101 protein-coding genes and 9 pseudogenes (1 of these 110 cut by a window edge) are annotated in these 114,913 nt (G+C 60.3%); 58 read left to right on the top strand and 52 right to left on the bottom strand.

What is annotated here, in order from left to right:
• The 7 genes in view from tssM (NKJ01_RS08775) to NKJ01_RS08745 are tightly spaced (at most 3 nt apart) and all read left to right on the top strand, a layout consistent with a single transcriptional unit that may run on beyond the window.
• Positions 1 to 2,451, top strand: the 3' portion of a protein-coding gene (gene tssM, locus NKJ01_RS08775; protein WP_352727480.1) for a type VI secretion system membrane subunit TssM. It extends 1,086 nt beyond the left edge of the window; 2,451 of the gene's 3,537 nt are visible here — the last part of the coding sequence; its start codon lies off the left edge, out of view; its stop codon occupies positions 2,449 to 2,451.
• Complete coding sequence (gene tagF, locus NKJ01_RS08770; protein ID WP_352600952.1) at positions 2,433 to 2,981, top strand: type VI secretion system-associated protein TagF; 549 nt, start codon at positions 2,433 to 2,435, stop codon at positions 2,979 to 2,981. Before tssM (NKJ01_RS08775) ends, tagF begins: the two co-directional genes overlap by 19 nt.
• Entirely contained in the window at positions 2,978 to 3,799 is an 822-nt protein-coding gene (locus NKJ01_RS08765; protein WP_352727479.1) for a DUF4150 domain-containing protein, read from the top strand. Before tagF ends, NKJ01_RS08765 begins: the two co-directional genes overlap by 4 nt.
• A gap of 2 nt (positions 3,800 to 3,801) precedes the next feature.
• Positions 3,802 to 4,275 (top strand): hypothetical protein, encoded by a 474-nt coding sequence (locus tag NKJ01_RS08760; RefSeq protein ID WP_352727478.1) that lies wholly within the window; start codon positions 3,802 to 3,804, stop codon positions 4,273 to 4,275.
• On the top strand, positions 4,268 to 4,765 hold the full coding sequence (locus tag NKJ01_RS08755) for a hypothetical protein (protein WP_352600946.1): 498 nt from the start codon (positions 4,268 to 4,270) through the stop codon (positions 4,763 to 4,765). The genes NKJ01_RS08760 and NKJ01_RS08755 overlap by 8 nt, the downstream gene beginning before the upstream one ends.
• 3 nt (positions 4,766 to 4,768) lie before the next feature.
• Positions 4,769 to 5,857 (top strand): DUF2169 family type VI secretion system accessory protein, encoded by a 1,089-nt coding sequence (locus NKJ01_RS08750; protein ID WP_352727477.1) that lies wholly within the window; start codon positions 4,769 to 4,771, stop codon positions 5,855 to 5,857.
• Positions 5,854 to 6,897: a hypothetical protein gene (locus tag NKJ01_RS08745; protein ID WP_352600942.1), complete on the top strand. Its 1,044-nt coding sequence runs from the start codon at positions 5,854 to 5,856 to the stop codon at positions 6,895 to 6,897. Before NKJ01_RS08750 ends, NKJ01_RS08745 begins: the two co-directional genes overlap by 4 nt.
• 3 nt (positions 6,898 to 6,900) lie before the next feature.
• On the opposite strand, the gene NKJ01_RS08740 is transcribed toward NKJ01_RS08745, so the two are convergent.
• The 3 genes from NKJ01_RS08740 to NKJ01_RS08730 are packed head-to-tail and all read right to left on the bottom strand — an operon-like array spanning position 6,901 to position 10,835.
• Positions 6,901 to 8,064: a hypothetical protein gene (locus NKJ01_RS08740; protein ID WP_352727476.1), complete on the bottom strand. Its 1,164-nt coding sequence runs from the start codon at positions 8,062 to 8,064 to the stop codon at positions 6,901 to 6,903.
• Between the two features lie 10 nt (positions 8,065 to 8,074).
• Positions 8,075 to 8,500 carry a DUF6484 domain-containing protein gene (locus tag NKJ01_RS08735; protein WP_352601147.1) on the bottom strand — a complete coding sequence of 142 codons (426 nt, stop codon included), beginning with the start codon at positions 8,498 to 8,500 and terminating at the stop codon, positions 8,075 to 8,077.
• 7 nt (positions 8,501 to 8,507) lie between these two features.
• Positions 8,508 to 10,835, bottom strand: coding sequence for a type VI secretion system Vgr family protein (locus NKJ01_RS08730; protein WP_352727475.1), 2,328 nt, complete (start codon positions 10,833 to 10,835; stop codon positions 8,508 to 8,510).
• 251 nt (positions 10,836 to 11,086) lie between these two features.
• Between NKJ01_RS08730 and tagH the strand changes: the two genes are divergently transcribed.
• From tagH to NKJ01_RS08695, 7 genes are all read left to right on the top strand, one after another.
• Positions 11,087 to 12,130 (top strand): type VI secretion system-associated FHA domain protein TagH, encoded by a 1,044-nt coding sequence (gene tagH / locus NKJ01_RS08725; protein WP_352727474.1) that lies wholly within the window; start codon positions 11,087 to 11,089, stop codon positions 12,128 to 12,130.
• A gap of 303 nt (positions 12,131 to 12,433) precedes the next feature.
• On the top strand, positions 12,434 to 13,939 hold the full coding sequence (tssL, locus tag NKJ01_RS08720) for a type VI secretion system protein TssL, long form (RefSeq protein WP_352727473.1): 1,506 nt from the start codon (positions 12,434 to 12,436) through the stop codon (positions 13,937 to 13,939).
• 19 nt (positions 13,940 to 13,958) lie between these two features.
• Positions 13,959 to 17,525, top strand: a complete 3,567-nt coding sequence (tssM, locus tag NKJ01_RS08715; RefSeq protein ID WP_352727472.1) for a type VI secretion system membrane subunit TssM — start codon at positions 13,959 to 13,961, stop codon at positions 17,523 to 17,525.
• 168 nt (positions 17,526 to 17,693) lie between these two features.
• On the top strand, positions 17,694 to 18,467 hold the full coding sequence (locus NKJ01_RS08710) for a PP2C family protein-serine/threonine phosphatase (RefSeq protein ID WP_352600931.1): 774 nt from the start codon (positions 17,694 to 17,696) through the stop codon (positions 18,465 to 18,467).
• A 5-nt stretch (positions 18,468 to 18,472) separates the two neighbouring features.
• Complete coding sequence (locus tag NKJ01_RS08705) at positions 18,473 to 20,917, top strand: serine/threonine-protein kinase (protein ID WP_352727471.1); 2,445 nt, start codon at positions 18,473 to 18,475, stop codon at positions 20,915 to 20,917.
• 108 nt (positions 20,918 to 21,025) lie between these two features.
• Complete coding sequence (locus NKJ01_RS08700; RefSeq protein WP_352600927.1) at positions 21,026 to 21,436, top strand: DUF1036 domain-containing protein; 411 nt, start codon at positions 21,026 to 21,028, stop codon at positions 21,434 to 21,436.
• Complete coding sequence (locus tag NKJ01_RS08695) at positions 21,433 to 23,757, top strand: M23 family metallopeptidase (protein WP_352727470.1); 2,325 nt, start codon at positions 21,433 to 21,435, stop codon at positions 23,755 to 23,757. Before NKJ01_RS08700 ends, NKJ01_RS08695 begins: the two co-directional genes overlap by 4 nt.
• Before the next feature lie 159 nt (positions 23,758 to 23,916).
• On the opposite strand, the gene NKJ01_RS08690 is transcribed toward NKJ01_RS08695, so the two are convergent.
• Complete coding sequence (locus NKJ01_RS08690) at positions 23,917 to 24,453, bottom strand: OmpA family protein (protein WP_352727468.1); 537 nt, start codon at positions 24,451 to 24,453, stop codon at positions 23,917 to 23,919.
• A 192-nt stretch (positions 24,454 to 24,645) separates the two neighbouring features.
• Here NKJ01_RS08690 and NKJ01_RS08685 point away from each other — a divergent pair, with 192 nt between their 5' ends.
• Positions 24,646 to 25,224, top strand: coding sequence for a DUF6931 family protein (locus tag NKJ01_RS08685; RefSeq protein ID WP_352601145.1), 579 nt, complete (start codon positions 24,646 to 24,648; stop codon positions 25,222 to 25,224).
• A gap of 45 nt (positions 25,225 to 25,269) precedes the next feature.
• Here NKJ01_RS08685 and NKJ01_RS08680 read toward each other — a convergent pair whose 3' ends face one another.
• The 4 genes from NKJ01_RS08680 to NKJ01_RS08665 form a co-directional block, all read right to left on the bottom strand.
• Entirely contained in the window at positions 25,270 to 26,514 is a 1,245-nt protein-coding gene (locus tag NKJ01_RS08680; RefSeq protein WP_352727466.1) for a caspase family protein, read from the bottom strand.
• A gap of 19 nt (positions 26,515 to 26,533) precedes the next feature.
• Complete coding sequence (locus tag NKJ01_RS08675) at positions 26,534 to 27,643, bottom strand: OmpA family protein (protein WP_023758876.1); 1,110 nt, start codon at positions 27,641 to 27,643, stop codon at positions 26,534 to 26,536.
• Positions 27,644 to 27,850: 207 nt separating this feature from the next.
• Positions 27,851 to 31,138: an autotransporter gene (locus NKJ01_RS08670; protein ID WP_352727464.1), complete on the bottom strand. Its 3,288-nt coding sequence runs from the start codon at positions 31,136 to 31,138 to the stop codon at positions 27,851 to 27,853.
• Positions 31,139 to 31,372: 234 nt separating this feature from the next.
• The gene (locus tag NKJ01_RS08665) at positions 31,373 to 32,125 is read right to left on the bottom strand and encodes a hypothetical protein (RefSeq protein ID WP_352727462.1); all 753 of its coding nucleotides are present in this window, start codon (positions 32,123 to 32,125) and stop codon (positions 31,373 to 31,375) included.
• A 161-nt stretch (positions 32,126 to 32,286) separates the two neighbouring features.
• On the opposite strand from NKJ01_RS08665, the gene NKJ01_RS08660 reads away from it, so the two are divergent.
• Positions 32,287 to 33,747 carry a caspase family protein gene (locus NKJ01_RS08660; protein ID WP_352727460.1) on the top strand — a complete coding sequence of 487 codons (1,461 nt, stop codon included), beginning with the start codon at positions 32,287 to 32,289 and terminating at the stop codon, positions 33,745 to 33,747.
• Positions 33,748 to 33,918: 171 nt separating this feature from the next.
• Here the strand turns inward: NKJ01_RS08660 and NKJ01_RS08655 are convergent, their stop codons facing one another.
• Positions 33,919 to 34,428: a hypothetical protein gene (locus tag NKJ01_RS08655; protein ID WP_084025363.1), complete on the bottom strand. Its 510-nt coding sequence runs from the start codon at positions 34,426 to 34,428 to the stop codon at positions 33,919 to 33,921.
• Positions 34,429 to 34,655: 227 nt separating this feature from the next.
• Positions 34,656 to 34,787: pseudogene (gene glnQ / locus NKJ01_RS08650) on the bottom strand (glutamine ABC transporter ATP-binding protein GlnQ); the annotation flags it as partial.
• A gap of 303 nt (positions 34,788 to 35,090) precedes the next feature.
• Between glnQ and NKJ01_RS08645 the strand changes: the two are divergent.
• The 10 genes from NKJ01_RS08645 to NKJ01_RS08600 all read left to right on the top strand — a co-directional run bounded on the left by NKJ01_RS08645 (position 35,091) and on the right by NKJ01_RS08600 (position 47,018).
• A complete protein-coding gene (locus tag NKJ01_RS08645) occupies positions 35,091 to 35,948 on the top strand; it encodes an NmrA family NAD(P)-binding protein (protein WP_352600909.1) in 858 nt (285 codons plus the stop codon).
• 193 nt (positions 35,949 to 36,141) lie between these two features.
• Positions 36,142 to 37,188: an NAD(P)-dependent alcohol dehydrogenase gene (locus NKJ01_RS08640; RefSeq protein WP_352727513.1), complete on the top strand. Its 1,047-nt coding sequence runs from the start codon at positions 36,142 to 36,144 to the stop codon at positions 37,186 to 37,188.
• 232 nt (positions 37,189 to 37,420) lie between these two features.
• Positions 37,421 to 38,332 carry a carbohydrate ABC transporter permease gene (locus tag NKJ01_RS08635; RefSeq protein WP_245266570.1) on the top strand — a complete coding sequence of 304 codons (912 nt, stop codon included), beginning with the start codon at positions 37,421 to 37,423 and terminating at the stop codon, positions 38,330 to 38,332.
• Between the two features lie 20 nt (positions 38,333 to 38,352).
• Positions 38,353 to 39,231: a carbohydrate ABC transporter permease gene (locus NKJ01_RS08630; protein ID WP_032907345.1), complete on the top strand. Its 879-nt coding sequence runs from the start codon at positions 38,353 to 38,355 to the stop codon at positions 39,229 to 39,231.
• 44 nt (positions 39,232 to 39,275) lie between these two features.
• Positions 39,276 to 40,805, top strand: coding sequence for an ABC transporter substrate-binding protein (locus NKJ01_RS08625; protein WP_023758887.1), 1,530 nt, complete (start codon positions 39,276 to 39,278; stop codon positions 40,803 to 40,805).
• 24 nt (positions 40,806 to 40,829) lie between these two features.
• Positions 40,830 to 42,401 carry an FGGY-family carbohydrate kinase gene (locus tag NKJ01_RS08620; RefSeq protein ID WP_352727457.1) on the top strand — a complete coding sequence of 524 codons (1,572 nt, stop codon included), beginning with the start codon at positions 40,830 to 40,832 and terminating at the stop codon, positions 42,399 to 42,401.
• On the top strand, positions 42,394 to 43,719 hold the full coding sequence (locus NKJ01_RS08615) for an iron-containing alcohol dehydrogenase (protein ID WP_245266572.1): 1,326 nt from the start codon (positions 42,394 to 42,396) through the stop codon (positions 43,717 to 43,719). The genes NKJ01_RS08620 and NKJ01_RS08615 overlap by 8 nt, the downstream gene beginning before the upstream one ends.
• 76 nt (positions 43,720 to 43,795) lie before the next feature.
• Positions 43,796 to 44,878: an ABC transporter ATP-binding protein gene (locus NKJ01_RS08610; protein ID WP_023758890.1), complete on the top strand. Its 1,083-nt coding sequence runs from the start codon at positions 43,796 to 43,798 to the stop codon at positions 44,876 to 44,878.
• The gene (locus NKJ01_RS08605) at positions 44,879 to 45,934 is read left to right on the top strand and encodes a hypothetical protein (RefSeq protein ID WP_352727455.1); all 1,056 of its coding nucleotides are present in this window, start codon (positions 44,879 to 44,881) and stop codon (positions 45,932 to 45,934) included.
• 85 nt (positions 45,935 to 46,019) lie between these two features.
• Positions 46,020 to 47,018, top strand: coding sequence for a sugar-binding transcriptional regulator (locus NKJ01_RS08600; RefSeq protein WP_352727512.1), 999 nt, complete (start codon positions 46,020 to 46,022; stop codon positions 47,016 to 47,018).
• 348 nt (positions 47,019 to 47,366) lie between these two features.
• On the opposite strand, the gene NKJ01_RS08595 is transcribed toward NKJ01_RS08600, so the two are convergent.
• The 5 genes and pseudogenes from NKJ01_RS08595 to NKJ01_RS08575 form a co-directional block, all read right to left on the bottom strand.
• Complete coding sequence (locus tag NKJ01_RS08595; RefSeq protein WP_352727453.1) at positions 47,367 to 47,891, bottom strand: EF-hand domain-containing protein; 525 nt, start codon at positions 47,889 to 47,891, stop codon at positions 47,367 to 47,369.
• Positions 47,892 to 48,104: 213 nt separating this feature from the next.
• A pseudogene (locus NKJ01_RS08590) lies at positions 48,105 to 48,598 on the bottom strand (hydantoinase/oxoprolinase family protein); the annotation flags it as partial.
• A gap of 195 nt (positions 48,599 to 48,793) precedes the next feature.
• A pseudogene (locus tag NKJ01_RS08585) lies at positions 48,794 to 48,946 on the bottom strand (RES domain-containing protein); the annotation flags it as partial.
• Positions 48,947 to 48,951: 5 nt separating this feature from the next.
• Positions 48,952 to 49,362, bottom strand: a pseudogene (locus NKJ01_RS08580) (transposase); the annotation flags it as partial.
• Between the two features lie 214 nt (positions 49,363 to 49,576).
• Positions 49,577 to 50,650 carry a LacI family DNA-binding transcriptional regulator gene (locus tag NKJ01_RS08575; protein WP_023758547.1) on the bottom strand — a complete coding sequence of 358 codons (1,074 nt, stop codon included), beginning with the start codon at positions 50,648 to 50,650 and terminating at the stop codon, positions 49,577 to 49,579.
• A gap of 246 nt (positions 50,651 to 50,896) precedes the next feature.
• Here NKJ01_RS08575 and NKJ01_RS08570 point away from each other — a divergent pair, with 246 nt between their 5' ends.
• The 3 genes from NKJ01_RS08570 (at position 50,897) to NKJ01_RS08560 (ending at position 54,581) form a co-directional block, all read left to right on the top strand.
• The gene (locus NKJ01_RS08570) at positions 50,897 to 51,730 is read left to right on the top strand and encodes an ABC transporter substrate-binding protein (protein WP_502905866.1); all 834 of its coding nucleotides are present in this window, start codon (positions 50,897 to 50,899) and stop codon (positions 51,728 to 51,730) included.
• 91 nt (positions 51,731 to 51,821) lie between these two features.
• Positions 51,822 to 53,363, top strand: a complete 1,542-nt coding sequence (locus NKJ01_RS08565) for an amino acid ABC transporter permease/ATP-binding protein (RefSeq protein WP_352600891.1) — start codon at positions 51,822 to 51,824, stop codon at positions 53,361 to 53,363.
• Positions 53,364 to 53,456: 93 nt separating this feature from the next.
• Positions 53,457 to 54,581 carry an NAD(P)/FAD-dependent oxidoreductase gene (locus NKJ01_RS08560; RefSeq protein WP_352727449.1) on the top strand — a complete coding sequence of 375 codons (1,125 nt, stop codon included), beginning with the start codon at positions 53,457 to 53,459 and terminating at the stop codon, positions 54,579 to 54,581.
• 4 nt (positions 54,582 to 54,585) lie between these two features.
• Here NKJ01_RS08560 and NKJ01_RS08555 read toward each other — a convergent pair whose 3' ends face one another.
• Together NKJ01_RS08555 and NKJ01_RS08550 are read right to left on the bottom strand one after the other, a co-directional pair.
• Positions 54,586 to 54,732, bottom strand: coding sequence for a hypothetical protein (locus NKJ01_RS08555; RefSeq protein ID WP_352727519.1), 147 nt, complete (start codon positions 54,730 to 54,732; stop codon positions 54,586 to 54,588).
• 480 nt (positions 54,733 to 55,212) lie between these two features.
• Positions 55,213 to 56,109, bottom strand: coding sequence for an alpha/beta fold hydrolase (locus tag NKJ01_RS08550; protein ID WP_352727447.1), 897 nt, complete (start codon positions 56,107 to 56,109; stop codon positions 55,213 to 55,215).
• 468 nt (positions 56,110 to 56,577) lie between these two features.
• Here NKJ01_RS08550 and NKJ01_RS08545 point away from each other — a divergent pair, with 468 nt between their 5' ends.
• Positions 56,578 to 56,712 carry a hypothetical protein gene (locus NKJ01_RS08545; RefSeq protein WP_352727445.1) on the top strand — a complete coding sequence of 45 codons (135 nt, stop codon included), beginning with the start codon at positions 56,578 to 56,580 and terminating at the stop codon, positions 56,710 to 56,712.
• A 154-nt stretch (positions 56,713 to 56,866) separates the two neighbouring features.
• On the opposite strand, the gene gloA2 is transcribed toward NKJ01_RS08545, so the two are convergent.
• Complete coding sequence (gloA2, locus tag NKJ01_RS08540) at positions 56,867 to 57,250, bottom strand: SMU1112c/YaeR family gloxylase I-like metalloprotein (protein WP_352727443.1); 384 nt, start codon at positions 57,248 to 57,250, stop codon at positions 56,867 to 56,869.
• 213 nt (positions 57,251 to 57,463) lie between these two features.
• Here gloA2 and NKJ01_RS08535 point away from each other — a divergent pair.
• Positions 57,464 to 57,610: pseudogene (locus NKJ01_RS08535) on the top strand (nitrilotriacetate monooxygenase); the annotation flags it as partial.
• A gap of 24 nt (positions 57,611 to 57,634) precedes the next feature.
• Positions 57,635 to 58,027: a hypothetical protein gene (locus NKJ01_RS08530; protein WP_502905864.1), complete on the top strand. Its 393-nt coding sequence runs from the start codon at positions 57,635 to 57,637 to the stop codon at positions 58,025 to 58,027.
• Here the strand turns inward: NKJ01_RS08530 and NKJ01_RS08525 are convergent.
• A pseudogene (locus NKJ01_RS08525) lies at positions 58,009 to 58,212 on the bottom strand (alpha/beta hydrolase); the annotation flags it as partial. The gene NKJ01_RS08530 and the pseudogene NKJ01_RS08525 overlap by 19 nt on opposite strands.
• Positions 58,213 to 58,285: 73 nt before the next feature.
• Positions 58,286 to 58,444: pseudogene (csgH, locus tag NKJ01_RS08520) on the bottom strand (curli-like amyloid fiber formation chaperone CsgH); the annotation flags it as partial.
• A 549-nt stretch (positions 58,445 to 58,993) separates the two neighbouring features.
• Between csgH (NKJ01_RS08520) and NKJ01_RS08515 the strand changes: the two are divergent.
• Both NKJ01_RS08515 and NKJ01_RS08510 read left to right on the top strand, forming a co-directional pair.
• Positions 58,994 to 59,878 carry an alpha/beta fold hydrolase gene (locus tag NKJ01_RS08515; RefSeq protein WP_502904097.1) on the top strand — a complete coding sequence of 295 codons (885 nt, stop codon included), beginning with the start codon at positions 58,994 to 58,996 and terminating at the stop codon, positions 59,876 to 59,878.
• 37 nt (positions 59,879 to 59,915) lie between these two features.
• The gene (locus NKJ01_RS08510; protein WP_352727441.1) at positions 59,916 to 60,242 is read left to right on the top strand and encodes a hypothetical protein; all 327 of its coding nucleotides are present in this window, start codon (positions 59,916 to 59,918) and stop codon (positions 60,240 to 60,242) included.
• Between the two features lie 531 nt (positions 60,243 to 60,773).
• Here NKJ01_RS08510 and NKJ01_RS08505 read toward each other — a convergent pair.
• Complete coding sequence (locus NKJ01_RS08505; RefSeq protein ID WP_352727439.1) at positions 60,774 to 61,730, bottom strand: SMP-30/gluconolactonase/LRE family protein; 957 nt, start codon at positions 61,728 to 61,730, stop codon at positions 60,774 to 60,776.
• Positions 61,731 to 62,682: 952 nt separating this feature from the next.
• On the opposite strand from NKJ01_RS08505, the gene NKJ01_RS08500 reads away from it, so the two are divergent.
• Positions 62,683 to 63,141 (top strand): Ros/MucR family transcriptional regulator, encoded by a 459-nt coding sequence (locus tag NKJ01_RS08500; RefSeq protein WP_352727437.1) that lies wholly within the window; start codon positions 62,683 to 62,685, stop codon positions 63,139 to 63,141.
• Positions 63,142 to 64,195: 1,054 nt separating this feature from the next.
• Here the strand turns inward: NKJ01_RS08500 and NKJ01_RS08495 are convergent.
• Positions 64,196 to 64,705 carry an RES family NAD+ phosphorylase gene (locus NKJ01_RS08495; protein ID WP_352727435.1) on the bottom strand — a complete coding sequence of 170 codons (510 nt, stop codon included), beginning with the start codon at positions 64,703 to 64,705 and terminating at the stop codon, positions 64,196 to 64,198.
• Positions 64,702 to 65,187 (bottom strand): type II RES/Xre toxin-antitoxin system antitoxin, encoded by a 486-nt coding sequence (gene parS, locus NKJ01_RS08490; protein ID WP_352727433.1) that lies wholly within the window; start codon positions 65,185 to 65,187, stop codon positions 64,702 to 64,704. The genes NKJ01_RS08495 and parS overlap by 4 nt, the downstream gene beginning before the upstream one ends.
• Positions 65,188 to 65,469: 282 nt before the next feature.
• Between parS and NKJ01_RS08485 the strand changes: the two genes are divergently transcribed.
• The 4 genes from NKJ01_RS08485 (at position 65,470) to NKJ01_RS08470 (ending at position 66,923) form a co-directional block, all read left to right on the top strand.
• Entirely contained in the window at positions 65,470 to 65,748 is a 279-nt protein-coding gene (locus NKJ01_RS08485; protein WP_352727431.1) for a hypothetical protein, read from the top strand.
• A gap of 118 nt (positions 65,749 to 65,866) precedes the next feature.
• Positions 65,867 to 66,118 (top strand): hypothetical protein, encoded by a 252-nt coding sequence (locus NKJ01_RS08480; protein ID WP_352727429.1) that lies wholly within the window; start codon positions 65,867 to 65,869, stop codon positions 66,116 to 66,118.
• A gap of 226 nt (positions 66,119 to 66,344) precedes the next feature.
• On the top strand, positions 66,345 to 66,635 hold the full coding sequence (locus NKJ01_RS08475) for a hypothetical protein (protein WP_352727427.1): 291 nt from the start codon (positions 66,345 to 66,347) through the stop codon (positions 66,633 to 66,635).
• A gap of 75 nt (positions 66,636 to 66,710) precedes the next feature.
• The gene (locus tag NKJ01_RS08470) at positions 66,711 to 66,923 is read left to right on the top strand and encodes a KTSC domain-containing protein (RefSeq protein ID WP_352727425.1); all 213 of its coding nucleotides are present in this window, start codon (positions 66,711 to 66,713) and stop codon (positions 66,921 to 66,923) included.
• A gap of 213 nt (positions 66,924 to 67,136) precedes the next feature.
• Here NKJ01_RS08470 and NKJ01_RS08465 read toward each other — a convergent pair whose 3' ends face one another.
• Both NKJ01_RS08465 and NKJ01_RS08460 read right to left on the bottom strand, forming a co-directional pair.
• Positions 67,137 to 67,292: a hypothetical protein gene (locus NKJ01_RS08465; protein ID WP_352727423.1), complete on the bottom strand. Its 156-nt coding sequence runs from the start codon at positions 67,290 to 67,292 to the stop codon at positions 67,137 to 67,139.
• A gap of 382 nt (positions 67,293 to 67,674) precedes the next feature.
• On the bottom strand, positions 67,675 to 68,205 hold the full coding sequence (locus NKJ01_RS08460; RefSeq protein WP_352727421.1) for a DUF1003 domain-containing protein: 531 nt from the start codon (positions 68,203 to 68,205) through the stop codon (positions 67,675 to 67,677).
• 912 nt (positions 68,206 to 69,117) lie between these two features.
• On the opposite strand from NKJ01_RS08460, the pseudogene NKJ01_RS08455 reads away from it, so the two are divergent.
• The 4 genes and pseudogenes from NKJ01_RS08455 to NKJ01_RS36435 form a co-directional block, all read left to right on the top strand.
• Positions 69,118 to 69,242: pseudogene (locus NKJ01_RS08455) on the top strand (CsbD family protein); the annotation flags it as partial.
• 242 nt (positions 69,243 to 69,484) lie between these two features.
• A complete protein-coding gene (locus tag NKJ01_RS08450; protein ID WP_352486049.1) occupies positions 69,485 to 70,126 on the top strand; it encodes a TetR/AcrR family transcriptional regulator in 642 nt (213 codons plus the stop codon).
• The gene (locus tag NKJ01_RS08445) at positions 70,116 to 70,568 is read left to right on the top strand and encodes a cupin domain-containing protein (RefSeq protein WP_352727420.1); all 453 of its coding nucleotides are present in this window, start codon (positions 70,116 to 70,118) and stop codon (positions 70,566 to 70,568) included. Before NKJ01_RS08450 ends, NKJ01_RS08445 begins: the two co-directional genes overlap by 11 nt.
• 238 nt (positions 70,569 to 70,806) lie before the next feature.
• Positions 70,807 to 70,977, top strand: a complete 171-nt coding sequence (locus NKJ01_RS36435) for a hypothetical protein (protein ID WP_502905863.1) — start codon at positions 70,807 to 70,809, stop codon at positions 70,975 to 70,977.
• 11 nt (positions 70,978 to 70,988) lie between these two features.
• On the opposite strand, the gene NKJ01_RS36430 is transcribed toward NKJ01_RS36435, so the two are convergent.
• From NKJ01_RS36430 to NKJ01_RS08395, 10 genes are all read right to left on the bottom strand, one after another.
• A complete protein-coding gene (locus tag NKJ01_RS36430; RefSeq protein ID WP_502905868.1) occupies positions 70,989 to 71,165 on the bottom strand; it encodes a hypothetical protein in 177 nt (58 codons plus the stop codon).
• Positions 71,166 to 71,184: 19 nt separating this feature from the next.
• Complete coding sequence (locus NKJ01_RS08435; protein ID WP_023758519.1) at positions 71,185 to 71,616, bottom strand: PIN domain-containing protein; 432 nt, start codon at positions 71,614 to 71,616, stop codon at positions 71,185 to 71,187.
• Positions 71,613 to 71,915, bottom strand: a complete 303-nt coding sequence (locus tag NKJ01_RS08430; RefSeq protein ID WP_352727418.1) for a hypothetical protein — start codon at positions 71,913 to 71,915, stop codon at positions 71,613 to 71,615. The genes NKJ01_RS08435 and NKJ01_RS08430 overlap by 4 nt, the downstream gene beginning before the upstream one ends.
• A 382-nt stretch (positions 71,916 to 72,297) precedes the next feature.
• Positions 72,298 to 72,711: a curlin gene (locus tag NKJ01_RS08425; RefSeq protein ID WP_352727416.1), complete on the bottom strand. Its 414-nt coding sequence runs from the start codon at positions 72,709 to 72,711 to the stop codon at positions 72,298 to 72,300.
• Between the two features lie 166 nt (positions 72,712 to 72,877).
• A complete protein-coding gene (csgH, locus tag NKJ01_RS08420; RefSeq protein ID WP_352727414.1) occupies positions 72,878 to 73,279 on the bottom strand; it encodes a curli-like amyloid fiber formation chaperone CsgH in 402 nt (133 codons plus the stop codon).
• Positions 73,280 to 73,346: 67 nt separating this feature from the next.
• A complete protein-coding gene (locus tag NKJ01_RS08415; RefSeq protein ID WP_352727412.1) occupies positions 73,347 to 73,784 on the bottom strand; it encodes a curlin in 438 nt (145 codons plus the stop codon).
• Positions 73,785 to 74,248: 464 nt separating this feature from the next.
• On the bottom strand, positions 74,249 to 75,976 hold the full coding sequence (locus NKJ01_RS08410) for an SEL1-like repeat protein (protein ID WP_352727410.1): 1,728 nt from the start codon (positions 75,974 to 75,976) through the stop codon (positions 74,249 to 74,251).
• 51 nt (positions 75,977 to 76,027) lie between these two features.
• Positions 76,028 to 77,434, bottom strand: a complete 1,407-nt coding sequence (locus NKJ01_RS08405; RefSeq protein WP_352727408.1) for an HlyD family type I secretion periplasmic adaptor subunit — start codon at positions 77,432 to 77,434, stop codon at positions 76,028 to 76,030.
• A gap of 165 nt (positions 77,435 to 77,599) precedes the next feature.
• Complete coding sequence (locus NKJ01_RS08400; RefSeq protein ID WP_352727406.1) at positions 77,600 to 79,906, bottom strand: peptidase domain-containing ABC transporter; 2,307 nt, start codon at positions 79,904 to 79,906, stop codon at positions 77,600 to 77,602.
• A gap of 224 nt (positions 79,907 to 80,130) precedes the next feature.
• Positions 80,131 to 80,307 carry a hypothetical protein gene (locus NKJ01_RS08395; RefSeq protein ID WP_352727518.1) on the bottom strand — a complete coding sequence of 59 codons (177 nt, stop codon included), beginning with the start codon at positions 80,305 to 80,307 and terminating at the stop codon, positions 80,131 to 80,133.
• A 214-nt stretch (positions 80,308 to 80,521) separates the two neighbouring features.
• On the opposite strand from NKJ01_RS08395, the gene NKJ01_RS08390 reads away from it, so the two are divergent.
• On the top strand, positions 80,522 to 82,672 hold the full coding sequence (locus NKJ01_RS08390; protein WP_352727404.1) for a DUF4573 domain-containing protein: 2,151 nt from the start codon (positions 80,522 to 80,524) through the stop codon (positions 82,670 to 82,672).
• A 401-nt stretch (positions 82,673 to 83,073) separates the two neighbouring features.
• Here NKJ01_RS08390 and NKJ01_RS08385 read toward each other — a convergent pair.
• Positions 83,074 to 83,523: pseudogene (locus tag NKJ01_RS08385) on the bottom strand (DUF4347 domain-containing protein); the annotation flags it as partial.
• 89 nt (positions 83,524 to 83,612) lie between these two features.
• Positions 83,613 to 83,927, bottom strand: coding sequence for a hypothetical protein (locus NKJ01_RS08380; protein WP_352727402.1), 315 nt, complete (start codon positions 83,925 to 83,927; stop codon positions 83,613 to 83,615).
• Positions 83,928 to 85,035: 1,108 nt separating this feature from the next.
• On the opposite strand from NKJ01_RS08380, the gene NKJ01_RS08375 reads away from it, so the two are divergent.
• Both NKJ01_RS08375 and NKJ01_RS08370 read left to right on the top strand, forming a co-directional pair.
• Positions 85,036 to 88,809, top strand: a complete 3,774-nt coding sequence (locus NKJ01_RS08375; protein ID WP_352727400.1) for a glycosyltransferase — start codon at positions 85,036 to 85,038, stop codon at positions 88,807 to 88,809.
• A gap of 90 nt (positions 88,810 to 88,899) precedes the next feature.
• On the top strand, positions 88,900 to 89,976 hold the full coding sequence (locus tag NKJ01_RS08370) for a tetratricopeptide repeat-containing glycosyltransferase (RefSeq protein WP_352727398.1): 1,077 nt from the start codon (positions 88,900 to 88,902) through the stop codon (positions 89,974 to 89,976).
• 104 nt (positions 89,977 to 90,080) lie between these two features.
• On the opposite strand, the gene NKJ01_RS08365 is transcribed toward NKJ01_RS08370, so the two are convergent.
• The gene (locus tag NKJ01_RS08365) at positions 90,081 to 90,812 is read right to left on the bottom strand and encodes a glycosyltransferase family 25 protein (protein WP_352727396.1); all 732 of its coding nucleotides are present in this window, start codon (positions 90,810 to 90,812) and stop codon (positions 90,081 to 90,083) included.
• Between the two features lie 263 nt (positions 90,813 to 91,075).
• Here NKJ01_RS08365 and NKJ01_RS08360 point away from each other — a divergent pair, with 263 nt between their 5' ends.
• Positions 91,076 to 91,885, top strand: coding sequence for a hypothetical protein (locus NKJ01_RS08360; RefSeq protein WP_352727394.1), 810 nt, complete (start codon positions 91,076 to 91,078; stop codon positions 91,883 to 91,885).
• A 305-nt stretch (positions 91,886 to 92,190) separates the two neighbouring features.
• Here NKJ01_RS08360 and NKJ01_RS08355 read toward each other — a convergent pair whose 3' ends face one another.
• Positions 92,191 to 92,355 carry a DUF3309 family protein gene (locus tag NKJ01_RS08355; protein ID WP_352727392.1) on the bottom strand — a complete coding sequence of 55 codons (165 nt, stop codon included), beginning with the start codon at positions 92,353 to 92,355 and terminating at the stop codon, positions 92,191 to 92,193.
• 340 nt (positions 92,356 to 92,695) lie between these two features.
• Here NKJ01_RS08355 and NKJ01_RS08350 point away from each other — a divergent pair, with 340 nt between their 5' ends.
• Entirely contained in the window at positions 92,696 to 92,908 is a 213-nt protein-coding gene (locus NKJ01_RS08350) for a hypothetical protein (RefSeq protein WP_352727390.1), read from the top strand.
• A gap of 72 nt (positions 92,909 to 92,980) precedes the next feature.
• Here NKJ01_RS08350 and NKJ01_RS08345 read toward each other — a convergent pair whose 3' ends face one another.
• From NKJ01_RS08345 to NKJ01_RS08335, 3 genes are all read right to left on the bottom strand, one after another.
• The gene (locus tag NKJ01_RS08345) at positions 92,981 to 93,109 is read right to left on the bottom strand and encodes a hypothetical protein (protein WP_352727388.1); all 129 of its coding nucleotides are present in this window, start codon (positions 93,107 to 93,109) and stop codon (positions 92,981 to 92,983) included.
• 174 nt (positions 93,110 to 93,283) lie between these two features.
• Positions 93,284 to 93,685 (bottom strand): curli-like amyloid fiber formation chaperone CsgH, encoded by a 402-nt coding sequence (csgH, locus tag NKJ01_RS08340; RefSeq protein WP_352727386.1) that lies wholly within the window; start codon positions 93,683 to 93,685, stop codon positions 93,284 to 93,286.
• Positions 93,686 to 93,752: 67 nt separating this feature from the next.
• A complete protein-coding gene (locus NKJ01_RS08335; protein WP_352727384.1) occupies positions 93,753 to 94,190 on the bottom strand; it encodes a curlin in 438 nt (145 codons plus the stop codon).
• A 221-nt stretch (positions 94,191 to 94,411) separates the two neighbouring features.
• On the opposite strand from NKJ01_RS08335, the gene NKJ01_RS08330 reads away from it, so the two are divergent.
• From NKJ01_RS08330 to NKJ01_RS08305, 6 genes are all read left to right on the top strand, one after another.
• Positions 94,412 to 94,765: a hypothetical protein gene (locus NKJ01_RS08330; RefSeq protein WP_352727383.1), complete on the top strand. Its 354-nt coding sequence runs from the start codon at positions 94,412 to 94,414 to the stop codon at positions 94,763 to 94,765.
• A 12-nt stretch (positions 94,766 to 94,777) separates the two neighbouring features.
• Positions 94,778 to 95,203: a phage holin family protein gene (locus tag NKJ01_RS08325; protein ID WP_352727381.1), complete on the top strand. Its 426-nt coding sequence runs from the start codon at positions 94,778 to 94,780 to the stop codon at positions 95,201 to 95,203.
• Positions 95,154 to 96,107, top strand: coding sequence for a DUF3618 domain-containing protein (locus tag NKJ01_RS08320; RefSeq protein ID WP_352727379.1), 954 nt, complete (start codon positions 95,154 to 95,156; stop codon positions 96,105 to 96,107). Before NKJ01_RS08325 ends, NKJ01_RS08320 begins: the two co-directional genes overlap by 50 nt.
• On the top strand, positions 96,107 to 97,222 hold the full coding sequence (locus NKJ01_RS08315) for a YihY/virulence factor BrkB family protein (protein WP_352727377.1): 1,116 nt from the start codon (positions 96,107 to 96,109) through the stop codon (positions 97,220 to 97,222). Before NKJ01_RS08320 ends, NKJ01_RS08315 begins: the two co-directional genes overlap by 1 nt.
• An 83-nt stretch (positions 97,223 to 97,305) precedes the next feature.
• Positions 97,306 to 97,506, top strand: coding sequence for a hypothetical protein (locus tag NKJ01_RS08310; RefSeq protein WP_031259929.1), 201 nt, complete (start codon positions 97,306 to 97,308; stop codon positions 97,504 to 97,506).
• A gap of 31 nt (positions 97,507 to 97,537) precedes the next feature.
• Positions 97,538 to 97,696: a hypothetical protein gene (locus NKJ01_RS08305; RefSeq protein WP_198032214.1), complete on the top strand. Its 159-nt coding sequence runs from the start codon at positions 97,538 to 97,540 to the stop codon at positions 97,694 to 97,696.
• Between the two features lie 735 nt (positions 97,697 to 98,431).
• Here NKJ01_RS08305 and NKJ01_RS08300 read toward each other — a convergent pair.
• The 4 genes from NKJ01_RS08300 to NKJ01_RS08285 form a co-directional block, all read right to left on the bottom strand.
• A complete protein-coding gene (locus tag NKJ01_RS08300) occupies positions 98,432 to 99,124 on the bottom strand; it encodes a LysE family translocator (protein WP_352727375.1) in 693 nt (230 codons plus the stop codon).
• 464 nt (positions 99,125 to 99,588) lie between these two features.
• The gene (locus tag NKJ01_RS08295; RefSeq protein WP_352727374.1) at positions 99,589 to 101,121 is read right to left on the bottom strand and encodes an FAD-dependent oxidoreductase; all 1,533 of its coding nucleotides are present in this window, start codon (positions 101,119 to 101,121) and stop codon (positions 99,589 to 99,591) included.
• Positions 101,122 to 101,204: 83 nt separating this feature from the next.
• Positions 101,205 to 102,077 (bottom strand): ferritin-like domain-containing protein, encoded by an 873-nt coding sequence (locus NKJ01_RS08290; RefSeq protein WP_352727372.1) that lies wholly within the window; start codon positions 102,075 to 102,077, stop codon positions 101,205 to 101,207.
• Positions 102,078 to 102,486: 409 nt separating this feature from the next.
• On the bottom strand, positions 102,487 to 102,771 hold the full coding sequence (locus NKJ01_RS08285; RefSeq protein ID WP_023758508.1) for a hypothetical protein: 285 nt from the start codon (positions 102,769 to 102,771) through the stop codon (positions 102,487 to 102,489).
• Positions 102,772 to 103,346: 575 nt separating this feature from the next.
• Here NKJ01_RS08285 and NKJ01_RS08280 point away from each other — a divergent pair.
• Together NKJ01_RS08280 and NKJ01_RS08275 are read left to right on the top strand one after the other, a co-directional pair.
• A complete protein-coding gene (locus tag NKJ01_RS08280) occupies positions 103,347 to 103,640 on the top strand; it encodes a hypothetical protein (RefSeq protein WP_352727370.1) in 294 nt (97 codons plus the stop codon).
• Positions 103,641 to 104,214: 574 nt separating this feature from the next.
• On the top strand, positions 104,215 to 105,132 hold the full coding sequence (locus NKJ01_RS08275) for a membrane protein (RefSeq protein ID WP_023758506.1): 918 nt from the start codon (positions 104,215 to 104,217) through the stop codon (positions 105,130 to 105,132).
• Between the two features lie 428 nt (positions 105,133 to 105,560).
• Here the strand turns inward: NKJ01_RS08275 and NKJ01_RS08270 are convergent, their stop codons facing one another.
• The 6 genes from NKJ01_RS08270 to NKJ01_RS08245 all read right to left on the bottom strand — a co-directional run bounded on the left by NKJ01_RS08270 (position 105,561) and on the right by NKJ01_RS08245 (position 112,377).
• On the bottom strand, positions 105,561 to 107,192 hold the full coding sequence (locus NKJ01_RS08270; protein ID WP_352727368.1) for an ABC transporter ATP-binding protein: 1,632 nt from the start codon (positions 107,190 to 107,192) through the stop codon (positions 105,561 to 105,563).
• Positions 107,182 to 108,066, bottom strand: a complete 885-nt coding sequence (locus NKJ01_RS08265; protein ID WP_352727367.1) for an ABC transporter permease — start codon at positions 108,064 to 108,066, stop codon at positions 107,182 to 107,184. Before NKJ01_RS08265 ends, NKJ01_RS08270 begins: the two co-directional genes overlap by 11 nt.
• Positions 108,063 to 109,109 carry an ABC transporter permease gene (locus tag NKJ01_RS08260; protein WP_352727365.1) on the bottom strand — a complete coding sequence of 349 codons (1,047 nt, stop codon included), beginning with the start codon at positions 109,107 to 109,109 and terminating at the stop codon, positions 108,063 to 108,065. Before NKJ01_RS08260 ends, NKJ01_RS08265 begins: the two co-directional genes overlap by 4 nt.
• Before the next feature lie 91 nt (positions 109,110 to 109,200).
• A complete protein-coding gene (locus NKJ01_RS08255; protein ID WP_352727363.1) occupies positions 109,201 to 110,808 on the bottom strand; it encodes an ABC transporter substrate-binding protein in 1,608 nt (535 codons plus the stop codon).
• Between the two features lie 121 nt (positions 110,809 to 110,929).
• The gene (locus NKJ01_RS08250) at positions 110,930 to 111,283 is read right to left on the bottom strand and encodes a Rieske (2Fe-2S) protein (protein ID WP_352727361.1); all 354 of its coding nucleotides are present in this window, start codon (positions 111,281 to 111,283) and stop codon (positions 110,930 to 110,932) included.
• 11 nt (positions 111,284 to 111,294) lie between these two features.
• The gene (locus tag NKJ01_RS08245; RefSeq protein ID WP_352727359.1) at positions 111,295 to 112,377 is read right to left on the bottom strand and encodes an amidohydrolase family protein; all 1,083 of its coding nucleotides are present in this window, start codon (positions 112,375 to 112,377) and stop codon (positions 111,295 to 111,297) included.
• Between the two features lie 130 nt (positions 112,378 to 112,507).
• Between NKJ01_RS08245 and NKJ01_RS08240 the strand changes: the two genes are divergently transcribed.
• Both NKJ01_RS08240 and NKJ01_RS08235 read left to right on the top strand, forming a co-directional pair.
• Positions 112,508 to 113,365, top strand: a complete 858-nt coding sequence (locus tag NKJ01_RS08240) for a LysR family transcriptional regulator (RefSeq protein ID WP_023758498.1) — start codon at positions 112,508 to 112,510, stop codon at positions 113,363 to 113,365.
• Positions 113,366 to 113,456: 91 nt separating this feature from the next.
• Entirely contained in the window at positions 113,457 to 114,533 is a 1,077-nt protein-coding gene (locus NKJ01_RS08235) for an FAD-binding oxidoreductase (protein WP_352727357.1), read from the top strand.
• The last annotated feature ends 380 nt before the right edge of the window (positions 114,534 to 114,913 follow it).

Raw genomic sequence — 114,913 nt, 5'->3', positions numbered from 1 at the left:
GCTGCCTGGCTGCGCGGGCTCTATCTGACGTCGGCAACGCAGGAAGGGGCGCCGATCGACCGGCTGACCGCGGCGCTGTCTTCTTCCTTCGGCCTTCCGCCACGGCGGGCCCTGCCCGCGTCAAGGGTCGAGAAACGCAGCTTCTTTCTGAAGAACCTGCTCACCGAGGTCATTTTCAAGGAAGCGGGCCTCGGTACATTCGATCCATTGGCGCAACGGCGCCGCGCCTGGATCTGGCGGGGTGCGGCGGCTGGATGTGCGGCAGCGGGGCTCTTGGCCAGTGCGGTGTTCACCTGGTCCTATTACGACAACCGCAATGCGATCTCTGCCCAGGCAGGCCAGTTCGAAGCGCTGCAGATGCCGCTGACCTCGGCTGCCGCAACGCAGGCATCGGTGGAGCAGCCGGCCATGGACACTGCGCTCAATGCGATGGACGCAGTCGCGAATGCCCGAACAGCCCCGCCCGGCGCCGCCCAGGACCTTCTGGGGCCATCGGCCTCGGCAGAAATGGTGCGGGCACAGACCGACACGTATGACCATGCCCTGCGCAATGTTCTCGAGCCACGCATGGTCGCCCTGCTCGAGGCCACCATGTGGCGGCAGATCCGCGATCCGGATTTCATGCTCGGCGCTCTCAAGACCTATCGCATGATGACGGGTCTGTCGCAGATGGATCCTGATTTCGCCCAGAACTGGTGGGTGAACAGCTTGCCCGAATTCGCGGCCGCGGCACCATTTCCGACCGCCGATGCCGAAGCGCATCAGCTTGCCGCCATCCGCCGGATGACGGTCGACGAGAGCTATGTCGCGCCCGACCAGGCCCTGGTTGCCGAAGCGCTGAAAACGGTGTGCACGATTTCATTGCCGGCGCGTGCCTACAAGCAGTTGCTGGCGGATCCGGCAGTGGCGGAGCTCAAGGAATGGATACCGGCGAATTTTGCCGGCCCCAATGGCGGCAAAGTGTTTGCGCGGCGTTCCGCCAAGACACTTCGCGTCGGCATTTCCGGAGCCTTCACTTATGCCGGCTTCCACGACGTCATTCTCGACCGCATCGACGATGTCGCCGCTCAGGCGGCGCTCGATCGCGCGGTTTTCGCCGGCGGCTGCTCGGAAAATTCTGAAACCTCGGTTTCGGCGCTGTCGGAGGATATCCTGAAGCTCTATTACGACGACTATATCGCGCAATGGGACAGCTACCTGCGCGACATGAGGCTGGCGCCGTTGGCCGATCTCAATGTCGCCAGTGAAAATCTGAAGGATCTCTCAAGTGCCGATTCAGCCCTTAAGCGGCTGCTGACCGCGGTCGTTCAGGAGACCGAGTTGACACGCTCCGATGAGGCGCCGGCCGACGACAAGACGGCAGCCAAGGGTGCTTCCAAACTGCTCGGCAAGCTTGGCAAGCTCGGAAAACTGGCGACAAACGGTGCGAAACTGCTTCCCCGCGCCGGGTCGGCAAGCGAGGTCGACCTGACCGGCAATCTGGTGGCCGAACATTTCAAGCCGCTCAAGAGCACTATCGCCGAAGTCGACGGCCAGCCGCCGGCACTCGATGCCGCCGTTGTCGCGCTGACCGCGCTGTCGAATGTTCTGCAGACGGTCACTGCGAACCCCAATCCGCAGGACGCCATCAAGAAGCAGGGCGGCCTTGCAGAATTGACGGGTGCGGTCGCCAGGCAAGCGCAGATCCTGCCCGACCCTATCAACAGCTGGCTCGGCGGAATTGCCGGTGACACCAGCAACTTGACCCAGAAGGCGGTCACTTCGGAGCTAAACGCCATCTGGCGGGCGGACATACTGCCTTTCTGCCAGGCTGCGCTGAACGACCGCTATCCCTTCAGCGCCGACAGCGCAGTGGACGTCAATGTGCGGGATTTCGCCAGGCTGTTCGGACCGGCCGGGCTGATCGACGGTTTCATCAACGACCACCTGATCAATTATGTCGACATGACCAGCCAACCATGGAAATGGCGCGCCGATTTCGGCCTCGATGCTTCGGCGCTGGCGGCGTTCGAGCAGGCCAGGCACATCCGCGACGATCTGTTTCCCGGTGGGACCGGACCGGTGATGAGCTTCACGCTCGAACCGAAGGACCTTTCTCCCAACGTCACGCGCGTCACGCTCAATCTCGATGGCCAGAGCCTGGTCTACTACAACAACGCAACACGGCCGCAACCAATGACATGGCCCGGCAAAGACGGAACCGGGGTCATCTCACTCGCCTTCCAGCCGATCGACGGATCGCCCGAAATCCTCCTCAACGAGACCGGCAGCTGGGCCTGGCTGAGAATGCTGCGTAGCGGCCGTTTCGCAGGCACTTCGCTGACTGATGTCTACAGCCTACGCCTGGGCACGAAGGGAATGTGGGCCGATTTCGAGCTCAAGGCGGCAAGCGTCGAAAACCCCTACAACCTGCAAATGTTCAAGAAATTCTCATGTCCACCGCAGATATGATCCTGCCTGGCTTTTACGGCAAAATCCCGGCGACCGGAGATTTCGTCGTCGCGAACCTACCGCGGACATTCATTGAGCGCTGGGACCGCTGGATGTCGATGGAATTGCTGGCGCGGCCCGATGGGGGTGAACTCGATCCGCGAGCCTGGCGCTTCATCGTCCAGGCCGGAATTTTCGGCGACCAGGCCTGTGCCGGCGCCTGGCGCATGAGCGAGGATCGCGTCGGCCGCCGCTATCCGTTCGCGGTCGTGCGGCTGGGTCCGCCGCCCGACCCCGGCGATCCGTGGTTCGATGCGATCGTGGGTTTCATCAAGGGCGCTGTCGAGGATTCCTGGACGATTGCAAGAATGAGCGAAAAGCTTGCCGCGCTTGCGCCGCCAGCATCACAAGGCGATGCGCAGGTGCTCGCCTTCTGGTGCGACGACTGGGAGATCTACGAATTCAGCTTTGTCGACATCCATGATCTTGCCGCGAATGGCTTGCCAGCGATGAGAGCCGCAAGAGCCGTGACAGAGGTGTCGGAGCAATGAGCTGCACGGTCTTTGCAGAAGGCAACGGTTTCTTCCACAAAGGTAGCGGGGGCACCGGGACCGCCCCGATTGACGTTTGTCTGTCTCCGCCGCCACCGCCAACGGGGCCGGTGCCCGTACCCTATGTGAACAACATGTCGGCTAGCGATCTGACCAAGGGAAGCAAGAGCGTCAAGGTTGACGGCAATCCGACCGCGCTGGAAAACATTTCCGAGGTATCGACCAGCTCGGGCAACGAGGCCGGCACGCAAGGCGGAGGCGTCGTGACACACAAGACGAAGGGTAAGGCATCGTGCACGCTTTGGTCTTTCACGGTGAAGGTCGAGGGGAAGGGTGTGGGGCGCCACAGCGACCTTGCCATCCAGAACTGCATGTCGACTCCGCCCAACATTATCTGCACTTATGTCAAAGTCATCGAGAACCTGCAGCGGCCGGAATTTGCCACGATGCTAGCCGACGCGGGCAAGGGATGCCCGCCGGGCAAAGAAGATCCTCCCGAAACGAAGACCACGAAGAAGCAGCGGGCGCATGTACGCGGACGCGCGGCCTGTTGGTCGTGCCAGAAATCGATCAATACCGGCTTCTTCAAGAGCAGCGGTCGCCGCTATAACCGTGGCAAACGTTGGGTAGCTGACCATCAGCCCCCGCAGTCCGTCGTTTGGAAGGAACTGGGCGGCTGCCGCAACCCGGCGATTTTTGAGAAATGGAAAAAAGACAACAAGTCCGTTCAGCCGCAATGCGCTGCGTGCTCAAACACTCAAGGCGGCAGCGTCAGCACGGCGGATACGACGGCACTGCTCACGAAGCTTGGAATATAGCGATGACATCAGGTGGCGACTTCGATCGGATTTTCGAGGAGTATGTCGCGGACGTGGAAGCCGCACTACCCGCTGTAGTTCAGTGGTTCGAGCGGTTGAAAGCAAGCCGGAAATACACTGCAAAGGGCTTCAGCGTTGATGATATCTGGCCGAGCCAGACAGGGTCGCATCCAGTGATGATCCAGATCTTCCGGAAGCATTTCCTCAAGCTTGCCATCCTCATTGAACGCCTGGATCGCGAGGAGGAACTGGAAGATGAGCAGGAACCCTCCGAGGAAGATTGGGGAAAGGACGACGACGATGAGGATGACGATGACGACGAGTACGACGAGCGGCCATCGGAGCCATACCAAGTCCTGATCGAACGGCTGCGGGAGGAGCGTCCAGACCTCTATGCACATTTCCGTCAGTTCATGTTCATTCCCGTGGGGCTGGAGGATTATCTCCTGGTCGAGAGAGAGGTCGGAAATGGCTGACACCGATTTCATCTTGCACGATGTCGAGCGCGGCTGGCGACGGCTGCACCATGCGCCGAAGGATGTACGCGGCACCATGCCGGACTATGTCGATACGCCCGTGCACCTTGCTTGCCAGCCTGCTCTTATTCCATTGCACAAGCTCTACCTCGACGAACTAGCGGGCATGACTGAGCAGGCCATCGAATGGTGGCGCGACATCGTCGACAATCACGCGGAGGACGGCGAGAATCTGCGGGAGGCGGCACGCAAAGCCTATGCCGGATGGCCGGCCGGTCCCGCAGCGCACGAGACCGTCGTATCGGTCGTGCGCACCTATTGGCTGGCTTGCGCTCAAGAAGCCGCCAAGCTGCCGCCGGAAGCGGCGATGCTTCCCGAAGATTTCCTGCTGGCGACGCTCGACAGGGCCAGACACAAGCGCGCCATTCTCGTGCTGACCGCCATGCCCTATTGGCCAATTGGCCTGGATGAGAAAGGTAGTTGGTGCTGAACGATGCCGCCCGCCGTCTGGCTCGAAAACCGCACGCCTTTTGCTGCAGCGCTCCACGTGCAACCCGATGCCGAGGGTCAGGAGGTGCTGGTGGCAATGTTTTCGGCGAGCTTCGAGACGCCGAAGCAAGATAGGGAGCTTCGCCCCGCGGACGAACAGATGCCCGTTGCGTTCGGCGACGTGCCGTTTGGCGACCCGGTCCGTTCGTCGAATCGATACGAGGCCGACATCTCTCCGATCAAGCCAGCCGCGGAAGTGATCGTCAACGGTACAGCCTATGCTCCGAACGGCAAACCGGTGCGCGAGATGCAAGTTGGCCTAAATATCGGCAGTATTCGCAAAGTGCTGAACGTTGCCGGCGATCGCATCTACGATTCCGGCAGCTACAGCTCGCCACATCCTTTCAGGACCATGCCAGTCATCTATGAGCGCGCGTATGGCGGCACCGTGCCTGATGGTAGGGTCGAACAACGCAATCCGGTCGGCGTGGGGTTCCATCACGCGGTTTCCGCCGATCCCGCCGTCAAGACACAGGCTCCCAACATTACCTATCCGGGCGAACCATATCTCAGACCCGGCGATCGGCCGACGCCGGCGGGGTTTGGAGCGATCGGGCGTGGCTGGCAGCCAAGGATAGCCTATGCAGGCACTTACGACCAAGCATGGATCGAAACACAATGGCCTTTGCCACCAAGGGATTTCGATCCACGACATCATCTCTGCACGCCCGCCGACCAGCACCTGCCACGGCTTGTCGGCGGTGATGAGGTGTCGTTGGTCGGCCTTACGCCAACGGCGCGTTGGAGCTTTCGCTTGCCACGGATAATCGCGCCCGTGAGATTGATCTATGACGACAGGGTAGAAGAGCGCGCCTTCGCACCAGACACTCTGATCATCGAACCGGACCTTTGGCGTTTAACGCTGAAAGCGCGACTGTCCTTTGTGACGCGCCGGAATGCCCCGGCTTTGCGTGAAATAGTATTCGGTCATGTCACGCCAGCACTTCTGCTGGCCAGACGAAAGGATAAGCAATATTATTCTCCGCTCGGAGGCGACGGCACATTGCGCGACCGCCCCGTGTGGCTCCCTTGAAGCGGCCGCTCTATATCGCGGGGTTCGGAGCGGTGACGCCCGCCGGACTTAATGCGCCACAAACGGTCGCAGCCATCAGGGCAGGTCTCTCCGCCTTCGAGGAAATGATACTGAACGACCCTTTGGGCGCAACACAGATCGTTGCACGAGTCCGTGCTCACTCGCGATTGCGCCGCAGTGATGGCCAATGGCTGGTCAATATGGCCGCGCGTGCTATTGGCGAGGCGCTGCGTAGCGGGACGTCCCTGTCCGACACAACCGCAATCCTGCTAACCCCGCCCGAAAGCTTTCGCAATCATCCGGCCTATGGAGACATTGCGCCCCCAGATTTCTTGACGGCGGTGATGTCGGCGACCGGGCAGAGATTCCATGTTGCGTCACGCGCGATTGACGGCGGCGCGGCAGCAAGCATCGGCCTACTTGAACGCGCCGTGGAAATGATGGAGCAGCAAGGTATCGGGCAGGTTCTGCTCGGTGGGGTCGACAGTCTCGTCAATGACACGGATTTCGCTCGACTGCGGGGCGCGGGGCGCCTCAAAGGAGCAGACAACGCACAAGGCTTAGTTCCGGGCGAGGCAGCAGCCTTTGTTCGGGTAACCCAAAATCCGGAAGGAAAGGCACGCGTCCATGCGGCAATCCATGGCGTGGGGTTCGCCCAGGAGCAAGACAGTGTTCTCTCCGAACGTTACAGCCAGGGTCGCGCCCTGCTCGGGGCCCTGCGCGATGCGGTGAACGGATCGGGCCCCTCCGAACCCGATATCGACTTCGTCATCAGCAACGGCAACGGCGAGCGCTACAGCGGCTGGGAGCAGTTGATCACCCGGCCACGCTTTTACCGCACGCGCCGCGAGGCGCTGCCCACCGCTTTTCCGGCCATGACCATCGGCGATGTTGGCGCTGCTGGCGGCGCCCTGGCGCTGATGCTGGCGGCAGACAGTCTTATCAAGGGCTATGCACCCGGTCCAACCGCCGTCTGCGAACTTGCCTCGGAGAACGGCCTGCGTGCTGCGGCGGTGATGGCGCGTATGACGCGGCGCTGAAAATCACATCCAGGCCGGGAAGCGGCGGGTGACGCGCCAATCGGCAAGTCGCGCATCTGATGTGGCCAGTGCTGCGCGCAACGCATTGAGCCGCAACAGGCGCATCGACCGGAAAGGCCGATGATTGCGCGCGCCCCGCCCCTCGTCCCACCATGCTTCAACCCTGTCCGCCACCGGCAGCGAGGTGTCGTCCAGATGGGCGAAATCCTTGCCGAGTAAGGCCGGGTCTACGACAAAAAGGTCGGTGTCGCCGAAATCGACCTCGAACAGGTCGCGAAGTGCTGCGCCGGCAGCAACGACAAGGTTCGGCTCACGCATTTTCTCGATCAGCCAGGGCATCACAGCAGGATCGCCGAGCAGGCCAACCGACGCTGTCGCCACCCCGCGAAGCGCGGGCTGCTCCAAATGCTTTTGCAGCCAGTCCTTACCCGCCTTCGTCGCAGTCGTCAGCAAGCGTATCTCGATCGCAGCCTCGGCAAGCCCTGGTTCCGTCAGTACGATCTTGTCTACCACAAGATGCGCAGACCGCGTCTCGCCAAGCAGGCAACATGCTAGGGCTGCCGTCAAACGCTCCTTGGATGTTTCGCCATCCAAGCCGGCCAGTGCTGCAGGAACAAGGTCGCATCGCTTGAGCGCGCCGGCGAGCCTAATGGCGCGGCTGCGCACTCTTGCATCGGAATCGACCGCCAAATCATGAAGACGCGGCCCCGGATCCACACGATGGTGCCAAAGCGCCGACAGCCCGAGGCAGCGCTGCAGCGCATCCCGGGCGTCCAGCCATTGCGCCACGAGCGGCCGCAGTTTTTCTCGCGGCGTGCGCGCGACTGCGGCGGACAGGCTCGACAGGCCTGCCTTACCGAGGCTCTCTGCGGCGGCGACCGCGACCTCTATCAGATCGGCATCGCCCCAACGCAATGCCAGAGTGCCAAGCGCGAAAAGCTCGCCCGGCTCGGCATAGTCAGTGAAACGGGCCTGGGCCGCCTCCCAGCCGGCCTTGCCAGCAGCCATGAGTCCTTCGATGTTCGCATCGAGACGCTGGTCGATGCGGCCGATGTCCGTCTCATCGAGGATGGGACCATCAATCTCCCGGCGACGGCGAAGCCAGAGGAAAGCAGCATCTTCGGCATGCTGATCCACAATGGCGGCGATGGTCGCGACGCGGTCCATTGGCAACACTTCAATTGAGATGCACGGCTCCGCCGCGAATACGGTTGGTGCCGCTGGCCTGGCTCGTCAGTTGGCTGCCGCGAATGGTCACGCGGCCATTCTTCTCCAGAATGATCGACGCTAGACCGCAGCGCAGTTCTACGCGCTCGTTTCCAGTGATTATGACACGGTCGCCCTCTCGAGCGACTTGCAACTCCTTGTTCTTGTGCGCCGGATCGACGATGCGTCCGACGACCAGCGGTCGCGTGGGATCACCCTCCTCGAACAGCAGAGCCAGTTCCGAACCAATTGCCGAAAGGTCCAGTTCGGTCAGGCTACGCGCGGCGATCGCCGTCTCGCGCGGATTGCCAACGAAAACCACAAGCGGCGCTCCGTTTTCGAACCCGATGAGCAGGCCGATCACGACGCCGTCGATGCGATCCAGCACTTCCATGATGACGTCCTCAATTGTGGTTGATGGTGCTTCCCTTGACGATCACGTCGCCGTCGGCCTTGACGGTGATCTTGCCGCTGCCCTTGAGTGTGATGTCCTTGCCGTCGGCGACAATGGTGCCGTCCTTTTTCATCATGATCGACGCGTCGCCGCATTTGAGCGTGATCGAGTCGCCTGCCTCGATCACCAGATTCTTGCCGACCTTGATTGAACTGTCCGCGGCAATCTCGATGCCGCTGCCTTTGCCGACCTTAAGCGCATGCGCTCCACCGACGTCGGTGGCGTCATCGGCGCCGATGTTGGCTGTTCGTGCCTTGCCTATCTGGGACGACTGTGCCCCGCCGACGGCGAAACTCTGGTCTGCGCCGACATTGACACTTTGCGCCGCCGCGATGTTCCAGCTGTCCGCGGCCCCGATGTCGTGGCTTTGAGCCGCGCCCACCGTGACCGACCGGGTCGCGCCGATCGTATTAGCCTGCGGGCCACCCACCGTGCGTGTCTCTGACGCGCCCACCGAATCGACCCGAGCCGCGCCGACGCTTACTGTCTGGACAATCCCCACCGTCTGAGAATGATTGGCGTCGATGTTCTCCGTCGAGTTCGCCACGACATGGATGGTCTCGTTGGCCATGACCGTCAGCGAGCGGTTGGCGCCCACTGTCTCGGTGTCGTTCGAGCCGATGTTGGTGGTCTGGTCGACGCCCACCTTGACCGTCTTGTTGTTGCCGACGTCTTCGTCGAGGTTGTGGCCGACGGAGTGCTTGGCGTCGTGGTCGATACGGTCGGACTGGTTGTGCTGGACCAGCTTGGTGCGGTCGTGCTTGATCAGAAGGTGGTGATCCTTCTGCGCCTGGAAGTTGACCAGTTCGGAGCCGGCCTTGTCCTCGAACATCAACTCGTTGTAGCCGCCGCCACCTTTGGAGGAGTCGGACTTCCATCCCGATTGCGTGGCGCTGCCCGGCAGGCCGTAGGGCGGCATCTGCGAGGCGTTGTAGACCCTGCCGGTGATGATCGGGAGGTCCGGGTCGCCTTCGATGAAGTCGACGATCACCTCCTGGCCGATGCGCGGAATCTGGATGAAACCCCAGCCGCTACCGGCCCAAGTCTGCGACACCCGCACGAAGCAGGAACTGTTCTGGTCCTTCTTGCCCAGACGGTCCCAATGAAACTGGACCTTCACCCGCGCGTATTTGTCGGTGAATATTTCCTCGCCGGACGGGCCGACCACCGTCGCCGTCTGGGGGCCGCGCATGATCGGCCGTGGCGTGATCCGCGGCGGACGATAGGGCAAGGCGGTCGGCGCCAGGCCGAGGATCACCTTGAAGTTCTCGCTGTCGACGTCGGCATGGGCTCTGTAGCCCGGGTCGAACAGCCTGTATTCGGCGCTGACCACCAGATATTCCTGGTTCTGGTCTTCGCGTGGAAAGCTGTCCAGCCTGAACGTGCAGCCCGAATACAGGCCTCGTACGGTGCCGACAGCGGCGATGCGCTGGTGGACTGCCTGAATTTCCTCGCGCCGGATCGCGGCCAGGCTGTCGCCCCGGCCCACTTCGAGATGCGCGCCGGGCTGGCGGTAATTCTCTCCGGCGGCCAGTTTGTGACTGAACGGCTGGGCCGACTTGGCCATCAGGTCGGCGCCCGGTTTCTTGAAGTCATAATCGGTGTGGACATAGGCGCCTGGGCGCACCGAACTGCCCGGTATCCATTCGGTGATGTATTCGACATCGCGCCGCGAACCCTGACCTTCAAAGTTATAGAGCACTTTCTCGTAGCCCGGCGCAGGCTTCAGCTTGCTCATTGCATCGGCCAGGACAAGCGTGTGCTTGCCCTCGTCATGCTCGAAGAAATACAGGATGCCTTCATGCTCCAGCAGCCGCTGGACGAAATCCAGATCGGTCTCGTCGTACTGCACGCAATATTCGCGCTGGGGATAGGACCCCTGCAGGCGCAGATCGAATTCCGCCGTGCTGTATCTCTTGAAGACGTCCTTGATTATGTCGACGACGCTCTTGCTCTGGAAAATACGGCAATCGGTGGTGTTGCCGAGAAACCAGAGCCACGGCCTGACGACCGCTTCATAATATGCCAGATGGTCCTCGAGCCGGGTGAGCCGGAACTCGGACACGATGCCGCTGAACCAACGTTTCGGATCGGATTCACCTTCAATCGATACCGGGCCACCTAGCATCTTCAGCGGATCGATATCGGTGTCCGTGCTGACGAACCCGACCGTATAGGCAAAACAACGGCTGATCTCATCGCGCCCGACAAGATGCGTGAACGTCAACAGCTCGGAGCCAACCGGTGTCTGCACCACCGTGGCACGTTCATTCGGCATGGGTCGTGCCCCTCCTGGACGCGGCCGCCTACGTGATGGATTTGAAGTTCCCGCTATATTAACAGCATCACGTTCAGGAACTTTTTAAATCCGCCAAGCCAGGCCATGGTGAGCCTACCACATGTTTCTCTGCCGGCCAAAGAGAGGCGGCGACAAGATCTTACCCATCGATTCATGGGCTTGAAACGCCGCTGTCCTGTTTTACCTGCAAGCTGCTAGAATGGTGGAGTATCGATCGAGGGCGATCCTGGATGTACGTCAGTCTGCAAATCAACAACGTCGATGCCTTGCCCGCTGGCACCTCGACCAGCTACGCGGCGCGCGATCGCGGCTTCGAAATCGGACGCGATGGTTGTGACTGGACCTTGCCGGACCCCGACAAGTTCATCTCGGGTCGGCACTGCGAGGTTCGCTACGAGGCCGGCGCGTTCTGGCTGCACGATATCTCGCGCAACGGCACCTTCATCAATGGATCGAGCCAGCGCATGACCAACCCGCATCGGCTGGGCGATGGCGACCGGATGCTGATCGGCCGCTATATCGTCTTTGTGTCGATCGACGAGGAGCGCGCCACCGCAGGGAAACCCAGCCACGGTCCGACGCAGCGAGACGTGCCGCTCGCGACAGGCCGGCCGCTGGAATTCGGCGAGGGGCCCTTCTTCGATTCCGCGCAGCAACGGTCCGGGCGGCGCGTTCCAGCCGTGCACTCCCCACCCCTGCCCTCAACCAGAGACGAGGTGTTGAGGGAGATTGCGATCGGAGCCGGCATTTCGCCGGAATTGCTTCAATTGCGCGACCGGCATGAAGTTGCAGCCGAAATCGGCGCGGTCCTGCGGGCCGTGGTCGAGGAACTTAGTTTGCTGCTGAAGGCGCGGGCGGCCGCGAAAATGCTGGCCAAGAGTACACAACGAACGATGATCAGCGCCGCGGACAATAATCCGCTGAAGTTCGTTCCAGGGACCGACGATATCCTCGAAATCATGTTTGCCCGACGCAGGACCGGCTATCTTGATGCCAGGCGCAGTATCGAAGATGCATTCCGCGATCTCAAGACGCACGAATTCGCTACCTATGCCGCCATGCAAGCTGCGCTCTCCCGGCTGCTTGACGACCTGTCCCCCGAGGCAATCGGCAGGAAACTCCCGCCTACGTCCTTTACATCGAAGAAGGGCCAGGCTTGGGACGCCTATGTGTCGACATGGCGGACCATGGAAGAGGCACATGAAAACGGCATGCTGGACATCTTCCTGGCGTATTTCAGCGAGGCCTACGCCAAAGCCGACAAGCAAAAATAGGCGATCCCAGGAAACGCACGGCACGGCAGTCGGCGAAGAAAAGTCTCTCCGACGCCCGGGACCCGGTTCCAATCGACAATTTCTGAGATTACGATCGGATACGACAGTTCGCCTAGCGGGTAAGACTCATTGACCTGGGGGTCTGCGGCAAATGTCATGCTACGGCGGAATAGCGTTTTCTAGCCAATCCTCCTCCGGACACTGCCACGGCCGGCCGGGGCTGCCTTTCCTTTACCTGACCAGAAACCGTCTTGCGCCTGTCTCGCCCAATCGTGGGTACCCCGCCAGCACGGACGATCGGCGATGAGCTCGAAGGACGACCCCTTCGGCCTGGCGGGCAAGACCGTCATTCGCGCAAATCCGCGGCGCACGCAGAAATCGCCGCCAGCTCCTGAGCAACCCGTCGCGGGCGCAGACCAACCCTCTGGGGCCAAAGATTCAACCGTGTTCGATCCTGGTGTCGTGCGGCCGCCGGGCTGGGCATCCGGAACCATAATCTATCAGGCTCCAGCCTTGGGTGCTGCGGCAAGCACCAGCTCTTCCGCCGCCCCGCCAAAGCCAGCCATCGAGCAGGCGCTGCTGCTCGGCGCCGCCGACGTCGTCAAATACTCCGCGGCAAACCCTATTCTCGCCGCGGCGGCACCTTTGCTGATGCTGCTCGGGCAGCTCAGGCTCATGTCCGTCGAAATACGAGCGGAGCCACTGGCGGAACATGTCACCGAGACGATTGAAAAATTCGACCGGACAGTGGAGAAGTCAGGCGTTGCCGAAGAGGATGCGCGGATTGCGAAATTCGCCCTCTGCGAAACCGTCGACGATCTCATCGGCAACCTGCCCTGGCCCAGGAGTGACGACTGGGCGCAACACAGCATGCTGGGGCAGTTCTTTCACACCGAGCGCACCGGCACAGGTTTCTACGAAGCACTGAACAAGATACTGGCCAATCCCGAGACGCACTACGATCTGCTCGAACTGATGCATGCCTGCCTGTCGCTGGGTTTCGAGGGCCAGTATCGAGGCGTGAAGCGCGAAGACAACAATCTCGAGCGCGTTCGACGCGATGTCTACGAGACGCTTCGCTACTTCAGGGCGCATGCGGGTGAAGACATCTCGCCGCACTGGCAGGGCTTGGCAGCGACGATGGTACAGTCATCGGCCCGCCTGCCGCTCTGGGTCGTCGCGGCAGCGGGATCGGCGCTGCTGACTGCTGCATTCTTCGCACTACGGGTCTTCATCAGCAATGAAGGCGACGCCGCCGCCGGTGAATTGCTGGCACTCAATCCATCGACGCCGATTGCCATCGAGCGCGCCAGCGTGGCGCCATTGGCCGAGCCGGCGAAACTCACCCCACCCACGGCCACCGGGCAGATCGACCGTATTCGTGCGGCGCTGGCCAAGGACGTCGAAGGCGGCGGGCTGACCATCGGGACGAAAGGCGACTTCATCGTGGTGGAAATCAACAATCTGCTGCTGTTCCAGTCCGGCAGGGCAGAGACGAAGCCGGAATTCCAGCCCATTGCCACCGACATCGCAGCGGCTCTGGAGCACGAGCCTGGACCAATCCGGATCGTCGGCCACACGGATAATGTCAAACCGCGAAAGTCGAGCGCGTTTAAATCCAACTTCGACCTTTCCGTCGCCCGGGCGAAGGCCGTGGAAGCGTTGCTGGCGGCGAAATTCAGCGATCCCTCGCGACTGACGGTCGATGGCAAGGGCGAGGACGAACCGGTCGCCGACAATGCGACGCCGGAAGGCCGCGCCAAGAACCGCCGTGTCGATGTGATGATCCCCAGGGAGGAAACATTGTGACGGCCCGTTGGAAGCACCCATGACGCGTTGGCTGCTGCGGATATTCAGCGTGACCGCGCTGGGCGGCTTCGCGGCGGCGGTGTGGTTTGCCGGCCCCTTGATCCGGTTCGCCGATAGCCGGCCGCTCGGACCTGCCTGGCTACGCGCGACGATCATTGGTGTAATCATGGCGACGCTGGCGCTTTTTTACGGGCTGCGTTTTTGGCAGGCGAGGAAAGCGCAAAAAGCACTTGAAACCGTCATTGCGCACAATGACGATCGTGATGATGATGATGCGCGGGTGCTCGAAGCCCGCATGAATGAGGCCGTGGCGGCGCTCAAACGGTCGAGCGGCAAGCGCAACTTCCTCTACGAGATCCCCTGGTACGTCGTCATAGGCCCGCCGGGTGCCGGCAAGACAACGGCACTGGTCAATTCGGGTCTGAATTTTCCGCTTGCCGGTTCGGGAGACGCCCAACCGGTGGCTGGCATTGGCGGAACACGTGCCTGCGACTGGTGGTTCACCGACCAGGCCGTGCTGATCGACACCGCAGGACGCTACACGACGCAGGATTCCAATGCCGAGAGCGACAAGAAGAGCTGGCTCGCCTTCCTGTCGCTGCTCAAGAAATACCGCGCCAGGCAACCGATAAACGGCGTCATCCTGGCCATCAGCCTTGCCGATCTGATGAGCTTCGACGATCAGCAGCTTGATGCCCACCTCACCGAGATACGCAGCCGGCTGAGGGAAATCCACGAGACGCTGAAAATCCAGTTTCCAGTTTATCTGCTTTTCACCAAGGCCGATCTTGTCTCCGGATTCATGGATTACTTCGGCGGTTTCGACGAGCCACGCAGGCGCAAGGTATGGGGCGCCACATTCCAGACCGCGGAGCGCGACAGGAACATGGCCGCCGGGGCCCCTGCCGAATTCGATGCGCTGGCAAAACGATTGGTGGAGGAGATGGCCGATCGCCTCCAGGAAGAGGCTGATCCGGTCACGCGCATCTCCATCTTCGGTTTTCCGGCACAGTTCGGCGCACTGAGGAGTCGAATTGCCAGTTTTGTCGCTAGCCTGTTCGATCCGACCCGAAGCCAGGTGAATGTCAGCCTGCGCGGACTGTATTTTTCGTCAGGCACGCAAGAGGGAACCCCTATCGATCAGGTGCTGGGCGCGATCGGCCGCAATTTCGGCGGCAATTCCCGCCCGCACTTTTCCGGAACTGGCAAAAGCTTCTTTTTGCATGATCTGCTGACGGACGTCATTTTTGCCGAATCCGGATGGGTTTCGTATGACAAATCGGCCGCAAGGCGTGCGGCGATCGCCAGACTTTGCGGCCTCGGCGCAATAACACTGATCGCTGCCGCCGCGCTGGGTACGCTCGCCCTGAGCTTTGCGGCCAACCGATCGCTGATAGCCTCCACAACTCTTGCCATGGGCCAGTATCGCGAGACGGCGGCCCCATTGCTCAAGACGGCCACGGTTACCGATGTCGACCTTGAAAACGTCATCGGCCCGCTCGACCAGTTGCGCGATCTGCCGGCCGGGTTCGAAAACGGTGACCTGCCGACACCGATCGAAGAGACGTTCGGCCTCAGTCAGCGTGAGAGACTTCTTTCGGCGTCCAAAACGGCCTATCGGCAGGGGCTGGAACGAATGTTCCGATCGCGCCTGCTGATTCAGGCCGAGCGGACGATCCAGGCCAAGATGGCCGATCCCGTCGCGCTCTACGAACCGTTGAAAATCTATCTGATGCTTGGCGGCAAGGCACCGAAGGTCGATGACGCCTTGATCGTTTCCTGGATGAAGCAGGATTGGGAGCAGAACCGCTATCCAGGCGAAAACAATCGCGAAGGACGCGATCAGCTCGAAAAGCACCTGCGCGCCATGCTGGCATTGGACGACGCTTACGATCCCGTCTTCGAACTCAACCGGCCGCTTGTTGAAGCCGCTCAACGTTCTCTCGGGCGTATGAGCCTTGCCGATCGAGCTTCGGCTTTGATCAAGTCGGCGACATACGCTGCGGTGCTGGACGATTTTTCCGTATCCCAGAAAGGTGGGCCGGAAGCGCAGCTGCTGTTCGAGCGCATCGATGGCAGCGATCTGTCAGGGCTTCGTGTTCCCGGAATCTACACCCATTCCGGCTTCAACACCTTCTATCTCCGGCAACTTTCGCGCATTGCGCAGATGCTTGTCGACGAGCAGTGGGTTCTCGGCGGCGGCGGCGAACAAGGCGACATCAACCAGCAACTGCTCAAGCTCGGCCCCGAACTTCTCGATCGCTACGGGAAGGAGTTCGCGGCCGCGTGGAACGGCGTTCTCGACCAGTTGAAATTCAAGGCGATGCTGACGGACAAGCCGCACTACATCGCGCTTTCAGCCGCTGCTTCCCCAAGCTCACCGATGAACCAGCTCTTTTCGGCGATCGCCAACGAAACAGCTCTGACGCGGGACCCAGGTGACGGCAACGGTCCCGGCACCGAGATCGAAGCAGGCACGGCTCAGAACCAGCCGCGCAACGCCGCGGATCTGGCCAAGGGCCTGGCCCGCATCGGCATACAAATCGCCAACGGCAAATCGCAAAGCCGCGCCGGCACGGGGGCCGCCGACGCACGGAACGTCAATCCAGGTGCAAACATCGAAGCGCAATTTAGACCATTCCAGGCCCTGGTGAACGGCCCTGCCGGACACCGCCCAATTGATGCCCTGACCCACAACTTCAGCGATATCTATCACAGCCTGCAACTGGCGGCCGAAGTTCCTTCGCAGACGGAGCGCGTCAGTTCGAACCTGCAGCTACAGATAGCCACGCTTCGCGCCAATGTCTCACGCCTGCCCAAGCAACTCGGCCGGATGGTCAACGCGACGGCGGATGAGTTCGAAGAAAATGTCGCCGAAACCTCGGTAACCAACTTGAACCAGATACTCGACCAGACGGTGACGGCTCCCTGTGAAGCCGCGATCAACGGCCGTTATCCCTTCGCCGGCGACGCCGCCGAGGATGTTGCGATGGCGGATTTCGCGAAATTGTTCGCCCCGGGCGGCTTGCTGGACCGGTTCTTCGCACAAAATCTCGCATCGCTGATCGACATGACTGGCCGGGACTGGAGCTGGAAACAGGATGCGCGCTTTGGACGCGACCTGTCGAAATCGACCCTGAAAGACTTCCAACTGGCCGCGGAAATCCGCAGCGCCTTCTTCCCATCGGGCGGTTCGGTGCCTTCGGTCAGCATCACTTTCACACCATTCTCACTGAACGGCGATGCCGATACGGCGATACTCGATGCCGACGGCCAGATCGTCCAGAGCAACCAGACCGGCAACGCGCCAAGCGCAGTCACCTGGCCGGGCGGTACGGCTTCCGCGTACGCCAGCCTAAGCCTGACACCGGAAATGCCAGGCCGCGAATCCGCCATCAAGTTCGAAGGGCCGTGGGCCCTGAAACGGCTTCTGGACAAGGCTGCCGTCACCGGCGACGACAGCAGCATGCAAGCGCGCTTCGTGATCGGCGGACGCGACGTTTCTTATACGCTCCAGACAGGCTCAGGCTCCAACCCCTTGTTCCTCCCCGCGCTTTCCGGGTTCAGCTGTCCCAAGGCGTTTTGAGATGGGGATGATCTGCTGAGCATGGTGCCGATCCGCAGACCACATACGGTCAAACCTTGGTTTTCCTTAGTTTTCGATACTTTAATGTTCGAGCCTGTGGCAAAGTGGCGCGAGCGAGCGTCCAAAGGTGCGCCGCAGAAGGACGCTTGAAAAGCGCTTGGTGGCAAATTGAATACTGTCGCCCTTCCCATTGAAAGCTTCGGCGTGAGCCACAAAGGCCTTGTCCGTGAGCTCAATGAAGACAGCTATCTGGTCGAGCCACACACTGGCCTCTGGGTGGTAGCCGACGGAATGGGTGGACATGAGGCCGGAGAGGTCGCTTCAGCCAGTATCGTCGATCATCTGGCAACGATCGGCATCGCGAGCTCGGCACCCGATCTCCGGGCGCGCTTTGAGGACAGGCTGAGCAGGGCCAATGCCGAGATCCGCGGCATAGCCGAATCTCGCGGCATAACCATCGGTTCTACCGTTGCCGCGCTGCTGGCAATGGACGGGCGGTTTGCCTGCCTGTGGGCGGGTGACAGCCGCGTCTATCTAATCCGCAACGCCTCGATCTCGCAGATATCGAGAGACCACACCGAAGTTCAGGAGCTCATCGACCGGGGTACCATCAGCGCAGCCGAAGCGCGCACCTGGCCGCGCCGCAATGTCATCACGCAAGCGATCGGCGTCAGCGACGAGATTGTCATCGATTTCCAGCAGGGCGAAATCATGCCTGGGGACATTTTTGTGTTGAGCACGGATGGGCTGACGGCGCATGTCACCGACGCCGAGATCGAGGCGGCGACGGTTTCGGCGACACCTCAAGCAGCCTGCGAGAACCTGCTCGACATGGTGCTGGCGCGCGGCGGAACGGACAACGTGACGATCGTGCTTGTGAAGATCGGAGACCGGCGCGATGGCCAATCGCCTCGTCCAGATCCGCATAGAGCGGAGGCTTGAGGCTCATGAGCGCCGACGATAAGACGCGAATATCGGGGAGCATGGCCAACACCGCCGTAGGCACACAACTCAGCGGCATCTACGAACTCGATGAGCGGATCGCATTCGGTGGCATGGGCGAGGTCTACCGTGGCCATAATATTCAGACCGGTGACCATGTCGCGATCAAGATCGTCTTGCCCGAGTTCGCCCGTGACCAGACGATCTTGTCGCTGTTCCGCAAGGAGGCATTGATCCTCAATCACCTGTCGCATGACGCGGTCGTGCGGTACCACGTCTTCACGATCGATCCCGGGATCGGCCGTCCCTACCTTGCCATGGAATTCGTCGACGGCGAGTCGCTGTTCGACATCATGCGACGTGGCGCGATGCCGACGGCAGATGTGCGCAAGCTCTGCCACCGCCTCGCTTCCGGCTTGAGCGCCGTCCATCAAGCTGGAGCAATACACCGCGACCTCTCCCCCGATAACATCATCCTGCCCGGCGGCCGGGTCGACCGCGCGAAGATCATCGATTTCGGTATCGCCCGGTCGGCGAGCGTGGGCGGTGAGACCCTGATCGGCGGAAAGTTCGCGGGAAAGTACAATTATGTTTCACCCGAACAGCTCGGGCTCTACAGCGGCGACGTCAGTGAGCAATCCGACATCTACAGCCTGGGGCTGGTGCTGGTTGCCGCTTTGCGCGGCAAGCCGATCGACATGAGCGGATCGCAGTTCGAGGTCATCGAAAAGCGCCGGACCGTGCCTGATCTCTCCGACATCGACGACGATTTTCGTGACATTGTTGAAGCCATGCTGCAACCGGATCCGCGAGACCGGCCGGCCAGCATGGCGGACATCGCCAGAATGACGCGTGGCGAAGACGAAGGAACGATGCCGCCGACGTCTATCCCACCACGCAAGCGACCGGTCTTGCCGCTAGCCGAGCAAACCCTTGCTCCTGATCCTAAGGGCCAGCCTCAGCCACCCAATGTCGCGGGACACGACGCGCCGCTGGCGACGGGCACGGGCGAGCGCTTTGTCCCGCATGTCCGGCCCGCGCATTTGACCGCACCGCAGCCATCCCCGGCCGTCGGTCCTCCGCGCGCGGTCAAGGCGGATGTGCCCGCAAAACCCGCAAAGACCCGGACCGTCGCCATCGCCGCCTTGGCGACGCTTGCTGTGGCCTCCGGCGCAGGGCTCTATCTGAGCGGCTTCATGACGCCTGCGACGCCGACCGTCGATAAGATATCGCTTTCCGCACCAGAGCCATCAAAGCCCACGCCAGAGCTGTCAAAGCCGCCCCCGGCGGACACTGCCGCGAACGCCCCCGAGCCGGCGAAGGTAGTTCCGCTCGCGCAGCCGGAGGCCGGCGCACCGCCGGCTGAAAATCAGCAAGATGCAGCGGCAGCTCAAAAGCCCCAGCCGGCCAAGCCCGCCGAAGTCCCCTCGCAGACCGAGGCACCCCCGAAGCCAACTACGGACGTGCAGCCGCCGCCCGAAAAGGCATCACCGGCAATCCAGCCCGATGCGGTGGCCAGCGACAGCCAGACGTCGGCGGCGCCACCTGTCACGACCGCTCCAGCGCCGTCAGCAGCCGAGAGCGTGTCGACGCCGCCGCCGGCCAAGCCAGAGGTTGTCAAGAGCCAAAAGGCCGAGCTACAGACCAACCAGCCGGCACCACCCAAGGCGACCACGCCGGCGCCTGAACCCGCCGCAAGCCAGACAGATACCGCGAAGGCCGAGAGTCAAAAAGCCGCACTACCGGAAGCCAAACAGCCCGACCAGCCTGTCGTCGCGTTGAACGTGCCCAAACCAGGGGTTCCCGCGGCCGTCGACGACATCGCGCAACGGATCTCCTGGGTTCGCGACTTCGGCGGCGGCGATTGTTTTTATGCGACCATGACGTCGGCAACCGACAAGGCCACCGCGATCGAAGGATTTGGAACTGCGGTCCAGCCATTCGAGCGCATGCTGGGCGATTTCCAGGCAAAATTCCACATCGAGCCGGACATCAGCGTCCGCCTCATCGAGCCAAGCCAATGCGAAGTCACCAATTTTCTGCGCTTTCTGGGGCAGACCGCCGCCGACAAGCCGCAGCTTGTTCTCGATCGGACGTCGGTGCCGAACGGCACGCCGGTCAGCGGCACGCTGGTGACACGCGGCGGGCTCGTCTCCAGCGTGCTGCTGATCGATCACAAAGGCATGGTATTCAATCTCGACGACCGCATCGTCGTAGAACCGGGCAAGGCTACTTTCAGCATCCCGATTGGCCTCGGCGCGGCCGACAAAGCCGCCGGAAAGGCCGTGCCGCAGATCATAATGGTGATCACGGGCCTCCATGATATTCAGGCGGCCGCGTTCTCCACGCCGACACCCGCCGCGGTGCTGCTCCCCAAAATTCTTGAAGAAATTGAGACCGATGGGACTCGGTTCTCGGCCACCGCCCAGTATTTCCGGCTCGGCGGATAGCATGGACGCCCGATGGAACTCCGCCGCTCGCGTTCGCCCCGTTCGTCTGCCGACCTGCCCATAGAGCAGCATGATCCGCTTCGAGCCCTGGGTGCCCTGACAGGCCACATGAGGCTTGCAGTCATGGCGGGCGCCGCGCTGCTGGCGGTGCTGTCATCCAGCGAAGCGCGCGCCGAATTCACGGTTTGCAATCAGACACTCGACGTCGTCAATCTCGCCGTCGGCCAGAAGGTCGACAATGCGGACCAGACCGATGGCTGGTGGACCATCGGCGCCAATCAATGCGTGAACGTCATCCGCGAGGAACTGACGAACCGCTACATCTACATCTATGCCACGGACGTGTTCGGTCATGCGATCCTCACCGGATCGACAGAAATGTGCATCGAGCGGCGCCGTTTCTCGATACGCGGCATCGATGAATGCTGGCAGCGCGGCCATATCGCGGCGCAATTTCTCGAAGTCGATACGCTCGAACAGGTCCGCTGGACCTTCTTCCTGACCGGAAGCAATCCGTGACGCACAATATCGACACGAGCTTCAGGCACAAAAAGCAGGCGCGCGCCGCCCTTCGCAGGCGCGCGCTTTGGCGCAGGCTTATTGCCGGTCTCGCGGTGGTTCTCCTGCTTTCGATCGCCGCCGGTTTCTACCTCACCGCGGACTATTGGTCGTTCGGCGACGAAGATGAGGAGTTGCACGCGGTCGAGGGAGTGGATGATGTGCCGGCCGATGCATCCGTCTATGTGCCGGCCATCATCGACCTTGCCGGGGATCCAATGTGGATCACCCTGGCGCCCGATGCCGGCGCCGCAACGAAAGGCCGAACGATGCCGCGCCCGGCGGAACTCGATCAGGCCGGCGTTTCTCCCCAGCTCGAAATTCTGTCCGACGTCATGCTTAGCGCCAGCGAAAAATTCATGACGACGATACCGTCGACGCAGGAGGATTTCGCATTCTTCCAGGCGCAAAGAAAGACCGCTACCGCACCATCCGGCGATCTCCAGAACGATCTTGAGCCATCACCCACCGCAGAGGAATCCGCGGCGGTTCCGGACCAGAAGGCGGACGCCGACGATCCCGAAGCCGGCTGGGGTGAGACAATCGACGCGGGCGATGCTGCCCTTCCCGCATTCCAGAAGACCCAGATCGAAAACAACACCAGCGTCGCGGTCGTCACGAATGACTATCAGCGGTTCGAGGCGACCGAGGACATGTTCGTGAAAACCCTCAACGACCGCAGCCTGGACAGCGTTGTGCTCGATGCGCATTTCTCCGCCGACGATGCCAAGCTGGCAGGCGAGGCCCTGAAGGCGCTTTTCAATCGGGACAGTCTGGAACCGGGTTATGTGGTTGCCATGCGCGGTTTCAGGCCGAGCCGCGGGACGACCACGATGTCTCTCATGCAGGTTTCGATCTACGCCAGGAACGTGTTCGTCGGCACGCTGACGCGCAATGCCGCCGGCGCGTTCGTGTCGGGCGTCGATCCCTGGGTCCGCGAAGACCTGTTCAATTATTCGGGCGCACAGGCGGAAGGCACGCACAAAAGGCAATACCGTCTGCTCGACGCGATCTACTCGACGGCGGCCCGCAACAATGTCCCGACCGGCGTGATCGGCGAAGCGATCATGTATCTCTCGAGAGGACAGGACTTGGACGCCTTTGCAAGCGAGGACCAGCGCCTCGTGCTGATCTATTCGCAGATGCCGCGCGGCAAGGACGAAGGTGCCGGGCGGGTGCTGTATGTGGGTGTCCAGGGCAGCGAAAAGAGCCTCGACTGTTTCGTCTTCCAGCAGAGCGACGGCCAGTTTGCGTGCGTCACCGGTGACGATCAGGTTCGCTCGCTGACGGTAACCAACGGCATGGTCACACCGGTCAACGGGGTTATGACCTCCACCTTCGGGCCACGCAAGCATCCAATCCTCGGGACCGTTCGCATCCACAAGGGCGTCGATTGGGCGGCTCCCGTTGGCACGCCGATCGCAGCGGCCTTCGATGGCGAGATCACCTTCCAAGGCGATGGCGGCAACTATGGCAATCTGGTGAAGATTTCGCACGGAAACGGGCGCGAGACGCGCTATGCGCATATGCAGAAATTTGCAATCCCGGCCGGCGTCGGCACCAAGGTGAAAGCCGGCGACATCATTGGATACATCGGCACCACCGGCCTTTCGACCGGGCCTCACCTGCATTTCGAACTTTATCAGAATGGCGAGGCGATCGACCCGCTGGGCAGGGTTACCGCGATCGCTTCAGACGATTCCGCTGTCGAAACGCTCACCGACCGCATTGTTCATGTCGAAAGTGGCGGCAGCGCTCGCGCCAAGAACCCAAATTCTTCAGCGACCGGCGCCGGCCAGTTCATAACCAAGACCTGGATCAGGATGATGAGCACCTATCGCCCGGAGCTTGCGCGCACGCTGTCGACTGCCGACCTGCTCGCTCTGCGCTACGACGCCACGATCTCGCGCGAGATGGTGCGCAATCTGGCGCGCGAAGGCGAGGCCTATCTTCGGGCGCGCGGTCACCAGATCACAGCTGGACGGCTCTATCTCTGTCATTTCCTGGGGATGGAAGGCGCGCATCAGGTGCTGGCGGCGACAGGTTCGGCGCAACTGAGCGCCGTGCTGGGTTCGGCCGTCATCCAGGCCAATCCGTTTCTCACCGGCAAGACAGCCAGCTACGTGGTGGACTGGGCCGAAAGGAAAATGGGCCAAAAACTAAGCCGTGTGGCTACAGACACGAGCCCGCAGACCACGCAGATCCGCCAGACATCGCCGGAGTTCGAAAAATACAAACAGGCCGTCACCGCCCTCATAGGCTCGATTCAGAATACGCTTTGACCTGGCCGCGCGGCATGAGAGTCTCGGACTGTTGATGATCCCCATCCCGATTCCATCGGGATGGAACAGGCTTCAGAGCGTTTCATGGAAACGCCGAACCGCGCACTCTGTTTGTTTAACGCAATCCGGACGGAAAACCGTTTCACACTTTTGCCGGCTTTATTCCGTCTTTATCCGCATTTCCACACGGCGGTTCACGGGATCGTACGGGTTTGGGCTGCGGGGATTTTTTTCGCCCATGCCGATCGCATTGATGCGCGCGGTCTCAATCCCGCTGGCTGTCAGGAAGGTCGCCACCGATTGCGCTCGTCGCTGCGACAGGCCTTCGTTGTAATGCACGGTGCCGGTGGCGTCGGTGTAGCCTTCGACGACGAAGTTGAACGTGCGCAGCCGATTGTCCTTCAGGGCCTTGGCGAATTCGGTGAGTTCAGCGCGCGCAGTCGTGTCGAGCTCGGCCGAATCCAGCCCGAAATTGATCAGCATGTCGAGGCTGGATTTTCCTGCTGGCGCGTCATTTGCCTTGGTCTGGCTTTTGCACTCCTCCTCGGAGCCGACACAAATTCCTCGCGACTTGCCGAGATCGGCCGCACCGGCAAAAAACTTCACAATGTCTTCTGATTTCTGAACGGGATCGGCGGAAGCGTGGGTCGAGAAAAACACGACCGCCAACACAAAAGCTGAACTGCTCCACTGCATAGCGGCTCCTCCTGTTTGAGCAATCCGATTTCGATGATCGCGATCATACCAAATTCCAAGGCAACTGTCTGTCGACAAAACATTGAGGGCACGACAATGCCGCGAGTTGTCGGCGCGTCACAGGATGAGACTTGACCCGCGCCGCGCGTGAGGCTTGAGTGGCCAGAGCTCCTCGATGAAAGCGTGGCGGTCATGGCCAATGGGCTCCGGTTCAAAACGGCACGGGATCTTTTCATGGCCTGTCCTGCTGTTGCCCGGGACATGAGAGCCCTTCCAACCGACCAGCGCTCGATCGAGTTCTGCCGCGACCTCCTCGCCGGGCGCGTTCCCGAGGAAGCGATTACATTTTGTGCCTATCTGCTTCCAGAGCGGGCCGCGGTCTGGTGGGCCCATGAATGCCTGAGCCACCTGACCGACCTGTTTGATGAGACCGATCACGGTTTGCTCGCGCTTGTCCGCGACTGGGTGGGTGAACCGGACAGCCCGCATCATCGGGCAGCAGTCAGTGCGGCCGCGGCGACACAGCCAACGACGCCGGTCGGCTGGATTGTCCTGGCCGCGGGATGGCGTGACAATGGTTCGGCCAGGGCCGCGACGATGGTATCGGCCCTGCAACCATTTCCTGCCGCCCATGCGGTCAATGCCGGGATTCTGACCGGACTGGCACGTGTCGCGCTAGCCGACCGGTTTGCCGTTCTTTCGGCCTTTGTCGAAATGGGCATCCAGATGGCCGAGATCGAGGCGCTGCGCCAATCAGCGGATGCGTATTAAAGCATTCACCCCGGCACAAACTGGATGGATGCCATCAACGCCCTGTTACTTGCAGCCGCCTTGAGCCCATTTGGCAAGCGCCACCTTGAAGCGTGTTCCGAGCGGATGCTGCAGGCGCAAAACAGAGACATCGTTGGAGGCGAAATTTTTCGCCTGTTCGCACAGCCGGGCCTCGTTCCACTGATGGCAGCCGTCGCAATGCTTGCCTTCCCATACCGACTTGTCGAGCCCCTCCACCGGACTGAAGCGTGGCTTGCCCTTGATGAGCTCGGCAATGCTCTTGCCGTCGATTTCCGGATCGCCAAAATCGATCGGGTGGTCGAAAAAGATGGGGTCGTCCGAGGCAAGCTTCGGTATCTTCTGACGAAGCACATTGAGTGCGAGTTGGGCGTCGTCACCGGGGCCGGCCGGATTTGCCGTGGCGTTGCGCCCATCCGAGCCGCCTTCCGGTTGCTGAGCGCTCGCCTCGCCGACGATCAGCGGCGCGTTGAGATCGATCTTATGCAGGACGACCTCGGTGGTCAGTGAGACATTGGTCCAGGGGCGCTGTTTGCCGGCGGTTGCCTTGAAGACATCGGCGGTAACGCGGTTCATCGCTTCGGTGATGGAAACATTCGTTTCGCCGATATGCGCGAGCAGCGCCGAAGCAAACGGCGAATGTTCGCCCGACCCGTCATAGGCGACCCGATCAGGACTGGTGGCGAACGCGACAAGCGTGCCCGCGCCACCATTCTCGATCGGAATTTCGGCAAGGCCGCTCCTTGCTCCCTTGACGCCGGCGGTCTTTGCCAACACATCGGCAAGCGGATTGTCACGGCAGGCGTCGAGGAAAATCAGCCTTATGCTGGTCTCGCGTGACATTTGCCGCAAGATGAAATCCACAGGCACCGCCTCGAAGTCGAGCGAGGTCTCGTCCTCAAGTGCTGCATCGATCGGAAGAAGGTAGTTGCTGCCTGAAACCTGCAGCCCATGGCCGGCGTAGAAGAACAGGGCGATGTCGGCGCCGCGAACCTGCTTGGCGAACTGCGCAATCGTCGTCTGGGTCTGCAGTTTGGTCAGGTCGAAGCCGGAAACGACTTCAAAGTCCAGGTTCTTCAGGCGTTCGGCCATGGCCTGGGCATCGCGTACCGGATTGGTCAGCGCCGGGGCATGCTGATACTGGGAGTTGCCAAGGACCAACGCGACACGGCGTTCGGCATTGGCGGCCGACAAAGTCAAAAGTAATGCCAGTGCTGCAAGCCCGATGCCGCGCATAAGGCCACCACAACGGGCGATCAGATCGAAACTCACCGGGACAACGGATCCTTCCTCAGTTGACGAGCTTGGTGGCGGAAAACTCGATCCGCCGATTGAGCGCCTTGTTCTTCGGCGTGTCGTTGGCGGCAACCGGCCGCTCCTCGCCGTAGCCGGTCGCCGCGATCTGCGTGCGAGGAATGCCCGCGGCGACAATGGCATCGGCAACCGCCTCGGCCCTCCGCTCCGACAAGCGCTTGTTCTCGACAGGCGACCCATCGGAATCGGTATGTCCGGAAACCTCGACCTTCAGGCCCGGGCACTTGCCAACGACACCGACGACCTCCGCAAGCAGCGGACGGCTTTGGGTATCGAGCCGCGCGCTCGCCGTTCGAAAGTAGATAGCCCCGGTGCGCGACAGCACCGCAAACCGGTTGAGGCACTCCTCGTCGCTGAAGTTCGTCTTCGCGGCATCGGTGGCGACGGGTCCGACATCGGCGGTCTTCGCCGCAACAGGCTGGACAGCAGCCGGCGTGCTGCCGTCAGCGGTGAACACGAAATCGAACGACACCGATGCGGTCGGAACAATGTTGGTCACATTGGCCGCCTGCTGGAGTTTGTCGACATTCGGCAATAGCCCGAAGTCCTCCACATGCACGGCGACCGGAGCCTCCGAAGCGACCGATACCATGTCGTCGCTGATCATGGTCACCACGACGTTGGCCTCAAGGTTCTTGTCGACCCCGTGCAAGTTGAGACGGAACGGAAGCACCGCCTTCACACGTCGCTTGGTCGGCAGGTCGGCAAACGCCGCGGGATCGACCTTCGCGGTCAGTTCGGCGGACGGAAACTTGAATGTCTCGAAGAAAAGGAACCGCATGCGGACATTGCGAAGATCGACCCCCGTATCGACCGAATTGAGGTCGAAGGTGACTTTGGCGTCACCTCCCGAAGTAAGGCTGCCGGAAATATTCCTGATCTTGTTGGTTTCGACGATCGTGTTCTTCTTGACCGACTGATAGGTGAGCACCGACGCGGCGGGATCGAGCGTCCAGTTCGCCTGTGCGTTCGCGGTTCCCAGTCCGGGCAAAAGCAGCACGGACAGCGCAACGATCAAGCCAAGTGCGTTTATGGCGAGCCGACTTCTCGACCGTATTTTCCAGCAGAATCCGACGACTTCGAACATGGAACCCCCCTGCCTAGAGCAGTTCACGCTTTCACGGAAACGGCAAACCGCTCCATCTGTTTGTTTTGACGCAATTCCGGACGGAAAACCGTCTCTTTTCCTGGAATTGCTCGGTGCCGATGGAGAGCATAGAACACTTGCTCTCGCTTGGCGAGCGTCTCGGCTGGAGGTGCTTGGCCAGTCCATAATCCGGCCACGCCACACTGGCTAGAAGGCGATCTTCAATCCGAACTTGGCGCCGATGGTGGAACTGTCTGAAGACGCCTTGCCACGGACTTCGCCGTTGACGGTGGTCGAGTCCGACACTTTCAGATTGAAGCCGGTCGACAGCGCGGTGGAAAAATCCGCATCGTCGAAGTTGATTTCCCTGGTGTCGATTTCGGTGGTGTTCTTGTAGCCGAAACGCTGCTGCAATTCGCCCCGCGCATAGGGGCTGAACACCATGCCGTTGCTCAGCGTGTAATCGCCATAGATGCCGGGCTCGAGCTTGATCGCGCCAAAAGAAAGCTGGCTCTTGCCGAACTCGTTGCCGCCGCTGTCTGTATAGGGATCGCCGCGGAATGAAACGCCAAGCAGGCCGCCGCGCAGGTCGAAACGGGTGCGCTCGCCCAGCTTGAAGATGTGGCCGACCGATGCCGTAACCGCATAGCCCTTGGTATCATAGCTGCCGGTGGTGCCGAGCACGCCGTTCGTCACGTCGCTTCCGCCGATGAAGCCGGAGGCGGAGACCAACGCGTAGTCGACGCTTTTGCGAAACAACACGTAGCCGCCGAACAGGCCGGCCTTGTTGGTACCTTCGCCTATGGCATCAAATCCCCGGAACGCGCCGAGGCTGACGTCGGTCGAGGCGTAGCCGGCGAAAACGCCGATGTTCAGGCCATACTCATTGTCGAACTGGAAGTGTTTGGCGGCATTGAAATCAAGACTGATGGCGGCCGAAAAATCATCGGCATCGAAGCTCGGGCCGGGTCCATTCAAGCCGCCGCCGCTGATGTTGTAGCCGTCATGCTCGGTATGGGCGAACTGGCCGGAGGCAAAGACTCCGAAGCTCTCCGAAACCGGCACCATTCCAGATCCGGATGCGGGCGAAAGGTGGAGGTCAGCATCGAGCGCGTCGCGGTTTATGCCGTAGAGAGCGTCGATTGCCACCGTGACCGCGCCGGCGTTGGTGGCGCTGGTGGGCGCCGCCGCAATGCCGAAATTGGCCGGCGTGGCACGCAGGAACAAGCCGCCATTCGGGCCGGCTACGACCTGATAGGTGAAAAGCGAGCCCGGCGTGCCGGGAACACCTGCGACGCTGAACGTCCCGGTGACCGGACCGTTCGTCGAAACAATGAGCGGGATATCGGTCGCCTGGGTGAATTGCGGCGTGCCGAGCAGGTTGACGATGATTGTATTGACGCCGGTGGCCGAGAACGCGCCGGCGACCAGTTGATCCGACTGCACCGTCTGCTGGTTGATGTCGAGCCCGATGCGGGCGCCGTTGAGGGTAAGGCCGCCGAGCGTCAACACGTCGTTGGCGACACCATTGCGCATGTCGATCAGCGAACTCGTGGTCGCGATGATTGAACCCGGCATGGTGACGTTGCCGTTGATGAACAGCGTCGAGCCGTTGCCGAGGTTGAGCTGGTTGATGCCTTGCGTGCCGCCGCTGAAACGCAGTGTGGAAGCGTCGGCCGAGAAATTGTCGAAGCCCGTAAAGTTCTGGCTCTTGCCGCCGGCCGCGAGGTCGGTGCCGGTGACGGTGCCATTGGCATTTGTTCCACTAAACAGCACGCCATTGATCAGATTGAGCGGATCGACCGTGCCGATACCGTCGATGACGAGCGTGTCGGGCCCGAGGCCAGTGATGTTACCGCCGATCGTGCCGCCTGACAGATGAACATGCTCGGCTTCGATGCCGCCAGTAATGGTGCCGCCGGTGACCGAGACGTTGTCGAAGCCGGCGCCGCCGCTGACGCCGCCTTCCCCGAAAACAGATCCGTTGACCGTGCCGCCGCTCATGTCGAATGTATTGACCCCGGTACCGAGATCGACCTGGGTCGGCACGGCGGCTGTGCCAATGGTGCCGCCCGAGATGCTGATATGGTCATCACCGTCATTGCCGGAAACCGGCCCGGCGATCGTTCCGCCGCTGATGGCAATCGTATCGTTGCCTAGGTCACCGATGATTTCATCGGTGAGAATGCCGCCGGATACGAAAATCCGGTCGTTGCCGTCATTGCCTTCGATGAAACCATTTATCGTGCCGCTGCGGAAGTCGATCGTGTCATTGCCGGCGCCGCCGCTCACGGCGCCGCCGAGTGTGCCGCCGGTCATCGAGAAGCTGTCGTCGCCATCCTCCAGGCCGACAGAATCGGTGTCGTTCCCACTCTCGCCAAGGTCGATGCCGATACTGGCGCTGCCTGAGACCGTGACGTTGTCGTTCTGGCTGCCGGCGAAAATCGAACCGTCGATCCTACCGCCGCTCACGTCATAGGTGTTGCCGCCACCTTCGCCGAATACCGAACCGGTTATGTGACCTGCGGTCATGTTGAAAATATCGGCGCCGTCGGCGAGATCGACGCGGCCCGGCGTCGTGGTTGTCCCGATGGTTCCGCCGTTGATGTTGACGGTGTCGTTGCCATCGTTGCCGAATATATTGCCGCCGATGGTGGCGTTGCCGCCGACCGTTATGGTGTCGTTTCCGAAAGCACCATCGACATCGAGTTCGACCGCGGCATCGTCGCCTATGCTGACCTTGTCATCGCCGGCCTCGGCATCGACTGCAGCAACGTTGCCTCCCGCAATGGTGATGGTATCGCTGCCGTCGCCCCCGTAGATGACGCCGACGGTTGGCGCGCTGTAAAAAACGCCCTCCTCGGTCTCGAGGATACCGACCGTTATCTCGTCGTCCCCAACGCCGCCGGTCACATCACCGACCTGCGTGGCGCCGCCGGATATCGCGGCCCTGTCGGTGCCGTCTCCAAGGTTGATGTCCTGAATGCTGCCGGCCTGGATGACGACGGTGTCATCGCCCGCCCCGGTATCGAGATTGGCCCTGACGTTGGGGGCGAACGGCTCGCCCAAGTAATCCCCATAGAACATCTCGAATTGGTCTTTGCCGCCAAGGAGCTCGATCGTCCCATCCGCCGGCTGCAAGGAGGTCGACCCATCCGTGGGCAGCCCGCCTACACTGGGCGTTGTCGACGCGTCGTCGGTCAGCTCGCCGCCAAAAATCCTTAGGATGTCGTCGCCGTTGCCATCGTAATCATTGATCTTGATCTCCGACGAGTTCTGGAACCCATTAAACCGGGTGGTGAATACGCCATCGATGTCCTGAAAATCCCCGACCGTCCTGCACTCCACCGTAACCGATGTCGTCTGGAACGGATCGCCGTCGCCGTTTGCAGTGGCGGAGCACGCCGCTGCGCCAGATATTTGGAAGGTGGACGCTGCCGCCAACGCAAGCAACGAAACACCCGCCAATTGATAGGCCTCGCGCGGCACGCTCATTCGACCCCACTTTACGAGAAATCGATACCGTCACAAAAAACTAAAATAGGCCCCACCCATGGGATTGGGGCTCGTTGACCTGCCTCGCCGAGAGTGTACGCGGCGTGTTGCTCTACGGCAATGGTTCGGCGTTCGCCGTTGGGCGACTATCAGGCCAGCTGTGGCGACAAGGTCACTATCGAAAAGCTCGAAGCGAACTATTGACCCCAGTGTATCACCGTTCAAAGGGCACATTTAGAGATCAGAATAGGCTGCCGAAACGGTCAGGTCTCCGGCATGAGCAATCTTGCGGTCGTAGCTTGCCCAGATTTCGCCGCCACACTGTTCCGCCCAGCGGTGACAGAAAGAAAAATCGTCAGGCAAATCCAGTTCCGGCGTCACGATCTTAGTAAACGGCGTCAGGAAATTCTGGAACTGAGCGGTGTACTTGTTCCTACGGTAACGAGACCGGTTCACCGTCTCGGGCAATTTCTCGATCATCGCCGTCACGCAGTCGCGGGAGACCAGAAAGATACCCGTGCCGCATGACGATACCCGGACAAAGCCCCCTATCTCTTGCCGGGGTTCGACGACGGTTCCGATGAAGTCCAGGCTTTGTGCGAACGCCTTGTCGAAGGGCAATGTCGACAGTGAGTGGAGTTTTCGCAGATCGACCAGGCGCCGGGGATACAACGTGCCGACCACCGGCTTGTCCAGCGCCAGCATCGCGGCGATCAGATCAGGCGAAAAGCCCATGTCGCTGTCGATCATCAGGATGTGACTGCAATCCGGCTTGTTGTAGTAGAAGTTCGTCAGCAGATAGTTCCGGGAAAACGGGATATCCGTGTACTCGATTTCCGACAGCGTGAAAGCGTAGCTGGACAGGCTGTTGTGGGTCAGGGCCGCGAAGAGGCTGCGAACGAACACGCTTTTGTAGGCTGCTCCATAAACCGGAGGGCGAGGTTGATCTTGATCGGCATCGTGTCCTCCACAGTCCAGTGACTGCATACAAATCCCCTTTTTCCTATCTTTGACATGACACTTGGTATAAAAATCTGCTGGCCGTTGGCGGCACGGAGTCCAGACGCTCAGGCAGGATTGCGTTTGCGTCTGGTGCGTTCGAAGGCTGCCGGAATAGGATTGACGCAGGCTGGAACGAGCATGCCGATATGACCCATCGCCACGGATTCTTCTTACGCATCCTTCTGCTCATGCTTTTCGTGATCCTGAGCACGGTCGGCGTTCGCGCCGCGGTCGAGCAGAACGCCTCGCCACAGCCGCGCAACCGGCTGGCGATCGTCATCGGCAACACGAACTACCAGAGCAAGCGTCTCGAGCACCTCGCCAATGCGGTGAACGACGCGACGAAACTGTCCGACAGCCTGAAGCGGCTGAATTTCGAGGTTCTGACCGGAACCGATCTCACCGCCGATGGATTCGCCAAGCTTTTCCGCGACGCCGAGGCCAAGCTGCCCGAAAGCAGCGCCGTGCTGATCTTCTACGCTGGTCACGGCATGCAAGTGCAAGGCGAAAACTACCTGCTGCCGATCGATACGCCCGATCCGGAAAACCTGGACAAGTTGACGGCGCACGCCGTCAAGCTGAACGATGTGATCGCCCAATTCGCCAGCCGCGACCGTCAGACCTTCATCTTCCTTGATGCCTGCCGCAACAATCCGCTGGGCACCGGCGCCAACATCTCCAACGGTCTAGCGCAGGTCGAGGTCGGCGAAAACACGTTTGTCGCCTTCGCGACCCAGCCCGGCAACGTCACCGTCGACGGTACCGGCGAAAACAGCCCGTTCACCACTGCGCTTCTGAAAAATGTCGAAATCCCCGGCTTGAGCATTTCGGACATGATGATCCGCGTCCGCAACGAGACCGAGGCGCTCACCGTCGGCCGCCAGGTTCCATGGGACCAGTCGAACCTGCGTGAACAATTTTATTTCACCGAACAGCAGATGCTCGATCCGGCGCAGTTGAGCGCCAGCCTGTCGCGCATACTGTCCGATCCCGACGCCAAGAAGAAGCTGCAGATCGAGCTCGCCTCCAACGACCTGCAGACCGCCGTGCTCATCGTCGGGCAGACGTTGCGGTCGGTCGAGATTCCTGCACCGTCAGGCGGTTCAGCGGGGCCGGTCGGCACTCAGGTCGCCAATCTGTCTCCAACTGACAGCGTTGCAGTCGCTCGCCAGAGCGTCGTCTCCGGTCTCGAAACCCTGATTGTCGGCGCATCGGCGGGCGAAGCACAAAAGGACAAGGCAGGCGATCTTGCGCGCAGCATTCAGACGGAACTTCGCCGCCTGGGCTGCTATCGCATGCAGGTTGATGGCGATTGGGGCACGGGCTCCATCCGCGCCCTCACCGACTATTACAAAAATACCAATCAGGTCGCATCGACGACCGAGCCGACCGTCGGACTGCTCGGCGATCTCTTTTTGCGTTCCGGCAGAATCTGCAAGCAGCCGGTCATCGTCAAGGCCAAGCCGGCCAAAGTCGCGTCGGATAACGGCCTTTCGCAAACCGGTCCCAGCCGCAAGGCTGCGAAACGCGCGCAGGCCGCCCCGCAACGCCCCGCAGCCCCCCCTCCAGACATTAGTGGGGGCATAGGCATTGGTGGCGTGTTTTAGGATGTGGGCGGTCAGGCGCGCTTCCTTTCCGCCCTTGTTCTGGGAATGCCGCGGCTCGGGGCCGCCACCCTCCTTGAGCGCAGCGGTTATGACGCAAAGGCATCGGAGCATTTGAAGGGCCGCTATTGGGAGCGGATCAAAACCGGAGGAGCGCGACCGTATCTTCTTTGATCATTGCCTGATGAACAGGCCCGTGTAGGTCTGGCCGGCGAGCGTATAGGTTCCGGCCAGAGTTCCGTCGGGCATCATCATAAAACTGACGTCCGCGCCATTCGGGAGGCGCCCAAGCTTCAACGTAGTCCCTACAATTTTTCCTGCGCCTGCGGCCTCTCCCGGATTGTTATCGCCCAGAATTCCCCACGCATAGGTGACCGTGACCTTTCCATTCGAAGAAACAGATTGAACAGCCAGTTTACCTTCATATGTACCTTCCAATCGTCCGGCCCAATTGCCCGAAAAAGCAGCGTACTTTGTTGGAACGCCCTTTGCGGGAGGAGTGATTGTCACGGATTGATCCATAATCGCCGAGCCAGGAGGAACAGAGGCAGGATCCAAGGCGGGTTGGGATGGAATGGTAGCAGGATCCAACACAGGTTCAACAACGGCGGATTGTGGCGGTTCTGGAGCCGATTGGCACGCGGCTAGGACAAGTGCCGCGAAGGCCAGTATAAGGTTCCGCATCAATCTCTCCACATCGTTCTCCGACGGACGTATCCGAAAAGCCCGCTGATCGGCAGAAGGTCCTATTCCCCAGGCCGGATGTCGGAGACACCTGTTATGCCGAACAGTGGCCCTAATAGATAACCGCGTGTCAACGGTGTGGCGACATTGCGCGGCCGGACCTTAGGTGGCTTTTTGGCATGCCCGCGGTCGAGCGCGAGGCGCACTGCGCTTGATCTGGTGTTTGGTATCTGGCTCAGAAACTGCTTGGTCCGGGCATGTTGGGGATTGCCGAAGAAGCTGTGTTGACTGCCTTCCTCGAAAATCTGACCGGCGTCCATGAAGATCACGCGGTCGGCCACAGCACGCGTAAAGCCCAGATTTTCTGGCTGCCTTCTCTGTCGTCAGCAGTTCTCAAAATCCGGCTCTTGAAAATCGAAAATTGCTGCGGCGATGTCTGTGACAATCTGGCCGTCCCGCCGCAGCTTCGTTTGACCAGACACACGTTGAAACCGTGGACCTTCGAATAGCGCGTAGAGATCCTCGGCCATTCACTCTTCAATTCGCGTAGCGCCAGTCAGGTGGGCCTTGGTTGGAACTGCTTCGCATCGCGACCGTTACCTTTGCTCAGGAAAACCAGATCGAGCAAGTTACTCACCACCTGACTGCGAGGGAGTTAGATGATGATCCTTGCGATCGGTGCAGCCGGCAGATTCGGCGGCTATGTCGTTCCGGCGCTCGCAAAGCGCGGCGCGAGAATACGCGGTTTCGTCCACAAGCCCGGGGATGCCGATCGCGCGCGAAGCCACGGCGCAGCCGAGGTCGCGATCGGCGATCTCCATGACCAGGAGAAACTCGACGCGGCGCTTAATGGCGTGCACTCTGTATTCTATATCGCCCCCGCCTTCATGCCGGACGAAGCCGACCTAGGAATGCGTTTGGTTGACGCTGCAGTTCGTGCTCGCGTACGCCGCTTCGTGTTCTCAGCCGTGATCCATCCGGTCCTGTCGGCTCTCAGCAATCACACCGCCAAGGCGCCGGTAGAAGACGCCATCCTCAATTCGGGCATGGAATATACATTCCTCCATCCAGCCCGGTTTTATCAGAATTACGCAGCCTTCTGGCCCACGGTAATGAAGCAGCGTTTATTGGCTGAGCCGTGGTCGGCAGACACCCGTTTCTCTCTCGTCGACTATCGCGACGTTGCCGAAAGTGCAGCGATCGCATTGACGGATGATCGACTGCTTTACGGTACATTCGAGCTCTGTGCTCCCGGTTATTGGGATCGCAAGCGCGTGGTCGCGCTCATGAGCGAAGTGCTGGGGCGCGAGATCAAGGAGCGGCGCGACGTTGATGTCCTCAGCGAAGTCCCGCAGGCCGAGAGAAGGATGTTCGAGCACTACGACCAACATGATCTGCTCGGAAACCCGCTGACGCTGCGGGCGATCCTCGATAACGAGCCACGTACACTCAGGGCCTACCTCGAGGAGCTAGCGGACCACTCTGATGACCGACACATTCTAGCCGAACCAAAGAACTGAAAATAAAAACGAGAGGTCCCAGGCCGCTCGAGGCCGCTCTGCGCCCTGGACTGGCAAATTTCTCCAAAGTTCGGCCAAGCTCCCCCACATCGACGCTGACGAGAAGGGTCCGATAGACTGTGAAATGAAAATTTCAGCTGGCTAGGGCTTGCGTTTCGAAACACGGCAGCCAGTTTTGAAGGAGGAGATGATAATGACCAAAGTTCGCGCCCTTGTCCTTGAACGCCAGCACGAGCTTAAGCTGCGTGACATAGATCTGCCCCAGACCGTCGGCCAGGGCCAGGTCCGGATCAAGATCCACACCGTCGGGGTTTGCGGCTCGGACGTCCACTACTATACCCACGGCCGCATTGGCCCGTTTGTCGTCGAAGCACCGATGGTTCTGGGGCATGAAGCCGCCGGGACGATTGTCGAAATTGGCGAAGGCGTCGAGCACCTGGAGATCGGCGACCGCGTTTGCATGGAGCCGGGCATCCCCGACCCGAATTCGCGGGCGAGCCGGCTTGGCCTCTATAACATAGATCCTGCCGTAAGGTTCTGGGCAACGCCTCCTGTCCATGGGGTGCTGACGGCCCATGTCGTTCATCCCGCCAACTACACCTTCAAGATACCCGACAGTATCAGCTTCGGCGAAGGCGCGATGGTGGAGCCTTTCGCCGTGGGGATGCAGGCGGCGACAAAAGCGAAAATCAGCCCAGGCGATACAGCTGTTGTGCTTGGCGCCGGACCAATTGGCACTATGGTCGCGATCGCTGCCCTTGCCGGGGGATGTTCCCGGGCAATTATCGCCGATTTTGCGCAACCCAAGCTCGAAATCGCCGCCGGTTATCAGGGGGTGATCCCGGTCAATCTTCGAGAAGAGGACCTGATGAGGGAGGTCAAGCACTTGACCAACGGCTGGGGCGCCGACGTCGTGTTCGAATGCTCCGGCTCGCCCAAGGCGTGGGAGACGCTTCTTGACCTGCCGCGGCCCGGCGGCGCTGTGGTGGTCGTCGGCCTGCCGGTGGCGCCGGTCCCATTCGACATCGCGACCGCTTCGACCAAGGAAGTCCGTATCGAGACTGTGTTCCGCTATGCCCATCAGTATGAGCGGGCGATTGCTCTTATGGCGTCGGGACGGGTCGACTTAAAGCCACTCATTTCGGCGACCTTTGCCTTCGAGGACTCTATCGCGGCCATACACCCTGGGGTCGCAGGCCCGGCGGCCGACCGTAAACGTAAGATAACCCTGCCAGATTAATGCGAGTCTGGCTGCTCTCAAGTCTTGACTCCTCGCGCGGTCGTACACGCTTTGGCGGCGGAGACGGGTGATGCTCCCGCGGGCGCCGCTCAAAGCCGTCTTGACAAATCGACGGCCGTCCCACACGCTAGCTTAACAAAAGGCACAACAAACTTACAAAAGTTCAAGTTGGTACGATCTGGCCGGTAGGGAGAAGGCCGATGCATCTCTGTCACCCAGCGGAGATTTGCGCGTGAGCACGGCGACTTTCACCCGAGAGAGGTCCGGGTGGGCCCTGCCCCGGTTCATGACGGCCGAGCATCCGTTTCCCTGGCTGGCACCGATCACGGTGATGCTGCTCGTTTTCGGCATCTATCCTCTCGCTTATTCGGTCTGGCTGTCCTTTCACAAACGCAATGTCGTATCGCGGCAGCTTGATTTTGCCGGATTCCACCAGTGGGCACGCGCATTTTCGGATACGCGCATGTGGGATGCGTTGGAAACGACACTGATCTATACGTTCATCGCGCTTGCGGTTCAGCTTGCACTCGGCATCCTCATCGCCCTCCTGCTTGATACCGATCGCAAGGGGTACGGGATCCTGCGGGCGCTGATGACACTGCCGCTGGTCGTGCCGCCTGCGGTTACCGGAATGATGTTCCTGCTGATGCAGGACGGCTCTTTCGGTGTCCTGTCGTTCTATCTCTATGCCCTCAACTTGATCTCGCCGGCACAGCCGATCTTGACCCAGCCGGTAACCGCATTGCTGGCGATCCTGCTGGCGGACATATGGCAATGGACGCCGTTCATGGTGCTCATCATACTGGCGGGCCTGCGGGCGCTGCCGAAGGAGCCTTTCGAAGCCGCGGCGATCGATGGCGCCAGTGGGATCCAGACATTCTTGCGACTTACACTGCCGATGCTGCGCAAGGTGATTGCGGTCGCGGTGCTGATCCGCGGCGTCGATCTTTTTCGAATCTACGACTACGTCTACATCATCAGTGCCGGCGGGCCGGGCACGGCTACCGAGACGCTCTCGTTCTACGCAGGCCGGATCTATTTCACGGGAGATTTTCCCTACGCCGCGACCTTGTCGCTGATCGTGCTCGTCGTCCTCATCGGAGTGTCGAACCTCTTCGTCAGGCTTTTCAAGGTAAGGTTCTGATGGAGCCCTCCCGCGCCCGGATGATCGCACGTGACCTGCTCGCCGTGTTGGTGGTTGCGATCTTCATGTTCCCGATCGCGTGGTGGGCGCTGTCCTCCATCAAACCCTATTCGGCGATCTTCGACCGCAGTGGACCGGTCTACATCGGCTTCAAACCGACGCCGGACAATTACCGCGTGACGCTGCTCGGCGTGTCGCGAGTCGATATCGGCATGGAACAGGGGGGCGAGGCGGCCGGAGTAATAAAGGGAGGCGCCAGTTCTTACGATTCCCGCCAGTCGCTGCTCGCCAGCGCGATCATAGCGGTCGGGTCGACGGCACTGACACTGGTCCTGGCGACGCTGGCTGCCTATTGCCTGTCGCGAATGCAGTTCAGCGGGCAGCAGTCGTTCCTGTTCTGGATCCTCTCGCAGCGCTTTATGCCGCCTATCGCGATCGTCATACCGATCGTTTTCATGTTCCGGGATCTCGGCCTGCGCGATACTTATACTGGGCTCATCCTCGTCCACAGCTTGATCAATCTGCCGCTGGCGGTTTTGCTTTTGAAGTCGTTCTTCGACGATGTTCCACGCGAGGTTGACGAGGCGGCACTGATTGACGGTGCGACGCGCTGGCAGACGTTCGGACGCGTAGTCCTTCCTATGGTGAAGGGCGGCGTCGCCGCGACCGCCGTACTATGTTTCATCTTTTCATGGACCGAGTTCCTGCTGTCGCTGTTCCTGACAACGTCGATCCGCACTGTCCCGGTGAAGATCTCGACGTTTGTGACTTCGACGGCCACCGAATGGGGCTACATCACAGCACTCGGCACGTCTGCGATCATCCCGAGCTTCATCTTTATCCTGCTGGTTCAACGGCATCTGGTCCGCGGCCTCACCCTTGGATCTCTCAAGGAGTAAGGCCGGACGAGAAGAACGACGACAAACGCAACGGAGGAACGATCATGAGCTTCAGAGACCACGACAAGAAGACATTCGTCGCCGATACCTGCAACGACTTTACAGCGCGTCGAATAACCAAACGCGACTTCATGAGGAAGATGGCGCTGGCGGGCATTGGCTTTTCCGCCTTCGGATCGGCTATGCTGGGTGGCGGTCGCCCCAATCGAGGGATGCTGGGCTTCGGGGTCGAGGAGGCCCGGGCCCAGGACACGGACATGCTGAAGTGGCTGGCCGATGTCGGTAAGCCATATGCCGGCACGAAAATTCGCTACACCTCGGAAGCAACGCCGCCCACGATCGTCGCTAACCAACTTGTCGCGGGTGAATTCACGAAAGCAACCGGCATTGAGGTCGAGGTCGAGATCGTGCCGCTAGAGCAGGTTCTCGCCAAGGCCACGCAGGACGTGCAAGGCCAGCTGGGCACCTATGATGTCTACTATCTTGACCAGTCCTGGATGGCGACATTTGCACAGGATGTCATCGATCCGCGCGAGTATTACGACCAGAACAAAGCGCTGGCGATGCCCAATTTCGACTGGGACGATTTCTCCAAGCCGCTGGTCGACGGTATCGCCATGTACAATGGCAAACAGTGCGGAATTCCCTTCGATATTCCGATCTTTATCCTGATGTATCGCAAAGACCTTTTCGACAAGCATAATATCGCCTTGCCGACAGACCTCGACGCCTATCTCAAGGCCGTGCAGGCGCTGACTGAGGCGGAAAAGGGCAATGGCATCTTTGGCACCGCATGCCAGGCGAAGTCCGGCCATTATTCGCTCGAATGCGACTGGACCTTCGCACTTTGGGGTCATGGCGGTTCGATTTTCAACAAGGATAAGAAGTTCGTCGGCAACGATGAGCGCGGCATAGCCGGGCTGAAATTCTACCAGGAACTGGTCAAGAACTCGCCACCGTCGGCAACGACATGGACCTGGGATGGACAGGGGCAGGCCCTGACACAGGGGCAGGCCGCCATGGCAATCACCTGGGGCGAGGATTTCCCCGGTTTCGATGCCAACGATTCCAAGGTCAAAGGCCTGTTCGAGGCCTTGCCTGCGCCCAAGGAGGTTCCCGGCCGCCGCGCCACCGCGGATTGCGGCTTCAACGAAATCCCGGCCGTCGGTCATCAGGGCGGCTCGACGATTTCCCTGTCGCAATATTCCAAGAACAAGGAAGCGGCTTGGTTGTTTATGCAGTGGGTCTGCTCGAAGGACGTGATGGCGCGGGTCTCGACGCTTGGCGGCGGCGCCTCGCCGATGCGCAATTCCTCCTTCACGGATCCTCGGGTCAAGGCGAAGGCCGTGGTTGGACCAGGAACAACACGCCATTTCGAGGCGATCAAATACACAATCGACAATCAGATGGGATCTGAGCCGGACATGCCCATCTGGGCGGATCTGTCGAACAATGACATCCCGGTCGAACTCGGCAAGCTGCTGACTGGTCAGGACTATGGTGGGGACGCCAAGGCATGCCTCGATGCCATCGCCCACATTGTCGACGGTAAGGTCAAGGACGCGGGGCTTTAATGGCGTAATTGGGCTATTTCGGCGATGGCGGTTTCGACCGCCCTCGCCCTTGGCAATGTGGCGGCAATGGCTCCGGATCTCGTCATCGGCATTGATTCCTCGACCTCGGCAACCAAGGCAATTGCCTGGGACCGCAATGGACGCAGCGTGGGGGAGGGTCGCGCGCCGATAGCAATGTCCAACCCGCGCTCGGGGTATTTCGAGCAGGACCCGGCCCAGTGGTGGGCTTCGGCGGTTGCAGCGCTGCGCACCGTAACTGCAACAGTTTCGCCAAGGCGCATTGCCGCCCTAGCCATTTCCAACCAGCGCGAGACCTTTGGCCTTTTCGACGAACAGGGCGAAGCGCTCCGGCCCGCGACACTCTGGCTGGACGAGCGGGCTCGCCAGAAAGCACGCCGCTTCGGTGAGGCATTCGGCGCGGCGCGCGTCCACGCGATATCCGGCAAGCCGCTGGACGTCATTCCTTGCCTTTATCGCATGATCTGGTTTCGCGAGGAGCAGCCCGAGATCTTTGCCCGGGTGGAGCGAATGGCCGAAGTTCATGGCTATCTCGTTTTTCGCCTGAGCGGCCGATGGGTAACATCGACTGCCTCGGCGGACCCGATGGGTGTGCTTGACATGCGCGCAATCGACTGGTCGAACGAGATACTGGAAGCGGCAGGCGTCGCCCGGCGGATGATGCTGGACTTGGCTCGGCCAGGGACGGTTGTGGGCCAGGTAACTCAGGAAGCCGCCACGCTGACAGGCTTGCGGGAGGGGACGCCGATCGTGGCTGGCGGCGGCGACGGTCAATGCGCCGGAACGGGCGCCGGTGTGTTGCAGCAGGGAAGCGCTTACATCAATCTTGGCACAGCGGTCGTCTCGGGAAGCTTCGGCACCGAGTATGTCTGTGATCCGGCCTTCCGCACCGAAAATGCCATCGCTGAGGATGGCTACATCTACGAGACGTGTCTGCGCGCCGGCACTTTCCTCGTCGACTGGATGGCGCGCGAAATGCTGGGCGCCGATCTGCATGGCTGCAACGGCGAGCTGGAGGCGCTTGAGGCCGAGGCCGCAGCCAGCCCGATCGGCGCTGGCGGCATAATGCTGTTGCCCTACTGGCAAGGCGTCATGGATCCCCATTGGAACAGCGGCGCTCGCGGTGTGATTGCCGGGCTTTCCGGCTCGAGCCGCCGCGGCGACATCTATCGCGCAGTGCTGGAAGGCATAGCGCTCCATCAGGCAGCTACAAGTCAGCGGGCCGCTGCCGCCGCCCACCAGGACATCGACTACTTTATAGCGATCGGCGGAGGAGCGAAGTCCGACCTGTGGATGCAGATTCTGGCGGATGCACTCGACCGTCGCGTAAAGCGTTCGACGACCGTGGAAGCCTCCTCGCTCGGCGCGGCAATGGCAGCGGCAAAGGGGGTGGGCTGGTTTTCCACCATCTCCGAAGCCTCCCTCGCAATGGCCAGCGAATCCGCCAAATGTTTCGAACCCAATGCAGTCCATGCCGGCCGGTATGCCGAACTTCTTGCGATTCACGCCGATCTTTGGCCGACGATTTCGGCCTGGAACCAGCGACTGGCGGCTTTCACGGAGGCTGATGGTGGCTGAGACGATCAACTGGAACGCCCTGATCGAGGATGTTGTCGCAGGACGCTGGAAGGATCCTGAGACAGGCGCGGCCGCTGACCTGCCCTTCCAGACGATCGAATTGCTGGAGACGACTGAAGGCCGCGAGGCGGATCTCATCGCGCCTCTGGCGCTGGGCAGCCGGATTGCTGTCGTGTCCGATGTCAACACTTTCGAAGTAATGGGGCGACGCGTCGCTAAGGCGCTGCGCAGTGTAGCCGATATTGACGCAATCGTGCTTCCCGACGGCCTCGACTGCGAAGAAACGACGATCGAGTTGGTCAGGGAGAAAACGCGTCACGCCGACGGCATCGTTGCCGTCGGGTCTGGAGTCCTCAACGACAGCTGCAAGCACGCAACCTTCCTCGACGGCCGGACCTATGCGGTCTTCGGAACCGCAGCGTCGATGAATGGCTACGGCGCCTCGACTGCGTCGGTGACGTTGGCTTCAGGGCTCAAGATCTCGCTGCCCTCGCACGCCCCGCGCGGCATCTTCCTGGACCTAGGTGTGTCGGCGGCAGCGCCAAGCTGGCTCAGTGCTGCTGGCCTTGGCGACAGCCTCTGCCGGTCCACCGCGCAGGTCGACTGGTGGGCTTCGCATCGGCTTTTCGGGACCTATTACTCCGACGTGCCCTATCGGCTGCAGGCCGGCGACGAGGAGCCGATGCTGGCCCACGCGTCTGGCCTGGCGTCGCATGATCTCACCGCCGTCGGGCATCTCCAGCGCGTGTTGACGCTTTGCTCGATGGGAGTCTGCTTCGCGGGCGTTTCGCACCCCGGCTCCATGGGGGAGCACCAAATCTCCCATTGGGTCGACATGTTCGCGCGAGAGCATCATCCCGGTACGACCCATGGTCAGCAGGTTGGCGTGGCATCGCTGGTCATGGCGCGGCTGCAAGCGATGCTGCTGGACATGGAAGAGCCCCCTCGGGCAAAGCCGACGCCCATCGATGAGGCGGCGATGCTGGTACGCTACGGTGCGCAACTTGGACCGCTTTGTATAGCCGAAATGAGGAAGACAGCACTCGACCACAAAGAGACAGAAGCTTTCAACCGGAAGCTTGAGGAAATCTGGCCGGCTCTGCGCCGGGAGCTTCGGCCGATGGCTATGCCGGTCGCCCGCATGGAAGCAGCGCTCAAGGCTGCTGGAGGCCCGGTCACCGGCGCCGAATTAGGCCTGCCACGAGAGCTTTGGCACGACGCCATTCGCTGTTCGCGAGAAATCCGAGGCCGCTGGTCCTTTGTCAATTTGGCGGCCGATGCAGATCTCCTGGAAGAATTTCTGCAGAGCGAACGGTGAGACCGCATTTGCATCGTCCCAGTGGCTCGCATGGCGAATGGAAACGAACGGCAAGGGAATTGAAGGGTAGCAATTTATGGCGTCTGTAACCATCAACAACATAAAGAAGGACTATGGCGCCGTAGAGGTGATCCATGGACTCGACCTTTCGATCGAAGATGGCCAGTTCGTCGTCCTGTTAGGCCCCTCCGGATGCGGCAAGTCCACCCTGTTGCGCATGATTGCCGGTCTTGAACCCATCACATCCGGTCGCATCGCCATAGGCGACCATGTCGTCAATACCCTTCATCCCAAGGATCGCAACATTGCGATGGTGTTCCAGAATTACGCGCTTTATGCGCACATGACGGTTTTCGACAATATGGCCTTTTCCATGCAGTTGAAGAAACGACCTAAGGAAGAGATCAAACAGAAGGTAGGATGGGCCGCGTCAGTTCTCAATCTGACTCCCTACCTGGAACGGTATCCTCGCCAGCTTTCCGGCGGTCAGCGGCAGCGTGTTGCCATGGGCCGCGCAATCGTGCGCGATCCAACCGTGTTCCTGTTCGACGAACCGCTGTCCAATCTCGATGCCAAACTGCGCGTGCAGATGCGGACCGAAATCAAGGAGCTCCACCAGCGGCTGAAGACCACGACAGTATACGTCACGCACGATCAGATCGAGGCGATGACCATGGCCGACGTCATCGTAATCATGCGAGACGGCTACATCGAACAGATCGGGCGCCCGCTCGACGTCTATGATCGCCCGGAAAATCTCTTTGTCGCCTCGTTCATCGGCTCGCCTGCAATGAATATGTTTCATGGTGAGGTGGCCGATGAAGGGGACGCAGGGGTGGTGCGGATCGGTGACCTCGCCCTGCCGCTACCACCAAAGGCCGCGGTCCGCCCGGGCCAAAAGGTAGTCTATGGCGTCCGCCCCGAGCATCTTCGACCTGTGACGGATGGGAGCGGCATCCGGGCGACCGTCACTGTTGTCGAGCCGACTGGTCCTGAAATCCATATCTTCGCCAGCGTGGGCAACATCGTGGTCTGCTCGGTACTGCATAGCCGGATGGAGCTCTCTCCCGGGGCGACAATCCATCTGGAGCCCGCGCCAGACCGAATTCATCTGTTTGACCAAGGCAGCGGCGAACGGCTGGACAAGGGAAGAAACTGAATGGCGCGGATCGTCATCCTCGGTGCCGGCGTCATGGGCTCGGCCATGACGCTTCCGGCCGCTCACGCGGGTAACAGCATCAGCCTCGTCGGGACCCATCTTGATGAAGAGATCGTTGCATCGGTGGCCAGCACAGGGCACCATCCGCGTCTCAACGTCACTCTGCCAGCCGCCGTTGTCGCCTACCCCTGGACTGGATTCGTTGACGCGATGAGCGACCGACCCGATCTACTTGTGCTCGGTGTCTCGTCGGCTGGCGTTCCCTGGGCGATCGACCGTATCGCCGAGAGTGTCACGTCGCCCGTGCCGATTTTGATGGTTACAAAGGGGCTCGCCGCGCGAGACGATGGCATCGACATCCTGCCACACGTGGTTGCCCGCGAAATTCAACGGCGCACCGCTTTGTCGATGCCGGTGATGGCAGTGGGCGGACCGTGTATTGCCGGAGAACTGGCGGCCCAGCGCGATACCTCTGTGATCGTGGCAGGGCACGACGCCGACAGTATTGCCGCGGCATCTCGCCTCCTGCGAGCCCCCTTCTATCATGCGCGGGCGTCGTCCGATCTCGCCGGGGTTGAAATCTGCGCCGCTTTCAAGAATTTCTATACGCTCGCAGTTGGGGCTCCAGTCGGGCTTCTTGAGCGCGACAACAAGGCGCCGAACGGCGCACTCATGCACAATCTTGCATCGTCACTTTTTTCGCAGTCCCTCCAAGAAATGGCGATCCTTGTCGAAGCCCTGGGCGGAAAAATCGCAACCGTGCGGGGATTGGCGGGTTCCGGCGATCTTTACGTGACCTGCCAGGCAGGCCGCAACGGTCGAATGGGACGCTTGCTCGGCTGCGGCTTGCCTTATTCCGTGGCAAAGCGCGACCATATGAGTTCGGACACGGTCGAGGGGGCGCAACTGGCGCTGGATCTTGGCCCGACATTAGAGAGAATGATGAGCCGGGGCAAACTTCCTCGCGATCGCCTGCCGCTGACGGCCGCCATAGTCGAAGCAATTTGCCATGACGCTCCGCTGGTATTGTCCTTCGACAGTTTTCATCGTGGATAGGCGAATACACAAAGCGCTTCACGTCGATGGCACGGTCCGCCGAGCCACTCGGCTATCGTAGCGCCCCGTGTGGAGAGGACTTTTGATGGAGAAACCACCAAGAAAGAAACGCGACGGCCGCCAGATCCTAGCGAATTCCGTCAGCGTCGATCGCGAGGAAGGGCTCCTTGTCCGGGCCGCCTGGCTTGCCTATGTGGGTGACCTCACACAGGCGCAAATCGCCAAGTCTCTCGGTCTAACCCGCCTTCGCGTCAATCGGATGCTGGCGCTTGCCCGCGAGCGGGGGATAGTCCAGATTCGGATTAATTCCAAGGTAGCCAGCTGCATAGATCTAGAGCACCGGCTGCGGGTCGTCTATGGCGTCTCTGATCCAATCGTGGTCCCAACGCCTCCCGATCCCGCTCTGATACCGCAGGTCATTGCAGCCGCGGCGGGCGAAGCCCTGTCGGCTAGAATCCGGGACGGAATATCCGTCGGCGTGGGTTGGGGGAGGACGCTCCAGCTCAGCCTCCGGTCTGTGACAGTGCGCCCGGTGAAAGGAATGTCGATCGTTTCTTTGCTCGGCGGCCTGACGCGGGGGTCGGCCATCAACATTTATGATATGGCTTCTCGGCTTGCGGCGCTGTTCGATGCCGAATGTTTCTACATCGCAGCCCCGGTGTTCACGGATACCGAGGCCACGCGCGATCTGCTCATGCGCCAGTCCATTCTGGAAGATGCCTTTACACATGCCCGTGCTGTCGAGGCCGCTTTTGTTTCAGTTGGCGCGGTTCACAAGGACGCCACGATTTTTCGCATCGGGCTGGTGGGCGAGGATGACCTCACGTCCCTCCAACAGGCAGGCGCCGTTGGCGATATCTGCGGCCACTGGATCGATGCGGACGGACAACTCGTCGATCACCCGCTCAACCGGCGCGTTATCGGCCTCGCACCTCAAAACTTGCGTGACATCGATACGGTGATCTTGCCCTCCGGTGGACTCGAAAAAGTTCCGGTGCTGCGCGCTGTATTGCGTCTTGGCGTCGTCGATGTCCTGATCACCGACGAAAAGACTGCTGAATCGATCCTTTTAGAAAAGTCCTAGAGAGGACTCTGACTGATTTTAGGGGCGCGGACTTGTCTTGGTCGTCCAGATTTCGACTATTCGTTTAGCAGCTTTGCACGCGTAATGCCTGCCGCTTGCTATAAACCACACCGACGGGATCCTGGAATCTGAGTCATATTCGAATTTCGCATATCGAGGTCGACGGCATGGTACGCGGTCAAGCCGGCATCATAGCATGGAGTCGTGACGCTGATCCGGCGCTGGGCGACTATGGACCGCCGTCCGTACTTTTTCACTAGTGGCGAAGTGCCGGACGTGGACTGAAGGTGATCATCCGCCGAGAGGACAGGCCGACCAATACTCTAGGCGCAAACTGGGTGTTCAAGGCTAATCAGCACCCCAATTGCCGGGGCCATGAAAGAAGGACTGGATTTCCTCCATGTCGACTTGGCCGTCGCCATTCTCGTCCACTGCATTGAATATGCGATCCACGAAATCCTGCATTTCGCTCTGTGAGACCGAACCATCGCCGTCGGCATCTATGATGGCAAACATCATTCGCATCCCTGCGCCATGCATCATCCTGGCTCCCATGCGACCGTGATCTTCGGCCATCCGCCCTCGTTCACGCCCGCCCATTCTGGGCTCTCCGCCCCCACCGTCGCCACCTTCCCGTTCTGCTTGCGAACGCCGATCCTCGTGCATCTTTTCTTGCATCATCTTGTCCATCATCTGACGCATCATTTCCCTCATCGAATCTTGGCTCGGTCCTGTGCCTTCAGGTGATCCTCCGGAGCTATGATCCTGTGCTTTGATTGCGGGCACGGGCGTCCCGCTCGACTGGGCCAATGCTGGCAAGGCGCATATAGCCAGCGCCGCGGCGACTGCCGTCGCTTTGATCGTGCCTGACATCGTGTTCTCCTTTGAGTGATCTGTAACCCAACATGTTGGCATCTTAGCCCAAACAAGCTGATCGCTTTCTGGTTCCTCGCAAACGTTCGGAAGACCTGGTTCGGTGATGAGGCCAATGTCGCCGAATTCACCTGAGGAACTGAAAGGAGAGGACCGCGAGCACGACAATGACGAGGCCGATAAGGTAGATGACACTGTTCATGGCCCGTTCGCCTGGGGCCCGAGGACGATCGTCGAAGTCAGCGACCGCTCATGGAGCGAGACTTCCGAATCTCCACCGAGGCCAAAGGTGGGCATGGCGACGGCTTCCACCATGGTTCGCATTCCGCCGACGGTGGCGCCTTCCGGATCGAGCCGCAGGCGGCCGCCGTCGAGAACGGCGATGTCGGTGGTGGTGCCGCCGATGTCGGACACCACTGCCTCATCTAGGCTATCATGTACCGCGCTCCACCACGCTTGCCGCTGGGTCCTGACAGGATGGTCTCGATCGGCCTGGAGCGAGCGAATTCAGCGGTAATAAGCGCGCCGTCGCCGCGCACGACCATGAGCGGAGCGACGATCCCGCGTCTTGCCAGAAAGCGTCGACAAGGCGATCGATCATCGAGATCAGCCGGGCGTTGAGGAAGCGTGGTTAGCGCCCGATGAGGGCCGCCGAGTTTCGACGACAGTTCGTGTGAACAGGTCACTCGGAGCCCGGTACGCTCGCGATGATGTCCCCGCCATGTCGTCAGTGCCACGGGGCGTGATCGGGAGCCGTTCATACCCTAAAAGAAAGGCGCAAAGGATTTTGGCGGCCGGCCTCAATGGCGTTCGCGGCTGAAACACGACATGCCGAGAATGGCAGTACCGAGCTTCACCAACTTGTCCGGCGAAGGCCAGTGGAGATCGCGCCCACCCCGATGTTATTTGCTGGCCGGGGGATGCAGCCTTGTGTCGAGGGCAAAAGCTTCCTGGAACTTAAGCGTGTAGGAAGCTGCCGCCTCGCTCGCCACGAAGATGATGTTCCAGCTATGTGAAGAGACCGCACTTGGCATAGCATTCGCGCGACCCTGCCGTCGTGCTCGCGCCAACTCGAATGGCTCTCCCGGTTGGCCAGCTCAACGCCCAAAACCGGGCGCCGGTCCTCCCAATCCACGCCGATCGCCACCAGCACTGCCTGACTGGCGATCACGCCCGCCTCGCGAGCCCGCTCGTAGCGGGCGTCCAAAATGAGATACGGATAGCTTTCCTCGAGCCGCTGCGTGAAGAACGCCTTCAGCGCTTCATCCAGCCGCACCGTCGCCTCGCTCACCGTCGAGGCCGAGAAAACGTGGCCGCACAATTCCTCCGTCACCGCTTTCACCTTGCGGGTCGAAACGCCTTGCACGTACATCTCGACCAGCGCCGAAACCAATGCCTTCTCCGAACGCTGGTAGCGCTCAAACAACTCCGTCGAGAACCGGCCCGCCCGATCCTGCGGGACCCGCAGCTCCTGAACCGCGAACCCGTCCTCATCCGAAAGCAGCAACGCTTTCAACTCGCCTCTGCTCAGTCTAACTTCTCGATTGGTCATGGCACTTCCCCTTCCACGGGAATCGGTGATTGCAACGTCACCAGCGTGCCATGGCCGCCCCCACCTCAAAGCAAGGACCGTTCTCTCTCCAAAACTTTTTGCAGAACGGATCCCGGCGATTGAGCTTGGGCGTCTACCGCCCTCTGTTCGAGGGCGGGCCTACGGATCCGCGTTCGATGATCGTGGTCGGCAAAATGAGCCTTTCGGGCGATCGTGTTTCGCCCTTCAACCGCCGGATGAGCAAATCCGCGACACTCTTGCCAAGCGCATAGACTGGCTGGTCAATGACGGTAATGGGCGGGGTTGTCACGCTCGTCCAATCCGCATTATGGAACGTGATCAGCGAAATGTCCTCGGAAACCCGCAAGCCGCGCTGGCGGATCACCCTGAAGATCTCCAGCGCTATGACGCTGTCGGAGGCAAGGATCGCCGTCGGTCGATCTGGTCCGGACAGGAGCTTGTCGGCAACCCTGCCCGCTTCGACAGGGCTTGTTGCACCAAGGCGAACATAACGTTCCGGCCGCTCAATTCCGGCGTCACGGCACACGGTGAGGAAGCCGTCGATACGCTCGCGAACCGATGAGGTATAGATTTGCGCTAGATCGCGGTATTCGTGCCCTTCGACCGCAGTCACATAAGCGATGTTGCGGTGGCCGGCATCGGCAAGAATGCGCGTCGCCCGCATGGCGCTGCCGCGATCGTCGATCGTGACGGTATCGACACCCAGATCGGGCAGTCCCCTATCAAGCAAGGCAAGCGGTCGGCCTGAACGATGGATGTCCCGCAGGTGTGAGATGTCGCGCGATTCCGATGGCGTGACGATCAGCCCGTCGACGCGCTTGCCGATCAAAATTCGCACAGCAGTCTTTTCGTCTTCGATCCTCTCGCCGGAGTTAGCCAGAATCACGTTGAATCCGGCCGCTCTTGCCGCATCGCTGATGCCGCGCACCGCCAAGCTGAAGAACGGGTTCTCGATGTCGCCGACAACCACCCCGATGATCCCGGAGCGGCCGGTCGTCATGCTGCGAGCCAACTCGTTCGGACGGTAGTCCAGTATTTTGGCCGCGGCCAGGACATCCGCGCGGATCATGTCGCTGACGACGCCGTATCCGCCGAGCACGCGCGCGGCCGTCGCTTTCGACACTTTTGCCGCGCGGGCGACATCGCTGACTGTTATCGACTGGGTCTTGGGCGCGGTTTTTTTCATCGGATGAAGGACTACAAGAGTTGTTGACGGAAGGTCAATCTGGCGATAACGATTACTAAAGAGACCGGTCTCACACAATAAGAGACCGGTCTCTTACGTGAGAGAGCGAGGGTTTCGAGAATCGTGGAGACAGCCGGCCGCGCAAGCCCCGTGGCAGCGACGAACGATGTGAGGCGCGAGATTTATAGCCTCAACGCAAATGCCAAGAACAACAAACCTTCAGAGTGGAGAGAAGACATGAGCAGGATGGGAATTCTCAAGTCGTTGATGTCACCGGTCAGGACTGGCGTAATGGCTCTTATGGCCGTGTGCATCGGCGCCGGGTTGATTTCGGGAGCCGCCGCCGCGGATGACAATCCCTATGGTCTTATTGATGCGAAAGTCATCAGCGTTGGTACCATGGGCGATGCCAAACCCTACGCTTTCACCGAAGCGGATGGCACGTTCACCGGCTTCGACATCGAATTGTTCCGCAACGTCGCGAGCCGCCTTGGATTCAAGCCGGATCAGGTGATCTTCACCGGCCAGGAATTCTCGGCGCTGATGCCTTCGGTTGCGAACGAACGTTTCGATGTCGCGGTCGCGGCAATCGGTACGACGGAAGCGCGCAAGAAGACCGTCGACTTTTCCGACGGCTATCTCGCGGGCTATCTCTCGGTACTTACCGCCGACAAGGCGATAAATTCGGCGGATGGGCTCAAGGGCAAGCGCCTCGGCGTCGTGCAGGGTACACTGCAGGAGATCTATGCGGCGAAGAATTTTGTCGGAACCGATCTCGTCAAATTCCCCGACAACAACTCCGCCGTTTCCGCGCTGAACAACGGAACCGTCGACGCGCATTTCCTCGATTACGAGGCCGCCAAACAATATGGCGAGCGTTATCCGGGGCTGACGATAGCGCTCAACGTTCCTTCCTTCGACGCACCCGCGGGCTTCGTGCTGCGCAAAGGCAACGACAAGTTTCGCGAGGCGTTGAACACTGCCTTGCATGCGGCGATGCAGGACGGCACCTGGAAGACGCTCTACGAGAAGTGGTTTCCCGGGTCACCTATGCCCGACCAGTATCTCCCCAAGAAGTAACCGCGCACAGCCGCCGGCTGTGACGGCCGGCGGACGCGCGCTCGCGCCTGAGTTCATGGTGACGCAAATAGTGCAATAAAAAGGGGACCGAATGGACTGGCTTGAAAACCTGCGTCGCAGTTTCCTCGACTGGCAAGCCATGGCCGACGTGCTGCCGAGCATGATCACCATCGGACTGAAGAACACCTTGATCCTCGCCGCGGCGTCCACGGTACTCGGTGTCGTTCTCGGCATGGTCCTTGCGATCATGGGCATCTCGCAATCGCGCTGGCTGCGCATTCCGGCGCGCGTCTACACCGATATCTTCCGTGGCCTTCCGGCGATCGTCACTATTCTGCTGATCGGCCAGGGCTTCGCTCGCATCGGCCGCGAAATCTTCGGGCCTTCCCCCTATCCGCTCGGCATTCTCGCCCTCAGCCTGATTGCTGGGGCCTACATGGGCGAAATCTTCCGCTCAGGCATCCAGAGCGTCGAGCGCGGGCAAATGGAAGCCTGCAGGGCGCTCAGCATGAGCTATGGGCAGGGCATGCGTCTGATCGTGATTCCGCAAGGCATTCGCCGCGTCCTGCCGGCTCTGGTCAACCAGTTCATCGGCAACGTCAAGGATTCGAGCCTTGTCTATTTCCTTGGACTACTCGCGTCGGAGCGCGAGATTTTCCGTGTCGGTCAGGACCAGGCGGTGGTCACCGGAAACCTCTCGCCATTGCTTCTGGCTGGCGTGTTCTATCTCGTCATCACCGTGCCGTTGACCCATCTCGTCAATTACATCGACAACTCGCTGCGAGTAGGCAAACAGAAGGCCGGCATCGTCACCAGCGGCCTCGCCGAGGTCAGCGAACTGGAAAGCGCAATCAGCAGTCCTCATTCGGGGACCAGCACTGAAGGCAGTTTGGCGCTTCCCCGGTTCAAGGGCGGCAGTCTCGCCATCAGCAATCTCGACATGGCCTATGGCGATCTCGATGTCCTCAAGAGCGTCAGCCTGACGGTCAAACCGGGCACGGTCACATGCGTCATCGGTCCGTCAGGTTCGGGCAAGTCGACCCTGTTGCGCTGCCTCAACCGCCTGGTCGAGCCCAAGGGCGGCGACGTGCTGCTCGATGACGCCAGCATCCTGGCGATGAAGCCTGAAAAGCTGCGCCGGCGTGTCGGCATGGTGTTCCAGCAGTTCAACCTGTTCCCCGACCACACAGCCCTAGAAAACGTCATGCTGTCGCTGACCAAGGTCAAGGGCATTCCGCCGCAGGAGGCCGAGCGCATCGCCGAGGCACGCCTTGCCGATGTCGGCCTTGCCGCTCGCAAACACCATCGTCCCGGCAGCCTTTCCGGTGGCCAGCAGCAGCGTGTGGCAATCGCGCGTGCGCTTGCAATGAACCCGGAGGTTATTCTGTTCGATGAGGTGACAAGCGCTCTCGATCCCGAACTGGTGAAGGGCGTACTCAACCTGATGGCGGATCTCGGCCGGCGCGGCATGACAATGGTGGTCGTTACCCACGAAATGGGCTTTGCCCGCAAGGTCGCCGATCAGGTCGTCTTCATGGATGAAGGCCGCGTCATCGAGGCCGGCACGCCTGCTGCGATCTTCGATAATCCCAAAAGTGTGCGTCTGAAACATTTCCTTGCCGAAGTGCTTTGATCGCACCATCGCAGGCCCTGAGGCACATCGAAACCCAAAGTGCCTTCGTCGCGGCCGCCCAGTCCAAACTCCATACAGTGAAAGAAATATCCCATGGCTACATCGCATTCGATCTCAAAGGTGGTTGTTGTCGGGGGCGGTATTTTCGGTGTCTCCTCGGCCGTTCATCTTGCAAGGCTCGGCATCGAAACCGTCCTGGTCAATGATGGACCGCTCGCCAAGGGAGCTTCCGGCCGCTCGCTCGCCTGGCTCAATTCCGCGCGCAAGCGGTCGGCTGAGTATCATCGGCTGCGCATGGTTGGTATCGACCGCTACCGGACGCTGTCCGCGAGATATCCGGATGCCGCCTGGCTGCGTTTTGACGGCGGCCTGACATGGGATGCGGACGACGCCTCGAACGAGATCGCCGATGTCTTGGCCCATGAGAAAGACCTCGGCTATGACGCGCGGCATCTGTCCCCAGATGCGATAGCGTCGGTCACCCCGGGCATAGATGCCAGCGCGGTTACGCCTCAGGGCGCGATCTTCAACCCAGGTGAAGGCTGGGTCGATCTGCCGTCGCTGATCGAGATATTAATTGCGGAGTTCGTGGCGCGTGGCGGCCAGCTTGTCACCGATGCCGGAAGCGCCGCGGTCACGGTCGTCAACGGCCGCGCCACTGGCGTCACCACGACAAGCGGCATCAGCTTTACCGCCGATGCGGTGCTGCTGGCCACCGGCGGTGATGTGCCGGGCATGGTTGCACAGTCCGGCCAACATATCGCCGACGGGACGCCGATTGCGCTGCTGGTCAGGACCAAGCCGATCCACTTGCCGCTTCGGGCGGTGCTCAACACGCCACGCGTCGCCATCCGACCGACGCCGGACGGAGCTTTCGTGCTCGATTCCGCCTGGTCGGAAGAAGAGGTGGTCGTCAATTCTGATGGCGCGTATGGGGTGCTGGATTCCACTGTTCAGGGGCTTCTCAACGAAGCCTCGAAGGTTCTCGCGGGCCATCCGAAACTGGATCTGGAAAGCTATGGTGTCGGCCCCAAGCCAATTCCCGCGGACGGCGAGCCGGTATTTGGCCAATTGAAGGACATCGAGGGCTACTACGTCGCCTTCAGCCACAGCGGCGCAACGCTTGGCCTGATCGCCGGCGAGCTGCTTGCCGACGAGATCGCAACCGGGAGAGAGCACTCACTCCTTGCAAACTTTCGGCCGGCTCGATTTTCTTGAAGATCTATTCGGCCAGTTCAACCAAGGCATGCCCTAAGGGAGCCGGTTTTGTTCGCTGCCCTTCGCCGGCGATCGAAGCGATCATAGCGAACGTTGTCAGCCGCGGCTTCGCCGGATCGGCGATCGTCGGGGTGGCGGATTTATGAATCACAACGCTCTCTCCGCATCCAATGCTTCCATCGCCAGGCGCCATTCGTTCGGCTCGACACGGATGAAAGGTAATCTCGCGTTTCGAGGAATGGCACGCCCTTGCACATGCGCGTGTAGCAGACGATGGCGCTCGGGCGCCCGCCTGCGCTGGTACGCGCGCGGTTGAACGCGCCGCGCAACGCCTCCAAGTCATTTCCGTTTACGATGCCAGGTTCAACGACTTCATCGACTGCTTCAACAAGCAGCGGCCGAACTAGGGCTCGACATGGATCGTTCTGCCGAGCACCGCATGCAGTAACCGCGCATCTACGCTCGCCTGCCTGATGATCTCGATTGTCGCTTTCACGACAAGACTGTTACTGCGCGAGGCGTACGTCACGGGGCGTTTCGCTGTTAACTGTGCGCCTTAGGCGCTGTCGCGACCGCTTTGCGTATTGCGGATGGGATGCCGATAGGCGTGGTGTTCCGACCCGAGGCGGCGCTACGGTCGCCGTTCGCCCAGAAAGGGCAGGACCTTGTTGAGAACTTTTTCAGGAATTTCTTCGGCCATGTAGTGGCCGGATGGCATCGCGGCGCCCTGAACATTGCGTGCGAAGCCACGCCAAACGTCGAGCATGTCGAATTGCAGCCATATCGGGTTTTGCGTAGCCCACAGCACCAGCAGCGGGCACTCGATGCGCTTTCCCGAATCCGCTTCGTCCTGTTGCAGGTCGATGCTAACGCCCGCCCGATAATCCTCGCACATGCCATGTATGGCGTCCTTGTGCGACAAGACGCGAAGATATTCCTGCCACGCAGGCTGTGTGATGGAGCCGGCGTCCACGAGATCCCCAATCTCATAACTAAGGAAAGCTCGAGGATTGGCGGCCAGCAGGGTCTCGGGGAAGTCACTTTCCTGAATGAAGAAGAACCATTCCCAATAGCGCGAGGCGAAATTCTTGTCGGTCTGCGCGTAGAGAAACCCTGTCGGCAAGATGTCGAGCAGGCAGACCTTTTCCAGCGCTTGGGGATGATCCAGCGCCATGCGGTGCAGCACCCGCGCGCCACGGTCATGTCCGATCGCGTAGAAGCGGTCGAACCCGAAGGATTTCATGACCGCCAGCTGGTCGGATGCCATCTCGCGGAAAGCGTAATTGGCATGATCGGGCAATCCCTGGGGCTTGCTGCTGTCGCCATAACCGCGCAGATCGCTGGCCACCACAGTGTATGTCTTGGCGAGCTCTGGCGCCAGTTTGTGCCACATGACATGGGTTTGAGGGCAGCCATGGAGAAGCAGCAAGGGCGGTCCTTCACCGCCCACACGGCAATTGATGTCGATAGCGCCGACCTCGACGGTGTGAACCGAAAAATTTTTGAAAAGTGGCGGTTGGTCAGACAAGGGCTCAGTCTCTACTTTCTTGTGCCGCGGGAAGATTGCGAACCTGCGGATAGGAATTGCCGTCCAGCTGCGTATCGATGCATGTCATTCTGCGTATCAAACGGCTGCTTTGCGCGTGGCATATTCAACTGGTTGGCGTTCTTGATCAGCTCGGCGCTCGTTCGGCGATCGCTATGACGGCGGCATGCGTATTGCCTGATATGATAGCGGGCATGATCGAGGTATAGACGATCAAGCCGGTCGCCGCCGCGGACCCTCAAGTCCGGACCCACCCCTGGATCTGCGGCTGGCCCCATTTTGCAGGACGCCGACCGTATCCCTTATCAAACCTCGACGTCGTGGCAGCACTCTATACTTTAGCCGGGAGAAATCTCATCGGCGCGCAGGTCACTGAATGGCGATCGGAATACGATATTGCGGACACCCCTTACAGCTTCGCGGAATGCATTATGTCCCGAGGGCCTGCAGATGATTGAAATGGAACTCTGGAAAGACGTCAATACGCGGACTTTTGATGTGGACCGCGCCGCGGCGTTTGACGCCGATCAGTTCCACATAGATCCCGAAACCGTATCCCCTCCTGACCTCGACCAGATCTGCTGACTGACGCCGGTAGGGTTCATCGGCCAGGACGGCCACACCCAACAAGAGACCGTCATTCGAGGAGCCAAGTGCCTTTCCTGTAACGTGCCGTTCTCAAAAGGCAGTGGCGTCCCCACCTTCGACGACGTGGTCCCGAATGGGGCAAATCCTTTCCTTATGGAGCTTCGTAAAGCTCCAGCGGCAATCCATCTGGGTCCCTGAAAAAGGTAAACCGTTGGTCTGTATACGGATCGATCCGGATTGGCTCAACGGCAACGCCTGCGGCTTCCAGCCGCTTAATTACGGGATCAAGATTCGCTACGGCAAATGCCAGATGTCTCAGGCCTGTCGCCTCTGGATGGGATGGCCGCATCGCTGGTGCGGGGAAGGAGAACAATTCCAGTTGGACCGATCCGATCCGCAGATCCGCCTTCCATGACTGCCGCTCCTCCCGATAGACTTCCCGGATCAGATCGAGGCCGAGGAGCTCGACATAGAACCGTCGCGACCGGTCGTAGTCGGTGCAGATGAGCGCGACGTGGTGAATGGCGTTCAGCATGCTGCTAACTCTAGTCAAGCTGGGATTTGGGGCCAAGGTCACATCGGATATGTCGCAGCTTGTTGATGTCTCCGTCCGCGAAGGCTCGCCTCCTCATACGGATTTTCATCTGCGCGCAATCGGCGACATTAAGTCGCCGCCGGACGGCAATCAAATCCGCCAATGTCGGCCGCCCTCGTCAGCCGCCAGTCTTGCTGCCGGGCGCGCTGACGATTTGTCGATTTGGTGATTCCGGAGCTGCAGCGCCGCGGCCTGTTCCGCACCGCTTATGAAGGGCGGACGCTGCGCGAGAACCTTGGCCTCCGACGTCCCGAAAACCCGTGGGCATCAGCACGCTCGACCGTGCTGGCCGCCGAATAACCCTCTGAAGCGAAGGGCAAGACGATGACTTTGCAGAACGTCGAACAGCCGACCGCCATCGGCACGCACAGAGACCGGACCAACATCGGTGTCGATTTGCTGCGCCTCGGCAATTTGACCGCAGGCCGCTTCCTGTCACGTTACGGCGTCCTCGTGGGGTTTCTGGTGCTGTGGCAGGTGGCGAGCAGCGCCGGGTCGGTGAATGCCGCTGTGCTGCCGCCCATCGACATGATCGCTGCCGCTCTGTGGAAAGGGCTCGCCGGCGGCGCCTTGCTCGGCGACATCGCCATCATCCTGCAACGTGCCGGCATTGCCTTCGCAGCAGCCGTCGCGGTCGCCAGTCGAGACCGCGCTCGACCCAATCCTGCAGCTATCGCCTCGCAAGAGCTTGCTCTGGTTCAGGCGCTGAGGTGCTGATCTAAAAATGACTTCAGCTTGTCAAACGGGATGAGGTGCACACGGTCATACAGGTCGACGTGACCCGCGCCCTTGACTCAGTGTAGTTCCTTCGGCTCGGCGGCCTTGGAGAACGCCAGCTCGCTGAATTCCCGGGAATGAGCCTGGTCGCCGGCGATGAACAGCAGGGGCCGGGGCGAGACCGTGTCGAGGTCCTCCCCTCTTGCCATTGACCGTCAGCTCGAGCCTGGCGTCATAGACGCCGCCCTTCGCGTCGAGCGTGACAGCGCTGAGCGTAGCTGGCTTGCCGGGCGCTGTGCTGAAGGCGCCGTCCTGCCCGATGTTGGTGTCGCCGGTGCGAGCGGCACTTTCAACATGGAAGGAATAGGTGCCGCTCACGCTTTTGTCGGCATGGGCGAGCGCCTCCAGCGAGACCATGCCGCCTTCCTGCGTAGCCGGATCTTGCAGCGCACCGGCCCGAGGGACAGCGGTGGCCATGGCCGCCAGCGCGCCGGCCGAGATTAACACGGAGGCAAGCGCCCTACCGCACGGCCGGGATGCTTCGGTGCGCAGAACTGAATGTCCATGACCTTCATTTCCATGATTTGCGCCACGAAGGGACCAGCCGCCTTTTCGAAGCTGGGTTCACATTGAACAAATAGCGCTGGTCGCGGGGCACAAGGATTGGAAGATGTTGCTGCGATGGCATCTTAAGCCGGGAATGCTTCATAACCGAGCAGCGAGGTCAGCGGAGTTGGAGCAAGTGAGGTTGGCTGATCGGCAAAGACCGCAATCTCGAACGGCTACGAACGTCACATCCGATCGATCACTACTCGATGGCGTCAGTCGTTGATAAGACCTGCGTTTTTGGAGGGAGCGGAAGTTCGCGGAACCACCATTTTCTCGACGTGGTCTGCAACAAGCCAAGCACCAATCTCTTTGGAACAGGACCCATCTAAGTGCATTTAGATGATTCTAACCGAGGAGATGGCTATGCAACGTGAAGCAACGCGACATCGTCACGTTAGGGTTGGCGATCGAGACCTCTTTGTCCGCGAGGCTGGCCGTGAGGATGCTCCGGCCGTGCTACTACCACACGGCTATCCGTGCTCCTCCTTCCAGTTTCGACGGCTTATGCCCGCATTGTCCGACCGCTGGCGCACCGTCGCCTTCGATTGGCCAGGCTTTGGATACAGCAATACGCCGGAACCGGCCGGGTTCGGGTATGATTTCGATGCTTATGCCGACGTGCTCACTGACGTGACCGATGCGCTCGGACTAGAGCACTACGCCCTCTGGCTCCATGATTATGGATCGCAGATCAGCCTTCGGCACGCCATCGCGCATCCAGACAGGATCGCGGCGCTCATTATCCAGAACGGCGACGTCTACGAGGACGTGCTTGGTCCCAAATATGCGACGATCAAGGCATGGTGGGCAGACAAGACGGACGAGAACCATCGTCCGCTTGAAGAGGCGGTGAGCGAAGAAGGATTTCGCAACGAGTTCGTCGGGGAGGTTTCGGAGGAGATCGCCAGCCGCCTTCCGCCAGACCTTTGGAAGCTTCATTGGCCACTGATGGATACGCCGGTACGTCGGGCCGTGTCGGTGGCGCTGATGGAAAAGCTTGAACAAAACCTCGAATGGTTCCCGCGCTACCAATCCTATTTGCGTGAGAACCAGCCTGCGACACTGATCATCTGGGGGCCGCAGGACGGCTATATGCCGGAAGAATCGGCTCGCGCCTATTACCGTGACCTGCCGAATGCCGAACTGCATCTCCTTAGGGATGCTGGGCACTGGCTGCTGGAGACGCATTTTGACGAAGCCCTGCCCCTCGTCCGCAACTTTCTCTCGCGCATGCTGCGCTAATCTCCGGAGCGAACGACACTTCAACAAGGAGACCGTCATGGCCACGAAGCCGACCATTGCGCGTATCTGGCGCGGCCGCACTCGTCGCGACATCGCGGACATCTACGAGCTCTACATGCGGGCAGAGGGTATTCCGCCGCTTCAGAGAGTGGCGCTCGGCGTCCAGCGTCTCCGCGAGGACCGGGACGACGAGACCTGGTTCACCACCATCTCCTATTGGCCGGACTTCGAGGCGATGTCTGCCTTCACCAAGCGCCGGCCGACCGAAGTGCATCATCTCGACCGTGATGCGGAGTTGCTGATCGAACTGCCCGAGCGCATCGAAGTCCATCGCATCTTGATCGACGACCAGAACCTGCGTTGATCGGGGCGGCATGCGCAATCTCGTGCGGTTTGGGGTCATGTCGTTGATCTGAGGCCTGACCTGGGCCGCGATCAAGTTCGGGCTCGATGCGGGCGCGCCGCCGTTCTTGTTGGCTGGATTGCGCTACCTGCTCACCGCGGCGATCCTTTTGATCGTCGTGCGGGACCTCCGGTCCGCTTTCGCGGAGGGCCGATCCGGCCGGATCATCGTTTCGGCGCTTCTGAGCATCAGATTGACCAATCCCGCGTATCTAGTTGGGTGCGCGTCAAGTTCTCGAAAAATGGCGTGGCAGTAGCTGTGACGTCGGCGTGTCCGCCGCGCAGCGTCACAACAAGGCCGATTGCTGCCAAGTTCCTAGCGTGCGCTCCCGGTTCTTGATGAACAACGAACGAAAAGAGCATGCTTCGATGTCGGATTCGGCGCGTGGTGTATAGATGGACGTGATTCTTTCCGCCAATGAGCACAGGTTCAATCAAGCCGGAATGTGATCTGCTTTTGGCGTTAGATTTCAAACTGACCCACTACCGGGCTTCAGCGGGCCCCCTTCACCTTCATCTTGAGACCGTAAACGGTTCCGGTCGCAGTGATAAAGAGCAGATCGTTATCTTTGCCACCAAAGGTCACATTTGTCGTCGTCTCGGGGACGTCGATTTGTTCGATCCTCTTTCCCATTTTATCGAATACAGCCACACCAATCTGGGTGAGATAGACGTTGCCGTTAGAATCGATGGTCATGCCGTCAGAACCGAGTTTGCAGAAGACGCGTTTGTTCGTGAGCCCGCCATCGGGCTGGATATCGTATCCATAGGTCCTACTCGCGCCGTAGTCTGCCACGTAAAGCAACTTGCCGTCGGGCGTGCCAATGATGCCGTTGGGCTTCTTCAGGTCGGTCGTGACACGCGTAACGGTCTTGCGGTCGGGCGTGACGAAGTAGACGTTTTGGCCGTCCACCCGCGTGTTGCGATCGTGATATGAATCGAAATCAGGGTCGGTAAAATAGATGCCGCCGTCCGGACGAATCCACAAGTCATTCGGGCCGTTGAACACCTTGCCGTCGAAGTTCGTCACCAGCACCGTAACCTTCTTGTCGGGCGCAATGGACCATAGTTCGCCCTTATCGGGGGCGACGGCGATGAGATTGCCGACCTTGTCGAAGTAAGTTCCATTCGCCCGTCCCGCTGGCTTGAGCCAGTCGGAGAATTTCCCGTCTGCCGCGCTCCACTTAACGATCCGATTGTTGGGGTCATCGGTGAAGAACACGTTGCCATCAATATCCGCTGCCGGACCTTCGGTGAATCCATAACCTTCGCCCAATTTTTCCAACTTCGCACCAGGCGCGACGACGGAGGAATCCGCTGCGAAGGTGGGACCTGTTGTGAGCAACAGAACGGCGAGAAATGCGCAGCTGCAGCCGAATGCTTTCATGAGCAGGAGGTTGGGCCAAAATTGGAAGTTGTCTGCGGCGTCGGCAACCAGAAATCTTGTCATTTTACGGTTCCTTCCGATAGACCAGCGTTCACGGTCCAGCGGCGCCAGCAATAGTACAGAAGTCGACTGGCTTTGGGCTCGATGCCGAACTCTTCCAAGTGGCCGCTGCAAGCGTGGTCCAAGGTTGCTCCGATGTCGATGCGTAAGAGTGATGAATCGTCGACATTGTTGGTGACGACTAGCCCTGTTGCACGTCTCATGGCCTTTCCTTCCCTTATGATATCAACGTCTCCTTTGCGGCGCGTCGCATCTTCCTCACCTGGTTTAGTCTTGAGTCTCCCTTCTGGGTGAGCGTGCTTACGGCGACTGCGACCAGCGCGGTGATGACGACGGAGATGGCCGGACGGCGTGCATCAAGGCGATAGTTGTGGGCACGCTGCTGGCGGTGTCCTGGTACCAACTTGTTCAGACGCTCAAAAGTAGAGTGGCGCCCAACGTCCCTTTCGCGTGAAAACAGGTTGTTTTCAGGCGATCCACGATGCGCGGAAGTCTAAGGGTGCCACAGATGCTATGGCATATTTCAGCATCCTCTAAGATGTGGCCGATGTAAAGTCCCTCATTCCGGCTTTTCAACCTAGAGGGTCTAGAGTCCACGATGTCTCCAGGGCTGTCGACAACGCAAGTGTCGCTGCCTACAACGCCGATCATGGTGATCCAGCTCGCGGATCTGAAGGCGCCGTGAACGAAGCCTTGAGCGGCTTGTCGAGTAAAAGAAAATGGACGAAAAGTGGAACATGCGTGTGCCGAGAAGGTGCTTAAGGTCTTCGCTGCGGTTCAGCATGGCCATTTTGCCTTGAGGGTTCAGTAAGCTGCATATGCCAGGTTGCATCTGGGTGGTATCAATAGGCGTTTCGCCCAGTCCTTGTTTCAGCGGGTAAACCCGGTGCAACTCGGTTGCGTCATTGATCATCAACCAATAAAGAGCGGATAGATCAGACAAAAGGACCAACCGATGACCAACCAAACCGATCACAGCGCTGCCGAACTAGCTGAGTTAACCGCCGACATTGTCTCAGCATATGTCAGCAACAACCCGTTGCCGGTGACCGGCTTGCCGGATGTGATAGCATCGGTTCATGCTTCGTTGGCCGGACTTGGCACGGCGGTCGCGCCTGCCGTCGAGCCGCAAACTCCTGCGGTTAATCCAAAGAAGTCGGTGACGCCGGACTTCATTATCTGCCTCGAGGACGGCAAGAAGTTCAAATCCCTGAAACGGCACCTCAGCACGGATTTCGGCCTGACGCCTGACGCCTATCGCGCTAAATGGAACTTGCCGCACGACTATCCGATGACGGCTCCGAATTACGCAGCTCAGCGCTCGCAACTTGCGAAATCCATCGGGCTTGGCCGCAAGTCTGAACCCGCCGCACCAGCCAAGAAGGCAGCTGCGAAGCGGAAAGCCAAAGCGTAGTCCGCCGCCACCTGACGCCGTTAAGACTCAGCTATGCCTTGAGGCGCGGCGGACTTGCGCGCGTCTTGCCTCGGGCGCATTGAAAGGGCATGAGCACCGAGCACGAAAGGCGACCGAGCTGATGGCCGGCAACCCGCGACTGACCGGCGCATAAGCCAAAAATGGACATGGGATTTGCGTTCCCATGGTGTTTTGACTGGAGGTTTGTTGTCGCCGAATTCGCCTGACAGATAGGACAGGTTTCGGCCGCCGGGACTAATTGTTCACCTTGTCATTTTCCCAAGGGCGCCATCAGATTGCACAATGTCGGCGAGCCGGTTCGGAGATCGCGGCCGCCGGCTTTGCAATCTGAGCAGCCAAAGAGCCCGACATGATCCCAATGCATAGCTCCGTGATCTTCGCCGTAGGGCAGCGGACAGCGGAAACGCACGCCGATGGGCTTCCAGCCAGCCAGGGTCGTCAAGGTGTTGCTAATATGCAGCAGGGACTGCATCTCTGACTGCCTCGCGCGGAACCACTTCCAATGACTTCCCGTTAGCGTCAAAATGACAACGCCAACGACGCGAGGCGACGAAGATGGAGCTAAACACCAAAACCCTTGAGATGTGCGGTCTTCTAGCCGTTCCGTTGTCAATTCTCATCACGGTACTACTAGCGGGTGCCATTCTCAGTTGAGCCAACTGGACGGTCGACTTGGATATCGGCGGGCTAAAGTCCCTGGCGGCCTCGACGCTGGATCGTCGCCGCGATCAGCTAAACTGACGGCAAAATTGCAAATAGAATGGCAGCCTGAGAAATCAGTCTTTAAATTCAGCATTTTTGGGGGTGATCCGCTGGTAGAGCTGATGTCGCCGAACTACCGTTCCGGGGCGTCGTCTGGGAGAAACGCAAAGCTCACCCAAGTTGCCCACTCGGGATTATTCCAACAGTTACTCCCGTTGAGGCCAGTTTCCGAACCCATCGTATCTCACGGGTTGCATACCGCCGATCGCGAGACGCGCCGCTTCACCAACTTGTCCGGCGAAAACCAGGCAAAGTCGCGCCCACCCCGATGTTATTTGCTGACCGGGGGATGCAGCCTTGTGTCGAGGGCAAAAGCTTCCTGAAACTTAAGCGTGTAGGAAGCTGCCGCCTCGCTCGCCACGAAGATGATGTTCCAGCTATGTGAAGAGACCGCACTTCGCATAGCCACGAAGGGATGTTTCATCAGGAGGTCATCCCCGAATGCCTGCTGACCCGCGCTCGGAATGCCGGGGCGCAGCCAGTTCGGATTGGGCACGCTTGCAGGGTCAACGACATGGACAGCCGATGCATCGCTGATGACAGCTGCCGTTAGCGTATGAGGAACTATGTCTAGGGTGCGAAAGCCCTTATGCACGGCGACTTCGAGAATGGCCGTGGCGGGATCGATCGAGCAGTACACGGCTCTTACGCCCTTGCTGTTCCAGCGGCCACCCACCCGATAGGCACCTTCGCCACTATTCCATGTCGCGGCATAGACGGCCTGGTCGAGTCGCCACGCAATGAGTTCCGTTCCTCCGAGCGCTATCGGCAGAGCCGTCACGCGTAGACGCCGTATTCAAGTCGCTCGAGATAATCTTCGACCAGTTCCACGCCGGCGGGAGTGCCCAGCAGATCGATCGGACGGCGCTGGTCGAGACCGATCGCCGGACGCTCCAACCATTGTTCAGCTTCCGCCTGCGTGCCGAGGACATCCGTCGCCTTTGCCAGGATCTCTGCGAATTTCCAAGTCCGTCCGCTCTGCTCCTGGCTAAGAGGCTTGGATGGAGTGTCTTTGCGTCGCTGCCAGGTTCGCAGGCTCATGCCAACCGCCTTTTCGAGCGATGCTGTCTTGTTGATGAAGACCAGTTGTCCGACGAGGTGGTTTAGCGCCGAGCCCGGCAGACCGAGTAGCAGCAGTTCATGCGCGTCAAGGGCACTGGTCAATCGACGCGACAATATACGAGACCCGCCGAGCAATGCCTCCACCCTTTGGAGACCACCGCCTTTCGCTTCAGTAACGACCTTGTCCGCCGTAATCGCCATAAGCACCTCCCCTGTGTCAACTGTCGCTTTAAATATGACAGTTGACGTTCGAGATTTCAAGTGCGTGCGACACTCGGATTGGCCCGCGTCAATCCCTATGAATAAATTTGGACTGGCTGGGGATGTTGCATTCACATTGCGCGTTGCACCATTTCTCAAATGCACAGGGTGCTTTAGCGGCGGGCTTGATCGGACACCCCAAACAAGCTTCCGTACAATCGCATATGCAGGCTCCGCCCCGCCGTAGGACGGCGGAATTGGGCCGCGGCGGACAACCACCAGGTGCTTTACGAAGACGACATGATCCGCATGCTTTCAGTCACAGTCGCGCCTGGCGAGACGGAGCCATCATCATCGCTGGCCGTCAATCTTCATCATCGATCGGCTGGCATGCGCGCCTCCGATGGCGAAGGCAAGGAAATCGTCTTGCCGCTTCCCGCTACCTTCGAGATGCCGCTGATCCTGAAACTGCCGGCCCAACCGGCACATGCCGATCGCAACGTCGACACAAGCCCGATTCACGGCACCCGAATCGAGCTCAAGCAAGGCTTTCCAAAATAGGCGCAACATCATCGTTGCGGGCGCCATCCACATTCGATTTCAGCACAATATCAGCACCCGTTCAGGACGCGGGGCCCTGCCGCTGCGATGCTTGCGGGACACTAACCTGAGAACGGTCATGAAAATCGCCCTTACCGAAGACCTCGTCGCCAAGATCGATCGCAAGATCGACGACGCCGGCCCGGCGCCGGGGCAGGATCACGACTACCTTGACATCCGCCGGCGGCTGCTTGCGGGCCGCCCGCGCGACGTGTGGGTGACCGTGCAGGCCATCGTCGCAGATCTTCGCTTCGAGGGTGTCCAGGATCGGGAACGAGTAAGATCCGGCCTCGAACTTGCAGGTTGGGGCGCTAGCGACACTGCTGGATAATCAGGTTCGACGCTCGACATCATCGCCGGTGCGCTGCTTGCTTTTCAGCCTGGCGAGACGCGCTGCATGACCCCGAAGTTGCGGTCGAGGATCGTCGGCGTCCACCTGCCGAAGATGGCCTTCGCAACGTATTTAGCCAGACAGATTGTTTTCCACCGGAGGAACCGTGCTCTCATTTGGCTGTTTGATAATTGAAGGGCAGTTTTTTCGGACAGGAGACCACGAGATGAAACGGCTTCTTTTCTTATTAGCCATGGTGGCTTTGTCAACGGGCCTTGCCTTTGCTCAGTCGAGCACCAGTGGATCGTCCACGACGACTACCACCACAACGATGCCGAGCACCAATGATCAAGGCACTGACTCGACCATCACCGGCGGGACCAATCCGAACTCGGCGAGGCCCTGCGCCCCCGGTCAACAGACCGGCAGCGCAAAGCAGGCCGCTCCGGGGCAACAGGATACCGCCGCCAAGACCGCTGCTCCAGGGCAGATGAAAAAGACGACGGAAGGTTGTTGATCAGCCGCTGAGCCGCGAGTCTGACTGGCCCGCGTCATCCACTGGTGACGCGGGCGGATTGTGTAAAATCTGCTCATGCCTTCGAGCTCGATACGCAAAACGGAACATGATCCGAACAGCAGAATCCTGTCTGTATGGTTTGTGGCCAGCGGCAAACGCTACGAGTTCGAGGACGTGCCGCCTGAGACCTACGCTGCATTTCGAGCCGCTTTCGCCAAGGGCCGCTACTTTAACGATCATCCGCAATCACTTCCAGTTCGTCAGGCCGACCAGGACGACGATCCTTGATGAGGTTTGCTGTTTCCGCTCTCGCAGACTTCAAATCTCCTCTGGCTCTTCGCTTTGTCGACCTCACCGGCAGCGCAAAGCAGCCCCCGCGATGCTCCGCGGCTGGATAAGGGTGAGGGACCCCATTTACCGGACGATTCGATCATCGATGCGGTCTTGCTGGTGATCTATGGCTGTCGACCACAAACAAGGCCTTCTAGCGGGCGGGCGGCATCAGACATTGCGCTGCACCCCTGAGAGTGCGAGCACACCAGGCTTCAGCCGTTCGTCCTTGCCGTAGTCATCGGCGGCCTGGAAGAATAATCGCGGAGTGTCGTTGATTTCTTCGAGCCTCTTTCCGTAAGCTTCCAGGTGGGGCCTTGCGGCCATCGTCGCCGACGCGGCCCGGCATGTAGGCGACAAAGGGTGCAGCACGTCAAAGCCTCAGTAGCGTAGCAGGCCATTGTGGATCGGCCACAGACCCGTGAGAAATGCTTACACTAGCGCGTCCGCTGGGGAGAATCGTGATCACCGTACTGGTCAGCGCGACCTCGTCACCGATCTCAAATTCCCGAGGCATACTGTGGTGCAACATGGGCTTGTGCGGTGCTTTTTCTTATTAATGCTGCAAACTGACTTGGTTGGGCGAAATCGTAGGTGAATGGTACAAAGGAGAGAGGATGGTGGGCCTGAAGCCCAGTCCGGAACTGTAGCCAATGCGCGTCGCATCTATGCTCTGGCTGCATCACTCGCGGCGGCGACCTCGTTTTGCTCAACCTTCGCCCTGATCTCCAGAAGCTTGCTGAATTTGGTTCATCACATGTTGGGGATCGATATTCTCTGCCAGTTGCGGCAGCTCGTTGTCGGCGGGGGTCGAGACATTCAGACGCGCCGTCAAAGCAGCCACCATCTCGATCAGTCGCGTGGTTTCATGCTCGTTGAGAAGGCTGATCTGCAAGTCCAGTTCCGCTCGGTGCTCGCTGTGTTCAGCCATTCTGTTCTGATTGATCAGCACGAAAGTGGACAAGAAGATTGCCTCGACGGAGGCGACCATGGCCAGGATCACAAAAGTGGGGTCCCAAGCTGGGATGGATGGTATCGCGCCAAGGTTCGCGAGAATCCAGGCTACAAGAATTGCGAGATGCAAATAGACAAAAGGCATGCTTCCCGCGAAGCGCGAAACGGCGCCAGCAACTCGCACCTGAACGCCTTGGTTCTCCTCCTGTTGTCGTCTGTGGTCGACCAGAGTCTGTATGTTCTGGCGAAGGACGGACTGCATGTCGGCGGGACGTTGATCACTCATGTTTTTTGAATGCCATTTTTGTGAAAGCGGCGCTCGTCTCCCCCCTCGACTGGTCAGGCGGTCTCGAGCTGTGGCGACCAGCCCTGCAACTTGCCACCATCGCGAACACCGCCCGCGGCGCCCTTACGAACCCTGTGGCCGAAGCCCGAAACGATCTCAAGGAGAAACCCACTGATCTCTCCATGCACGTGGTGCATCCGCTTCCGGGTCGAACAGCCGGTCCCCAGATCCGGCCACGATGCCGGTCGGCTCGGCGATATTCTTCTAGCTAGCCTTCGACAACAGGCCTGCGGCCAACATTTCGCCCAAGGCCAGGCCAGCCTCACAAGCAGCGGCAGCAGGTGTGACGGAGAGCGGTGCCGATCACCGGTAGGGCCGGGAGTGCGGCCAGCGCAAGATCGAGCCGCGGAGCCGGATAGCCGGAGAGCAGCACCACGGCCAGGGTGGAGCATGCCTGCGGGCCGGCACGAGGGCTGCCCGAGCTCCCCAGGAATGTCCAAGCACGAGATATTGCTCGATACCGTCAATGTAACTATTAGCGAACTCCCGTTGCCTCGCCAGACGGGCCTTACCGCTTCTTCACCTCCTCGACCCGCACCTTGGCACCGTTCTCCTTTGCCATGGCCAGCGCCTTATCCTTGGTGGTCTGACAACGTAGGTTCCGACCATCGCCTGTGCAATTGAAGCCCGCGCCATCTGTGAGAGCGCGGGCCGATCAGAGGACACTGATCTTCAGCAGGCGATGGAGGGCACCTGCCGCACGCACAACCCTTAGGGACTGTTAATGTTCCATCGAGACTGATTGAAAATCGACTTCCAATCGAGGTCGTCGCTTCTTCGGCGTTGTAGCTGAACCCCACGGCCATACGACCGTTTTTCCACGAGAGAAACGAAGGAGTTCGCCACCATGGACTGAACCGCGTCGAAAGAAATTGGAAGCAGGTCAAAGGCAAGGTGAAAGAACAATGGGGCAAGCTCACCGATGAAATCTCGACCGCATCGCCGGCAGCCGCGACCAGCTCGGGATGAAACTACGCCACGAAGGGCAAAGGTCCCAACCCAATAATCGAGCGGTGGCCGCCTTCACGTCAGTCGGCGTGATGGCGCGCGGCGGCTTTGTGTTGCACTGGCCTGGCGGGGACTCAAACGCATTCGGCCGGCGTTGGGAATCCAGCCACTCACAGACTCCTGCGATATTTAAGGACACATATGGTGCCATCAATTGACAGGGGTCAAATTTAATGACACAGGCAGTGTCGTGAAATTTGGAACGAGCCGCATGTCTAGTGTCCGTGCCTACAACAGCCCCGTGCGCGAGGAAAAAGCGCGTGAGACACGCGAGGCGATCCTTATCGCCCTGTTTGAACTGATGGATTCGGCGAGCGCCGCGGACGAGATCAGCACGGAAGCCATCGCGTTGAGGGCCGGAGTGCAGCGGCGGACCGTGTTTCGCCACTTCGCGACTAAGGACGATCTGTTGGCCACCTTCTGGCCTTGGCTGAATGCCCGGATAGGTGTCTCCGCGACACCTGAGAGTCTAAAAGACCTCGTCGATGGCCCACGACAAGCGTTCCCAAAGTTCGACACACACGAAGCGGCGATCCGCTCCTCGCTACACTCCCGGACCGGCCGCGAGATGCGTACAGGCACGGTGGCGAAGCGGCGTGCCAATTTCGCTCACGCACTCGCTCCCGCCATCGCCTCCCTTCCGCCCGCCGAGGCCGAGAAGATCAAGTCGCTAGTCCATCTTCTCTTCTCGGCCTCTGCCTGGGAGGTCCTGAAAGACTACGGCGGTCTCACCGGAACCGAGGCTGGCGAGACCGCATCCTGGGCAATTGAGGTGATACTGTCCGCAGTCACCTCGGGCCACTCTCCAGCGGACGTTACATCGCAAATGAAAGAGACAGGTAATGAAAATTGACGTCACCAACCCCTACGACGGCCAGACCCTCTGGGTCGTCGCCGATCGCATCCGCTTCCTGGGAGGCCTTGTGGGCTCGAACCTCGAACTCATTGAGGTCGAGGTCCCGCCGGGCTCCGGCACCCCGCCGCACAGCCACGCGTCGCCCGAACAATTTTATGTAATCGAGGGCGACCTCACGGTCCGCCACTTTGCCGAGGGCGGCCCGCCCGAGGTGACGGTCGCGAGCCCCGGAACCTCGGTGCGTATCGGTCCCAGAGAGCCGCATAATTACTCAAACGACAGCAGCCACCCGGTGCGGATGCTCGTGCTCATAGAAACTTCTATGGTCGCCTTCTTCCGCGACATCGGCACGGCCGAGCCGCAGACGCAGCCCGACTTCGCGCGGATCGGCGCGGCAATGCAGCAGCACGGGATAGAAATGCTGACAATGGCGGCCTGAGTTGCATCGCAATTTCGAGTGGTTTCGGGCTCTTGCGTCATATCCGGCAATGATGGTCCCCGAAACCATTCCTCCGACAACCGGCTGTGGTGATGGTATTTGCGCCCCTCCGAGAAAGCCATTCGCGAGGGAATCGGGCCGGCGCCAGGCACGGTGGCGACCTTGCAATGGTCCATATCCAGAGGCGGCGGCCGAGCGAGAGCTCGATCATCGCCGTGTACAACGGCCGGGCGATCAAGTGGCCGGCGATGGGGCGCTGGTTGGTTCCGCAGTCTGGATGCCGTGTGCTGCGGGCGTGGCGGCGCCCGGCGCCATCTGCCTTTCCGAGGATGCCTATCGGCAGGTCAAGGCAATGCTCGACCTCTCGGTCCGCGATCTCCACAGCACACAACTCAATAATTTCGCCTAGCCGATCGTGGTCTATTCGCTGCAAGTCGGCAGCGCCGGGACCAAGGCGATCGCTATGTCGGAACCCTCGACGAGCCGGCCGGCAGGGTCAACGCCGGCAAAGCATTCGATCGCCGTCCTGCCGTTCGCCAAAATGGCGACACCGAGCAGGGCTACTTCGCCGACGGCATCAGCGAAGACATCATGCATTCCTTGATCCGCCGCTGCATCAGACCGTTCCGCGTATCGGGTTGACGATCTGAAGTCCGGCGAAGTCCTTTTCGTTATCCGTCACGACCACGCAGTCATTCGCACTGGCGACGGCGGCGACGATCATGTCGAGCGCGCTACGCGGCCGGCCGGCCGCTTTCCCTTCTGCCATCAGTTGCGCCCAAATCAGCCCCGATTTGTCGTCGAACGATAGGATGCGGCCGGCAAACAGAGCCTGCGGCCCTTCCGAGCCAGAGAACCACTTGTCCAGTGCGTCACGTTTCTTACCGCGCGGCTTCTCCAGAATACCGCGGCGGATTTCCGCAACGGTTAGCGAAGCGATGAAGAGGTCATCGTCGTTCTGCGTTCCCATCCAGGCCAGCAGCGATTCTGAAGGCTCCTGCTTTATGGCATTGCTGATGATATTGGTATCGAGGAGGTAGCGCGTCACAGGTCGACCTTACGCCCCTCTTCTCGCGGCCGGCTGAGGTCGAGATCGGCACCAACCAGAGGCGAGCGACGCAATGCGGCGAGAATACCGCCCGTTTTCGGAGGTTCACCCGCCACGGCCTGCTGTATGGTCCGGCGAAGCCGGCCAGCTTCCGGCCCCTCCTCCGTCAACTTCCGGGCAAGGCTCCTTAGTAGATCGCGGTCGGCGTCGAGCGCCTGGATTTCAAACCGCGCGATGCCACGCGCGGTCAGGCGGGACCGATAATTGTCGATCGCTCTTTTCTGCGCACTGTTGCTCATCGCGTGCCTCCGTGCTATATCCAGATATATAGCCGTGTAGTCTTTGGAGCGCAAGGCTGGGTAGTGGGTCAGTTTGAAATTCGGCCCGACCACAACAGGCGGTTTCGCCTAGGCTCTGTCTGGAAATAGGCGGAAGCGCGGGGCCGCATGATTGCGGCAGGAATGCAAATGAAGCTGCGATTTTCGGGATTGTGTTTCGCACTATACCGGTCCTGATCAGCCTTTGCGCTTTAGAAGATCTTTTACGATTGACGCACTTCGGCTGCCCTGACTCTTATTCTTTTATATGGTTCTACGCGATCGGCCATTACATTTCTAAATTTGCTCGCTTTATGCTTCGTTCCCAGCGGCGACCCTAAATTTCATGGCTCATCGCCGGCAGTTACCAACCGTAGCTGAAGGTGGCACCGCCACCGGCATTGCCGTTCTGTGCGACGTTGGCGTCGGTAGTCCTTCCGAACTGGAAAATGCCGTAAGCGTTGTCATTGCCATTCTGCTGCAGGGTGGCGGAATGGCCATTACCCTCCTGCTGGATGATGCCCAGATTGCCGCGACCATTCTGGCCGATGCCAGCTGCGTTTCCGTGTCCTGACTGACGGATGCTTGCACCATGCAGGCCGCGATACAGCGAATAGAAGCGCAGTCCAGTCGCCAGGGCGCCAGCGTCGCGAACGTTGCCGGGGGCAAATGTCACCGAAACCCAGCCGCCCGCGTAAGCCGGTGCGGACAGCGCCGCCTGGCCGATGCTGCCGGCAACGAGAACGGCGGCAAGAGTTTTCAATGTATTGCGGGTCATCTTGGTCTCCATTTTCCGGCTGCCCCAGCCTGTGGCCAACCTTCTCATCTGGTGGCTGAACCCTGCCGGAATCCTTCGTTCAGCTGTCGTTCATTCACTCCCGGCCTGACGCACATAGGAAAAGGGCGCCGATTGCCGACGCCCTTTTCGTAAACTGGCGATCCGATCAGGTCGCGCCGCCGAGCCGCTCGGCACAGCTGATGCTCTTGCCATCGATCGTGAGCTCGAGCCTGGCGTCATAGACGCCGCCTTTCGCGTCGAGCGTGACAGCGCCGAGCGTAGCTGGCTTGCCGGGCGCTGTGCTGAAGGCGCCATCCTGCTCGATGTTGGTGCTGCCGGTGCGAGCGGCACTTTCAACATGGAAGGAATAGGTGCCGCTGACGCTTTTGTCGGCATGGGCGAGCGCCTCCAGCGAGACCATGCCGCCTTCCTGGGTAGCCCGGATCTCGCAGCGCACCGGACCGAGCGACTGGCCGGCGGTGGCCATGGTCGCCAAAGCGCCGGCCGGGATCAGAACCAGGGCGAATGCGGTCATGACGCTACGGGGAAGTTTGACGATGCTTGGCATGGTTCGTCTCCTTGGCGTTGGTTGGCGCAGCCGCTGACTCTTTCCGCGGCCGCCCAGCCGGTACTGCTTATGGGCAGGCCTGAACGAAAGCCGCGACATTGCCGCTGCCGCCCTGGCTGACATTGGCATTGCAGCCGCGGCCAACCTGCACGCCGGCAGCAATGTTGCCGTTGCCGTCCTGGGTCAGGATGGTGGTGTGATTGGAGCCGAACTGGGCGACGCCGGCGGCGTTGCGATTGCCATTTTGATAGGTGGCGCCGTAATTGCCGATCCCCTGCTGGCCAATGGCCGACAGGTTATGGCGGCCGCGCTGCTGGCCGATTGCCGTGTTGAAGCGGCCGTCCTGGTAAACCCGGATACGGTTCTTGAAGCCGTTCTGGGCGCCACCAGCCGAATTGGACCAGCCATACTGCTCGATGCTCACGTCGTTGGCCATGGCCGGGGCAGCGACGGCAATGCCGATAAGAGCGGCGAGCGCGGTTGCGGTGAAAGAATTGCGGATCATGAGAGCGTCTCCTTTGGCGGACGGGACCGCGAGTTTGAACGGCTTCGTTTTAGGAGATGCAATTCGAACCGATGCTGAAGACGGCGTTCAGCCGTGGTTCAGGAGGAGCAGCGCGGGAGGCCGCCTAGCCGGCGTCTGACTCGTTGCGGACGCGGCGATCGCCGGCGGTGCTGGTTGTGACAGGGGTCACTCATCGTCCGGGCGAAGACCTGTTCTTCGGCAATACCGCCGGCGCTGTTCTGGCGGCCAGCAACTGCCCGGTCGTGCTTTTGGCCGACGAGCGCATCAAGCGCGGCACCACCGACCGGTTCCGAACGATGTCAATTCAATCTGAACGAGTTCCTAATGCGCCCTTCACTCCTACAATCTACCTCCCGGATCGGCTTCGGCACGTTGCGGGGTGCCAGCAACCAACCGGCCCCATCGTCGGCGATCAGCTGTCTTTCACAGCGCCTCACAGGCTACTACCCAAACTCAGCGAGCTCGTCGACGGCTTCTTGGATGCCATGCGCAGCCGCCCGCTGGAGCCAAAGGCGGCCAGCCAGCGGATTGCGCTCTCCGCCGAGGCCCTTGGAGAGAAATCGGCCAAGCATCAGTTGGGCGTGTCCATGCCCACATTCGGCGGCGGCGGCGAACCATTTCTGGGCTGCCGTCTGGTCGATCGGCAGGCCCACGCCGGAGCTGTGCAGCGCGCCAAGCGCAAACATTGCCCCGGCATGTCCGTCGGCGGCGGCCCGCTCGAACAGCTGGATTGCAGCTTTTGACGACTGCACGCCTCCGTGCCCGTTGAGCAGCATCTCGGCAAGTGCCACTTGCGCGTCGAGTACGCCGCCGTCGGCTGCCTCGGCAAACCAGACGCGGGACTGCTCCGCGTCGGCCGCCACGCCGCGCCCATCCTGGAGGATTCGCGCATACATGTATTGGGCCTCGGCCACGCCGTCAGCAGCGCGCCTCAGCCATTGAGCCGCCTGACCTTCGTCTTGCACCACGCCAACGCCCTTGGCGAAGCAGAGCCCGAGATTGAAGGCGGCGATGAGGTCTCCCGATGACGCGGCTGCCTCGAACCATTCCGCTATGCGTATAGGATCGTCCGGCTCGCCGGCTCCTCCGAGAACAAGATTGGCGAGGTCGACTTGTGCTCCCTGGTTCCCGCTGTTTGCGGCAACGCGAAGCCAGCGCGTCCCCTCTTTGTCATCCTTGGCAACGCCGTTGCCTGTCAGGTACAAAGAGGCGATAGCGCGAGCGGCGGACTGGTGACCCGCCTCCGCGGCCCGTCGATACCAGTTTGCGGCCTCTGCAAAATCCGGCGGCCGGCGCTTCACGTACCGATCACCGAGGAGATACGCCGCCTCGATGTTGCCCCCCAGCGCGGAACGCCGCATCCACACCTCCCCGGCCGTAGGATCCTGATCCACGAGGCTGCCGTCGATCAGCGCCAACCCCATCCGGAATTGCGCCGAGGGAAGGCCTTTCTCCGCAGCTGCTAGGTACAGCCGAGCGGCGGCACCGCGGTCGGCTGTAACACCAAGGCCGTGCTCGGTAAGGATAGCGAGAAGATAGGTTGCGGTCAGCAACCCGGCGTCAGCAGCGTGCCGAACCTCGTCGGCAACCCTGGCTCGCTCCGTCGGCCCCCCCCGCCGTGCCAGCGAAAGCGCAAAACCGAGGCATCCTTCGGCACAGCCGGCCGCGGCCGACCGCTCATACCAGCGGTGCGCCGCATCCGGGTCGCGCATCGATTCGGGACCACTGGTAAGGATGTAGCCGAGGACTGCCTGGCCGGTTGCTGAGCCTGACTCGGCGGCTTTCGTGGCAAGGTCGAATGCTGTCACGAAGTCCGGCTCACCGGAAAGGTCCTGCTCGAACAGGCGTTCCGATTCCGAGCGCTGGCCGTCACCTTCCGCTGTCGCAAGGCCGCTCACGCAAAGTGCGGCGAGGAGCGCCTGCGCATCGGCATTGCCGTGACTCGCGGCGCGCCTCAGCCAGTGCGTCCCCTCTACGCGACTCGGCGGCACTCCCGATCCCTCGAGATAGCAACGCGCGACCCGATACTCCGCGTCGACGATCCCCGCGCGTGCGGCGATCGCCATGAGCGGAAAGGCCTTTGCGGGCTTGCCGCAGTCAGAGAGCTTAATCGCCCGCCGCAATGTTGCCGTCGGGTTGGCGAAAACAGTCAGCCGATCCAGAATTGTCATATTGGTCCGAGCCCTCGATTCCCCCACCTCGGTCGCCTACTGCGTTACCGCCTACGGCTCGCGCATTGCTTCCTGGCCGATCGGAAGCATCACGCCGAGCATGTATTTGAGCACTGTGCGCTGGCCCACTTTCACGTCGGCGGTCACGGGCATTCCAGGGCTTACGTTGACACCGGCGCCTACCCCGTGCAGCGCGATCTGATCGATGGAAATCCGCGTCCGATAGAACAGCTCGGAGTCCGAGGGCAACATGGCCAGGGAACTGTTTGGGTCGCGGGCTTGCTCCTGCGCCGAAAAGGAATCGGGGCTGAGCGTCCGCACTGTGCCGTGTGCGAGGCCATATTGCGAATAGGGGAAAGTGTCGAACTTGATGACCACGGGATCGCCGATATGAACGAAGCCGCTGCTGCGACCCACGATGTTTGTCTCGATCTCGAGCGGCGCGTCAGCTGGCACCAGCGTAATCAACCGCTCGCCCGACTGCAGGACCGAGCCAACCGAGACTTTCGCTACCGACTGGACGATGGCATCTGCTTCACTTTTCAGCTCCACCAACTGCTTGCGCAGCTTTGCCTTGTTGAGGAGTTCGCGGGCGTCGGACACCCGCGAACTCGCCTCCGACAGGCCCTGTGACACTTCCGCTCGCCAGCCTTGGACGTAGCCGTCGCGCTCGGCAGCCACCGCCGCCTGCTGGCGTCTGGCAGCTTCTGCTGTCTGTTCTGCATTGCCGAGCGCCCGCGACATTTCCGCCGAATTGTCCTCGGCAAGAAGCGTATTGAGGCGGCTCCCGACCTGTCTTTCTTCCAGTTGCTTGCGCATTAGTTGTATCGAGGCCGCGACGGAGAGCCGCTGCCGGTAGCCGACGGCGTCCGATTGAGCACGCGAGATCACCGAACTGAGTTCATCGCCTTGCCGGTCGAAATTCTCCAGCTTGGCGTCATAGACTGCCTTGCGGCGCTCGAAGATGGAGGCCTGCAGGGTCCAGGCTGGATCAAGACCGTCATAATTGAAGGCCTTGCCGTCGGTCTCGGCCTTCAGACGTGCCACTTCGGCCTCAAGCGTCGAGACCTGCATCGCTAGCGCCTGGAGATCCGCTGAGGCAAAGGTCGCATCGAGGCGGGCAAGCAATTGACCGGCTCGCACATGCTGCCCTTCGCGCACGTCGATCGAGCGCACGATCGCTGTCTCCAATGGTTGCACGACGATGTTGGGCGATTGTGAGACCACGAGCCCTCTGGTCGTCACCACCTGGTCGACCGGGATCAGTCCTGCCAAGGCGATCAACGCGAACACCAAGCTCGAAATAGTCCAGACAATGCCGCGTGCCGCTCGCGGAATGGGCGCGTTGGCTACCGCCGTCGACGGCCACTGGAACTCGAGAATGGCCGGTGTCGTCGGATCGCTCGTTTTCGTCCGACGCCAGCGGGCGGGACGGATGGTGAGGGAGGTGCTACTCATGGCTTATTAGATCCGAAGTGTATGTCGTCTTTGGTGAACCGGACCATTCAGTCCCACCCATTCCAGCCTCAGGCATGCGCCCAAGCGCTCTAGAGCCGAAGGAACGGATCACCGTTTTGCCGGCACCCGTCGCGAAAAGCACAAATCGATCGACGCGCAACATCGTCAAACCAACCGCGGTGGTACGGCTACCGGGCGGCCGTGATGGCCGTCGAGGTGCCGGTTCTGCTGCGCCCAAAGTTGACGATAGAGCGCACATCGTTCGAGCAGGGTCGCGTGGGAAGCAACGTCGAGGACCTTGCCCTGCTCCATCACCAGGATCTGGTCGCACTCCGTAAGCGAGGAAAGCCGATGCGAAACGATGATCATCGTGCGCCCGCTGGCGATGCGCATGAGGTTGGCGCTGACCACTGCCTCACTCTCCGGGTCGAGTGCGCTGGTCGCTTCGTCGAGGATGAGGACGGTCGGATTGTGGATGAGCGCGCGCGCGATCGCCAGCCGCTGCTTTTGACCACCCGACAAGTTGGGCGATCCTTCCTCAATGTAAGTGTCGTAGCCATTCGGCATTCGTTCGATAAATTCTTCGGCGCCGGCCAGATGCGCGGCACGCATGGCGTCGGAAAGCGTCAGGCCTGCGCGCCCTGCGATGATGTTGTCGCGGATCGACCCGCGGAACAGGAAATTGTCCTGGAGGACCACGCCGAGCCCCTGGCGAAGGTGACGCAGGTTGATTTCCTTGAGGTCGACGCCGTCGAGTTTGAGGAACCCGCTATAGTCGCGGTTGATCCCCTGCAGCAGGCGGGCGATCGTCGATTTTCCCGACCCGCTCCGCCCGACAATGCCGAACATGGACCCGGCCGGAATGTTGAAGCTGACTCGGTCGAGCGCCGGCGTCTTGGTGGCGATATAGCTGAAGGTCAGGTCGCTGAACGTGACCTCGCCGACCAGCTTGGGTCTGAGGCCGACGGAATTCGAACTGGTCTCCAGCGGTCGGTTGAGGACCGACGCCGCCTCGCCGATCGCCGCGCCGACCTCCTCGTAATCTTCGACTAGCCGCGCCAGCCCAACCAGCGGCTGAGCGACGCGTTGGGAGATCATCATGAAGGCGAACAGGCCGCCGACCATATAGCCAGAACTGTCGTTCATCGCGAGATAGGCGCCGATCAGCATGGTACCGAGCACCATCACCCGTTCGATTGGGGTAACTAGAGTCTGCGGCCAGCTGGCGAACTGACCGAAGGCGAGACGCGCCCTTCCCGCTTCCGCTACTTGCTCGTCCCAAAGAGCCTTGCGTTGCGGCTCGAGCCCTAGCGCCTTCACCGTCTTGATGCCGACGACAGTTTCGCCGAGCGCCGCTGACTTGCACGTCTCGGCGTGGATCACCCGCTGGTATCTCCGGCGCAGTGGCCTAAGGAAGGCGAGGATGATCAGCATGATCATACCCGCGCAAGTTACCACGATCCAGGCGAGCTTGGCATTGATGTAGAACATCACCGGTACCAGCACGCAGAGCGTGATCATATCGAGGAACGTAGTGAGGAGTTTGCCGGTCAGGAACTCGCGGATCCGATAGACCTGGGCGAGATGGTACATCGTCTCGCCGGCCGGATGACGCTCGAAATAGTCGAGCGGCAAACGCAGGAGCCGGCTGAAGACGTGCAGCTGCAGCTTTGTGTCCAGACGGGCTCCAACCACGTTGATAATGAGTCGCCGCGCATGGCCGAGCAAAGTCTCGTAAGCGAAGACGACGGCGATTATGGCCGACAAGAGCAATAGCGTCGAAACGCTGTTGAACTGTAGCACCTTGTTGACCACCGTCATAACGATGAGCGGCGGCAGGATCGTAAGGATGCTGAGCGTGAACGAGGCGATGGCGACATCGCGCAGCGGCCGGCTTTCGAGCCGCACCAGGTCGACGAGCCAGCGAAGGGTGAAAGGCGCATCCGCCGCAATATAGGATCTCGCCTGTCGCAGCAGCACCGCCTCTCCCGTCCACACCTGCGACAGCCGCAGCTCGTCGATTGCGGTGGATTCACCGTCGTCAGGTGTGTCCGCGCTTCTGAGGAAGACTATGTTCCGCTCGGCACTCGCCCCGGTAAGGAGCCCCGCGCCGCCATCGGTGAACAACAGAACGACCGGTCCGCTGTCCTGAAACCGCAAGAGGTGAGACCAGCGAACGCGGACAGCGCGAGACCACATCCCACCGTTGCGCGCCCATTCAGACAAGTCGGCAGCGGTTGGAAACGGGCTTGCGTTCGCTGCCCTGAATTCATTTGGGTCGAGCTCGACCCCGTGATAGCGGGCGACCCGCAGCATCGCCTTGAAGCGCGGCCCGACTTGATCAAACTCAGCGGGACCACCGGGAATCCGTCTCGCTTCGCTATAGCCGCCAGCGTTGCCGGTGGTGTCGGCTTCGATGGCGGCGCGGATCGGGACCGGCTGGATTTCGGCATTCAGAGGGATGTTCACCATGGACTTCCCTTCCGGCACCCAGGCATTTCAACAATGCCCCAGGCGGACTGTCCCCGCCGGCTTCCCCGGGGGTGCTGATTGCACCCTGAGCCGGTCGGTGACACGAGCCTGGTGCCCGTTCGGAAATGGCGGACGCGCAGGCCTTGCTTCCCCGCAAAGCCCGCGCGTCCGCTTCTCAGCCCTGGTCCGGCTTCTATCGTCGTCTGTCCGGTCACCATTCCTGCTCACTCATGCGGCTTCAGAATATCCTTCAGAGCCTTCTTCACTGTGTCGTCGGTGTTGGCGTAGCCGGCGCCGTGCTTGGTCTGGTCCGAGATCAGGTCGGTGCTCGCACCCACAGGCTTGTGCTGGTCCTGACCTCCCTTGATCGTGTTCAGAACATTCAGGAGGTCGGTCGACACCGTGCTCGCCGCCAGGCCGATGAGCTGGCGGAACGACGCATGGCTGACAGGATCACTGTCTGTCGAGCCGGATTGCAGGAACTGCGTCGTGTCCTTGAGCCCGAGCGTACTGGCCGAGACCTTAGCATTGTGACCGTCAGGCGAGCCATCGGCGTCCGTGCCATCATTGGGATGTCCTTTCCCCGGATTACTGCTGTCGTTGTGGTCAGGATCGTTGCCGCCACCGTTGTTGCCATGGTGGTGGTCACCTGTCTCACCGCCCGGGCCGGTCGCTCCGGTCGCACCGGTCGCTCCGGCTGAACCGGTCGCTCCGGTCGAACCGGTCGCACCAGTCGAGCCAGTCGCACCTGTCGAGCCCGTTGCACCGGTCGAGCCCGTTGCGCCGGTCGAGCCTGTTGCTCCGGTTGCTCCCGTCGAGCCTGTTGCTCCGGTTGCTCCCGTCGAGCCAGTCGATCCGGTTGCTCCGGTCGAACCGGTTGCACCAGTCGAGCCTGTCGAACCAGTCGAGCCGGTTGCTCCAGTCGAGCCGGTCGCTCCGGTCGCTCCGGTCGAGCCAGTTGCTCCAGTCGCTCCAGTCGAACCGGTCGCACCAGTCGAGCCCGTTGCGCCTGTTGCTCCGGTTGCTCCGGTCGAGCCGGTTGCTCCGGTCGAGCCGGTTGCTCCAGTCGAGCCGGTTGCGCCGGTCGAGCCCGTTGCACCGGTCGAGCCCGTCGCACCTGTCGAACCAGTCGCGCCGGTCGAGCCAGTTGCTCCGGTCGAGCCGGTTGCTCCAGTCGAGCCGGTTGCGCCGGTCGAGCCCGTTGCACCGGTCGAGCCGGTCGAGCCCGTTGCACCGGTCGAGCCCGTCGCACCTGTCGAACCAGTCGCGCCGGTCGAGCCGGTCGCTCCGGTCGAGCCCGTCGCACCTGTCGAACCAGTCGCGCCGGTCGAGCCGGTCGCTCCGGTCGAGCCCGTTGCACCGGTCGAGCCGGTTGCTCCAGTCGAGCCAGTTGCTCCGGTGGAACCAGTCGAGCCGGTTGCTCCGGTCGAGCCCGTTGCACCGGTCGAGCCGGTTGCGCCAGTTGCTCCAGTCGAGCCCGTCGCACCAGTTGCACCGGTCGAGCCCGTCGCACCAGTTGCACCGGTCGAGCCCGTCGCACCTGTCGAACCAGTCGCGCCGGTCGAGCCGGTCGCTCCGGTCGCACCAGTTGCACCGGTCGAGCCCGTCGCACCTGTCGAACCAGTCGCGCCGGTCGAGCCGGTCGCTCCGGTCGAACCAGTCGAGCCGGTTGCTCCGGTCGAGCCGGTTGCTCCGGTCGAGCCGGTTGCGCCGGTCGAGCCCGTCGCACCTGTCGAACCAGTCGCTCCCGTCGCACCTGTCGAACCAGTCGCACCGGTCGAGCCGGTCGCTCCGGTCGAGCCGGTCGCACCGGTAGAGCCAGTTGCACCGGTCGAGCCGGTTGCTCCGGTCGAGCCAGTTGCACCGGTCGAGCCGGTTGCGCCGGTCGCTCCTGTCGAGCCGGTTGCTCCAGTCGAGCCGGTTGCTCCAGTCGAGCCGGTTGCTCCGGTCGAGCCGGTTGCTCCTGTCGAGCCGGTTGCGCCGGTCCAGCCGGTCGCTCCTGTCGAGCCGGTTGCTCCTGTCGAGCCGGTTGCTCCTGTCGAGCCGGTCGCTCCAGTCGAGCCGGTTGCACCGGTCGAGCCGGTTGCGCCGGTCGAGCCGGTTGCTCCGGTCGAGCCGGTCGCTCCGGTCGAGCCGGTCGCTCCGGTAGAGCCAGTTGCACCAGTCGAGCCCGTTGCGCCGGTAGACCCGGTCGCTCCGGTCGAACCCGTTGCACCGGTCGAGCCGGTCGCGCCGGTAGACCCGGTCGCTCCGGTAGAGCCAGTTGCGCCGGTAGACCCGGTCGCTCCGGTCGAACCGGTTGCACCGGTCGAGCCGGTCGCTCCGGTCGAGCCGGTCGCTCCGGTAGAGCCAGTTGCGCCCGTAGACCCGGTTGCACCGGTCGATCCGGTTGCGCCGGTAGAGCCAGTCGCGCCGGTCGAGCCGGTCGCTCCGGTCGAACCGGTTGCGCCTGTCGCACCCGTCGAGCCAGTCGCACCCGTTGAGCCAGTGGAGCCACTTGCTCCGGTCGCGCCTGTGGCCCCGGTTCCGCCACTCGCGCCGGTAGAACCGGTCGCTCCTGTTGCACCTGTAGCGCCGGTCGCACCCGTGGCCCCGGTCCCGCCGCTCACACCGGTCGCTCCTGTTGCACCTGTGGCTCCGGTCGAGCCAGTTGCGCCGGTCGCACCTGTTGCACCAGTCGCACCTGTGGCACCGGTCGCGCCCGTGGGGCCCGTTGGACCCGGGGGACCGGCACTCGCGACGGTTATAGAGCCCGCAGCAAAATGATCGCCATCATTGCCCGACCCGCCGGGGCTATTGATAGGCGTGGTCGTGAAACTATAAGTCTGCGGATCAGTGGCAGGATTAGCGGCAGTGAGTGTACCGTATAAGTGGAATCCGGCGTCGTAAATGAGATAGTCGTGAGTAATGTCTGGAACAGTTACTGATATCGTAAATGTAGGAACCGAATTGTTTGACGCTGACGGAAGTTGAAAGCTACCAACAACTGTATCATCGGTATTAACTACGGTACCATTTGTATCTACCAGATAGTAAGTGTTAATATTATTACTTGAACCAGAATCTATAGTTCCACTGAGGGTCAAGTCGCCCGGCACTGGTACTGGTAGCACGCCAGTGTAACTTGCCAGCCCATCTGGGGTCAGCGGCGGCAGGCGCGTGGACGCGCTCGCGCTTGCGGACAGTTCCCAGGCGCCGCCTAGGACGGATGCACCAACCAGCGCCCGAGACGCGCAGACGTCCGCGCCCGTGGCCTTACCCAGCGCCTCGATGAAGGCTTCGCCCGCATCCCCTGATGCCGTCTCGCAGCTCCACAGCCTCAGCTCGCCGTCCGTGGCAAGCGCCCTGCCGATTGCGGCGAAATCCTCAGCCGACTCTTCCAGCGTCCCGACTGACCATTCTCCTGCGGCGAAGTTAACCCGGCCCGGCGCGCCATGAGCGATGACGTGGACCGCGTCGAGCCCTTCGTACGATGCGAGTATGGCAGCGATCTGCCGCGCCGCCGGCCGGCGGCCATCCAAGACGACAGCCAGGACTTCGGGACGCAAGTTGCGGAGAACGGTCTTGAGATCGGAGATTGAAGAATCCACAAAAAGAATTTCAGAGGCACGGGCCATGACTGGCTCCTGTTGGCTTTGAATTCAATTCAAAGGGAAACCGCCCGCTGGCTTGGCCGGCGTGCGGTAGGGATAGCGAGATTGGGCGGTCATCTTCCCGATGGCCCGACAGCGCCGCCGGGACGATCGACAGAGGGGCTCTCTACCCTCAGGAAGTTGGCGGGCTGAAAACTCCCGCCGTCGTCAAACGTGCCAATCGCATATGAGCCGGCAGTGCTCGGGACCTTGACGGTGAGAGCGACAGCGAGGCTTCGCTTTACGGCTTTGGGGAGAACGACCTGACCGACGATTGCGCTCTTGGCCGTGTCCAGAATGAAGTAAGTTACATTTTCGGTCGTATCGCCGATGGGCAAAACGCCCCGAACGGTGACTTCCATGACCGCAAACCCTGCTGTGTAGCTCATCATGTCCTCCTCGGTCGGCGGCGGCTGCGCCGCTGCTTCTCCTGTTCGCATGCTTGGAATTGAATCATTGCGGAGCGTCGGCGACCCGACGAGGCCTGTCGCAGCCGCGACCGGAGCGCTGGCCGCTCACGATAGCTTATCCGCCAAGCCATGACCTGCGGCGCTCGCACCCACGTCGCAGCTCCATAGCCACATGCCCCCGGCTGCGGCGACACTTGCTTGGTCCGGTCGGCCCGCAGGAAGACGCAAAACCCGTGCGCCCGACGGCGACACACGGTTGCAAGCGCTCCGCAGTATGTCTTCATGGAACAAAGGGGGAGAGCGCTCTCGGCGGCCGCAATAAAACGGGACTCACCTATCCGCGCATGTGGGCCGGTTCTGGCGCTCAGCCGCGAGTGTTTTGGGGGCTGATCGAAACGCGGCGCTTCCCCGCGGTACGCACGCGACACTCCATTCACGACCCACTCCCGTCACGGCTGACGCCAATGTCTTGGCGAAAACTCGCGAAGAGAACTCCGGAAGGGGAAACCTCCGTGCAGAAGGACAAACGTATACGCGGCGGTGCGCCCCTCTAACGCACCGGCTTCATAATCCGCAAAATGGCCTTGCTACTCCAGAACCTCCGGCTCAACTCTCTACGACTTCGCAGACTGCCGGCTATATACCCGCGACCTGCGGGCTCCCTCTATAGCGATATATTAGTAAGGACGAAAATTAGCGACTTGTAAACTATAAAGTGGCGGACGGTTGGGTTGGGGATAGCCATTGCTGCGATGCAACTCCAAAAAATGTTTTGAGAATCCTAGTCTTAACGCGTCCGCGTTAATTTCCGTCAGCGTGCAAATGTGATCGGATCCAGCTCCGCAACCCTTTGCGGGATGGCCAAGGCCCGACGCAGCAGCCGCCTCCCCGATCTTGACGGAACCCATCAAATGGCAGTCAAGTAGCTGGCTGAGGATTTCGGCTGCTCCAGTGGCCGGACCGGCAACATGATCGAGACTGCAGTAATTGTTTTGAACAAGGGGAGCTTTGGTACGGCGCACAAAACTGGCCCCGGAGCGCGCTGCTTGAGCGTGGCGGACCTCACACCGAGAGCTGATATTCACAAATGACAATCGGCAAGCGCCTTTGCCTCAATATGATCGTCAAGAACGAGATGGCGAACTTGCAGCGTTGTCTCGGGGCGGTTGCCGGCCACATCGATTGCTGGGTCATCGGCGATACCGGCTCGACCGATGGCACACAAGACTTCATCAAAGCGTTCTTCGCCGATCGCAATCTGCCTGGCGAGCTGCATGAGTTCCCGTTTCTCAATTTCGAGCAGGCCCGCAACGCTGCTCTCGATCAGGCCTATGCATCGCCGCTCGCTTATGACTATCTGCTTTTTGCCGACGCCGACATGGAGCTCGTAGTCGAGGATGCGGGCTTTCGAGCGCAATTGGAGGGCCCGGGCTACCGGCTGCTGCAGCGGGCCGATTCCGGCCTCATCTATTGGAACACTCGTCTTGTCAGGCGCGATGCAGGCGCGCGCTACCACGGCGTGACCCACGAATATCTTGACGTTCCCGGTGAAGTGCATGGGCTGCCGAACATTTGGTACAAGGACCATGCCAGCGGATCGAACCGCGTTGACAAGTTCGAACGCGACATCAAGCTCTTGCTGGCAGCACTTGAGAAGGATCCGGAGAACCACAGATACTGGTTTTACTTGGCGCAATCCTACCGCGACGCCGGGCGGACGGCGGAGGCAGCAGTGGCCTACGCCAAACGTGCCCAGATGGGCGGCTGGGACGAAGAGGCATGGAACGCCCGCCTACAGGAGGCGCGTTGTTTGCAAAAGCTCGGCGACGATGCAGGCTTCATTCGCCAAGCGCTTGCCGCTTTCAATCAACGCCCCCAGCGCGCCGAGCCGCTCTACGACTTGGCACGGTTCTACCGTGAGAACGGGATGAACGAGGTCAGCGTGCTGTTTTCGGAAGCCGGTCTGGCGATCAAGAGACCCGAGCAGGACATCCTGTTTCTCGAGGATTTCATCTACACGACAGGTCTGCAGGAGGAATTTGCGATTGCGGCAAACTATTCGCCCGATCCTGTGCGCAAGGATCGCGGCTTTGCAGTGTGCAACTGGCTGGCACTGAACCGCACCGTCACCGACGAACACAGGCAGCTGGCACGATCCAACTTGTTCTTCTATGCGCAGTCCGCCAACACGATGATGCCATCTTTCAGCGCGCGCCCAATCGGCTTCACGCCCCCAGAAGGCTACCGGCCGAGCGCTCCGTCAGTATCGCGATTGGGTGACCAGATCGTGCTGGTGCAGCCGACCGTCGGCAACCCAGTGATCGAAGACGCCCAGCTCAATACGCCCAGCAAAATGCAGATCCGCACGCGGAATTTTCTCGTTCATCTGAGCGACGATCTGGGCGTTCAATCAACAGCGGAAATCCTGCCGTCGGTCGACGTGCCAGAAGCCACCGGCAGTGCAGCACTTGGTATCGAGGCCATTCGCCTGTTTGCCTGGCGGGATCAACTGTGGACTATCGCATGCGCACGCGCGTCGGAGGCAGACGGCTGGTGTCCAGTCATGGCGCGCGTCGACGACCGCGGACCTGGGCCGTACCAGATGACCGACCGCCGTGTGCTCTCATGCCTGGCTTCGGAGTTTCACGGGCGCAGCTGGATGCCCCTTGTCAAGCCGGCTGGCATCAATACCGCCGTCGAGCAGTTGCAATTCTTTTCCGCGGGCGATCCCTTGCGCATCGTCGACGGACAAGGGCAAACGTTGTCGGAGAACGCGCCGGCTGTCTCTGCCGACCAATTCAAGGACGGCACGCAGGCGATTGCATTTCAAGGTGGGTGGCTGGCGCTCGTCCACGAGGTGCGCCCATGGCCGAACGAGGCTCGACTATACACCCATCACCGCTTCGTCTGGCTAGACGACGCAAGCCGCCTGGCAAAGATCGGCCGCCCGTTCTTCTTCAACGAGAAGGGAGTCGAGTTTGCCGCCGGTCTGACTTGGCATCCGAACGGGGAGCGGCTGCTGATTTCGTATGGCGTTGCCGACAGAGAGTCGTGGATCGCCGTCGTCGATGCGTCCGAGGTAGGCTCGCTGCTGGAGGCCGCGGATTTGTGGTCGAACGAGGCTTGTTGGAACTCACCGGCTACGAAGTCGTCGGCGGGTGCCAACAGCCGGACTGTTGAGTCTCAGCGCAAGGAGCTTGCCATGTCCACTCAGTCCGGGAGGCGCGACGATGGCAATGCAAACCGGGCGACAGGGGACCTCTCGAAAGAGGCGAGCGGCGGTGTCTCGAGCGCGGCGAAAGGGACAGAAGCGGTCCTTCTCGAACTCGCGCCGTTCCTTCGCTTGGTGGATTCACCGCAAGAGCGCAGCGCACAATCGCGAGCTTTCGATTCCCGGATCGCCCCTCTCCTAAGCAAAGGGGATTTCTCGCTGCCGCAGATCCACTGCTTTTACGAGGTGCTGTCCGACACTGCTGAGCATCGAACCTTGATTGCCGCCACCACGTCGATGCGCGCGGCGGGCCATCCTGTGAGAGTCTGGAGCTACTCGCCGAACAAGCTTGAATTCCTCCTTCCGCTCGGTGTCGAGGTCCGAGATGCGGACGATGTAATGCCGCGCACCTTGTTCGAGCAAATTGTGGCCGGATCCGAGATCCGGTATTTCAGCGATGTCTTTCGCTACGCCGTGCTTTACGAGCATGGCGGGTTGTGGATGGATTGCGACGTGGTCATGCTGAGACCGTTTCCGTTCCACGGCGAATACTTTTTCAATCTGCAGTGGCGCGGCGGGCACCAAGGCCACTTTATCTGCGGCAACGTGATCTATGCCGAAGCCTACAGCCACCATCTAAGAGCGCTCTACGAGATGTCCATCGAGCGATTCCACGGCGAGGGCGGAAAGGGATTCGGTGAGATCGGGCCAAGGTTGCTGTCCGACTACATTGCTTCGGATTCTGGTGCCGAGCTGCGCGAATGGGTATTTGGGCCGATGCTTTTTAACTCGATCGACTGGACCGAGATGAGCGCGTTCGACAAGCCGCTGCCGGAATTAGCCGACTACCTGAACGATGAGCGCGTCTTCGGAATACATCTGTGGACGGCACGCAACGCGGCCCGTTCGAACGATGAAGGAGCGCCGCTTATCTCTTTGCTGATCGACCCGCTGCACAGCTTCCCAACACTGACCAGTCTCGCTGATCGCTTCAACACCGACAAAAACCGGCACACGGGCAACCGGCATGCTTACGCCCGAGTCTATGACCGACTGCTCTCGAGTCGAAGACTTTCCATGCGGCGACTCATGGAAATCGGACTTTGTCGCATTTCGGCGGAAGGCAGCCAGACCGAGACGCCCTCGGTCTCCCTCTGGCAGACCTATTTTCCATATACACAGGTGATCGGCGTTGACCTGGCTGATTTTTCTCAACTCAACAATCAAAGGTTCGAATCTTTCGTCTGCGACCAATCCAGGCTCGACGATCTGCGCTCCGTCGCAGCGAAACTCGAACCGGGCTCGCTCGACGTGATCATTGATGACGGCAGCCACGCCTCTTTTGACGAGCAGCTGACGCTGCGCGAATTCTTTCCGCTGCTCGTCGAGGGCGGATGGTATTTCATCGAAGACCTCGACTGGCAGCCACCAGGCGAGGATGCGGACAAAATAACACTCACCAAAAACCTCATGCGGGAACTCCAGCAGGGCGGCTCCGCGCGATCTCCTGATCCCTTAGGTATCAGTGCGCTCGCCGATCAATTCGCCGAAATCCTGTTCTTTGACAGCCACTTCGAGCTGAGCCGAGCTAGATTGCTCGGTGGCCTGGTGGCGATCCGCAAGCGCGGAGGAGTGGGCCTTGTGCGTTGAACGTCACAGGCTTCGCAGATGGGGTTGGTCCCCATTCGCGCATCCAGGTAAGGCGCCCGATACAGTCCTGGCTGATCGCGGAGTCCTTTGTTGAAAGTTGCTGTCTACACCATCGCTTTGAACGAGGCAGAAAACGCAGAGCGTTGGGCCACTTCCGCCGCCGATGCGGATTGCCGAATAGTTGCCGACACCGGCAGCACCGACGATACAGTAAGACGGCTGAGTGCTGCCGGGGTTACCGTGCACCCGATAGCGGTCCGCCCCTGGCGCTTCGACGACGCCCGCAACGCTGCCATGGCACTCATCCCTGCCGACGTCGACGTATGCTGCACGATGGACATGGATCGATTTCTCGAGCCGGGCTGGCGGCCGAAGCTGGAGGCGGCCTGGAAGGCCGAGACGACAGCCCTCTATTGTCAAACGATCTACAGATCGAGTGTCGATGACCCGACGCCGTTGCGGAGCTGGCCGGCGAAGAATTTTCACCATCGCTGGGGCTATCGGTTCAAGCGACCGGTCCATGAGGCCCTCGTCTTCACCGGAGAAAGGGAAGTGACGGCGACCAGCACCGACATCGTCATGTTCGAGGTGCAAGACCTCACCAAGCCAACACGGAGCAGTTACCTGCCGCTGATGGAGATTGCCCATAAGGAGGATCCCGCCGACGCACAGATCTGCTTCTGGCTCGGGCGGGATTTAATGTGGGCCAACGAGCAAGATCGAGCTGTCCAGTTGCTTGAGCGCTACCTTGCCTTGCCGACAAGCACGTGGGGCGAAGAACGATCCGAGGCGATGCGTTACATCGCACGCATGCGGCCGGAACAGAGCTTGGCCTGGCTGGACAAGGCACGAATGGAATCGCCGCACCGCCGCGAGGTCTGGGCCGATCTGGCCGAAGACCTCCACGGCAAAGCGGATTGGTTGAACCTGTTCTGGGCTTGCGCAAACGGGATCGAGAAAACGCATAGCACCGGAAGCTATCTCGACGACCCGAATTGCTGGGGGTTTCGCCTGTTCGACCTCGGTGCGATCGCCTCGTGGCACCTGAATGCAATGGATCGTGCCGTCGAATGGGGCACGAGCGCGCTCGAACTTGACCCCACCAATCAGCGCCTTAAGAATAATCTCGATTTCTTCCTTCGGCTGCGGGAAGAGCAGCGAGCCTGAGAAGGTGCCCGTTTGGTGTGCGTGTTGCAGCTGAGAATGAAGTTCCCTATTGGCGTAATGACTGCGTCAGCCGACTTGAAGGGATCGGCTTAGACCGTGCTCGTTCACGTATTTATGCGCACTGATTCTTCTGGCCGTTCGTCGCTTATGACGAGCGGTGGCAAGCACACATACGCCTTGAGAGACGGCATCACCCCATTCATGATGCAGTCGATTCCTGCATTGTTCAGTTTCAGACCAAAACCCGCGAAATCGACGATCATCGGCCGTATCGGAAGGCACCAATCCAAGAGCGCACGCGCACCACGAGGCGAGACGGAATAACAAACGGTCCCCAGCAGATGATGCGCTCGAAGCAGGGCGGGTTCGGTCTCTGCCTCCTGGAAATCGGCTATGTGCTCCATGACCTCGCCAGAAAAGAACTCCACCCTGGCTCCGGTCCCGCCAGGAAGGGCATCCAACCAGGCGTAGCATCGAAGGCTTGCGCTCCACAGGATAAAGTCCCAGTCGGGTCGGACATTCGACAACAGTGACCTCGTATGTCGTTCGAACTGATTGGAGAAGATCGCATCGTCTTCGGCAACAGTGATCACCTTGTGCCTTGCGACAGCTTCTTTCCAGAGCGTCACGTGCGAAATGGCGCAGCCCAAACTGCCGGCAGCATAGTCCAGGTTCGGCGTAATGATCTTATTCGTCATCAACTGATCGCGATCAACAGACTTACCGTCTACCCCGGGGAACCGCCGAACATTTTCAAGGTGCGAGTTTAACTTGCGAAAGGTATCGAGGCGGGCAACGCTTCGATCGAGATTGATTATATAAATCTCCCCTATCATGCTTTAGACCTTCTACGCCGATGATCGGCGGCTTCGTTGAGACACAAAGCTCGAGCCGGCTCGCATCCACGCCACTACTTAAACACACTTCAAGCTTAGCTGGTTCGGCGATTGGTGGCGAGATGCCCATAAGAAGGGCTCGGAGCTAGGAGGACTTGCAACCAGTATTGACGAGACGCGAATTGGCCCTTGGCGTCGCTGCGGCAGGAGTGTTTGCAGCAGCCGCAGGACCTCGGGCCAGCTTGGGGGCCAGTGAGACAGCCATGCCGCAATCCTCTACTGACCCCTCTCCTACCCTGCTCTCCGCACCCATCGAGCTCGCGGGCAATTGGGGCCACATGCTTCCGAGAGCAGCAGAACAAGTCGTCGCGCGCATGCGGCACGCCTGCCTGGGTGGTCTCCGCCTGGTCTCTGATCGTCAGCCCGCGCGACTTCGCGTAGATGAACATGGCTCCGGGCAGCCGGCGATCTGGCTGCATGCGGACGGCACCAGCATGGCGTGGATCATTGTCGACATCGGCGAACGGGACTGGTCGAAGCTTGCTTATCAGTTCGGACACGAGCTCGGCCATGTCATGGCCAACAGCTGGCAGCCCGATGCCAAGCCGGCGCCGCCCTGTCAGTGGCTAGAGGAGGCGATGGTCGAAGCGTTCTCACTGTGGGGCCTGGGGCGCCTGGCGAAAGATTGGAAGAAAAACCCGCCATTCGCCGGCGACAACGCTTTCGGCAACGCAATCGCCGACTATCGCAAGAATATCATCCGAGGCTATACCGCGCTCGCCGACAGCCAGGGGCTCACCCTCGACGCCGCGACATGGTTCGCCGCTCATCGTAGCGAGATCGAAATACCCGGCCTCAATCCATTCGCTCAGGCGATGTCAGTAACCATCCTCGCCGAATATGATCACGCACCGCACTGCATCGAAGCGTTGGGCGCACTCAACCGGTGGCCCGGCCGAACTGGCATTCCCATCGTGGAATACCTCCGGCGATGGGAGCAGAGCTGCAGGGAATTGCATGCATCGCCACAATTGCCACATCGCTTGCAGGACTTGTTACGCATTCCGCAATAGTTCAAATGAGAGTGGCGCAGAGTAAACTGGCAAGTGTCGGGCTTTTGGCTATCCTGCCCAGCCGATCGACTGAGCCTCGGCCTAAGGTAGTGTGCTGAGAGTTCTGCAAATTCGCTGAGAGAAGGCGGTCATGGCAGGCTGGTCGATGTTTAGCCCGAAGATGGTGAGAAGCCGCGATTTTGCGCCCTCACCCACCGGAAGCATAGGCGTTCAGCGCTCTCTCTTTGGCTGTCGTTTTACGTCAGGCATTACAAAGCCCGCCGCTCGCTCAGAAGCGACAAGCCGAACATTCGGGTCAGGTGACGCTAAATGCGCCCGAGCACGACCAGAATGATGACAATAAGCAGCACCAGACCGAGGCCGCCGCCACCATAATAGCCGGTGCCGTAGAATGGCCCGCCGCCAACTCCACTAAAGCCGCCAAGCAATGCAAGAATTAGAATGATGATGAGGATGGTGCCGAGACTCATGACGCTTTCCTCTCCCTCTCCTGTTTGCAGCTTCCCGCCGTCCGAAGCCACCGGCGGCCGCCTGCTGAGGATATGAACTCGCCACAAGTCTTCCAGTTCCCGGGCGGGGTCCACTGGACCTGACATCATTCCTGATTCCCGCGAAGGAACGCCTCGTTTACTTTCTCGGTCTGCCGGTTGAGGTCTTCATAGGGCTAGTCTTAGTCTAGATCGGTGCGCATCCACCATCGTCGGCGGCTCTGCCAGCGAGACGACTGCGATGCCGAGCTGGTATCAGGTCGGTCTGAGGCGGGTGAACAGGACGAGATTGTAGGCCACGGCCGAGGACCAGACGTAGGTCTTGAGTCTGGGCAATCTGGTTGGCGGCGGCGTCGGCGTCGGCCGGGGTGTTGAAGGCGACCGGCTCAGGGCTGTTGAGGACGGCGAGACTGAAGGCCTGGTTGGCGGTGCTTCCGTCGGACGAGGTTGCCGTCACCGTCAGATTGATCGACGGCTGCGTCTCGAAGTCGAGCGGTCATGGCCTGCCGAAGAACGGACGATCCCGATCCTGTAGGACTAGGATGCGGAAATTAGTGCGTTCCCCTTAGCGCGCAGCCAATCCGGAGTGCTGCGTGTTTGACGAGCGTCAGATGGTGCCGCGGGCAAATGTCACCGAAACCCAGCCGCTCGCGTAAGCCGGTGCGGACAGCGCCGCCTGGCCGATGCTGCCGGCAACGAGAACGGCGGCAAGAGTTTTGAACATATTGCGGGTCATCTTTGCTCTCCATTTTCCGGCTAACCCGGTCTTGGCCAACCTTCCCATATGGTGGCTGAACCCTCCCGGAATCCTTCGTTCAGCTGTCGTTCAGCCATTTTTCTCATAGCCTGACGCACATGGAAAAAGGGCGCCGATTGCCGACGCCCCCTTTTTGCAAGCCTGGCGATCCGATCAGGTCGCGCCGCCGAGCCGCTCGGCACAGCTGATGCTCTTGCCATTGACCGTCAGCTCGAGCCTGGCGTCATAGACGCCGCCCTGCGCGTCGAGCGTGACAGCGCTGAGCGTAGCTGGCTTGCCGGGCGCTGTGCTGAAGGCGCCGTCCTGCTCGATGTTGGTGTCGCCGGTGCGAGCGGCACTTTCAACATGGAAGGAATAGGTGCCACGGACGCTTTTGTCGGCATGGGCGAGCGCCTCCAGCGAGACCATGTCGCCTTCCGGCGTTGCGCGGATCTCGCAGCGCACCGGCCCGAGGGCCTGACCGGCGGTGGCCATGGTCGCCAAAGCGCCGGCCGGGATCAGAACCAGGGCGAATGCGGTCGTGGCGCTACGGAGAAGTTTGACGATGCTTGGCATGGTTCGTCTCCTTGGCGTTGGTTGGCGCAGCCGCGGACTGTTTCCGCGGCCGCCCAGCCGGTGCTGCTTATGGGCAGGCCTGAACGAAAGCCGCGACATTGCCGCTGCCGCCCTGGCTGACATTGGCATTGCAGCCGCGGCCCACCTGCACGCCGGCAGCAATGTTGCCGTTGCCGTCCTGGGTCAGGATGGTGGTGTGATTGGAGCCGAACTGAGCGACGCCTGTCACGTTGCGGTTGCCATTTTGATAGGTGGCGCCGTAATTGCCGATCCCCTGCTGGCCAATGGCCGACAGGTTATGGCGGCCGCGCTGCTGGCCGATTGCCGTGTTGAAGCGGCCGTCCTGGTAAACCCGGATACGGTTCTTGAAGCCGTTCTGGGCGCCACCAGCCGAATTGGACCAGCCATACTGCTCGATGCTCACGTCGTTGGCCATGGCCGGGGCAGCGACGGCAATGCCGATAAGAGCGGCGAGCGCGGTTGCGGTGAAAGAATTGCGGATCATGAGAGCGTCTCCTTTGGCGGACGGGACCGCGAGTTTGACAGTGGTTAGGAGCGCCTCTCAAGTGCGACTGCAGAGCCGCCGAGTCCACTGAGTGAACTGCTGTCCGGCAACGGCCAATGACTTTTTCCAGTCGGCCGGAACTCAATTTCCCGATCGTAGTTAAGCTCAACGTAATAAGCCGGTCGTCGCCTAGGGCGACGACCGAACCGAGGAAGACTAACATGGTCCAGGCCAATGAGATGAAAGAGCATGCACGCCAAGCGGCGGAGCAACAGAAGGAAGCTGGCGCCGAGCGGATCGACGAGATGGCTGACGCGATCCATAGCGCTGCCCATGAGTTGGAGAAGCAATTTCCACGAAGTGCTGACTACGTTCACGACGCCGCGTCACGTCTGGAAGGCACAGCCGCTGCACTGCGTAAGCGCAGAGTCGAGGATCTGGTTAAAGACCTTGGCGATTTCGCACACACTCAGCCTGCGGCGTTCTTCGGCGGAGCCATTCTGGCAGGGATCACTCTCGCGCGGGTTCTGAAGAGGTCTCCCGGCCCTCAGAAGCACGGCGGAACGCACCCCTGACAGGAGAAGAAAATGACACCTCTCGGACATAGCCGGTCCATTCCGGACTTATTCTCGGATGTCGTGTTGCAGTTCACGACCCTGCTTCGAAAGGAAGGACAACTTGCCCGCAGCGAGATTTCGGAGAACATAGGCCGTGCTACGGCCGGATTGAGCCTTGTGATTGGCGGCGCTGTGCTGCTCATTCCGGCGCTGGTCATACTGTTTCAGGCCGGCGTCGCCGCTTTGGCGCCGGCACTTGGAATTACAGCCGCCGCATCGGCCCTGATCGTGGGCGGCATAGCCCTGGTGTTGGGTCTCATCTTCCTTCTCATGGGCATGAACCGGCTCAAAATCAAAACGATGATGCCCGACAAGACCATTCACCAGCTTCAGCGGGACGCAACCGTTGCAAAAGAGCAAGCGAGGCATCGCCATGACTTACACAGAGCAGCTTGAGCGCGAGACGGAGCGGACACGCTCGCAGCTCGTGGACACACTTGACGAACTGAGGGCCAGCGTCACGCCTGGCCAAATTCTGGATCAGTTCAGCGACTACGCCGGTCGAGGCGATGCCGGTGAATTCTATCGTGGCCTGCGCCATCAGATGGCAAGAAATCCGCTGCCCGTCACCTTAATCGGAGCCGGAATCGCTTGGCTGATGTGCGCTGGCCCGGCAAACGGCAGAGCCGCCGACATTGGCACACGCCCCAAGCCCGAAGGCAGCGACCTGGACCGGATGAGTGACAAGATTGGGGCCGTCGCCGACTCAGTCACGGAAGCTGGTGCGGCGGCCGGTTCCCAAATTAGGGATGCAGCTGGGCGCCTGGGCGCAGCCGCTGGGGAGAATGCTCAATCAGCGGCAGCATCTGTCTCAAGGACGGCATCCTCGACTTATGACGCGGTGGCCGACGGCACCAGCCGAACAGCGATGGCGATCGGCGGTTCGGCACGAAGCCTCGGCCATGGCCTCGCATCGAGCACTCAGAGCCTGCTGAATTTCTGCCGCAATGAGCCGCTTGTCCTGGCGGGCATCGGCCTGGCAGTCGGCGCGGCAATCGGTGCGGCTTTGCCGCCCTCGGAAGTGGAAGATCGCCTGATGCGCGAAAAAGCAGGCGGTGCGCCAGAAGACCCACGCAGTCCGGAACCCGGCCGACATCGCCAGTCCGGAGACGGTGCTGAACAACCCACTCCGTCCGGCGAGAAAGAGGTTGCCGCTAAGACAAAAGAAGAAGGAAAGGAGCCAGCAAGGCCGGCCGTGCCCGCGGCAGCGGCAGAGCCAGACACGGCCAACAAAGCAGCCTCAAGAGAAAACACCGCGCGCACACCGCAGGCGAACGAAGAGCACGACAAAGCAGGGTGATGACAACGACTGCCACCGGCCAGCCGGAGAACCGCTCCCTTCACAAGAGGGATTTCACTCCATTTTGGGTTCCTGCGGCTACTCTGGTTCTGCTGGCGTTCGGATTCTCACCACGTCGATACGCCGCTCCAGCTGCTACGCCGGTGCATGAGGAAAACAGTGACGCTGGCCAGCAGCGCCTCACTAATTCTTCGGCAAGCTCGTTCGCAAGTTGGAGGAACATCCTTCTTCGCGTTAAGACGGGCATCACAGAACACCGCGTGCTTGCCATTGCTGCGGGAATCGCTTTTTACACCATCCTTGCCATTTTCCCTGCCATTGCCGCACTGGTCGCCGTCTACGGATTGTTCGCCGATCCGCAGACTATTGCCTCACACTTCGACCGCATCTCAGGCTTGCTACCCGCCGGGGCACTGGAAGTTATCCGCAACCAGATGCAGCACATCGCCTCGCAGCGAAGCGGAACTCTTGGGCTGGCATTCATAATCGGTCTTGCCGCCTCGCTGTGGAGTGCCAACGCCGGCGTTAAGGCACTCTTCGATGCCCTTAATATAATCTATGGCGAGAAGGAGAAACGCGGCTTCTTCCGCATCAATGCGGTTTCTTTGGCCTTCACGATGGGCGGGATCGTCCTGGGGCTACTGGCAATCGGCGCTGCCGTGGCGGTCCCAATCCTGTTGTCGTTCGTCGGACTGTCTTGGGCGACGGACCTGCTCATCCGAATTCTGCGCTGGCCTGTGGTGCTTGCAATCGTCGCGCTCGGCTTCGCCCTCCTCTATCGTTTCGGTCCGAGCCGGCAGAGAGCGCCATGGCGCTGGATAAGTTGGGGCAGCGCCGTCGCGGCACTCGGCTGGCTGGTCGGATCGTTTCTGTTCTCCTGGTATGCGGGCAATTTCGGAAACTATAATGAAACCTATGGTTCGCTCGGCGGGATCATCGGTTTCCTGATTTGGATCTGGATTTCTTCCATTGTCATCTTGGTTGGCGGCGAGCTCGACCATGCAATGCAAAACAGTAACGCGCGCTTCGACAACCCAGACTTCCCACCATTCCGCAAAAAGGCTGCGTCACCTGTCTTCGATGTGAAATCTACGAACGACCGGCGCCAAGGGTAGCGGTAGCGGCAATGTTTCATCGGCAGGAACCATTCCATGGTGGGTGAGTTCGGCGTGTAAACGAAGTTCCGAGAGTTCCGAACATGCCAGAACTTGATCGATCAAGGCAGAAGGCTATTGCCGAAATCGTGCGGCGCTGGATTGGCACGGAAATCCTGCGCCGGCACCTGCGCAAGCTCTTAAACTGGCAGGTGGAGCCCGAGCTGCCCCCCAACATTGCTTCATTGGCCGATGAACTTGATGAAAAAGGACCCGATGCCCAGCCGGACGATACGCAGCGTTGAACGCTCTGCCCCGATGACGCGACGATATGACATGGAAAGAACGCCTGAAGGCACGTGGGACGTCATCGACGTGTTCACCGGCATGCCTGCCGTCGAGTTGGGCGTTCCGTTGATCGACATGCCTGTCGAAGAGGCTGATGATCTGGTCGAGCTTCTCAATTTGCGCGACAAGAAGCGGCGGCGAGACTAGGCAAAACGGAAAGTGCCTTGTCACCCGAGCGGCCCGGCGTCGAGGGGTCTGGGGGACTGGCGCGAGCCTAACCGGTACGGGGTACTTCACCGGCTGCTTTAATGTGCTCTAAAGCTAATGTAAGTGCAAACGCAAAGACGCGACGGAGGTCGCGTCGGTCCCTATTCACCCGGCCTCTTGGCTTGATACATCCAAACTTGATCTTCGTTTGGTGAACCATAGACCACTTAGGTTTCTGCCTTGGGGGGAGGAGCGATGAGGCTTCAAGCAGTTTGCGAGCCCGTGGCCACCGCCAACGAGTTGGTCGAGGCGGCGATGCGTTTCATCCCGGTTGGCAAGCATTGTCCATCGCCGCAGTTCATAAGGCCGGGCCTGTCCTACGAGAGACCGACCGGAATTGGTCGAGATCATCATGGACCGAGCGACGCTTCACGATCAATTCGTGCTCTTCGTCCTCAGAGAGCCCTGACGGCTCTGCATTGATTCAACCTCCGGTCTACGTCAGGACAGACAAACCTGGCATCCGCTTCGGGTCAGTCATGCCGAAGGTGCCTCCGAGCATCTCCTGAAGTGTACGAGGCGTGGCCCTAAGGCCCTAAGGAAACAGGCGGTGGAAACCTGCTTGTCTGCTGTGGAAGGCAACATGCCCGCTCAGGAGGCCCGCAAGAGATTCGAGGCGAAGAGAAGATGTTCCTCCCCCTGTAGGGTCTCCGGCGCAATTCGGCAGCGTTAGATTCAATGGCTTGCTCCACCACCAAAGGCCATTCGGAGCCCGAGGCCGACAATGAAGAAGCCCGCGATCCGCTGCTGCCACCGCCTTACGCGGGGATGCGCCATGATCCACGTCCCTATGCTGCCCGAAGCCATGGCATAAGTTCCTAACACGAGTACGCCCGTCAATTTCTGAGTGGCGCCCAGCAACAAGAGTTGGAGCGTAATCGAGCTTCCATGCGGGTCCACGAACTGGGGCAGGAATGCAACCATGAAAGTGATGGGCCAAGGATTGATTAGATTGGCGATCATGCCTTCGCCTGCCGCCGCAAGGTGCCCGGGCGACCTCCCATCGTGCTGGGCAGGGACATGCGCGGCTGTGAAAATCAGCCGAAGCCCGAGCCAAATGAGATAGGCCGCTCCCATCCATTGGAGCGCAGCGAACGCGAGCGGTGAAGCTCTAATGAGAGTAGTGAGGCCAAGCGCGATAAGGGGCAGTTGCACCATGCCCGCTCCGACGGTCATCCCGAGCACAGTGAACAGCGCAACTCCACGGCCCTGCGCAATTCCGCGCGCCATCACAAGCATGCTGTCCGGCCCCGGTGGCACTTGCAGTGCGATGACCGTTCCGACGAATGCTATCCAGAGGCCAGGATGCACGGAATGTTCCTCTCGAACGCGGATGACTGCAACTAGGATGCATACGCCGCTGGTCAACGGCAGCGCATCGTGACCTTGTCTGACATACCGGCGGTCTTTCGGCGGATCGTGCGCTGAAAGAACGGAAGAGGTTTGCGGCGAAAACCGCCGCAGTGCCGACTATAAGCATCATCGAAGGCTCCAACGCTGGCGCTGTCTGCTTGGTCTTAGGGCGTGCAAGGGTGCGAGCGAAGGCGCCAGCTGCTCTTCCATGCGCCGTCGGTAAGGGCCAAGGGTTACATTCGCAATCCAGGCCCCCGATCAATCCGAAATGCGGCTACTATCGGACGAGCAATTTCGAACAGACCAGCGAGGGATTGCTCGAACAAAACCGGCTCGACATACCGGGCCTTCGCTGCCCGAGAATGCGGGGCATGCAGCCCAGTGCCATTAGGCGAAACACGGCTTGTCCACCAGCAAAAAGAGCACGCCACAACAAGCTGGCTTATGCCGTCCGGCTGATCCGCCTCTGACGTTTGGCATTATGACTTCGGCTGAACCAGAGATCGGGTCGCTGGGCCGTTAAGTACCGTCCCGTCCGGCGCGAACTGCGAGCCATGGCAAGGGCAATCCCAGCATTGCTCGGTGGAATTCCAGTGCACGATGCAGCCAAGATGTGTGCAAGTGGCTGACCGCCTGTGCAACTTGCCGGCGCGGCCGCGGCACACGGCGAATTTACTCAAGCCGTCCTGAAGGACGCCGCCTTCGCCGGGCTTGAGATCCCTGGCCGATTTGATCTGGCCGGGTAGCAAGTAACCGGCGAGATTTTTCACCGTCGTGAGGTTCTCATTGATGTAATGCGTGAAGGCTGCGGGCGGCGTCCGGTCGGGAGCATAGACGGCTTCCCAGGGATTCGATCCGTCGACGATCAGATCGCGGATCAGGCGCCCGGCCAATGCACCATGCGTCATGCCCTGGCCGGAGTCGCCGGTGGCGATGAAGACGTTGCCGTCGCCGGGGCTGCGGCCGATGAAGCCACAATAATCAATGGTTTCGAGAACCTGACCTGACCATCTCGCTCTTTCCCCACCAAGATCGGGCACCAGCGCTCTGATCCAGGCCTCGAGCGCCGCAAAGCGCGCCTCGCCATCGTCCGTCTCGCCCGATCTATGATCGCGACCGCCCGCAATGAGACAGTCGGTCTTACCAGACCCGCGGCTGAGGCGGACGTAATAATAGGGGTCGTCCATATCCCAGTAGAGCGCGTCCGGGAGAATTCCCCCGGCGATCTCGAAAGCCATCGCATAGGTGCGATAGGGCGCCATCTTGCTGTGAATTTTGACCCAAGTGTTGATCGGAGAGTTGGTTGCAAACACCGCGTTCAAAGCCGTGATGGTTGAGCCGCTGTCGCATTTGAGGCGAATTTGCTTCCCCTCCTTGATTTCGACGACGGCACTGTCGGCGAAGGCCTTGCCGCCTCGCTTCTTGAAATCAGCAAGCAGGGCGCGCAGGTACTTCAGCGGGTGGAAAGTGGCCTGGCCCGGATAGCGCAGGACGGGCGCCGATTCATGACCCTTGAGCGGCACGCCCTTGCCACGCTCGACTTCGACGCCCGTCTTTGCAGCAGCCGCATACTCTTCGTTGCATCGTCTGGCGGCCTCCTTCTCGTCCATCCATGCGGCGGGGAAAAGGAACCCCTCCAGTCGCCGGAAATCGCAGTCGATTTCCAGGCTGGCGACATGCTGTTCGATCCGGTCGACCGCGGCTCGCTGGCTTGCCTGAAAGCCGCGCGCCAGAGCTTCGCCACGCATCTCGACCAGCGCGCTCAAGCCGTCGTCGCAGATGGGCGCCAGATGGGCGGTCGTGCGCGAGGTCATGCCGCCGAGCAAGGGTCCACGATCCACGAGCACCACTTTGCGTCCCGCCAGTGCCAGTTCATAGGCAACCGAAATCCCGGCGATGCCAGCCCCAATCACGGCCACGTCGCATTTCTCGTTTTGCTCAAGACGGGGAGCGGTGGGCAAGCTCGCGTCAAGCGCCCACAAAGAGTTCGTCGCTTCGCCGCTGACGTTCATCGCGCTCTCATCGAAACGAAAACGGATGAAGGGGATATCTGCCGACGACAATCAGGTTCTGCGTGTCCGACAGCTTCCATCATTTAAGTGCTCCTGAGCGTTCCGTTCATCCCGTTGGGGTAGAAACCGCCCTTGCTCACTCCGGGTTGATCATTCAGATAGACAATGCGCAGCACCTCTTGCGGTGTTCTTGTGAAGGCGATCGCGTCTGGCGTCGAAGGAACGAAGTTGGCTTTGCCGTCGACATAGATGCCTTGGTCCTTGTCGTCGGGCCCGTCGATCTTGTCCCGCGCGTCGGAAATGGCATTGGCAGCCTTCCAGGCCTTCTCGCCCATGCGGTAGAGCGAAGACCGCGCCATTCCCATGTGGTAAGCTTCGACCGCGAGAATACCGGCTGCAGCAGCCAGGAACTGCTTGTTCTTTAGAACGGTTGTCGCTCCAGCGTAGGCCGTTACACCCACATCCTCAAACAGCATGCCGCCGAGCACGAAATTCATCTGGTTGCCAAAGGGGTCGAAGTCCGCACTCAGGCCCGCAGCCTTCGCGACTGCAGCAAAGCCGGCATCAAAATCGATTGCCGGCCGGTCGACGGCGTCCGACCCAAGCGTCTTGCGATAAAACCTAACATGGGCAAGTTCGTTTTCCGCAACTTCCCGCATGAATTCACCGAGCGCGGGCGTTTCGAAGAAAACCTGTTTGCCGCCGACGACATCGCCGGGCTTGGAACCGGCATCTGAATCCTCGATGCCTTTTCCAGTGGTACCCCGAAGATAGTATTCCGCCTCCATGTATTCGAGGTTGAGTGCAAAGCGGAAAATGTCTTCGTCCTTAACGCCATCCTGCGCAAAAGCGGGCGAAGCCGGAGCAAGGCCGATGGTTGAAGTGAGCGTTGCTCCCAGGCCAATTTGCAGTGCCCGCCGGCGACAGACGTGAAGCGAAGGCGTGACATCGATCATAGCTTCCTCCCAAAGCCCGCCTGGCCATCGTTTTGGCCCCAAGAGCGAGCCGTCCAACCAAACTTCGCTAAATGCCTAATGTTCCGAGAAGACCCAGATCTCCCGCCCCAGAGGCAAGGCAGGTCGTCGAGGCGCTATCCTTTCGAAATGGTCAGGCTGCGATCAGCATGGTGGCTGCGTCCGACCGCGTGGAACAGGTAACTGCTCATCCACTTTCGGCTCTTACACCCCAGCGAGCCCTGTCGCGCATCCAGTCAATGGTGATGCTGCCGATCAGTCTCGCAACTCAATCGGCTTGAACAGCGACGCAGGAACAACGGCGCTAGGCAATCGCCGACGAAGCACGCCATCCATTCACGACCACCGAAGCCGGACTTAATGTTCGTCTTCGGTGGTTGGCAGCGCTATTTTAGCTGCCCATCTTCTTGGCCATTGCGCAAAATTCCGCATGCGCCTTGTTAAGCGTGGTGTCGCCACAGTCTTTCAACACCGCCGTTCGTTCGTCGGGTTTCATGGCCGTCCACGCGGTCTTGAAATCCTTTTCGGACCTCAATGTCTTCATACCGGCATCGGTGAAGAACGGCGACATTTTGGCAGGATCGTCGAGCGCGGATGTGCCGGTTGTGGAACCAGCCATCGCAACACCCCCCATCGATGCGAGCGCGATTGCAGCAACGAGAAGTTTCATGCTCATTTTAACCTCCTTCAGGTCAACAAGCTTGTCGTGACTGCACGAAGCAACGTGCGCTTGACCACCTGGTTCCGGCGTGGATAACGTATATTTTAGCAACGTCTTGCTAGCGAAAAGCTTGACCGGAGACGGCCTCGCCTGACGTTTCATGACGGCCAGGGCGCGCACTTAGGCAAGCCTGATGCAGACGGCTCCCATACAACCCACGAGGGTCTAAACCTCATGGATTTGACCGCTTCAAGAGTTCGGCGCAGCTCGCTCCTATGGCGGGGCTTTTCGTCCTCTTCAGCTACTGGTCGTCGTCGTGCGGAGGCTTCTAGCCCTTGAGGGAACGGGCTTGGCCGACCGGTGTGGAACGCCTTCGCGCAGCCCACAAGGTGTGCTGGCGCGATAGGGAAGCCGGCACGCTCTAAACCTTTGGGGACGCAGGCCGCGTCGGCTTGCTGGGGCTTGAGGGGACATCCAGCGATGGCATTTTGAGTAAAACTTAGCAATTAATCCAATGGCAGTGAGCAGGGTCGGGAACATTTCAGCTGAGTTGCATGTTTCAATCACAATCACGATCATGAGCGATTTGAATGGCGCGAAAACCGAAAGTCGGAGATGAGATCACGCTATCGGCCACCATCCTGAAGGTGATGGAGGACGGCGTTTCGAGCGTTAGTGTGCCGACCTATAATTTCCCGCTTGCCATCGACACGCCGCAGAAGGCCAAGGTAGGCCAGAAAGTCGAAATCAGTGGTTTCGCCACGCGCGTCGATCAAGAGGACGGCAAAGTCACCGTTCGTATCGACGGATGCGGTCTTGTCACTGTCGATATTGATTCCATTGCCGAGGTCTCAGCGACATCGCGGGTAACCGTGCGCGAGTAGCTCGCGCAAGCTCACTACGCGAAACAACGATAGGGCGGTGACGAAGGCACGTTAGTTTGTGCCTGCGGCGTGTCCCAACGCCTACTTGGGAACTTCTCGCGATCGCTGCCTACGAGCCGAATGCGATGGCGACTATGGGTAACGCGCTCCGCGCAGGACAGCCTTTCTATCTATTATGCCTAACCTCCTGAACAGCCTCAAGCCCCTGGAACTTTCCAAACGATTGAGTCTTATTGCCCACCAAAACAATGACGGGCCCAGCCAAGGCTCTCGACAAGGCGGCGCAACACAGGCGCGGTAAACTCCGCACGTATCGAGGGGCAGATTCCACGACAACGCACCGCTTGCCGTCAGCCGGGTAACTTGCGTGCCTGGACCAGTCTCGCGCAGGAGAAGAGTTGCCGCATAATGCCCAGCGGCAGCTTTGGAACGAAAACCTTCATGGAGAATTGTTACTTCGTCTCAGCACCTTTTAAAGGAGGTAGTTATGGGTCGAGGTATCTTGCTTTGGTTGCTTGGAGTGCCGATCCCAATCATCATTCTGATTATGCTTCTTGCGCGGTAGGGGGTGAAAATGGGAACCGTGGTTTCATCGACAGACATCACGCCGGTCACTGAGTCATCCTCATCGGCCGTCAGCTGGGGGCCGATCGTCGCGGGCGCTTTCGCGGCCTCGACGCTGACCGTTATTCTGATGCTGGTCGGCTCCGGTCTAGGACTGACCATGGTTTCGCCCTGGACCGGAGCGAGCGCTTCGACCACGACCTTCGCGGTTTCGGCGGCTGCCTGGCTTGTCGTCGTTCAATGGCTATCAGCTGGCTTAGGCGGCTATCTCACCGGCCGGCTGCGCACCAAGTGGGTAAATGTCCACACCGACGAAGTCTTTTTTCGTGACACCGCGCACGGTTTCCTTGCGTGGGCGCTGGCAACATTGCTTGTTGCCGGCGTGCTGGGCTCGGCTCTTTCGGCGGCGCTGGGCACGGGTGTGCAGGCTGCATCCTCCGTGGCGTCAGGCGCCGCGACGGGGGCAACGACAGCAGCCGCCAATGCGGCTACGACAGGTGCCCCACCTTCTGGCATCTGGACCGGCTATTTTGTGGATTCTCTGTTCCGCGCGGCGACCCCCGCCGCAGCGCCCGCCAATGAACAGAACGGCGCCACCGCTACGGAACAGGCGACGCGAATCCTGCTGGCGGGGGCGGCAAATGGCCAGATATCGCCTGAGGACAAGGCCTATCTGGCGCAACTCGTCGCCGCCCGCACAGGCCTGTCGGAGGCCGATGCGAAGGCTCGAGTGGATGCGGTGATCGCCAAAGTCGACGACACCAAGGCCAAGGCCAAGCAGGCGGCCGATACAGCAAGGAAAGCCACTGCGTCCTTCGCACTTATAGGCGCATTGTCGATGGTTGTCGGCGCCTTCATAGCGAGCGTTGCAGCAGTGTACGGTGGCAAGCAGCGCGACGAGGAGGAGGCCCTCGTTCTGACCCGTTGAAGTCCGGATCGCATCGGCCGGCGGCGGGTTTGGCGTCACGCCTCAATTTATACCGGTCGAACCAATGAGGTGATCGAAGCCGAGGAGCAATGAGGCGACCTCACTGACGATGATCTTGATCGGATTGACGGGCAATCGCGACCTACTGCTGGGGCATGCCATCGCTCAGAACGGGCCAAGATTCAATTTGCCTGAAATACGCGACCGCGCTGGGTGCAGTCGGCGCAGCGGCGACGATCGTGCCGTCTTGCTGGTCGCGCTCTCACGTGGGAAAAAACTCACGATCGAACGCACAGGCGGGTGATGATCGTGCGGCATCTCTCCGTCCCAGTGCTATGCGGCCTAGCGGTCGCGGGGTGTTCTGGCAGCAGGACGGACGGCAGGTGCCTGGTGGACGGGTTTCTCTTCCTGTCCACCTTGCGATCCTATCAGATTTTCCGCCTGGCCAGCAGCCTTGTCAGCCAGTCCGGATCCATTTCCGGTACGGACGACAAGAGCCTTTCGGTGTAAGCCGGATGCGGCGGCGTAAGAACTTCGCTCTTCATACCCTGCTCAACGACTTTGCCCTGGTGCATGACGACAATTTCGTCGGCTATCGCCCGTACGGTGGCAATGTCGTGAGTGATGAAGAGGTAGCTCATGCCGAAGTCCTTTTGCAGGCGCATGAGGAGCTTTAGGATTTCCTCCTGCACGATCTGGTCGAGCGCGGACGTAATCTCGTCGCAGATAATGAGATCCGGATCGGCCGCAAGCGCCCGGGCAATGCAAACGCGCTGTTTTTGGCCACCCGACAATTCGGCCGGCAGTCGGTCCAGGTAAGCTTCGCTCATCTCGACCATATGCATGAGTTCGCCGATCCGGCGATCCCGCTGCGCGCCGCTAAAGCCGAGGTAGAATTCAAGCGGTCGCGCTATGATGTCTTCGACCGTCTGGCGCGGATTTAACGCGTTGTCAGGCGTTTGATAAATCATCTGTATGCGGCGCAGGACCTCCTTCGGGCGCATCTTCAAGCTCTTTGAAAGGGGCTGGCCGGCAAAAGAGATCGACCCCGAAAGCGATGGTAGAAGGCCGGTGACGACCCGAGCGAGGGTCGACTTCCCGGAGCCGGACTCGCCGACCACAGCCACCGTTCTTTCGCGTGGAACTTTGATGCAGACATCCTCGAGCACTTTGACGGTTCGGGCATAGGCCGCGGTAACGTGGTCTATCGTCAGCAGATACTCTTCGGCCGGAACTTCGGGCTTCGCGAGCTTGCGCACAGCCCACAGTGTTTTGGTGTATTCCTGGGCAGGCGCAGCGAGCATCTGCCGTGTTTCAGCCTCCTCCACAGTGAGCCCGTCGCGCAAAACCATAATGCGGTCCGCCATTTGCGCTACCACCGCCAGGTCATGCGTCACGTAGATTGCGGCCGTATTGAATTCCTCCACGATGTTGCGAATGGAGGCAAGAACTTCGACCTGCGTCGTCACATCGAGCGCGGTCGTTGGCTCGTCGAACACTATGAGGTCCGGACGACAAGCCATAGCCATTGCCGTCATTGCTCTTTGCAACTGCCCGCCGGAGACCTGATGAGGATAGCGAAAGCCTATGGTCTCCGGGTCTGGGAGCTGAAGACGTCGATAAAGATCGACGGCGCTCCGGTTTGCCTCTTCCCGGCTGGCAATTCCATGCGCCACCGCAGTTTCGACGGTTTGTTCCAACAGCCGGTGGGCCGGGTTGAAAGAGGCCGCCGCGCTTTGCGCGACATAGGCGATGCGGGAGCCCCTGAGGCGACGGCGCACTGTTTCACTGACTGCCAGAAGATCAATCCCTTCGAACAAGATCGAGCCTTGTGTGATCCGGCAGCCCGGCTTGGCATAACCCATTGCGGCAAGGCCAATGGTGGACTTGCCGGCGCCTGACTCGCCGATCAGGCCCAGAACCTCCCCCCGCTTCAGCGTCAGATCGATCCCGCGCACAATGGGATGCCACCGCTCGTCCGAGAACCCCTCCACATGCAGTTTGCGGATCTGCAGTAGATCCTTTCCTTTTTCGCGCGGGCCTGGACCGCTATTTTTCATCCCGCAACCCGCTTGTTGCGTGCAGGAACCAGTCCACGACGAAATTGACTGACACCGTAAGGAGAGCGATCGCGCCGGCCGGAAGGAGCGGCGTGACGTCTCCGTAAGTGATCAGGGTTGCGTTCTCCCGCACCATCGAACCCCAATCGGCGGTCGGTGGCTGAATACCGACGCCGAGAAAGGACAGCGCCGCGATGGTGAGGAATACGAAGCAAAATCGCAAGCCGAACTCTGCGACCAGCGGCGGCATTACATTGGGAAGGATTTCCTTGGCGATGATCCACCTCGCGCCTTCGCCGCGCAATCGCGCCACCTCCACATATTCCATCACGGCCACGTTAAGCCCAACGGCGCGAGAAAGCCGAAAGACACGGGTGGAATCAAGAAGGGCAATGATCACAATCAGGCTGGTGATCGACGAGCCGAAGATCGACAGCAGCACCAGCGCGAAGATCAGACTTGGGATTGACATCAACACGTCCACCGCACGCGACAATATCTGGTCGAGCCATCCCCTGTGCAACGCGGCAAGAAGACCGAGCGAGACGCCAACCGCGAAGGACAGCAACGTGGTCGCGACTGCGATAGCGATGGTGTTGCGCGCACCGTAGATCAAGCGGGTGAGCATGTCGCGGCCGAGCTGATCGGTTCCCAATTTGAACTCCTGGCTCCACGGCGCGAAGGCTTCGCTGAAGACCTGAGTCTCCCCGTATGGCGCGATCCAATGCGCGAAAACCGCAACAAAAACGTAGCCGAGGATCACCACGATCCCGAACCATGCGCTGAAGGGTGCCCTCTTCAGGGCCGTTTTCGCTCGGGTAGCACGCGAGCGCCTCAGCCTTTGAATCGCCGCGATAGGTTCGAAGCTGGTCATCGTGGATGCAAGAGCCTGGGGTTGGTGGCGATGGAGATAATATCGGCTATCAGATTGAGCAGGATGTAGGTCGCGGCGAAAATCAGGGCGCAGGCCTGAACGACCGGAACATCCCTGGATTTCACCGCATCAACCATCAACTGACCGATGCCGGGATAGACGAACACGACCTCGACCACGACCACTCCAACGATGAGATACGCCAGATTGAACGCCACCACGGTGACGATGGGAGCCCAGGCATTGGGCAGGGCATGCCTCAGCACGATCACCATCGGGGACATTCCCTTGAGGCGCGCCATATCGATGTAGGGGCTTGCCAGCATGTTGATGATGGCCGCTCGGGTCATGCGCATCATGTGGGCCACGATGACGAGCGTAAGGGTGATTGCCGGCAGCGCCACTTTCCAGACATGCTCCCCAAACGGCGTCTGGTCGTTCACATTCGACAATGTCGGAAATTTGGGAACCGCATTGAGTGCCCAGTTCAGTGAGATAGTGAGCCAATGGGGCAGGGATTGAGCGAAATCGGATCCGATGAACGTGTCGCGCGAGATGACCAGGTAGGCCAGCATATAGGCGACGAAAAACTCCGGGAACGAGATGGTTGTCAGCGTCACAGCATTCACCAGCCGGTCGAACCAGCCGTTGCGATACAGAGCGGCAAGAATGCCAAGCCCCAGGGCCAGCGGGACTGCGATCAGCGCAGTCACCGCTGCGAGGAACATCGTATTGTATAGCCGTGGCGCGATGATCTCGGCCACGCTACGCCGGTATCCGGTGCGGCTCGCAAACGAGGAGCCGAAGTCACCGTGGAGCATCTGCGCGACCCAGACAAAATAGCGTTCGACAGGTGGACGATCGATGCCGATTTCTCGCTGGAATGCGGCGACCGTTTCGGACGTCGCCGATTGCCCGAGCGTGGCCTTGGCGAAGTCGCCGGGGAGCATCGCGATCGCAGAGAAGATAATGATGGACACGATGAACAAAGTAATCAGGCCGAGCCCAAGCCGCTCCAGAACTGTTTTTGCGACAGGGTTCATGGGCGTGCGTTTCCTGTTTGGGCGGCAGCCTTTGCAACAGCCAGGGAAGCCAACCGGAGCCTCACAGTCAACGCGGCTCCGGCCCGCCATCTCATGCAGTGGCGATCCACCAGCGTTCGGCCATTTTCAGTCCATCGTTCTCCCAATTGGGCGCCACTTCGCCGTGTGCGAGCTTTTTGGATTGAGCGCTGACGAAATTGTTGAAGACCAGCACGATGCTGCCGCCATCATCGTGGGTTAGCTGCTGCATCTCCGCATACATCGCCGCTCGCTTCACCTCGTCCGTCTCGGCGCGCGCTTGGACAAGCAATTCGTTGAAGTGGGGATTTTTCCAGAACGACTCATTCCAGCTGGAGTCCGCGGCGAAGGCTTGGGTGAACATCCAGTCGGCCGTCGCTCGACCGCTCCAATAGGAAGCGCACCAGGGTTTCTTGAGCCAGACATTGTCCCAATAAGCGTCCTCGGCCTCACGCACGACATTTACGTCGATGCCACATTGGGCTGCCGTCTCGCGAATGAGCGAAGCCGCGTCCACCGCGCCTGCAAAAGCGGCATCGGCGACCGAGAGATCCACTTTCAGGTTCTCCATTCCGGCCTTTTTCAGGTAGTGCTTGGCTTTTTCCGGATCAAAGCTGTGCTGCGGTTGCGGATCCTTGGCGAACTTGATCGCTGGCGCGATCGGGTTGTCGTTGGCCACGGTGGCGTGGCCGAGAAAGATCTTGTCGACGATCTCCTGACGATTGATCGCCCATTTCAGGGCCATTCGCACGTCCGGATTATCAAACGGCGCCATCGTGACATTCATCGGCAAGGTATAGTGACCGTAGCCAGTGACTTCGACGATTTCCACCTTGGGATTGCGTTTGAGCATGCCGAGAGTCTTCAAGTCGGCGCGGCCGATATAGTCCACCTCCCCCGTAGACAATGCCGCCATGCGAGCGGCAAGATCTGTAATGGCGATGAACTCCACCTCGTCGAGGTATGGTTTGCCGTTCTTGAAGTAGTTCGGATTGCGCTTGAGTTTGGCCGAAACGCCGGGCTGGAAGTTCTCGATTACGAAAGCGCCCGTGCGAACGCCTGAGGCCCAATCCGCCTTGCCGTCCTTGGCTGGCATGATGACCAGATGGTAGTCACTCATAATGTAAGGGAAATCGGCGTTGCCGCTCTTGAGCGTGAAGACCACCGTTTCCGGGCCGTCCGCCTTGATCTCGGCGACGGACTCCAATAGCGACTTCGCCGCCGATTTTGTGTCCTTGCCCATGTGATATTGCAATGAGGTCACGACGTCATCCGCCGTCACAGTCTTGCCGTTGTGGAACGTTGCGCCTTTGCGCAGCTTGAAGGCCCAGGTCTTGGCCCCATCCGAAGATTCGAAGCTCTCGGCGATGTCGGGTTGGACATTGCCCTTGGCGTCGACCTCGGTGAGGGCGTTGGACAGCGAGCCCGAAAATGCGGTTTGTGTGAACGTATCGGGGTAGCCGGCCGGATCGATTGAATCTGTCGTCGCGCCGTGAGCCATGCCGAGCTTGGCGAAGCCGCCCTGCATCGGTTCGGCCCGCGCCGTGGCGACGAAGAGCGTGTCGGCGGCGGCGACCGTCAGGCCTGCGGCCAGCCCAAGATGAATGAAGTCGCGGCGGGAAACCTTGCCGCCGCCGATCAGGCTTTGCGCGATACCGAGCTTGTATTCAGATTCTGACATTCGACTCTCCCATTGCGGAGTTCTCCGCGTTTTTCTCGTCAAAGCACCTGCAAACAAATCTGCTAGTTGGCTGCGGCCACCTTTCCTTCGAATTTTCCAATCCCAATCGGCTTTGGGCCAATCAGGCCGTCACATAGATACTGCCGGCTTCGACGGTGACTGGAAATGTGCGAGCGCGAACCGACGGATCGACCAACGCCTCACCTGACTTGATGTCGAATTCCCAGCCGTGCCAGGCACATCGGACGATCTCGTTTTCGCGATGATAGATGAATTGCGCCTGTTCGACGGGCGCGGTCGTTCCACACTGCGGTCCCTCGCAAAGTGGAGCGCCGCGGTGCGGACAAACATTCAGCAGCGCGTGGAATGAATCCCCGACGCGGAAAACGCCAACCGAAAGGCTGCGGATCTTGGCGATAAAGGGAGACCCGGATTCGATTTCGTCGACGCGGCAGATGTAGGTCTTTTCGGGCATCACATGGTTCCTCAGGCGGCATTCGCCGCTTGCGCGCGCGGGATGCGTTTGTAGACCTCCAGCGCATTCAGTCCCATGATCTTGCTCTTCCAGGCAGGAGGGATCTGCAGCGTGTTTGCATCGTCGTAATCCCAGTGGGGATAATCGGACGCAAACATCAACGTATTTTCGCCGTCCATCGCCTCAAGCGTGGACCACAGATGCTGGATGTTTGCGGGCTGTTCCAGCGGCTGCGTGGAAAAGCGGATGTTGCGCCTGCAATATTCCGACGGCAGCATCTTCAGCCATGGCGTCTCCTTGCGCAGCGCTTTGTAGTCGGCGTCCAGGCGCCAGAGTACCGATGGGACCCAAGCGACGCCGCACTCGATGATCACGAAATAGAGGTCCGGCCATTTCTCGAAGACGCCATGCGCGATCATGCTGGCCACGTGCGACATTGCCGACATGTGGAGGATAGCGTGGGTCTCCCAGAAGAACGTCGTTGGGGCAGGAGCGATGGCAGTTGAATTCACTCCGCCATGGCCGCCCAGATGGATGGCGAAGGGCAATCCTACTTCAGCGCAGGCTTCGTAAATCGGGTGGTAGAACGGGTCGCCATACGGCTTGACGGATCCTTGGGAAGCGAGCACCTGCACCATGCGCGGGTGATTGCCAAGGCGACGTATTTCGGCGGCGGCGAGCTTTGGATCTTGTGGCGCGATGATGATCGAGCCCATGAAACGGTCGTCCTTCGGCAGCCACTGATCGATTTGGTAGTCATTGTAGGCGCTGACCAAGGCGCTGGCATAATAGGGGTTGGCGAGGGTTGACGCCTCGATCGGCTCATCACCCGTCAGGATCGCCACGTCGATCTTGTACTTGTCGAGGTGCTTCTCTTTCATAATGAGATAGTTATCGGCTTCGGTTTTCGGACGGACGTCCTTGCGGGAGAAATCCTGCGGATGAAACCAGGGACGATGGCCGTGCGGGAATGCCCCAACGGGACCTGTCTTCTCGCCTTCGACGAACATGTCCTTCCAGAGGCCGGAAAGGTAGGGCTGCAATACCGTGGCGCTTGACCAGTAATTATGACAATCGCAGTCGATTATAAACACTTTGTTCCGCTCCGTAGCCTCGTCCGGCGATGCTGCCGGATCGCTGACTGGTGCAGCTTCCGCCTTGGCTGTCGTTTGATCAAGCTTATGAAACGTGCCAATATGATCGAGTTTTTCGATCGAAGGTTCAATGCAGCTTGATCACATCGAAACCTTTCTCGATATCGTCGAGTCGAGAAATTTCAATCGGACCGCGGATCGGTTGGGCCTGACCCAATCGACGATCAGCACCCGCATCAAGAACCTGGAGAGCGCAATCGGGTCCGAACTGTTCCAGCGTGGACGCGCCGGGGCAGAGCCGACTGCCGCGGGACGCCGGTTCGAAGCTTACGCCAGGTCTCTGCTCTCGACCTGGTCGCAAGCTCGCCACGACGTACGCGCGTTCAACCGTTTCGAAGGCACCTTGCGCGTTGCCGCCCAAGTGGGCATGACCCGCTCAGTCCTACCCGGGTGGGTCGAGACACTGTGCCAGGTCCTTCCGAAGTCCTCGATTCATATCGAGTCGGATTACTCGAACCAGATGGTCAGCGACTTGAGCATGGGAAACCTGGATATCGCGGTGCTTTATGCCCCTCGCTACTTGCCCGAGATCGCCTACGAGCACCTGATGGTCGAGGAATATGTGATGGTTTCGACTGCCGCCAGAACGCTGTCGGATGTTGATCCTGACACCTACATCCGCCCAGGCTACACCGTTCTGCTGGAGAAAACGCACGCGGAGCTGCTGGCTCAATTGGCGATCTGTCGACTTTCGACCGGATCGGAAACGCTGGCGGAGATCATGCTTCGGCGAACGGGCGGCACTTGCTACATGCGTAGCGATGATGCGCGCCGGTTCACCGCCGAGCTTCCATCGTTCCTCGTTGAAGGAGCGCCGACGCTGCACCAGCCAGTTCACACGGCGATACTGGCACGTCGCAAACACGAACCGATCATTCGCAAAGGCATCCGAGCTCTCCATCTCGCCGTTATGTCGCTGGAAGTTTAATCGAAATTGCCGATCATAACGTTGGGTTTATACTGCTGTTTTACGGGATAAGAACTGGCATGTTCGCTCGACCGCAAAGCCGAGCCGAACAATGAACGCATACGCTTCCATCCAAGCATCCGATATCGTGCCCACGTCGCGTCAGCGGCAATGGACACAAAAGACGCGAGATGTTGTGCTCTGCCGTCGCGTAATCGACGAGACGCACGATGTGAAGACATTCGTTCTCACGTCTGCCGCAGATCGGATGTTCTGCTTCAGCGCCGGCCAGTATGTTCTCGTGCATCTCAGGATTAACGGTGCCGCGATGACGCGCTCCTACTCTGTATCATCACCGCCGACTCGACCGCTTGATCTTCAGATCACGGTGAAACGAACGCCAGGCGGGCTTGCTTCCAACTGGCTCCATGACAATGTGAGGCCAGGCAGCGAGATCGAGATCGAAGGGCCGCTCGGTTCGTTTAATCTTGATGAGTTGCCGGCTCAGAAACCCGTTTTCCTTTCGGGCGGTAGCGGCGTGACTCCGGTCATGTCCATGCTGCGTGCACTTACCGATCGCGCGGATGACAGGGAGATCCGCTTCATTCACAGTGCGAGAACGCCAGGCGACATCGTCTTCCGATCGGAACTGGAAGCACTTGCCGCTCGCTTTCCCAACGTTCAAGTGACTTTGATTTGCAGTCAGGGAGGTCCCGCTTGGACGGGTTCAACCGGCCGAATTGGTGGTCGGATGCTGCTGAGCCTGGTTCCCGATCTCCACAAGCGCACCGTTTTTGCCTGTGGGCCCGAAGGATACATGAAGACGGCACGCGCCTGTCTTGACGCAATTGGCCTCCCGCCGGCCCAGTATCACGAGGAGAGTTTCGGAGGCAGCAACGGTTCGCGTTCGGAAATGGGTTCAGCGGTTCCGTCTTCGGTCCGTTTCGCCCGCTCGGGCCTGGAGTATCAATGCACGCCTGGAGAGACCCTGCTGGAGGCGGCACGGAATTGTGGCATCTATATACCGACCGCTTGCCAGCAGGGCGTTTGCGGAACGTGCCGAATAGCCAAACTATCCGGCGAAGTTGCGATGGACGACCTAGGCGGACTGAACGCTGAAGAGAAGTCGGCCGGCTATGTCCTGGCATGTTGCAGCCGCCCACAAGGAACGGTTTTGCTCGACGTTTAACTCAGTGTCATCGAGCATTGAAGATGTCGGCCGAGGCACGCATTGGCATCCATGGTGCTTCAAAACAAGAAACCGCCGCTGTCGTCGAGGTGGGCGTCGGGCCGCCCCCTCTCTGCCTCAGTTTCCGGTTTGCCAACCGCGCACCTGTGGACGCGAGTGTCAGATCTAGGGCAGTCCACGGGAGCGCCTGAATGTCCGCTTCTTACAACCCGCACTCGAAGCTCAGTCCGTTATCGGCCCGACATGCGGCGTGGTGCAGGCGGGAGCGCCTGCAGTAGTTGTGTGCGTCAAGTTCTGCAAAAATGGCGTGGCGGTAGCTGTGACGTCGGCGTGTCCGCCGCGCAGCTCCCGTGTTTAGCGGAGCGGCGGACACATGACGG

This window comes from Mesorhizobium sp. M0276, from assembly GCF_040321755.1.
In the GTDB taxonomy this organism is placed as follows: Bacteria; Pseudomonadota; Alphaproteobacteria; order Rhizobiales; family Rhizobiaceae; genus Mesorhizobium.
This window is presented reverse-complemented; position numbering and strand designations above follow the sequence as displayed.

Bases quoted from the DNA above. Each gene is read 5' to 3' on its own strand.
- tagF (WP_352600952.1), top strand. From the start codon at position 2,433: ATGTCCACCGCAGATATGATCCTGCCTGGCTTTTACGGCAAAATCCCG.
- NKJ01_RS08765 (WP_352727479.1), top strand. From the start codon at position 2,978: ATGAGCTGCACGGTCTTTGCAGAAGGCAACGGTTTCTTCCACAAAGGT.
- NKJ01_RS08760 (WP_352727478.1), top strand. From the start codon at position 3,802: ATGACATCAGGTGGCGACTTCGATCGGATTTTCGAGGAGTATGTCGCG.
- NKJ01_RS08755 (WP_352600946.1), top strand. From the start codon at position 4,268: ATGGCTGACACCGATTTCATCTTGCACGATGTCGAGCGCGGCTGGCGA.
- NKJ01_RS08750 (WP_352727477.1), top strand. From the start codon at position 4,769: ATGCCGCCCGCCGTCTGGCTCGAAAACCGCACGCCTTTTGCTGCAGCG.
- NKJ01_RS08740 (WP_352727476.1), bottom strand. From the start codon at position 8,064: ATGGACCGCGTCGCGACCATCGCCGCCATTGTGGATCAGCATGCCGAA.
- NKJ01_RS08730 (WP_352727475.1), bottom strand. From the start codon at position 10,835: ATGCCGAATGAACGTGCCACGGTGGTGCAGACACCGGTTGGCTCCGAG.
- tagH (WP_352727474.1), top strand. From the start codon at position 11,087: ATGTACGTCAGTCTGCAAATCAACAACGTCGATGCCTTGCCCGCTGGC.
- tssL (WP_352727473.1), top strand. From the start codon at position 12,434: ATGAGCTCGAAGGACGACCCCTTCGGCCTGGCGGGCAAGACCGTCATT.
- tssM (WP_352727472.1), top strand. From the start codon at position 13,959: ATGACGCGTTGGCTGCTGCGGATATTCAGCGTGACCGCGCTGGGCGGC.
- NKJ01_RS08705 (WP_352727471.1), top strand. From the start codon at position 18,473: ATGAGCGCCGACGATAAGACGCGAATATCGGGGAGCATGGCCAACACC.
- NKJ01_RS08700 (WP_352600927.1), top strand. From the start codon at position 21,026: ATGAGGCTTGCAGTCATGGCGGGCGCCGCGCTGCTGGCGGTGCTGTCA.
- NKJ01_RS08690 (WP_352727468.1), bottom strand. From the start codon at position 24,453: ATGCAGTGGAGCAGTTCAGCTTTTGTGTTGGCGGTCGTGTTTTTCTCG.
- NKJ01_RS08685 (WP_352601145.1), top strand. From the start codon at position 24,646: ATGGCCAATGGGCTCCGGTTCAAAACGGCACGGGATCTTTTCATGGCC.
- NKJ01_RS08675 (WP_023758876.1), bottom strand. From the start codon at position 27,643: ATGTTCGAAGTCGTCGGATTCTGCTGGAAAATACGGTCGAGAAGTCGG.
- NKJ01_RS08670 (WP_352727464.1), bottom strand. From the start codon at position 31,138: ATGAGCGTGCCGCGCGAGGCCTATCAATTGGCGGGTGTTTCGTTGCTT.
- NKJ01_RS08665 (WP_352727462.1), bottom strand. From the start codon at position 32,125: ATGCAGTCACTGGACTGTGGAGGACACGATGCCGATCAAGATCAACCT.
- NKJ01_RS08660 (WP_352727460.1), top strand. From the start codon at position 32,287: ATGACCCATCGCCACGGATTCTTCTTACGCATCCTTCTGCTCATGCTT.
- NKJ01_RS08655 (WP_084025363.1), bottom strand. From the start codon at position 34,428: ATGCGGAACCTTATACTGGCCTTCGCGGCACTTGTCCTAGCCGCGTGC.
- NKJ01_RS08645 (WP_352600909.1), top strand. From the start codon at position 35,091: ATGATCCTTGCGATCGGTGCAGCCGGCAGATTCGGCGGCTATGTCGTT.
- NKJ01_RS08640 (WP_352727513.1), top strand. From the start codon at position 36,142: ATGACCAAAGTTCGCGCCCTTGTCCTTGAACGCCAGCACGAGCTTAAG.
- NKJ01_RS08630 (WP_032907345.1), top strand. From the start codon at position 38,353: ATGATCGCACGTGACCTGCTCGCCGTGTTGGTGGTTGCGATCTTCATG.
- NKJ01_RS08625 (WP_023758887.1), top strand. From the start codon at position 39,276: ATGAGCTTCAGAGACCACGACAAGAAGACATTCGTCGCCGATACCTGC.
- NKJ01_RS08620 (WP_352727457.1), top strand. From the start codon at position 40,830: ATGGCGGTTTCGACCGCCCTCGCCCTTGGCAATGTGGCGGCAATGGCT.
- NKJ01_RS08610 (WP_023758890.1), top strand. From the start codon at position 43,796: ATGGCGTCTGTAACCATCAACAACATAAAGAAGGACTATGGCGCCGTA.
- NKJ01_RS08605 (WP_352727455.1), top strand. From the start codon at position 44,879: ATGGCGCGGATCGTCATCCTCGGTGCCGGCGTCATGGGCTCGGCCATG.
- NKJ01_RS08600 (WP_352727512.1), top strand. From the start codon at position 46,020: ATGGAGAAACCACCAAGAAAGAAACGCGACGGCCGCCAGATCCTAGCG.
- NKJ01_RS08595 (WP_352727453.1), bottom strand. From the start codon at position 47,891: ATGTCAGGCACGATCAAAGCGACGGCAGTCGCCGCGGCGCTGGCTATA.
- NKJ01_RS08575 (WP_023758547.1), bottom strand. From the start codon at position 50,650: ATGAAAAAAACCGCGCCCAAGACCCAGTCGATAACAGTCAGCGATGTC.
- NKJ01_RS08570 (WP_502905866.1), top strand. From the start codon at position 50,897: ATGGGAATTCTCAAGTCGTTGATGTCACCGGTCAGGACTGGCGTAATG.
- NKJ01_RS08565 (WP_352600891.1), top strand. From the start codon at position 51,822: ATGGACTGGCTTGAAAACCTGCGTCGCAGTTTCCTCGACTGGCAAGCC.
- NKJ01_RS08560 (WP_352727449.1), top strand. From the start codon at position 53,457: ATGGCTACATCGCATTCGATCTCAAAGGTGGTTGTTGTCGGGGGCGGT.
- NKJ01_RS08545 (WP_352727445.1), top strand. From the start codon at position 56,578: ATGATTGAAATGGAACTCTGGAAAGACGTCAATACGCGGACTTTTGAT.
- gloA2 (WP_352727443.1), bottom strand. From the start codon at position 57,250: ATGCTGAACGCCATTCACCACGTCGCGCTCATCTGCACCGACTACGAC.
- NKJ01_RS08530 (WP_502905864.1), top strand. From the start codon at position 57,635: ATGACTTTGCAGAACGTCGAACAGCCGACCGCCATCGGCACGCACAGA.
- NKJ01_RS08515 (WP_502904097.1), top strand. From the start codon at position 58,994: ATGGCTATGCAACGTGAAGCAACGCGACATCGTCACGTTAGGGTTGGC.
- NKJ01_RS08510 (WP_352727441.1), top strand. From the start codon at position 59,916: ATGGCCACGAAGCCGACCATTGCGCGTATCTGGCGCGGCCGCACTCGT.
- NKJ01_RS08505 (WP_352727439.1), bottom strand. From the start codon at position 61,730: ATGACAAGATTTCTGGTTGCCGACGCCGCAGACAACTTCCAATTTTGG.
- NKJ01_RS08500 (WP_352727437.1), top strand. From the start codon at position 62,683: ATGACCAACCAAACCGATCACAGCGCTGCCGAACTAGCTGAGTTAACC.
- parS (WP_352727433.1), bottom strand. From the start codon at position 65,187: ATGGCGATTACGGCGGACAAGGTCGTTACTGAAGCGAAAGGCGGTGGT.
- NKJ01_RS08480 (WP_352727429.1), top strand. From the start codon at position 65,867: ATGAAAATCGCCCTTACCGAAGACCTCGTCGCCAAGATCGATCGCAAG.
- NKJ01_RS08475 (WP_352727427.1), top strand. From the start codon at position 66,345: ATGAAACGGCTTCTTTTCTTATTAGCCATGGTGGCTTTGTCAACGGGC.
- NKJ01_RS08470 (WP_352727425.1), top strand. From the start codon at position 66,711: ATGCCTTCGAGCTCGATACGCAAAACGGAACATGATCCGAACAGCAGA.
- NKJ01_RS08465 (WP_352727423.1), bottom strand. From the start codon at position 67,292: ATGGCCGCAAGGCCCCACCTGGAAGCTTACGGAAAGAGGCTCGAAGAA.
- NKJ01_RS08460 (WP_352727421.1), bottom strand. From the start codon at position 68,205: ATGAGTGATCAACGTCCCGCCGACATGCAGTCCGTCCTTCGCCAGAAC.
- NKJ01_RS08450 (WP_352486049.1), top strand. From the start codon at position 69,485: ATGTCTAGTGTCCGTGCCTACAACAGCCCCGTGCGCGAGGAAAAAGCG.
- NKJ01_RS08445 (WP_352727420.1), top strand. From the start codon at position 70,116: ATGAAAATTGACGTCACCAACCCCTACGACGGCCAGACCCTCTGGGTC.
- NKJ01_RS36430 (WP_502905868.1), bottom strand. From the start codon at position 71,165: ATGCATGATGTCTTCGCTGATGCCGTCGGCGAAGTAGCCCTGCTCGGT.
- NKJ01_RS08430 (WP_352727418.1), bottom strand. From the start codon at position 71,915: ATGAGCAACAGTGCGCAGAAAAGAGCGATCGACAATTATCGGTCCCGC.
- NKJ01_RS08425 (WP_352727416.1), bottom strand. From the start codon at position 72,711: ATGACCCGCAATACATTGAAAACTCTTGCCGCCGTTCTCGTTGCCGGC.
- csgH (WP_352727414.1), bottom strand. From the start codon at position 73,279: ATGCCAAGCATCGTCAAACTTCCCCGTAGCGTCATGACCGCATTCGCC.
- NKJ01_RS08415 (WP_352727412.1), bottom strand. From the start codon at position 73,784: ATGATCCGCAATTCTTTCACCGCAACCGCGCTCGCCGCTCTTATCGGC.
- NKJ01_RS08410 (WP_352727410.1), bottom strand. From the start codon at position 75,976: ATGACAATTCTGGATCGGCTGACTGTTTTCGCCAACCCGACGGCAACA.
- NKJ01_RS08405 (WP_352727408.1), bottom strand. From the start codon at position 77,434: ATGAGTAGCACCTCCCTCACCATCCGTCCCGCCCGCTGGCGTCGGACG.
- NKJ01_RS08400 (WP_352727406.1), bottom strand. From the start codon at position 79,906: ATGGTGAACATCCCTCTGAATGCCGAAATCCAGCCGGTCCCGATCCGC.
- NKJ01_RS08380 (WP_352727402.1), bottom strand. From the start codon at position 83,927: ATGAGCTACACAGCAGGGTTTGCGGTCATGGAAGTCACCGTTCGGGGC.
- NKJ01_RS08375 (WP_352727400.1), top strand. From the start codon at position 85,036: ATGACAATCGGCAAGCGCCTTTGCCTCAATATGATCGTCAAGAACGAG.
- NKJ01_RS08365 (WP_352727396.1), bottom strand. From the start codon at position 90,812: ATGATAGGGGAGATTTATATAATCAATCTCGATCGAAGCGTTGCCCGC.
- NKJ01_RS08360 (WP_352727394.1), top strand. From the start codon at position 91,076: ATGCCGCAATCCTCTACTGACCCCTCTCCTACCCTGCTCTCCGCACCC.
- NKJ01_RS08355 (WP_352727392.1), bottom strand. From the start codon at position 92,355: ATGAGTCTCGGCACCATCCTCATCATCATTCTAATTCTTGCATTGCTT.
- NKJ01_RS08345 (WP_352727388.1), bottom strand. From the start codon at position 93,109: ATGACCCGCAATATGTTCAAAACTCTTGCCGCCGTTCTCGTTGCCGGC.
- csgH (WP_352727386.1), bottom strand. From the start codon at position 93,685: ATGCCAAGCATCGTCAAACTTCTCCGTAGCGCCACGACCGCATTCGCC.
- NKJ01_RS08335 (WP_352727384.1), bottom strand. From the start codon at position 94,190: ATGATCCGCAATTCTTTCACCGCAACCGCGCTCGCCGCTCTTATCGGC.
- NKJ01_RS08330 (WP_352727383.1), top strand. From the start codon at position 94,412: ATGGTCCAGGCCAATGAGATGAAAGAGCATGCACGCCAAGCGGCGGAG.
- NKJ01_RS08325 (WP_352727381.1), top strand. From the start codon at position 94,778: ATGACACCTCTCGGACATAGCCGGTCCATTCCGGACTTATTCTCGGAT.
- NKJ01_RS08315 (WP_352727377.1), top strand. From the start codon at position 96,107: ATGACAACGACTGCCACCGGCCAGCCGGAGAACCGCTCCCTTCACAAG.
- NKJ01_RS08310 (WP_031259929.1), top strand. From the start codon at position 97,306: ATGCCAGAACTTGATCGATCAAGGCAGAAGGCTATTGCCGAAATCGTG.
- NKJ01_RS08305 (WP_198032214.1), top strand. From the start codon at position 97,538: ATGGAAAGAACGCCTGAAGGCACGTGGGACGTCATCGACGTGTTCACC.
- NKJ01_RS08295 (WP_352727374.1), bottom strand. From the start codon at position 101,121: ATGAACGTCAGCGGCGAAGCGACGAACTCTTTGTGGGCGCTTGACGCG.
- NKJ01_RS08290 (WP_352727372.1), bottom strand. From the start codon at position 102,077: ATGATCGATGTCACGCCTTCGCTTCACGTCTGTCGCCGGCGGGCACTG.
- NKJ01_RS08285 (WP_023758508.1), bottom strand. From the start codon at position 102,771: ATGAGCATGAAACTTCTCGTTGCTGCAATCGCGCTCGCATCGATGGGG.
- NKJ01_RS08280 (WP_352727370.1), top strand. From the start codon at position 103,347: ATGGCGCGAAAACCGAAAGTCGGAGATGAGATCACGCTATCGGCCACC.
- NKJ01_RS08275 (WP_023758506.1), top strand. From the start codon at position 104,215: ATGGGAACCGTGGTTTCATCGACAGACATCACGCCGGTCACTGAGTCA.
- NKJ01_RS08270 (WP_352727368.1), bottom strand. From the start codon at position 107,192: ATGAAAAATAGCGGTCCAGGCCCGCGCGAAAAAGGAAAGGATCTACTG.
- NKJ01_RS08265 (WP_352727367.1), bottom strand. From the start codon at position 108,066: ATGACCAGCTTCGAACCTATCGCGGCGATTCAAAGGCTGAGGCGCTCG.
- NKJ01_RS08260 (WP_352727365.1), bottom strand. From the start codon at position 109,109: ATGAACCCTGTCGCAAAAACAGTTCTGGAGCGGCTTGGGCTCGGCCTG.
- NKJ01_RS08255 (WP_352727363.1), bottom strand. From the start codon at position 110,808: ATGTCAGAATCTGAATACAAGCTCGGTATCGCGCAAAGCCTGATCGGC.
- NKJ01_RS08250 (WP_352727361.1), bottom strand. From the start codon at position 111,283: ATGCCCGAAAAGACCTACATCTGCCGCGTCGACGAAATCGAATCCGGG.
- NKJ01_RS08240 (WP_023758498.1), top strand. From the start codon at position 112,508: ATGCAGCTTGATCACATCGAAACCTTTCTCGATATCGTCGAGTCGAGA.
- NKJ01_RS08235 (WP_352727357.1), top strand. From the start codon at position 113,457: ATGAACGCATACGCTTCCATCCAAGCATCCGATATCGTGCCCACGTCG.